Origin of the sequence: Salinimicrobium maris (assembly GCF_049680855.1) — a bacterium.
In the GTDB taxonomy this organism is placed as follows: Bacteria; Bacteroidota; Bacteroidia; order Flavobacteriales; family Flavobacteriaceae; genus Salinimicrobium.
Genome location: NZ_JBMPGS010000002.1, coordinates 918,615 through 1,033,957 on the forward strand (window position 1 = coordinate 918,615; position 115,343 = coordinate 1,033,957).

A 115,343-nucleotide genomic window follows, 5' to 3' on the forward strand; every position below is an offset into this window, starting at 1 on the left:
GAAACTCTCATTGGCTTTCCCGGACTCAACTATATTTCTTCGGAAAAGACCCGGAAAAGGATCAATAACGGTGAAATTACAGAACTGGGGCAGAACGAAGCTATCAATACCGAAGTACTTTTAAACCTGCAACCCGATGTGGTCATTGGCTTTTCCATTGACGGCAGCAGCAAATCTCTCAATACCATTCAAAAAAGCGGAATTCCGGTGGTATTTAATGCCGACTGGACCGAAAGTTCTCCTTTAGGAAAAGCCGAATGGATCAAATTTTTTGGTGCTCTTTACAACAAAACTTCCGAGGCAAATGCCTTTTTTGAGACTGTAGAACAGGATTATTTAGAAGCCAAAGCACTTGCAGAAAATTCAGGTGACCAGCCAACTGTGCTTAGCGGAGCCATGTATAAAGACCGATGGTACCTGCCTTATGGAGACAGCTGGCATGCGCAGTTTATCGAAGATGCCAACGCAAAGTATATCTATGCTGAAACCTCCGGAAATGGCAGTATGGCCCTGGCTTTTGAAACTGTGCTGGAAAAGGCGCAGGATGCAGATTTCTGGATGGGTCCGGCGCAGTTTCAGTCTTATGAAGAAATGCGCAATACCTCGTCCCACTACACCCGTTTTAAGGCCTTTGAAAAAAGAAATATTTACACCTATAGTAGTGAAAAAGGGGAAACCGGCGGAGTTATTTTTTATGAAAGGGCGCCGGTTCGGCCAGATCTGGTTTTGAAAGATCTTATCTCCATTTTCCACCCTGATCTTTTACCCGATTACGAAACCACTTTTTACAAACCGCTTCAATAATTGCAAGTCTCAGGAAAATACAGATTCAGTCTTCTTTTGTTACTGTTGCTGGTTTTAGTGACCGCGTTCCTGAACATTAGTTTTGGGTCTGTAAGTATTCCTTTTAAAGATGTTTTCTCTGTACTCCTTGACGGTGAAGCCGGCAAAGAAAGCTGGAATTATATTATTTTAGAATACCGCTTGCCCAAAGCAGTTACTGCGATCCTTACCGGCTCTGGCTTGGCAGTAAGCGGCATGCTCATGCAAACCATGTTCAGGAATCCGCTGGCGGGGCCTTACGTTTTAGGATTGAGTAGTGGCGCCAGCCTGGGCGTGGCTTTGGTGATCATGGGCGCTTCGATTTTCGGCGGAATTGCATCTGTCCTCATTCTTTCCAACTGGGGACTGGTAATTGCCTCCAGCCTTGGAAGCCTGCTCGTTATGTTGGCTGTGATGGTAGCTTCCATCAGGCTTAAAGATACCATGGCTATTCTTATTATCGGACTCATGTTTGCGAGTCTCACTTCGGCCGTGGTGAGCGTGCTCTCCTATTTTAGCCCGGCCGATAATTTACAGCAGTATATTTTTTGGTCGCTGGGAAGTGTGGGCGATCTTTCCTGGCAGGAAGTGGGAATTCTTTTCATATTCTGGGCACTGGGAATCATCCTCGCCGTCTCTCGTATAAAGAACCTGAACAGCCTTTTATTAGGCGAACAATATGCGAAAAGCATGGGCTTACGCATTAACCGCAACCGGGCAGCTATTATTATTGCCACCAGTTTACTGGCCGGCAGTATCACTGCTTTTGCAGGACCCATCGCTTTTGTAGGTCTTGCGGTACCACACCTCATAAGACAGGTAATACCTGTCAATAATCATAGAATTCTACTGCCCGCCGTCATATTTGGAGGTGCGATTTTAATGTTGCTTTGCGATATCGTGGCGCAACTTCCCGGGAGCGAATACACGCTGCCAATCAACGCCATTACTTCCCTTGTGGGAGCACCGGTGGTGATCTGGCTCCTGGTGAGAAAGAGAAAATTCATTTTTTAGAGGAGGATGATGAACAGCGAAGAAAAAAATACCATTCTGAAGACGGAAAACCTTAGCACCGGTTATCTCCATAAGCGGGAAAAAAAGGTAATTTCTTCGGAAGTAAATGTTGAGCTATTTGAAGGAGAACTCGTGGCGGTGATTGGTATAAACGGAGTCGGTAAATCCACTTTTTTAAGAACCCTTAGCGGCGTGCAACCGGCTTTAGGCGGAAAGATCTTTCTTCAGGAAAAAGACAGGGAGCAAATCGATCCTCCTCAACTGGCTTCATTAATTAGTCTCGTATTAACCGAACAACCTGTTTCCCGCAACCTGCGTGTGGAAGAACTCGTAGCATTAGGAAGACAGCCTTACACTAACTGGATAGGCACGGTAAAAGCTGAAGACAAAAAACACATTCAGCAGGCATTGGAACGGGTGAATATTTTTGAGCTTCGGAAGAAAAAATGCTATGAACTTAGTGACGGGCAGTTCCAAAAAGTGCTTATCGCAAGAGCTTTGGCGCAAAACACGCCGCTGGTAATTTTAGATGAACCCACTTCACATCTCGATATGTACCACAAAGCCCAGGTTTTACAACTCCTGAAAAAACTAAGCCGCGAAACCGGGAAAGCCATTCTTTTTGCAACTCACGAGATCAATCTTGCCATACAGCTCTGCGATAAAATAATCTTGATGCAGCAGGACAAAATTACCCATGACAGCCCCGAAGAACTAGTGTCAAAAAGGGCATTTGAAAATGTCTTCCCAAAAGACCTCATTATCTTCGACCGCGACAGTGAGTCATTTAAAATTAAAACCTGATCGTCAATAGTTCCTGATTTTAAGTTTTGACGGCTACAATCTAAGATCAAGAAAACCCAATGAATTTCATAAGCATTTTTCCCGAAGTTCTTTTTTAGGCGTAGTTATTTTGGCTTGATACTCTGCAAATATTCTTTTGCAGTCATGATTGGAAGCATAGACTTTTTAAAATCTTTTCCATTTCTGGTAATTATAATGTCGCAATTTGAATCTGTGGCACTAAAATATTGTAAAGCATCTTCAAAATCCTTCAAATCAGAGTTCAATCCTTTCTCTATAACGTGCTCATCAAGTTTGCAGATTTCACATATGATTTTAAATTTTCTCAATTTTTCTTGCGCAATTTGTGCAGTCTCAAATTTTGAAATAAAATAATTTATTGTTGCAAATGATATTGGAGAAACAACTATTGTCAATTCTCCTTTATCGGCTAATGACGCTACTTTAGCAATAGAGTCATAGAAAGGTTCTCGTTCCCCGAGTAAATCAAGAATAACATTGGTGTCCAGAAATAATCTCTTTTTCATCTACTTATATTTCTCCAGCAATGAATCTGAATATTCATTTTTTTGATCTAATTCCACCGGAATTTTTGTTCCAGTAGCTAAACTTCTAATGAATGGAGATATTTCTATATCTGATTCCTTATTTTCAGTTGTCAACGACTGTAAATATGCTTCTACGATTCGTGATAAACTCATTTTTTTATCTGAAGCATATCTTTTCGCTCGTTCAATTATTTCCTGGTCAAGTTTTAATGTTAGTTTCCTATCCATAACAAAATGATTGTACGTGTAAAAATAGATAAAATATACGTATAATAGAAATTGGCGAAGATTCTTTTAATTAATTGTGCACAACTCTAGATAAATTAAAAAGCTACTAATTCGCCGCTTCTCACCTCCCATTTCGAGCCGCGTACTTAAAAATAATTATCTTTGAAAAAACTACTTCTTTAATGAATGAAACTATTCTCATTGCGGGTTTTTTAATTGTTTTTGCTGTAGGAGTCTTCATCGGGATCTTTATAGCAAACCTAAAAGGAAAAAGCGCCCAAAGTGCCCTTTCTGAAAGGAATAGTCAGCTAAATATCCAGTTTGAGAATTACAAGGTGCAGGTGTCACAGCAGCTGGAGGAATTGAAACAACAATCCCGGGAAGCAAAACTATCAGTAGAAGAACAACTGAAGGAAGCTTGCGGCGAACGCGAAGAAATCCGAAGAGAAAAGGACTTTTTGAATACCGAACTTACGCGCCGGAATTCAGAATTTGAGAATCTGCTGGAAAGGAATCGGGAGCAAAAGGCCGAAGTAGAAAAACTTCAGGAGCGGTTCAGCAGGGAATTTGAAAATTTGGCCAACAAGATCCTGGATCAGAAATCAGAGAAATTCACACTTCAGAATAAAGAAAACCTTCAGAATATCCTTCATCCATTACAGGAAAAGATCCTGAGCTTCGAGAAAAGAGTGGAAGATACGCATAAAGACAATATTGGCAGGAATTCCCAGCTTCAGGAGCAAATCCGCGGGCTTAAAGAGCTGAATGAGCAAATGAGCAAAGAGGCGGTGAACCTTACAAAGGCTTTGAAAGGTGACAATAAAATGCAGGGCAACTGGGGCGAATTGGTTTTGGAACGCGTGCTGGAAAAATCCGGACTGGAAAAAGACCGGGAATATTTCGTGCAAACGGCTTTTACCACCGAAGAAGGCCGGCGCGTACTGCCGGATGTCGTGATTCACCTGCCCGACAATAAGAAAATGATCATTGATTCGAAAGTTTCCCTCAATGCCTATGAACGGCTGGTCAACGAGGAGGACGAAGCCGAGAAACCAAGGCATCTAAAAGATCATATTACCTCTCTAAAAAGGCATATTGAGCAGCTAAGTTCCAAGAATTATCACGACCTGTATTCTATTGAAAGTCCGTCGTTCGTACTCTTGTTCGTCCCCATTGAACCTGCTTTTGCAGTTGCCATCAATCACGAAAATTCGCTCTATAACTGGGCTTTCGAAAAGAATATCGTCATTGTAACTCCGGCGACCCTGCTGGCAACGCTGCGCACCATTGACAGTATGTGGACCAATGAAAAACAGCAGCGAAACGCCATTGAAATTGCAAAGCAGGCAGGTGCACTTTACGATAAATTTCACGGACTCATGAACGATCTCTCCGGAATAGGTAAGAAAATAGATGAGGCCAGGACGGGTTATAAGGCCGCTATGAACAAGTTGTATGACGGCAACGGAAACCTGATCAACCGCGTGGAAAAATTAAAGAAAATGGGTGCGACCGCAAAAAAAGCACTTCCGGAGACGGTGATCAAAAAAGCTTCGGAATACGAAGAAAACATAGAAAATAAAAATTGAATTGAAAATGTCATTTTTGATACTTCAGATAAATAAACACTTGATTCCATGAATAACTTGAACCCTAAACTAGTATTTACAGCAGTTGCCTTTCTGATTACGCTGAATTTCACTGCCCAGGAAATCTATTTTCCACCTGCAGGTGAATGGGAACAGAAAGCGGCATCAGAATTTGACCTCGATTTTACTGAAGCCATCCAATTTGCTGAAGAAAACGAGTATTCAGAATCACGAGACCTGCGACAGGCCATTCTAAAAGGCTTTCAACATGAACCTTACCACGAAATCCTGGGGCCTACGAAAAAGCGCGGCGGCCCGGCAGGAATAATCCTTAAAAACGGTTTTTTGATCGCCAGCTGGGGAGATATTGACCGGGTGGACATGACCTTTAGCGTTACCAAAAGCTTCCTTTCTACCACTGCCCTGCTCGCACTTCAAAAAGGCCTTTTTGAAGCAGAGGAACCTGTTGAAAAGTACGTTTGGGATGGCACTTTTGAAGGGGAACATAACAGCAAAATTACCTGGGAGCATTTGCTGCAACAAACATCTGACTGGAGCGGACAGTTGTGGGGCGGCTTTGACTGGGCAGATCGCCCACCGCGCGATGGCAGCATTGACGACTGGAGAGCCCGTGACCTGAATGAACCCGGCACCTATTTCAAGTACAATGATGTGCGGGTGAACGTGCTGGCCTATTCCCTGCTGAATGTTTTTAGAGAACCACTTCCGCGGGTATTAAAGGAAGAAATTATGGATCCCATTGGCGCCTCCACAACCTGGCGCTGGTATGGCTATGACAATTCGTGGGTGACCATCGACGGACTCAAAATGCAGTCGGTAAGCGGTGGCGGACATTCGGGTGGTGGAATGTTCATCAACACCAAAGACATGGCCCGCTTTGGCCTGCTCTTCATGAACAACGGAAACTGGAACGGGAAACAACTTATTTCCGAAGAACTGGTACGGGAGGCAATGGTTCCTTCCGAAGCAAACCCCAATTACGGCTATATGTGGTGGCTTAATGAACAAAACTGGGAAAATATTCCGGAAGACGTTTTCTATGCAGCCGGTTTTGGTGGAAATTTTATAATTATAGACCAGGAGAACGAACTCGTGATCGTAACCCGCTGGCTGGAACCTTCAAAAATAGAGGAATTCATGAACCTTGTTTATGCGGAAATAGAGTAGAGAAACAATGAACAGGAAACAGTAAGCAATAAGCAATAAGCAATAAGCAAAATTAAAGAGCCTGAAGCAATCAGCCAACAGCCAACAGCCAAAACAAAAAGACAATGACCTTCAAAACAGTACAAGATTCCCAGGTAACGATTTCAGAATTGATGCTTCCCTCCCACTCCAACTTTAACGGCAAGATCCACGGGGGCTATGTGCTTTCCCTTTTAGACCAGATCGCCTTCGCCTGTGCTTCCAAGCATTCCGGGGTTTATTGTGTGACCGCAAGTGTAGATACGGTTGATTTTTTAAGGCCTATAGAGATTGGGGAACTGGTGACGATGAAGGCTTCGGTGAATTATGTGGGGCGAAGTTCTATGGTGATCGGGATTCGTGTGGAGGCAGAGAATATCCAGACCGGCGAATGCAAACATTGTAATTCTTCCTATTTTACCATGGTGGCCAAAGATGCCGAAGGAAAATCTTTTGAAGTGCCGGGCCTCATCCTGAAATCTAATGAAGACATTCGGCGGTTTGCCAAAAGCATCAAACGCTACGAGAACAAGAAAAAAAGGAAAACCGAATTTCATGAAACCGATTTTGTTTCTGAAGAATACCTGCACATCCAGGAACTGGATAACGTGAAAATAGAGCTGTAATTTGCAGTTCAACGGATTCATAGCCGCCCTGCTGCTGTCCATTGCGGTGGCTTACCTCCTGCCGCAGGGACCGGAGATCCTGCCGTTAAAGACCATCACCGATATTGGAATTGGGTTCATCTTCTTTTTCTACGGACTCAAACTTTCCCCGGCAGAATTTAAACTGGGTTTCCTGAATTACCGCTCACACATCCTCATCCAGGTCACCACTTTTATTGTTTTCCCATTGCTCACTTTGCTGTTCATCCCGCTTTTTGAAGGCGGCACCGGCAGTGATTTCTGGATCGCCCTCTTCTTTTTGGGAGCGCTGCCCTCTACCGTTTCTTCCTCCATCGTAATGGTTTCCCTGGCAAAAGGAAATTTGCCCACCGCGATCTTTAACGCCAGCCTTTCAGGATTGCTGGGCATTTTTGCCACTCCGTTGTGGATGAGCTTTTTTATGGGAAATTCTGCCGAATTTGAATTCGGCAATGTCATCACAAAACTGTTTTTACAAATTGTGCTGCCATTAATTATCGGGCTGTTCATGCAGCGATTTCTTGGCGAGCTGGCGAGGAAATACAGCAGAGAACTCAGCTTTTTTGACAAGAGCATCATCATTCTCATAGTCTATTCCAGTTTTAGTGCTTCTTTTGCCTCCAATTTCTTTGATTCTGTGAGTGTTGCAAACCTTGTAAAATTATTTGCTGCGGTGATCCTGCTGTTTTTTGTAGTCTACTTTGGAACCGGATATGTGTGCAGGCTGCTGAATCTTTCTACGGAAGATACCATCACCGTCAAATTCTGCGGAACCAAGAAATCACTGGTGCACGCCTCGGTCATGGTGAAGATTATTTTTGGCAATGCCGCCAATACAGGCTTGCTTTTGCTGCCCATCATGCTGTACCACATTTCACAACTGCTCTTGATCGCCGTCTTTGCTGAACGCTACCGGAAGCGGAAGATCCCTGTATAGATCACTTCCCGAAGCATTTTATCATCCCGCTGAAATTTCTTACACATTTTGAAGGAAATCCTGCTGCCGTTCTCAATATTTTGTTAAGTTTACGGCATCCCTACATTTTTATTGAAACCAGGAATGGCTGTACTCTTATTTGCAACTAACTGTACAGTAAATTTATATATATGTTTACGCAATTAGAAAAACAAATATGACACTAACACCTAACATTGAAATTACAGGATTAATTAAGCCCTTAGTCGATGGATTTAAAGCCGTACACAACGAATGGGATAATTTTTTTGAAATAGGTTTAACCGACTATCTACACTCACAAACGGAAAAATATTACTTTACAAACACTTTTCTTCATAGAAGTGAAAAGGTGAGATTTAACGATATATATTTCCCAATTAAAGCAACATATAAAAAGTTAACAACTGATTTCAATGACCTTGATGAGCTATTTACAAATTACAACAATATAACAATTATTGGTTCGGCTGGAAGTGGTAAAACGACTTTAATAAAACATATTTTTCTACAAACAATTTTTAATCAAAACCGTATTCCAATTTTAATTGAATTAAGGAACCTAAATGAATTCAAAGGAGAATTTGAAAAACTTATCACAGAGAAAATACTTAAATCTAAAGTTAAACCTAGCGATGGTATATTTAAAAGAGCATTAGAAAGTGGTAAATTTTTGTTTTTATTAGATGGATATGACGAAATTTTTTCAGACAAAAAACAAGATATAAACAGGCAAATAGAATTATTTGTTGATTCTTATTCAAATAATAAATTTCTAATAACAACTCGTCCTGGTAGTGGAATTGAGGGTTTTCCAAGGTTTTATGACTTTAAAGTATGCCCATTAGATGATGACGATGTAATTGGGTTTATTTCAAAAATTGTCGAAGAAGGAGAAAGAAAAGACCGAATAAAAAATATAGTTCTCGACCCAAAAAATCAAAACTATTATGAATTTTTAAGAAACCCATTATTACTCTCAATGTTTATAATGGCTTTTGAAAACCACCCAGAAATTCCTAAGAGAAAAACAGCATTTTATAGAAATGTATTTGACACTCTATACTCTCGACACGATGGTATAACAAAAAATAGTTTTCCAAGAGAAAAATTAACAAATCTTCAAAGAGATGATTTCGAAGATATATTATCAATATTTTCTTACCTCACCTTAATTGAAGGTCAATATTCTTTTACAAATGAATATATGACTGATATTTTAGATAAGGTAAGAGATTCATCTGATTATGAATATATTACCGAAAGTTTGATTTATGATTTAAGAACTTCAATTTCTATTTTAATTCTAGACGGCTTTGAATATTTCTTTCCCCATCGTTCGATGCAGGAATATTTTACAGCGTTGTTTATCAATAGACTTCCAACTGACAAGAAACATAAAGCATATAAAAATTTATCAAGTGTATTACAGCAATCAAGTACTGATTATAGTTTCAATTTTTGGAGTCTGTGTTTTGAAATGGATGAAACAATTTTTATATCAAATTTCCTAATTCCTCAACTAAAAAAAATATATAAACCGCTTGAAAATAAAAAAGGGAAAGAACTTGTAGAATCTTACTTTAAAATAATTAATCCAACTTTGTGGAAAAGAGATTTCAATAAGAACGGAACGACAAAATTAAGGATTTTAAGACACGCAAATTTTCAAAATGCAATTTTGGACTTTTGCGAGATTTACGACTATAACGATATATGGATGTTTCCAGAAAAACGCAGTTGTGAGGATGATTTTATAAAAATTTATGATAAACAATTGGAGAAATCTGAAAATGGAAAAAGTGGAATACCTAGACTTTTGAAAAATGATGAATTACTTGAATTTTTAGTTTCTAGAGGTATAGATGAAGTAGTAGAAAATATCCAAAAGAAAATTGAGAATAAAATACATAAGTGGGATATGACAATAAAGAAAAAAAAATCGAATATTGATGATTTATTAAATATATAAAACTGCGTACAACCCTGTGTAATTATTGCTCCACGAAGCTTTTTGTTGTATTTGGCCAAAGACAATTATAAGGGAATTAGTTTTGGAAAATGGGTGATGGGAATAGTTGGAAGAGACGAAAATTATAAAATTCACTCCCCCTCTCATTTGAAACTATTTGCAAGGAATCTTCCACTCATAATTTGGCCAGTTGAGTTTATAGCAATTCTTTTCAGCAAGAACAAGCAGAGATTAGGAGATAAGCTGGGTAAAACTCTCGTTTTCCAAAATCCAGAAAGGCCAAAGAAATTATTACGAGTATTACCAGTAATCGGATTAGGAGTAATTTTCTTCATACTTTTTTTCACTTTCGTGTCCTCAGCACTGAAATCATCAGAAGCATATAAACTTGCAATCTCGGAAATTGAAAGAAATGAAGAAATTATAGAATATGTGGGCGGAATTAAAGATTTTGGATGGATGCCAACAGGAGAAGTCAGCGTTCAAAATGGTGAAGGTACAGCTACCTATGATATCAACGTAATAGGAGAAAGCAAGGAAATGAGCGTTAAGGTTGAATTGGTTAAACCAAAAAACGGAGAATGGGAAATTACAAGTTTCCATTATTAAAACGGGTACCAAAAGTGCATAAAAACAACACGGGACGTTTCCCACAAATTGAAAAAATTCTCCTTTAATGAAAAGCATTTTATTAGTTGGAATTCTTTTTTGCTCCACATTTTCTGCGTGCGGACAATCAAATCATGACCGATTTATTTTCTTTTTACATAATCGCTTTTTAGAAGAGCACGGCCTGGATGAAGCTCATCCAGAATTCGGGAGGACAGAATACAAAGAAATTTTGAGGGAATTTAAACAAAGCGGATTTCATGTCGTTAGCGAAAAAAGAAATGGAAATGTGAACGCGCGTGATTATGCGCTCGAAATTGTAAACCAGATCGACAGTTTAATCTCAAATGGAACCGACCCTGAAAAAATAACGATTGTTGGAACTTCAAAGGGTGGATATATAGCTCAGTACGTTTCAACTTTTGCAAATAATCCCGAATTAAATTTTGTGTTTGTGGCAAGTTTCAGTGATACCGATTTAGTAGACATTCCGGAAATAAATTATTGTGGTAATATTTTGACCATTTATGAAAACACCGACCCGTTTGGAGTTTCAGCAATTAAAAGAAAAGAAAATTCTAATTGTAAAATCAGGCACTTTAAAGAACTGGAATTAAATACAGGCCTGGGACACGGGTTTTTGTTTAAGCCGCTAAAAGAATGGATTGAACCCACAATAAAATGGGCAAACGGAAATTACGAACTGAAATAAAAAAGAGGCAACAATGAATCATTAAAATTTTGACACCATCCCTCAAAGTGTCCAAATAGAAAATCCCTGCAATTTATTGTTTTGGGCCTTGACAAAAATTTAATATGACCAGAAAAAAACCTCTTTACAGCACATTTTCAACTGTGCGCTATGTGAAAGATTCAATTTTCGTTCTATGCCTGATTTATTTTATGCAGGGTGTTTTATTTGGTTTAGATAATGAATGGAATATCAATCAACTTGCACTGGGAATTTTTTTACTGATATTCTTACTGATTATTGATTCAAAAGAACTGATCGTTTATGAAGATAAATTGCAGGTTAAGAGAAAACACCTGTTTGGATTGTTATCACGAAAAACCGATTTTGAATTATCCAGGATCAAAGACATCTCTTATTCCGGGCAATTTTCCCGTACAAATGATGTGATACAGGATTTTCTACGCCTTTTACTACCTGTGATGGACCTTAAAAATACCCTCACCATAGTAACGCAGGAGAATGAAACTTATGAATATGAAGTCCATATATATAAACATAAACTTGAAACATTGATAAAAGTCATTCATGAACGTATACCGGCTATGTAGCAGGATATTGCTTAAGCCATTATTGAATCGAACCACAATAGCTACTACGAAAACTTAAAATCATCAGCCAAAATTCACCTGAAAATATTCAATATGCTTAAACAAATAATTTTTGCTCTTTTTATGCACTAATTGTTAGTCAGGCTACAGGGCAGGAAAGTTCCAATCAACCTCAAGCTTTTTATGTGAACGATTTCATTAGTGCATATCAAAGTATTTTTGTGGAAACCGATAAGACTAAATTTGAAGATGTTGATACTAAAGTTGCCAGCATCATTAGAAACATCGCTTTCATGCCAAACCAAGAAGTAGTTTTCAGAATCTTCGCTGATGAGAATTTGAAGTTAGGCTACATCTGGGATGTACATGGTGAAATGCGCTCAGGCTGCAATGACAATGTCCAAACTTTGAAGTACCTATTGAAAACCCGGGAATTAAATATAGACGGTCAAGACTGGTTTAAATCCATAAATATGCAAAAATTAAAGAGAACAAATTGATTGAGCAGCAAAGATTACGTAGAAATGAATAGGATTTTCAATAAAAAAAGTGCAACAGGATTAAAAATAAAACATGCCTTCTTGATCTTGCTGGCCTGTTTCATAATAGGTTTGATATCCACGATCCTTACCGGAAAAATACTGGAAGACACTGATTTTAGAACGTTGATTAATTATATGCTATCATTAGGAATCCCGGTTTTTGTAGCCATCAAGATTTATGAGAAATATGCTGACAAATATAGTCTGAACATCTCTACAAAGTATTTGAAATTAATTCCAATCCTTATGCCTTTACCTATCCTGTTGCAGTTTGGGCTCACTTCTCACCTGGTTCACCTAATCCCAATGCCGGAGTACATAAAGCAAATGTTTTACGAAATGGGAAATGGCTATAGCTGGGAAAATTTTTTGTTGCCTTTAATATTGGCTCCGGTTTTAGAAGAAATTTTATGCAGAGGGATCATACTAAAAGGTTTATTAAACAATTGTAATCCGCGGAAAGCTATTTTCGTCTCCAGTATCATCTTTGGGCTGTTGCATTTTAATCCATGGCAATTTATTGGGGCTTTTGGAATAGGATTGATCAACGGATGGATCTTCTGGAAAACTAAAAATATTCTATTAGCAATAGCAATGCATTTCGCCAACAATTTTTTCTTTATGCTTTTCGGGATTTATTTTGGCACAGCATATTTAGTTGACAAGCCAATGCGGGCGGTCTTTGGCAGTCCTCTTAATCAAACTCTGGCGATAGTAGTCTCTTTACTTCTATTATTAGCTATCCTCTTTTATTTAAAGCAAAGATTTGAAACAAGTAAAACTAAACATAGCTTTGGTAATCGGGATGCTAAATCTATTCAAAAATGACATTTTTATGTATTTATTTAACCGACACTTTACAGTTAAGCTTTTGCATGTCCATGTTGGCAATAACGTAGGATGTGGTTTGGAATCAGGCTTAGCAGAAGAAATTGTAAAACTGCTAAAAATCACATATGAAAAAAGAGAATAAAATCTTATTAAAAACATTCTTTATTGCCGGGCTATCTTTTGCAATAGCAATGGCTTTCTACGGATACTGGATAGACGACGACCACTTAATCTGGAAATTCATCATTCATTTTGTGCTCTTTGGGTTGACTATAGGGTTTTTAGCACGTAGAAATTATTTAAAAAAGCAGCCCTCAGTTGAAAATAACGAAGAGAGAAAAGAAGATAAAAAAAACATAGATTAAAAAACAAACACTCATGACAAAACACATTTTACACGCAGCGCTATGCCTTATTTTCCTGACCACATCTTGCTCAAAGGATGATGATAATGATTCCACAAACGGGGTTACCGTAAAACAAGAAACCCTGGTCGGCAAATGGTATTTTGTGGATCAGGTTATCAATGGGGAACGAATCCCTTATGACGACCATGAAGATTGCGGCAGGGATTACATTGAATTTAAAGAAGATGGCACCATCTGGCAAATGGATGTATGGGATTGTGAAGAATATTATGAACTAACCGGCGTTTATTCAATTTCAGACGGACAGTTACACCTGAATGGGGAGACAGTGAAGGTAATCGAACTTAATTCAAGCAAGTTTTCTATTACAGGAGAAGAAGATTACGATGAGGATGGGGAAATGGATGAAGTGACGTTGAATTTCGAGAGATAGAATATCAGAAAAATATATGAAAAGTAACTACAGAACCAATTGAATAACAACAGGTAGAAACTGAGTTTTTCAAACTCCATAGAATGTCTGTTGACATACTAAAATGACACAACCCCTAAAATATGAAAAATCAAGATCTGAAGATCAGCATTAAAACAGTGTGGCTATTAATTATAGGAAACCTTTTATTAGCAACGACTGGTGCAATAGCCAAAATTCTACACTGGAATTTTTCTGATACTATACTAATCATGGCCTTTATGCTCTTCTTTTCAAGCTGGGTAATTGTTCTAAGCGATATGGTACAGAGTAGATTCTCAAACAAATTTTTTTGGGTAACAAGCATGTTTGTTTTGCCGGCAATAGCACCAATTTTTTATTTAATTCAGAGGAGGAAGTTGCTGAATTATTAATGTGAGGGACAGATGGAGCCAGTCGAAAGTTACTGCTTGAATAGGCCAATTCCATTTCCATCACTCTACCACTTCATCCCATCCCGCAGCCTCATACCACTGGAAATTACGATAGTAGTTGCCATAATATTCGTACTCCTCATGTAAAAATGAATTATCCTCAGAATAGTTTCGCCACCTGTTGGCCTGCTTAAAATTTTGTTCGAGAGGTATAAAAGTCGAAATTCCGTGGGCCTCTGCCATGTCTAGAAATCCTCCATAACTGTAATTTACAAATGATGAATAGGTAGTTCGTGTTGTAAGAAACAGTGGAACGGCCGTTTCATAAGCCGATTCCCAGGTGTTCCATGCCTCGCTGTCCTCTTCGGAATTAGTTTTCATAAGGCTTTGAAGATCAAAATAGTAGTTATAGTAATTACTGTCATAGTTAAAAACGTCTCGCGTGCTAAGGCCTGTACCGTTATCCGCCAAATCCTTTAAAATGGTATTTGTAGCCAGGGCAAGTTCCTCCAAATCCCTGCAACTAACCACCGAAACAGCTGCACCATACTGGTACACGCTGGTATCCAGCTCGTCCCTTACCGTAGCTTTCGAAAAATGGGATTTTATTCCTTTATTATTTTCGTAATCAAAATTCTGGGCGTACTGATTAAAAAAAGCATACGCGATATTTTCAGGCTTATGGGTCTCAGAAAAAAAGGCGGGTACCATTTCCTGATAAGGGGCTCCATAAGCCGAAACTTCTACCGGCGATGCAATGATATAATTGGTAAGATCTCTTAATTCATAGGCGACTTCAATTCCCTGCATATTACAGGCATCAAACACGAGATATTCCAGGTGCGGTGTTGTGGCCAGTACTCTTTTTAGATCCAGTATATCCATATAAGTAGATTTATAGGATTTTCCATCATTGTCATCTTCCCCGAATGACCTGGTGCTCACTTTCTTCTTTTGTTCTGTTCCCGGCAACCAGCCGTTGCCATGTGACCATAACGTAAGGCCATAAGAATCGGCTACATACATGTCCAGCGCCTGATTAATGATGCCCGACATCACCGCTACATCCAGGGAATTCTGCTCTGGAAACTCTTTAATCGTTTTTGAAACAACCTGGCCATTTTCCCTGCTGATCTTAAGAAGGCGGGGAGTTGAGAAATCATCTAAATAAACCAGCAACGTATTATTTTTTGAATGCTGAACATCCCGATAACCCGCGATCATTTCTTTAAGGTCTCCTTTCGGATAAGAATCGAGGTTATTATCTGCCACTATATACACAAGGCTCGTATGGCTGGCTTCCTGCTGTATTTCTTCGGACACAGAATCTTTTTCACAACTGCTGAAGGTAACGGCAAGAAGAAACAGGAAAGTAATTTTTAAGAAGTTTTTCATCATCATTTATCTTTATGAACCAGATATACGAAGTTAGCTAATAATGAATTAGCAGCAGCAGCCATGTAAAATTTTGCTTAAAACCGCTGATTAGGAACCCATTACCTGCCATCTTCAAAAAATTCATAAATTTAACTAACTTTGTGTTTCAAAGTACTTTTTAAAAGCTATTTTTGAAGCCAAATAAGTTTTGATAATCGAAGATGGACTATTTTGTAAGACCGGATTCAATTGTGCGGGAGATATGGGGCAAAAGCGATACCGTGCTCTTCATATTTGCCGGTGCTGCTGCAGAATTTGCCCTGAATAGAGCAGTAGATTGGCTTTACTTTACCGGGCACCTGCCCGCAGATCCTCTTGGCAGATTATTTTCCACCGTTGAATATGCCGGTAAGATCGTATTCTCAAGACATTTTGAAGCAGTGGCGGCAATTGACGCTATTAACAAGATACATTCAGGTGTGGAGGAACAACGCGGAGGTAAAATTCCGCAGTGGTCTTACCGGGATGTCCTTTTTATGTTGATAGCTTATTCCATCAATGCCTATGAATTGCTGGAGCGCAGACTCACAAATACTGAAAAAGAGGAAATCTTTGATGTCTTTAACCGGGTTGGGCAGAGAATGAAAATTGAGGGACTGCCAGAAAATTTCCAGGAATGGGTTTTACAAAGAGAAAAGCATCTACAACAAGACATGGAACAAAGCCGGTACACCAAAGATCTTTACCGCCAATACAGAAAACACCTGGGAGCAGTGAGATACTGGCTCTTGCTGCAGGTTCAGCAAATGGTTTGCCCACTAAAAGTAAGGGAACTGCTCCATTTAAAAGGAAATCCTATCATTCCGCCTGCGCTAGTGGCTTATAAGTGGAGCCGACTTTTAAAGTTAAACGGCATCTTAAAATCCCTGCTCCTGCCCTCTGCTTACAAACCGCAGATAAAAGAGCTTGACCGTAACCGATAATAAATTTCAGTCTAAACTAAAATAATTCTTTGAAAATAGCATTTCTTTATTAACTTTGAAACACAAAGTACTTTACATGAAAACAGAACAGGAGTATATCAACGACCTTTCGGAAATCCGCTCAATGATGGAACGGTCGACAAAGTTTCTCTCGCTCTCGGGGTTTTCCGGAGTGATGGCCGGGATCTATGCTTTGCTGGGAGCAATTGTAATTTACTGGCTCTTCAACCTCGACTTTATTATAACCACCAATTATGCTGTAACAATCCCTGCTGAAGACCTGTTGCCCATCATTCTGATTGCAGTATCGGTACTTCTTCTTGCTGTGGGAACAGCCGCATTTTTATCCTATAAAAAAGCAAGAAGAAATAATGAGAAAGTGTGGAACCCTGTTGCAAAGAAGCTGGCCCTTAATATGGCGATTCCATTATTTACCGGCGGAATTTTCATCCTCATCTTCATTTCAAAAGGTTTATTTGCATTCGTAGCACCGTTAACATTAATCTTCTACGGTTTGGCACTTATTAATGCCAGTAAGTTTACTTTTGGAGAATTAAGGTCGCTCGGCATCGCCCAAATTATCCTGGGGCTCATTAGCGCATATTTTCCCGCACTGGGACTGCTTTTTTGGGCGATAGGATTTGGTTTAATGCATATTGCCTACGGTATTTATATGCACCTGAAGTACGAAAAGTGAAAACAATTATTAACGGTTTACATAAGGCCTTTGAAAGCAGGGTGAGGCTGGGAATCATGTCTACACTCGCTGTCAACGAAACGCTCGATTTTAAGGCACTGAAAGAGTATCTGGATGTGACCGACGGGAATCTTGCCAGTCACCTGAAGGCGCTTGAAAAGGAAAATTTTATTGCTGTGGAAAAAAGTTTTGTAGGGAGAAAACCAAATACGCAATATCAAATGACCAAAGCGGGAAGAAAAGCATTCGAATTACATTTAAACACGCTTGAAAATTTGATAAAAATTCAGAAGTAAAATTTTTTACCATTTGACTTTGCATTTCAAAGTACTTTAAAATAAATTAAATCATTATCTATTAACATTAATAACCTGGAGTTATGAACGAAAAAATCCTTTCTAATATTCATCAGCCGGCACAATTGGAGCAACTGTACAGGGCGAACAAAGCTCTTTTTACAAAAGAGTTTAAAAAGGTGTATCCGCAGATTCAGGAGATTCCCATAGCCCACTTTTGGAACGAAAGACTCCAATACGAATCTGATACTATTTCCTGGGGTTCAAGGAAGGATTTCCTGTTTATTCTCATTACTTCCTTATTAGCAGGTCTCCTTGCCAAGTTTCCCGTGTTGTTCGGGATCAATGAAGAATTTTTCTTCCCAAGAAATATCAGCTTTCTGGTTCTTCCCTTCCTGACAACCTATTTCGCCTGGAAAAATAAATGGCAACGAAAAGGCATCATTTTCATGGCTGCAGCTACAGCAATTTGTGCCTTCTATGTGAACTCTCTCCCTTATGATGTAGATACCAGTGACAGCTTAATCCTCGTCTGTATACATTTGCCTTTGCTCCTTTGGGTAATTCTGGGAGTCTCATTTGCCGGAAACGATTATGCTAATCACAGAAAACGCCTGGCCTTTTTAAGGTTTAACGGAGACCTTTTGGTGATGTCTGCTTTACTGGTGCTGGCCGGGATCATTACTACAGGCATTACAATTGGTCTCTTTCAGCTAATTGGCTACAACATCGAAGAATTTTATTTCGAGTACATAGTTGTCTTCGTTTTGCCCGCTGTACCAATAACCGCCACATACCTCACACAAACGAATCCGCAGCTGGTCAATAAAGTTTCGCCGGTGATTGCAAAAATTTTTAGTCCGTTGGTTTTGTTAATGCTTTTAATTTATCTGGGTGCCATCGTCTTCTCCGGAAAAAACCCCTACATTGACCGTGAATTCCTGCTTTTGTTCAATATCCTGCTTATTGGCGTCATGGCTTTGATCTTCTTTTCTGTTGCTGAAAGTGCTTCAAATGAAAATTCTGCTTCCGGAAAATGGATACTCTTACTTTTATCGGTGGCGACGATCCTTGTCAATGGCATCGCACTTTCTGCTATTTTATTTCGAATTTTTGAGGGAGGTTTCACACCTAATAGAATTGCAGTCCTCGGCAGTAACATCCTGATGCTAATTCATTTGCTAATATTGACCTACCAGCAATTTGAAGCGATAAAGGACAAAGAGAAAATCGTGCAGATCGAAAAGAGTATTGCTGCATTTCTGCCAGTTTATCTCGTGTGGGTCCTGGCCGTGGTGTTCCTGTTGCCATTCATTTTCAACTTTCAGTAGATTTTATTCTGCTGTAATCTTATTAAATTCTGCTGGATTACGAACAAGAGCCTCAATTTTAAAAATAATTATAAACAAAAACTTAAACTCATGCAAAATCAACTTATTCTTCCGAAGTTTATAAGCTACACCTTTGGAATCCTCGCAATGGCAATAAGCATAGTAAACACCTTTTGGGGAAACGATTCGGGATACGGGATCTTCATCTTTTTACTCCCTTTTGCATACTTTCCTCCCCTTAGCCTGTTTCTCCATCATAAACTAGGTTATAAAATGGCATTAGCAGGTAAAATTCTCCTGGCTGTTTTCATCTTGTGGTCTGCTTTGGGAGTAGCTGAATTATTTAATAAGATTCATTTAATGCTGCAAAGCTTTTAAAGTCAGCCTTACAATCATTTTGCTCATATTATTTATAAAATTCAGAAGTAATTTAAGGAAGTCTGAAAATTAGAATACCTTCCAAAAATGCCATTTTTGAAAACTTTTCCTCAGAAAAAAAGGTTGACTAAAAGCAGTAGATGTCTACCACTTTTAATCAACCTTTCCCGGCCTCCAGCCTGTTTATAATATTTGTTGAATACTTATTTGCTCAGGTACATTTTTCTCCTGGAATACAGCTCATAGAAGGCATCATCTTTTAGACTGTCTATGAATAAAATACTTTCTCCGGTACTTTTCATTTCCGGCCCCAGCTGCTTGTTCACCTTGTGAAACTTATCAAATGAGAACACCGGTTGCTTAATAGCGTAGCCTTCCAGCTGTGGATCAAATTTGAAATCTGTCACCTTCTTCTCGCCCAGCATCACCTTTGTAGCGTAATTAACGTAAGGCTGCTTATATGCTTTTGCAATAAAAGGAACCGTTCTTGACGCCCGCGGATTCGCTTCTATAATGAACACCTTATCATCTTTTATAGCAAACTGTATATTGATAAGGCCTACTGTATTCAAGGAAAGTGCGATCTTTTTCGTGTGATCTTTAATTTGTTGCATCACAAGATCTCCCAGGTTGAAAGGCGGTAATGTAGCATTGGAATCTCCTGAATGTATTCCGCAGGGTTCAATGTGCTCCATAATACCCAGAATCTGTACGTTTTCACCGTCACAAATGGCATCGGCTTCGGCTTCTATTGCTCCATCCAAATAATGATCGAGCAGTAATTTGTTATTAGGAATCTTTCTGAGCAGATCGACCACATGCTCTTCCAGCTCTTTCTTGTTGATGACAATTTTCATTCCCTGCCCTCCAAGTACATAAGACGGTCTTACCAGGATTGGAAAATCAAGCTCTTCGGCAAGAGCCAGCGCTTCATCTGCGGTTTCTGCCACTCCAAAATCTGGATAAGGAATGTCATTTTGCTTCAGCAATGTTGAAAAACTCCCCCTATCTTCGGCAAGGTCAAGGGCTTCATAACTGGTTCCCATAATTTTAATTCCGTAGCGGTCCAGTTTTTCTGCAAGTTTTAAAGCCGTTTGTCCTCCAAGTTGAACGATCACGCCTTCAGGCTTTTCATGACGAATGATGTCATAAATATGTTCCCAGAAAACAGGTTCAAAGTATAATTTATCAGAAATATCAAAGTCGGTAGAGACCGTTTCAGGATTACAGTTGATCATGATGGTTTCATAACCACATTCCGAAGCAGCCAGTACCCCGTGTACACAGCAGTAATCAAATTCAATCCCCTGCCCTATTCTGTTTGGCCCGGAACCGAGGACAACAATTTTCTTTTTATCTGAGCTTTTACTGTCGTTCTCAACATACCTTTTCCCATCGGCGGTTTCTATTTCAGCTTCAAAAGTGGAATAATAAAAGGGTGTTTCGGCTTTGAATTCGGCCGCACAGGTATCTACCAGTTTATAAACGCGGTTGATATTAAGTTCCTCCCGCTTTTTATGCACCTCGCTTTCAAGACAGTCTAGCATATAAGCTATTTGACGATCGGCAAATCCCTTTTGCTTTGCCTCAAGTAAAAGGTCTTTAGGAAGGTCATCAAGGGAGTACTTCGAAATCTCGACCTCCAATGCATGCAGTTCTTCATACTGCTTTAGGAACCACATATCGATCTTTGTGATTTCGTGGATGCGGCTTAAAGGTATTCCCAGTTGAATAGCGTCATATATTACAAAAACGCGGTCCCAACTTGGGTGAGTAAGCTTATCAATGATTTGGTCGTAATTGGTGTAGCCTTTTCCATCGGCACCCAATCCGTTGCGTTTAATCTCAAGAGATTGTGTCGCTTTATGCAGCGCTTCCTGGAACGAACGGCCAATCCCCATCACTTCCCCTACAGATTTCATTTGAAGTCCCAGGGTTCGTTCGCTGCCTTCAAATTTATCGAAATTCCAACGTGGTATTTTTACGATCACATAATCTAAGGTAGGTTCAAAGAGTGCTGACGTAGATTTGGTGATTTGGTTATCAAGTTCATCAAGCGAATATCCAATGGCCAGTTTTGCAGCAATCTTTGCAATGGGATAACCCGTTGCCTTTGATGCCAGAGCAGAAGATCTTGACACCCGCGGATTGATTTCAATGGCAATGATATCTTCCTTCTCATCTGGACTTACGGCAAACTGTACATTACATCCACCTGCAAAATCCCCGATGCTGCGCATCATTTTTATGGCTAAATCCCTCATTTTCTGAAAACAGGTATCACTCAGCGTCATGGCTGGTGCAACTGTAATAGAGTCCCCGGTATGAATTCCCATAGGATCCATATTTTCAATGGAACAAATGATCACTACATTGTCGTTCTTGTCACGCAGCAATTCAAGTTCATATTCTTTCCAGCCAAGCAATGCCTTATCAATTAAAACTTCATGTATAGGCGAAGCTTCAAGCCCTCGGGTAAGAAGTTCATCAAACTGGTCTTCTGTGTGAACAAAAGAAGCTCCGGTACCTCCCAGTGTAAAGGAAGGCCTAATTACCAGCGGGAAACCGAATTCCTGTGCGATTTCTTTTCCTTTAAGATAGGAAGTTGCAGTTTCTGCCGGCGCTACAGGTATGCCGATGCGCCCCATCAACTGCTTAAATTTTTCACGGTCTTCGGTAATATTGATAGCATCAATGTCTACCCCAATGATCTTTACATCAAAATCATTCCAGATTCCCCTTTCATCGGCTTCAATACAAAGGTTAAGGGCAGTTTGTCCACCCATGGTTGGTAATACGGCATCTATTTGGGGATGTTCTTTAAGTATCTCAATAATGGATTTGGTATTCAGAGGCTTCAGGTACACATGATCTGCCATGGAAGGATCTGTCATGATGGTCGCAGGATTGGAATTGATGAGGATTGTTTCAATTCCGTCCTCCCTTAGCGACCGGAGCGCCTGGGTTCCTGAATAATCGAATTCACAGGCCTGGCCAATAATGATTGGACCAGAACCAATAATCAAAATACTTTTAAGATTCTTGTTCTTTGGCATCTGGAAAAATATATGGTAAGGTTATAAAACTATGAAGCTTTTGGGTATAAAAAAAGGCGTTACTAAAAAAAGTAACACCTTATTATTTTGAAGACTAATTATCATTAGTGTTTATGTCTGTTCTCTGAGGAAACAGATAATTTCTTTCTTCCCTTCGCCCTTCTTCGGGCCAGCACTTTTCTTCCGTTGACACTTGCCATTCGCTCTCTGAAACCGTGCTTGTTTTTTCTTTTCCTCTTAGATGGTTGAAACGTTCTTTTCATGATAATTATCTTTAATCTTCTTTGAAATCGCTTAAAAATTAGTTTTAAGACCTGTCCTTAAAACTGCGGGCAAATATACGAAGAGTTTTTACTCTCACAAACCCTAATTTAAAATAATTTCCATTTGTTTTTCTTACCTTTGCGGCCGTCAAAAATACGATTATGTTCAACAAAAATTTCAAACTGGTCATCGCCGGAATCATTTTCGCCCTTGCAATATGGCAATTTATTGAAGGAAATATTGGAAATGGTATCTTTTTAATATTATTAGCGTCTATTTTCATATTCCTGTATTTTAAAAATGAAATGATCCTGATGGCTTTTTTAAGGCTTCGGAAACAGGATTTTGACGGCGCAAAGAAATGGCTTGACAAGATACAGGACCCTGAAAAAGCACTGACTCAAAAGCAACAGGGATACTACTGGTACCTTCATGGATTGATGCTTTCCCAAACCAACATCACCAAAGCCGAAAAATACTTCAAAAAAGCCATAAGACTGGGGCTTTCCATGGATCAGGATCTTGCAATGGCCAAATTGAACCTCGCAGGAATTGCCATGACCAAAAGGCGAAAAAGGGAAGCTCAAATGTTGTTACAGGAAGCTAAAAAGCTGGACAAACACAATATGCTTGACGAACAAATCAAGATGATGAAACAACAAATGAAGAAAATCTAGACCACCTCCTGTGGCTATTTTCACGAATCATGGTTAAAACCTGTTAAGGCCTATGTAGGTTACCTAATATACAGGTTCTTCATCGAAAATTTTTCTATGCCCTTTACATCTTCTGTAATTTTGTATTACACACAAAGTTAAAGGGGATATATGGTAAGAGTTTTACTCTTTTTATTTATCGTAATTCTTACACTTCCCGGAGAGGCTCAGGATGATGACCTGTACTTCTCTGAAGCCCTTTCTATGTATCTTCCGAAGTATGTTTCGAAAGCACAGGAAGCTTACCTCGACGATAATGTACAGCGCGCTAATTTTCTATTTGATTCACTCGTCAATAATTGCCTTAAAGGAAGTTATCTGGACAATTTTAAAGTTAAGAACCTTAAGAATAAGGTAATTCCTCTTGAAAAGCTGGATAAACCCACCTATCTTATCACCAATGCATCGTGGATCGTTCCTACGAAAGGAGAAATCCCTGCACTTAATGCTCTTGCGGAAAAATATCAGGACAAAATTGATTTTGTGGTAATATTTTGGGACAAGCGCAAGACGGCAAGGGATTTAGCTAAACAATATCACAAATCTGTGAAGGTATATTTTGTAGACGAACTAAGCAACGAAAGCAATTACGTCATTCGCAACCTGAAGCATTCCCTGGGCGTTCCTACCTCCTTTCTTTTAACCGAAGAAAAAAAGATCGTGGATATTAAAAGAAGTATTACCCATCCATATGCTGTAGCAAAAAATGAATCTTTTGAATTAAATCACAAAGCTTTTTCCGAAGGTATTTCTCAATTACTCCTTCAGGACAGCAGTGAGTTAAGCGAACATTCCGCTGAAACACGGCTGCCATAACATCTCCAAAAATGCCATTTTTGGCACCTTATTTATAGATTCATCATACTGTAATATCCCTCTTCAGGAATTTCGATGAAATACTCCTTGCGCGAGCTGTTGTTGAGATGCGCTTCCCGCAACCAGGGATTATGTATTTTTAAAATTTTGTAGTTGATCCCGAAATTTCTTGCAAATGCAGGAAAATCTGAAACTGCTGTATCTACTTTTACCTTACGAGAAGGAACATCATGATAAAGGTCTTTTTCCCTGAAGTTAAACCCAAACCTGCGCGGATCTTCAAGTATTTCCTTTAGCGCCAATATTCGAAAAACATATCTACCTGTCTCTTCTCCCAATAGCAGGTCGTAATAATCACCCACTTCCTGCCGCTCAAGCTGCCGGCTTATCCCGTAATTACCCGCGTTATAAGCGGCGGCGGCCAAAGTCCATGAACCAAATCTTTCTTTTGACTTCTTTAAATACTCTGCTGCTGCACGAGTAGATTTTTCAAGGTTATATCTTTCATCTACATTGGAGTTGATTTCCAGTCCAAGTTCTTTTCCTGTAGATTCCATGAACTGCCAAAAACCCTTGGCTCCCGCGGGCGAAACGGCATTTGTAAGTCCGCTTTCTATGACCGCAATATATTTAAGATCATCGGGCACACCATATTCAGCGAGAATAGGCTCTATCACCGGGAAATATTTGTTTGCTCTTTTTATAAGTAAAAAAGCATTTGATTGCCAATAGGTGTTGACAAGTAATTCGCGATCCATCCTTTCATAAATATCAGGACTTTCTACCGGAACAGGTTCTCCTGCAAACTCCAGGTCTTCGGGCACAGGGATGGCATAAATATTATAATCATTAACGAGCCTTTCTTCCTGGTTCTCATCTGTACCCGCGTCCTGTACTGCATAAATACTTACTGCACCAGCGACCATTATGGTACTCATCATCAATATCTTCTTAGGCAATTTCATTCTTTTTCTGTTTAAATATTATTCAATTTCTTTCCCTCTAGTTTTCTGTTTCAATGATTTTTTCAAGGCGCTCATTAAACCATCTAAACCGGTTCACAATCATAATATGCGTTCCCCCGGGAACTCTTATGCATCCTTCAATATACTTGTAAGGAAATATTTCATCCCTGTCACCATGAATATGTACGATTTCCTGATGCGGTTCTCTTTGATCCCAACACACCATTTGCGCAATAGCCCAATCAAGGTAACGGGTATCTGTGATTGAAAGATACTTTTTATACAATTTTAACCTTTTTTGGGCATAATCCCCAATCGCAATTTTTTGAAGGAGATCTACATGTCCTGCCAGGCTTGTTGGAAGAATCCTGAACAGGCCTGTGGAGCGAGCATACCTCATCCTTCGCGGCAATTCGCGCTGGCATTTAACGCTTGAAATAATGATAAGTCTTTTTATCTCCAGGAATTCTGCCATTTCCTGTACCACAACTCCCCCAAATGAAACTCCAATTAACACCACATTATTGTGCTTTACCCTTTCGCACATCCTTTTTGCATAAGCTTTGAGGGTCTCCTGCGAACGCGGTAATAGCCAGTCCAGCCAATGAATCTTATACTTGTGCTTTGGCAATTCTATATTTTCGAAAATAGAGGGATTTGCTGCCAGGCCCGGCATGCAGTAAACGTGTACAAAAGAATCCTCTTTCATTTCATGGCCTTTGATTACCGAAAATGGTGTAAAACCTTTAATTTAGGATCAAATTTAAATGTTTTCTGCCTCTTTTCCGTTTCATTCTCTCAAAATGTTAGGCCATTTTGGCACTTAAAATCTCTAAGAATTTACAGGGATATGGCTCGAAACAGCAGGAAAAAACTCTTCCACTCCCACTCTGGCGGAATTTTTGATGAAACATTAACAAAAATCATTATATGCAAACCGAACTCCCATTATCCGATAATGAATTCTTACGCCAGTTTGAAAGTACTATAGAAGGAGAACTGGTCAAAATTGAATATTCTCAACAGGAAAGAAAGATCTTCCTTACAAAAATTGTTATGAGCGAAGAGCTCCGTGAAAAGGGCTACCTGGAAACCTTCATTAAGACGGTGCTCGATCATATTAAAGAACAGGATTCTCACCGCGTCGTTCCCACCAGCCCTTTGATAGCGAAATACATGAGAAAGAATAAGAGAAAGTACAAGGACTTACTACCGGTAGGAATCAACATTTAAACTATACCGCAACAGCAGGCTCTTCCAGCCAGTCAAATCTTACGAGCCCGTCTTCATCTATTTTTTGAAGCCTAATTTCATGCAAGGTATTAACCAATCCCGGGTTCCAGGGCGTTTTTACTTTAACGTAATTCTCGGTAAACCCGTGGATATAACCTTCCTTATTTTCACCTTCAAAAAGAACAGTGACGGAGTTTCCTATTTGGGATTCGTAAAAAGCACGCCTTTTCTTAGCTGAAAGTCCGCGCAGCATCTTACTACGCTTTTTCCGCACTTTTAAAGGTACAGGATTCTCCATTTGAGCGGCAGGAGTATTATCTCTTTCAGAATAAGTAAAAACATGTAAGTAGGAAATATCAAGATCATTGAGGAAATTATAGGTTTCCAGAAACTGCTCATCAGTTTCCCCGGGAAAACCAACAATGACGTCCACTCCAATACATGCATGAGGCATAATTGATTTAATCTGTTCCACCCTGTCTACATATAATTCTCTCATATACCTGCGGCGCATCGCCTTAAGAACAGCATTGCTACCGCTCTGCAATGGAATATGAAAATGAGGCACAAAAGTGTCACTTTTGGATACAAAGTCAATGGTTTCGTTCTTCAGGAGATTGGGTTCTATGGAAGAAATACGCAATCGCTCAATACCTTCCACCTTATCCAGCTCTTTTACCAGCTCGAGGAAGGTATGTTCGTGTTTTTTATTTCCAAATTCTCCTTTACCGTAGTCACCAATGTTAACGCCCGTTAATACGATTTCCTTGATGCCTTTGTCACTAATGGTTTTTGCATTCTTAAGCACATTTTCTAAGGTGTCACTTCTAGAAATGCCACGTGCTAATGGAATCGTACAATAAGTACATTTATAGTCACACCCATCCTGAACCTTTAAAAAGGCCCTGGTCCTGTCTCCAAAGGAATAAGAGCCCACGTAAAAATCTGCTTCCCCTATTTCGCAAGAATGCACCTCTCCCATGTCATTTTTGGATAGGTCATTGAGGTAATTCGTGATCTTAAACTTTTCGGTAGCACCCAAAACTAGATCTACACCATCTACTGCAGCAAGTTCTTCAGGCTTAAGTTGCGCATAACATCCTACTGCGATCACAAAAGCATTTTCATTTACTTTCTGAGCCTGCTTTACGATTGTTTTAAATCGTTTATCGGCATTATCGGTTACCGAGCAGGTGTTGATCACGTAAATATCGGCTTCTTCGGAAAAATCAACCCGTTGAAAACCTTCATCTTTAAAGGAACGGGCGATGGTAGAAGTTTCTGAAAAATTCAGTTTACATCCAAGGGTATAAAATGCGACTTTTTTGGTACTTTCCATATTCATCTCCTGAAGTACCTGCTACCAATCTGCAGGTTCTCATTAATTAAAAAATGCTGTTCAAAATCACCTTTTGAAGCCTGCAAAGATACCAACTATAAATAGATATATAAAATCTCTAGAAAATCTTGTCTTCCAGGAATTCAAAAATTGATTATTTTAAAAAAAATTTTTCAGAATGAGTTTTGGGAGTGCCATAGGAGCTATTGTTAGCCTCAAAAATAACAGAAGAACAAGAACAGCGAAAACCGATAAATACCTGGCTACTACAGGCGGGAAAATAAAAGGCGTAAAAAGCCACCGGAAACCTTCAAAAGAAGAGTTAAGGGAATTAAGCGCAAAAATAGCTGCGGAAAACAAAAAAAGGCAGCAAAAGATCCTTTTGATCACCACTGCCATTTTAGTAATATTTACCAGTGTTTTCTTTTACTTCTTCTGAGAGACGATGACACTAATTAGATCCTTCTCCACTTTTTCGTTTGCTCAAAAACGTGTTCGAGAATAGCCTTGTCTTCTTCGGTGAATTCAATGTTTCTACGCTGCATCACGATTTCTGCCACCTCAAAAGCCTTAGATGTTTTGTAAGTAGTGATTCCAGCGCTGCCACCCCAGCTAAAATCTGGGATAAAATTCCGTGGAAATCCTGCGCCAAAGATGTTGCTGCTTACACCAACCACTGTCCCTGTATTGAACATGGTATTGATTCCGCATTTGCTGTGATCTCCCATCATCAATCCGCAGAACTGCAGTCCGGTCTTTGCGAAACCTTCAGTTTCATAATCCCAAAGCCTCACTTCGGCATAATTGTTTTTGAGATTGGAAGTATTGGTATCTGCACCAATGTTACACCATTCCCCAAGCACCGAATTTCCCAGGAAGCCTTCATGCCCCTTGTTGGAATAACCGAAAATAACCACATTTTTGACTTCTCCCCCAACCCGGCTGTGAGGCCCTATAGTGGTAGCTCCGTAAATCTTGGAGCCTAATTTAAGTGCAGAAGATTCGCACATAGCTAATGGCCCACGCACGATACTTCCTTCCATAATTTCGGCATCTGCACCAACATAAATTGGCCCTTCCGAAGCATTTAAAATGGCGCATTCTACTTTAGCACCTTCTTCTAAAAAGACATTTTCGGGAGCAATTACCTGGTTTGTTGATGAAATTGGCTGGCTTTCACGTCCATTGGTTAGGAGATCAAAATCGGCCGAAATAGCTTCTGCATTTTTCTCGAACAAATGCCATGTTTGGCTAACCTGTAACGGACTCCCGGCAAGTTCAATGACTTCAAAAGAATTCAAATCTACTTCCTGATCTTCCTTCGCATAAAAAGCCACAATATCCTCCTCATGAAAGATAGCCTGGTTTTCCTGAAGTTCATTGATTTGAGCCACCAGTTCTCCTGTTGGTAAAAAGGAGGCATTGATCATGATGTTTTCCTCCATCTCTACCATTGGCCACTTCTCGGCTAAATAATCTTCTGTCACCGTAGAAGTGGTAGATTCAAGAATCTTCTCCCATTTCTCACGAATGGTCAAAATACCTATTCGCAAATCGGCCACTGGACGAGTAAAAGTGAAAGGTAGCAGCTGATTCCTTGCAGCACCATCAAAAAGGATATAATTCATATTATTTTTTTTTATAAAGGTACGGGAAACTGACATTTTTTGAGACCTCACCGGCTTTTGAACAAAAAAAGCCCCCATTCCTGGAGGCTTTCTATATTGAATAAATTCAGGAAATTACTTCTTGAATTTGGCATATTTGTTCTTAAACTTGTCGATACGACCGGCAGTATCCAATAATTTGGATTTACCAGTGTAGAATGGGTGAGAAGTTCTGGAAATCTCCAATTTTATCAAAGGATATTCCTGACCTTCAACCTCAATAGTTTCTTTTGTGTTCGCGGTAGATTTAGAAATAAAAACTTCGTCGTTAGACATGTCCTTAAACGCTACCAATCTATAATTTTCCGGATGGATTCCCTGCTTCATCTCTTTATTCTTTAAAATCTTGTAATTTTTTCGAGCTGCAAATTTAGTAATTTTTTATAAAACTACAACTATTGCAACTTATTTTTCACGCTCATTTTTTATCTTAATCTTCCTCTGTAACGTTTTGCTATATTTGCTTACATATTATGCATATACATAAACCTAACCAAAATTATTAAAAATGGAACAATCAACAGCAAAATCCCCCGGCAAATTCGCCGTCACCTATGGAGTCATCCTGGGAGTTATTTTGATATTCATCGCCATCATAATGTATGTTACCGGAATGGCTCTTGAAGGAAAACAGTGGCCAATGTACATCTATTACGTTATCTTTCCTGTAGTTATCATAATGGCTATTAAGGCATATAAAAAGGAAACAGGCGGCTTTTTGAGCCTGAGTGAAGCATTAAAAACGGGAGTTGCAACCGCAGTAATCAGCGGGCTCATTTTTCTTATCTATAATCTTCTCTTCAATTATGTGATAGAGCCAACATACGCGCAGCAGGCTCTTGATGCAACCAGAGATCAACTACTTCAAGCGGGAACAATGACAGATGAGCAAATAGAGGCGACTCTAAAATGGGTTGAATGGGGATCTAATCCTTTAATAGGAAGTGCTATTTGGCTAGCCTTTAGTGCATTCCTTGGATTAATCTATTCTCTTATTGCAGGTTTGATCATGAAACAAAAAAGGCCGTACGAAGCTTAAATTTTATTAAATGCAATTATCAATTGTTATTCCTCTTCTTAATGAAGAGGAATCTTTAAAGGAATTATATGATTGGATCGCAAGCGTTATGCGATCCAATTCCTTTTCTTATGAAATCATTTTTATTGATGATGGCAGTACAGATGATTCCTGGAAAATCATACAGGAAATTTCACAAAAAGATGGTTTTGTAAAAGGTGTCAAATTTAACCGCAACTACGGAAAATCACAGGCACTACACGTAGGTTTTGAAAAAGCACAGGGTGATGTGATCATTACCATGGATGCCGATTTGCAGGACAACCCTGAAGAAATCCCGGAACTTTATGATTTGATCACTAAAGAAAATTACGACCTCATTTCGGGCTGGAAGAAAAAAAGGTATGATTCGGTTCTTTCAAAAAATCTTCCTTCCAAACTGTTCAATGCAGCTGCACGAAAAACTTCGGGACTCAAATTACATGATTTTAACTGCGGTTTAAAAGCCTACAAAAAAAGAGTGGTCAAAAACATTGACGTTTATGGCGAAATGCACCGCTACATCCCGGTGTTAGCCAAGAATGCAGGGTATTCCCGCATTAACGAAAAAGTAGTAAAGCACCAGGCCCGCAAATACGGAAAAACAAAATTTGGGGTGGAGCGCTTTATCAATGGTTTTCTTGATCTAATCACTATTTGGTTTCTTTCCAAATTTGGAAAACGCCCTATGCACTTATTTGGAGCACTGGGTATTCTCATGTTCGTACTGGGTTTTCTCGCCGCCGCCTGGATTGGAGCTACCAAACTCTACAAACTGCACCATGGCCTGCCTAATATTCTTGTGACCAATAATCCGTGGTTTTACATTTCCCTGGTAACAATGATTATTGGGACGTTATTCTTCCTAACCGGCTTTCTTGGAGAACTTATACTTAGAAGCAGCCGGGAGAAGGAACGCTATCGTATAAGCCAAACTACAGAGTAATTTTAGTTTCCTTTCCCATTAAATCCTTATTTTTGTTTAAAAATAAGAGAAAGCAATGAGTTACTACGATATTAAGAGCAGGGCAGAATCCTGGACAAAGGCTCCTTTTGATGCCAATACACAACAAAAAGTTCAGGACCTTCTTCAAAATAATCCCGACGAACTTAAAGAAAGTTTCTACAAGGACCTGGAATTTGGTACGGGCGGAATGCGTGGTATCATGGGCCCGGGAACTAACAGGATCAATGAATATACCCTCGGAAAAAACACTCAGGGTCTCTCTAATTATCTAAAAAAGCAATTTGAAGAGGAAGATATTAAAGTAGTAATAGCTTTTGATTGCAGGAATAACAGCAAGGAACTCGCGCAAACCGTGGCCGATGTTTTTTCGGCAAATGGAATTCAGGTGTATCTTTTCAGCGACCTGCGCCCTACTCCCGAGCTTTCTTTTGCTGTGAAATATCTTGATTGCCACACAGGGATCGTGCTTACTGCAAGTCACAATCCGCCGGAATATAACGGCTACAAAGTTTACTGGCAGGATGGTGGTCAACTCGTTCCACCTCAGGACAAAGAAATTGTAGAGGAGATTAACGGACTTGATTATACGGAAATTAATTTCAACGCGGACTATACGCTCATTCATAAGATCGATACGGAAGTCGACGAGGCATTCGCAAAGGCTTCGGTTGAAAATGGAAGCTTTAATACGCCCGATTCAGCTAAAGAAAACCTGAAGATCGTATTTACCTCTCTCCATGGGACTTCCATTACAATGATTCCGAAGGTGCTGGAGAAAGCAGGCTATAAAAATGTTGAAATTGTAAAAGAACAGGAAGAACCTAACGGGAATTTCCCAACGGTAGAATCTCCTAACCCCGAAGAACCTGAAGCCTTAAAAATGGCATTAGAGCTTGCCGCTCAAAAAGATGCAGACATTGTTATAGGAACAGATCCAGACTGCGACAGGCTTGGTGTCGCTGTGAAAGATCTCGACGGCAAAATGGTGTTGCTTAACGGTAACCAGACCATGTTGGTGATGACATGGTTCTTACTGGAACAGTGGAAAAGACAGGATAGAATAAAAGGCAGGGAATTCGTAGGTTCCACCATTGTTTCTACCCCAATGATACGCATCATTGCTGAAGATTACGGTGTGGAATACAAAGAAGGGTTAACCGGCTTTAAGTGGATCGCAAAGATGATCAAAGATCACCCGGAACTTGATTTTATTGGTGGTGGCGAAGAAAGCTTTGGTTATATGGTGGGTGATTTTGTAAGAGATAAGGACGCTGTGACTGCGACCCTTCTTTCCTGCGAAATTGCTGCACAAATGAAGGCAGAAGGCATTTCTTTCTACGAAAAACTACTGGAACTTTACCAGAAATATGGTCTCTATCGAGAAGAACTGGTCTCTTTGGTAAAAAAAGGAATTGACGGGGAAGCGCAAATAAAAAACATGATGATTAGCCTTAGAGAAAATCCATTAGAGGAAATAGGTGGCGAAAAGGTGGTTTTGGTGGAGGATTATTTGAGCAGTGAAGCCATTAACAGCGCTTCAGATTCCAGTGAAATTCAAAAGCTGGACGTACCAAAATCAAATGTGCTCATTTATTACACCGAGAACGGAACAAAGGTTGCTGCCAGGCCAAGTGGTACAGAACCTAAGATTAAATTTTATTTTAGCGTCAACGGCAGCCTTGATAAACCCTCAAATTACGACCAGGTAAGCGCTGAATTATCTGAAAAAATTTCAGAAATAAAATCTGAATTAAAACTGGCGTAAGTCCTATTAAATGAATTATTTTAAGAAGATTCTTCAATTCGCAGTACCGTATAAAAGGTACGCGATATTGAATATAATTTGTAATATTTTCTACGCTCTTTTTGGGACTTTGTCTTTCCTCGCCCTTATCCCGGTGATCCAGATTCTGTTTGACAAAACCAAAAGAGTTGCTATAGCACCAAAATGGGAAGGCTGGAGGGAATTAAAGGATTACGTCGTAGACTGGTTTAATTATGAGGTTACACAACGCGTGAATGCAGATGAAGTTACCGCCCTGATCTTTATTTGCGGAGTCGTCGTGGTTCTTTTCTTTCTAAAAAACCTCTTCGGCTATCTAGCAGCATTTTTTATCACTTTCCTGCGGAATGGAGTTCTAAGAGATGTTAGAAATGCCATTTATGACAAAATTCTTTCCTTACCGGTTTCTTACTTTTCTGAAAAAAGAAAAGGAGATACCATTTCCAGGATCACTGCAGATGTCAATGAGGTACAAAGTTCATTCCTGTCTATCCTGGAATTAGTGGTAAGAGAGCCATTGCTTATTATTTTCACTATCACGGCCATGTTGATCATGAGCCCTACCCTTACCTTATTTGTTTTTATTTTTCTGCCTATTTCAGGATTTATCATTTCTGCTATAGGAAAAAAACTTAAAAGTAAATCAAATGAAGCCCAGGAAGAAAATGGTTATTTCCTATCGCTTGTAGAAGAAACCCTGTCAAGTTTAAAAATCATAAAAGGTTTTAATGCGGAAGACAAGATGAGGAACAAATTTCAGGATTCCACCAATAGGTTAAAGAACATCCTGAACAGTCTTCTCAACCGGCAGAACCTCGCTTCTCCAACCAGTGAGTTTCTGGGGATCTTTGTAATAGTGGTAATTCTTTGGTTTGGAGGACATATGGTGCTTGTGGAAGAAACTTTAGATGGTGCTACTTTTATCGCTTTTATGGGACTGGCATACAACATCCTTACTCCCGCAAAACAAATTAGCAAAGCCTCTTATAGTGTTCGAAAAGGAGACGCTGCTGCAGAAAGAATTTTCCAGGTGCTGGATACTCCTTCTACTATTACCGATGCTCCCAATGCAGTAGAAAAGCAAAGTTTTGAAGATTCAGTGGAGATTGAGAATATTTACTTTAGATATGAAGATGAGAATGTCCTGAAGAATTTTAGTCTTAAAGTCGAAAAAGGGCAAACTGTTGCGCTGGTAGGACAATCGGGAAGTGGAAAATCAACTATTGCCAACCTCGTCACACGGTTTTATGATGTAAATGAAGGGGCTATTAAAGTAGATGGTACAGACATTCGCCAAATTACCAAAAGATCGCTGAGGGAACTAATGGGACTTGTAACACAAGATTCCATTCTTTTTAATGACACTATTAGGAACAACATAAGTCTTGGGAAACAGGATGCTACCGAAGAAGAAATTATTGAAGCTCTAAAAATAGCAAATGCATGGGAGTTTGTAAAAACGCTTCCGAAGCAGCTGGATACGAACATTGGCGACAGCGGAAATAAGCTTAGTGGAGGGCAAAAGCAGCGCCTATCAATTGCCCGCGCAGTTTTAAAGAATCCGCCTATCATGATTCTGGATGAAGCCACCTCTGCGCTTGATACTGAAAGTGAAAGACTGGTGCAACAAGCACTGGAAAACATGATGCGCAATCGCACATCTATTGTTATTGCCCACAGATTATCTACTATTCAAAATGCAGACAAGATTGTAGTTATGAAAAAAGGTGAAATAGTGGAGGAAGGTAAACACGAAGAATTGCTTTCGTTAAACGGAACTTATCAAAAGCTGGTTGCGATGCAATCTTTCGAATAAGAACAATCCACAATATCTTAAAAATAAGAAATGGATGAAGTAGGCTTCATCCATTTTTTATAAAATTCATTTTCCATCTTGGGGCTAATGGAAATAAATCAATTTGGAGCAAAAAAGATGGTCTTTTTCACTGGGGTAAATATACTACTAAAACTTATTCCTACAAATCTTTTATGTATTTTATCCTTTTTTTTGTGTATTTCGTCGAAAAACAGCCGAAAGAAACAATAAATTATCTTACGCTTAATTCTATCAATAAGAGCTATCTTTACAGCTGTTTTATAAAAATCAAGAAACATAGTCACCTCACCTTCCTTTGAACACTTCCGAAAAAGATCTTATCGATAACCTTAAGGATAACGAAAAAAGCAATGCCGCTTTTCGAGAACTTGTGTCACTTTACAAAGAAAGGCTTTACTGGCAGATAAGGAACATTGTCAAAGATCATGATGATACAGACGATGTGCTGCAGAATACTTTCATCAAGATTTTTAAAAACATCCATCAGTTTAAGGGAGATAGCCAGTTATTTTCCTGGATGTATCGCATAGCAACCAATGAAGCTCTGAATTTTCTAAATCAGAAAGCACGAAAATTCAAGGTAACTTCAGAAGAATTACAGGATACTATTGTAAACAATTTGGAAAGTGACGTCTATTTTGAAGGCGATGAAATCCAGTTGAAATTACAGAAAGCCATCACGCGGTTACCGGAAAAACAGCAACAGGTTTTCAACATGAAATACTTCCAGGAGTTGAAGTATAAAGAAATTTCTAATATCTTAGGAACATCAGAAGGTGCGTTGAAAGCATCTTATCACATTGCAGCGAAAAAAATTGAGGAATTTCTAAGATCTAATTAAACCTTAAACAGAAAATTCGGTCAAATAATTAAATGGAAAAGAATAAGTTACCATATCATAAGCAAAAGAACTTCAAAGTGCCGGAAGGATATTTCGAGACTTTGGACAAGCGCATTATGCAACGGGTAACTTCAATGGAAGCGGAGGAGCACTTAAATTTACCGTCATCGACTGGCTTTAAAGTTCCGGAAAATTATTTTGATAATTTCGAGACTGAACTTTTCCAGAAGCTTGAAGAAGAAAAGAAAACGCCAAAGGTTATTACCCTGCTTAACAAGGAGATCTTTTATTATGTTGCAGGAGCCGCTGCCGTATTTATTGCCTTGTTCAGCACTATGCTGAACAATCCTGCGCAGCCCGTAGAATTTGGAGACCTGGAGATAAGTACCCTGGAAGTTTATCTTTATGAGACCCTGGAACCAGATGTCTCTCAATATTTTAACGAACAAGGGGCTTTTCTTTCCAAAGCAGAAAACACCGATGTAGATTTTGAAGCCGTTTACCAATATCTTAATGAGAATGTAGAAGAACCTGCAGTCTTGGTTAATGAAAAATAAAATGAAAAAATTATATGTTTTAGGTTTCCTCCTTTTGAGTTCGCTGCAAATGCTTGCACAAAACGATAATGACCGTGAGCAGATTCAAGCCTTGAAAACCGCTTATATTACAGAAGGATTGAATCTTTCTCCACAGGAAGCTCAAAAATTCTGGCCTGTTTACAACCGGTTTGAAGAGAAAAGAAGGAACCTTCGAAGAAGAGAGCATGCAGACATAGAAAACCTGGAATGCATTACAGAAAACGAAGCCAATGAAATGTTACAGGAATACGTTCAAATAGAACGCGAAGATTACCTGCTTCAAAAGCAATTTTTTGAGGAACTAAGAGCAAATTTTTCTGCCAAACGAATTATTCAGTTAAAAAAGGTGGAAGATGATTTTCACCGGAAGTTGTTAAAAGAATATCGTGCAAGAAATTCGAAAAATGTTCAATAATTAACCCTTAATTAATGAACATTATTATTCCGGATAGGCCCCCTGTCCGGAATATTTTCACTTAAAACTAAGCCTTGCGATTCTATTCTTTCCTGCTGCATAAGCCGTAGAATCATTTAAAAACCTGAGGGTGTAGAATCCCTCATCTGAAAGATCATTCCAGGATTTGCCCCTATTTGAAGAATAAGCAATACCCGTGAAACCTACAGCTACTATCTCCTCCCCTTTGCTGTTTGGCACAAAACGTACACTGCTTTTATAACCCGGCCCGGAACCCGGACTCACCAGTTGCCATGTTTTCCCACCATCCTTTGTAATTGCTTTATTTGCCTTATTGTCTTCAGGTTTGGTATAATCGCCACCAAAGATAATTCCGGTATTTTCATCATAAAAATCCAAAGAATAAGCTCCTGTCGTTGCTTCGCCCTGCACAATTGGTGTATCAAAAACATCCCAGGTTTTACCTTTATCCGGACTAAAAAATACGCGTGATGTTTTTCCGCCGGAAATGATCCAGGTCTTGTCTCCTTTTATTGCAATGTTTGAATTACTGGCCGCAAATGCCGCTTCGCCTTCCATGGTTTCAGGTAAATTGTCACAAGAAACTTTTTTCCAGGTCTTACCACCGTTTCTCGTGATGATTATTGAAAGGCAGTTATCCAGCGGATCGCCCATTGCTATTCCCTCGGTATCATTCCAAAACATCATGGAATCATAGAACACCTTTTCATCTTCTTCCTGGTATACCAGCCTCATCTTACCCGCGTCGCCGGTTTTGTACAGCAAAGCGGGATTTGCCACACTCAGCATGAAAAAATCCTGCGAGGTGCTGGCCACTGCCCTGAATTCCGGATAGATGGAATCATGCTGAATTTTATTCACCTTGGTTTTATGCTGCGCCGCATTATAAAGTCCGTACATACCGTTAGAACCGGCAAAAGCCACGTTATGGCCAATGACATCAATGGCTCTTATACTAATGGAATCTTCAAAAACCACTTCCACTTCAACTTCGGAAAAAGCCTTTTTGCGCTGCTCTTTTTCCTCGGAATTACAAGCTGCAAAAAGAATGGCAATAAGTATGAATATTTTCTTCATTTCATGTAATTTGAATAATCAAAGATAAAATTATTCCGAAGCAAAAAACCGTACCTTTGCAGCTTTAAACACATTTTATGCGCTTACACAGAAATTTAGTATTTGCAACCGTAGATGCTCTCTCCAATATATTTAACGACGGCGAATATGCCGACAAAGTCATTGAAAAGACCTTAAAGCGGGACAAACGATGGGGCAGCCGTGACCGTAGCTTCATTGCCGAAACCACTTACGACATTGTTCGCTGGAAACGGCTATATTCAGAGATTGCCGAAGTAAAAGCCCCTTATTCAAGAGAAAATCTCTTTAGATTATTCGCGGTTTGGGCCACTTTAAGAGGAATTGAACTGCCAGACTGGAAACAATTGGAACCCACTCCTACCCGCCGCATCAAAGGAAAATTTGATGAATTAAGCAAGATTAGAAAATTCAGGGAATCTGTGCCAGACTGGCTGGATGAAATGGGTGTAGAAGAACTGGGCGAAGAAGTTTGGGAAAAGGAAATTCACGCACTTAATGAACAGGCGCCTGTAATTCTTAGAACGAACACCTTAAAAACTACGAAAGAAAATCTTCAAAAGGAACTGCTAAAAGAGAATATAGAAAGCATCTTTTTGGATGGTTATCCAGATGCCCTTCAGCTTAAGGAACGCTCCAACGTCTTTAGGACCGAAGCTTTCAAAAATGGCTTTTTTGAAGTTCAGGATGCTTCTTCACAAATGGTGGCAGATTTTCTTCAGGTCGAACCCGGAATGCGGGTGGTAGATACCTGTGCCGGTGCCGGTGGAAAAAGTCTTCACCTGGCTTCAAAAATGGATAATAAGGGACAAATTATTTCCACAGATATTTACGCTAATAAACTGAAGGAACTTAAAAGGCGTGCAAGACGTGCGGGAGCTCATAATATTGAACCCCGATTAATCGATAATAATAAGGTGATCAAAAAACTTTATAGATCTGCAGACAGAGTTCTTATTGATGCACCTTGTAGCGGCCTCGGCGTTTTAAGTCGCAATCCAGATGCGAAATGGAAGCTACAACCGGAATTTATTAATACTATTAAAATGACCCAGGAGCAAATCCTTAGTCAGTATTCAAAAATGGTAAAACCGGGAGGAAAACTTGTTTATGCGACCTGCTCGGTCTTGCCATCAGAGAATCAACAACAGGTAGAAAAATTCCTCGAATCCGAAGATGGTGAAACTTTTAAACTGGTTGAAGACAAAAAAATTCTTTCCAGTGAAACGGGTTTTGACGGTTTCTACATGGCCATGATGGAGAAAGAATAATTCCGAAGCAATAATATCTTTAATAATCCTGTATTTCATTCAATAAAATACAGGATTATTTTCTTTAAACTCCCTTTAATATCCTGAATGGAAGGGAAATTTTACCATTCCTTAATGTAAGGAACAGGAAATAAACTTTAGTTTTGCCACCATTCATAAAACACAGTAACATTTTAAAAATCTAAGATGAAGAAATCCTTTTATTTACCTTTTTTAAGCATCTTGTTTCTCATTGGTTGTAGTTCTGATGATGATGTAAACACACCTGTAGAGCCCGACCCAGACCCAACAGAGGAAACCTACTACAAAATTCCTGCAGCCCTTACAGATTATTATGAAGGAATAGACTTTTCTGAAGAAAATGAAGACCTCTATGACGATCTTGCCGTTCTTACTATCGCCAAACATACCAACATGTTGGAATATACCGACAGGCATGATTATTTGTACCAGGCAGATGAAGATCCAAACAATGAAGACAACGTGATCCTTATCTATTCCGGGGAAAGCAGGTATTGGGAAGAATATTTGTCTGGCGGCAATTCTTATGAAACACAAACCTTTAATACAGAGCACGTTTACCCACAATCTTTGGTTAGCAATACTGCGAAAGGAGATTTGCACCACCTTCGTGCTGCCGATGTACAAGTGAATTCTACAAGGGAAAATTATCCTTTTGCAGATGAGGAAGGATCTTACAAATTAGTGAATGGAAATTCTTTTTTTCCAGGTGATGAGTGGCGCGGTGATGTTGCGCGTATGATCATGTACATGAACTTAAGATATGATGAGCCCTTTTCTGAAATAGGTGGTTTAGACCTATTCCTTGAATGGAATACCGAAGATCCTGTTTCAGTATTGGAAATGCAACGAAACGAGGTTATTTATGGCGCACAAGGCAACAGAAATCCTTTTATTGATAATCCGCACCTTGCTACCAGAATTTGGGGAGGTGACCAAGCAGCTAATTTATGGGACATTAATGCAGATGGAGACGAAGAAGCACCCTCTGCCCCTACAGAGGTAACAGCTTCTGAAGTTGGTTACGAATCTGTGACTCTTACCTGGGAAGCTTCAACAGACAACTCAAGCATTGCCAGGTACAACATATTCATAGATGGTGAAAATACAGCTTCTACAACCACTACCTCAACAACTATTTCGGGTCTAACTCCGGGAACCACGTATTCCATAAGTATTACTGCTGTAGATTTAGCGGGAAATATTTCGGAAGCAAGCGACGCAATAGAAGTTACCACAAATGAAGATACCGAAGCGCCAACAATTCCCGCAAACCTTACTGCTTCTACTATTACTTCCAACAGCGTAAGCCTAACCTGGGACACATCAACCGACAATACTGAAATATCGGAATATGACATTTACCTTGATGGCGAATACAGTGCAACTACTTCAAACACCGCATTTACTATTTCTGATTTAGAAGCTGAAACAACTTATTCTGTTGCCGTACTTGCAAGGGATATATATGACAATGAATCGGCATTAAGTGCTGCTGTAGAAGTAACTACCGCTACAGAATCTAATAATGGCGGAGGAACTTCCTCTGGTTTATTCTTTTCTGAATATGTTGAAGGAGGAGGCCTCAACAAAGCTATTGAAATTGTAAACCTAACCGGCGAGGAAGTCGATCTTTCACAGTATTCCATTCAGAAACAAGTGAACGGAAACGGGGAATGGAGCAATGAATATACTCTTGAAGGAACTTTGGCCAATGGCGCTGTGTTTGTAGTTGCCAATGGGGGAACAGAGTCTCAGGAAATCAAAGATGCTGCAAATGTCAGTTTGAACGGGGCTCCAGTAGATTTCAACGGAGATGATCCTGTTGGCCTTTTCCTAAACGGAACTTTGATAGATATAATTGGAATAGAAGGAGATGTTGACTTCGGAAAAGATAAAACTCTTAGAAGAAAATCCACTATCACTTCCCCAAATACCACGTACAATGAAGAAGAGTGGGAAGTATTAGACAAAGATACCGTAGACGGATTGGGAACTTATTAAGTTTCTAAAACCTTATTGAAAAAAGCCACAAATTCGAAATAGAATTTGTGGCTTTTTTCATTTTACACACAATCGATATCTTCTAAAAATATGTAAATTTGCTTCCTCACAAACAATACAAAACCATCCAGAATGATCCTATTCTTCGGAAATCATCCCAATAAGTTCTACGCCGTTCAAACCCATAAGGCACTTTCGGCTGAAAACATCTCCAAATTGAACTGGTTATTTGGAAACGCGAAATACTTAAACAAATCTGCCCTGGCAGATTTTTTTGTTGGTCCCCGTGCCGCCATGATCACTCCGTGGAGTACCAACGCCGTAGAAATTACTCAAAATATGGGAATTGACGGCATTGTTCGAATAGAGGAATTCCTGCAGGTTGATCGCCATTATTCCAATTTTGACCCTATGCTCTCTCAAAAATATGAAGGGCTTGATCAAGAAATTTTTACCATCAATATTGAGCCCGAACCGGTCGTTGAGGTAGAAGATATTTCAGACTATAACCAAAAAGAAGGACTGGCTTTAAATTCTGAAGAGGTGGAATATCTCGAAAAGCTTTCTGAAAGGCTGGGGCGCAAATTAACCGATTCCGAAGTATTTGGCTTTTCTCAGGTAAATTCTGAACACTGCCGTCACAAGATCTTTAATGGCACATTCGTGATTGACGGAGAAGAAAAGCCGGTTTCCCTTTTCAAACTCATTAGAAAAACTTCGGAAGAAAACCCGAATGAAATAGTTTCAGCTTATAAGGATAATGTGGCTTTTCTAAAAGGTCCGCGAGTGGAGCAATTTGCTCCAAAAAGTGCCGACAAACCTGATTTTTACAAGAAATCAGATTATGATTCAGTAATTTCTCTAAAAGCTGAAACTCACAATTTTCCAACCACAGTAGAGCCTTTTAACGGTGCTGCTACCGGAAGCGGTGGAGAGATCCGCGACAGGCTTGCCGGCGGAAAAGGTTCTTTGCCACTGGCAGGAACTGCGGTTTACATGACTTCTTATTCCAGGCTTGAGGAAAACCGGGAATGGGAAAAAGCAATGCCTGCAAGACCCTGGCTTTACCAAACTCCCATGGACATTTTGATCAAGGCTTCCAACGGAGCTTCAGATTTCGGTAATAAATTCGGGCAGCCTTTAATTGCAGGATCTGTACTCACTTTTGAACATTCCGAAAATGACCGGCCGTTGGCATATGATAAAGTAATTATGCAAGCCGGCGGAATTGGCTACGGTAAAGCCAGCCAGGCGATCAAAGATGTTCCAAAAAAGGGAAATAAGATCGTTGTTTTAGGAGGAGAAAATTACCGAATTGGGATGGGTGGCGCCGCTGTTTCTTCCGCAGATACAGGAGAATTCAGCAGCGGAATTGAACTTAATGCCGTACAACGCTCAAATCCTGAAATGCAGAAAAGAGCAGCCAATACCATTCGGGCGATGGTGGAAGCGGACGAGAATCCAATTGTTTCCATTCACGATCACGGTGCCGGCGGCCATTTGAACTGCCTGAGCGAACTGGTGGAAGATACCGGAGGAAATATAGATCTTGATGCACTTCCTGTAGGTGATCCAACTTTATCAGCAAAAGAAATTATTGGAAACGAATCACAGGAAAGAATGGGATTGGTGATTGGTGAGAATGACCTTATCACCATGAAAAAGATCGCTGAACGCGAACGGACTCCATTGTATTCTGTCGGAAATGTTACTGAAGACCGGCAATTTACTTTTGAAAGTAAAACTTCGGGCGAGAAACCAATGGATCTTGCACTTGGCGATATGTTCGGAAGTTCTCCAAAAACCATCATGGAGGACAAAACCGTCAAAAGAAACTATTCAGAAATAAGCTATTCTCCAGAAAAACTTCACGATTATCTAGATCAGGTGCTACAGTTGGAAGCTGTGGGTTCTAAAGACTGGCTAACGAATAAAGTCGATCGTTGTGTAACGGGGAAAGTGGCAAAACAGCAAACGGCCGGGCCTTTACAGTTGCCACTTAACAACTGCGGCGTAATGGCACTGGATTACAACGGAAAAGAAGGCGTTGCGACTTCGATTGGCCACTCCCCTGTTTCGGCTTTGGTCGATCCTGTCGCCGGTTCCAAAAATTCGATTGCAGAAGCACTTTCCAACATTGTTTGGGCTCCATTGGAAAAAGGTTTAAAATCAATTTCTCTTTCGGCAAACTGGATGTGGCCGTGTAACAATGAAGGTGAAGATGCGAGATTATATGAGGCAGTTCAGGGAGTTTCAGATTTTGCAATTTCCCTCGGAATAAATATTCCTACCGGAAAGGATTCGCTCTCCATGAAACAAAAATATAAAAATCAGGATGTGCTGTCTCCTGGAACGGTAATTATTTCGGCTGCAGGGCATTGTGATGATATCACTAAAGTGGTAGAACCGGTGCTGCAAAAGGACGGTGGTGAAATCTACTACATCAATTTATCGCAGGATGCTTATAAATTGGGGGGGTCCTCTTTTGCACAGATCCTGAACAAAATTGGGAATGAAGTTCCTACCATTAAAGAGAATGAAAAATTCGTACAGACTTTTAATACCATTCAGGAGCTGATCAAAAAAGGTAAGATTCTTGCCGGGCACGATATTTCTTCAGGTGGATTAATTACCACCCTTCTGGAAATGTGCTTTGCAGATGTAGATCTTGCTGCTAATCTTGATCTTTCAGGCTTAAATGAGAAAGACTCGGTAAAACTTCTTTTTTCAGAAAACTGCGGAATTGTTTTTCAGGCAAAAGATGCTTCTGTAGAAACTGTTCTTGCCGAAAATAACATTGAATTCCATAAAATTGGAACTCCTTCTCTAGGAAAAATTCTAAGTATCAAAAATGGTACTGAGGAGCTGGAATTTGAAATTCCGAAGTTGCGAAATACCTGGTCTAAAACCTCTTTTTTACTCGATCAAAAACAAAGCGGACTAGATAAAGCCACAGAGCGATATAATAATTACGCAAAACAACCGCTGCATTTTAGATTTCCTGAGCATTTTACAGGAAAACGACCTCGCAGCTCAGCTGAAGGTGAGAAAAAGATCAAAGCCGCGATCATTCGAGAGAAAGGATCTAATTCTGAACGGGAAATGGCTTATGCCATGGACATGGCAGGTTTTGATGTAAAAGACGTTCACATGACCGATCTTATTACAGGTAGGGAAACCCTGGAAGACATCCAATTCATTGCTGCGGTGGGAGGTTTCTCAAATTCAGATGTACTTGGAAGTGCAAAAGGCTGGGCCGGAGCTTTTCTTTACAACGAGAAAGCAAAAGCCGCGCTCAATAATTTCTTTGCCAGGGAAGACACGCTTTCCATAGGAGTTTGTAATGGTTGCCAGCTATTCGTGGAACTGGGATTATTAAACCCAGATCATGAAGAAAAACCAAAAATGCTGCACAATGATTCGGGAAAATTTGAGTGTAACTTTACTTCGGTTGAAATTTCACAAAATGATTCGGTAATGCTACATACTCTATCAGGCAGTAGGCTTGGAATCTGGGCAGCGCATGGGGAAGGGAAATTCAGTTTCCCTTATGAAAAGGAACGTTACAACATCATTGGAGAATACGGCTATGATGCCTATCCTTCAAATCCCAATGGCTCGCATAATAATACCGCTATCTTGGCCAGTGATAATGGCAGGCATGTGGCTATTATGCCTCACCTGGAACGTTCTACGTTCCCATGGAACTGGGCGTATTATCCTAAAGACAGGCAGGACGAGGTTTCTCCCTGGGTAGAAGCTTTCGAAAATGCCAGGATATGGCTTGAACATAAAAAATAAAAAATGAGAAAGGCGGCCTGCGGGCCGCCTTTTTATTTTGCCTGAAATTAAATTTCTAATTTTCAGTGAGAGGATATTCTTCAAAAATAGTATTTACCAGGTCTTTCATAGCCTGTGGGTTAGGCTGGTCATATAGAGGGTCTGAGGTCACTCCTTTCCATACGGTTTCCTTGGTTTCCCTGTCTACCAGGTTGATAATCACAGTACCCTGTTCATAGGCATAAGTATCGGTATCGTATCCTACAATTCCGCCGCCAAAGGTATTATAACCTCGATAATAATAAGAATTATAATAAGGACTTACACTCCCCATACCTGCGGTATAAGGATAAGTAGCATACATGGGATCTGTAGTTGTTTCTCTTTCTATTTCAGTCCTGGTGCTAACAAGTACAAGTAAATCTGGATTTTCACGTTCCAGCGTATATCCTGCCTCACGCATATTCTGGTTCACCGATTCTACAACGAGCTGGTTAATACTTTCATCATTGTATGATTTCCCGGGGACTTCAGCATTGCTATTGGGCAAAAAAGCGAAAGTGTTGTATTTGCTCAAATCTACATTTGAGGGGCGAGCCGTTTCAACTCCAGGTCCACAACTTGCTACTGTCAAAAGTATAAATGCAAAAAGTAAAAGATAAATTCGTTTCATAGTCTTTTTTTTTAGGATTCAGCTAAAAATAAAAACATATCCATTTGAAATACAATTAATTAAAACACTTTAACCCGAATCGTTAAATTTTCAAGAAATTTAAAACTTAAGCCGTTCTCGCGATATTTAACGTGCTTTGACAGTTCTACATGATTCCATCAAACTAATTCCGCTTCCAAAATTGAATTATAATAAAATATAAATGAGAAAGAACAAACGGAAAAGGGATGATAGAATTTTTTGAAGTGAAGGAGCTTTTCCTTTCCATTTCTTGAACTTCTTCAGAAAAAAACTACTTTAGCACGATTTTAACAAATACTAATTCCCAAATGAAATACTTTTTTACGCTCTTAACAACCTGTATTTTAACAATTTCAGCCTCTTCACAAATAACATTTGACAAAGGCTATTACAAGAACAATGCTGGTGAGAAACAGGAGGTTCTTATCAAAAATGTTGGCTGGAAAAATAATCCTTCCGAAATAACTTTTAAAACTTCAGAAGCTGCTGTGGCTCAAACGCTTCAGCTGAAAGATGTTTCAGAATTTGGCATTGATAATGAAACAATCTATTTACGTGCACAGGTTCCCATTGATAAGTCCAATCACAATTTAAAAGATTTAAGCAACCACGGCCGATTTGAATATGAGGAAGAACAGGTATTTTTAAAAATGCTGGTAGATGGAAAAGCAGATCTTTTACATTATAAAAATGGATCTAATGAGCAGTTTTTCTTCCGAAATGACAACAGTAAAATTGAAGCCCTCGTCTACAAACGTTATGTTCCGGAGTTCTCTGTAAGAATTTCGGAAAACAACCAGTACCAACAGGATTTATTTAATACTCTCCAATGTGAGCAATTAGATCAAAACGATTTTACTGGAACAGATTATAAAAAGAAGGATCTCGTTAAATTCTTTACCAGGTACAACAATTGCCAGAACACAGAATTTAAAAATTTTTCAGACCAATCTAAAAGAGATGCCTTTAATCTAAGCATAAGGCCGGGAATAAATTTTTCTTCCCTGAATATGAAAACGTATGTAGTTCAAAGATCCATTGATTTTGAAGAAAAAATTACATTTAGACTAGGACTCGAAGGTGAGTATATTTTGCCATTTTTGAGAAATAAATGGGCCTTGATTGCAGAACCTACTTACCAGTATTTCCAGAGTGAAGCTGTCTTTCCTGAAGGCCGGTTTGGCGATGCTATCGTAGAAGTAAATTACCAGAGCCTGGAAATCCCATTTGGAGTTAGACATTATTTTTTCCTTAATGAAAGCAACAGGATCTTTTTGAACCTCACTTATACGGTAGATTTGGTAATGGGTGATTCTTCTTTTGATTTTCAAACTGCTGCTATTGACTCTTATGATCAAACAGATATTGACACCAACACAGGAACTAATTTTTCCCTGGGAGGAGGTTTTTCTCACAAACGTTATAGCGTGGAAGCCAGATACCATCTAGATAGATCTCTTACCGGTAAAAAGATGAGTTTGGGAACCGAGTACAGTACATTCTCTTTCATTTTTGGTTATAATTTTTTATAGCATAAATTTCATAGATTTCAAGCTCCTGTTGAAAAACAGGAGCTTTTATATTTTCACTTTTTCCTAACAAGGTCAACACATATATTTTCTTACCTTCTAAGTAAACACTATAAAAGAAAGCTATGACTGTAAAAGAAAAAGATGAAAAGTTTTTTGGTCGGGGCGGGCCAGTTCTGGACCTCGAAGTAGAAAAAGCTAAAGGGAGTTATGTATATGATCCCCATGGAAAAAAATATGTCGACTTTTTAGGCGGTGCCGGTGTAGGCAACCTGGGATGGGGTCTTGAAGATGTGGAGCTGGCCATAAGAAATTCCAGGAGACCTTCTTATGTATATCCTCACTTTTACTATAAACCATGGGCAGAGCTGGCAGAACTACTTGCTGCAATAACTCCAAAGCACCTTACTACCAGTTTCAGAATGACAGGAGGATCGGAGGCAGTAGACGCCGCACTTGAAATGGCAATGATGTACACAGGTCGGAAAAAGGTATTATCCATAGAAGGAAGTTACCATGGCAATACCTTTGGGGCTCTAAGCGCGGGTACTTCTTCAAACGGCGATAAATTTCACAATTTATTACACGGTTTTGAAAAGATAGACCCTCCTTTAAACCAGGATTCACTCAATAAAATAGAAGAAAAACTTAAACGTAATGAATACGCAGCTGTCATCATGGAACCGGTGATCATTAACCTGGGAGTCGTTATTCCGGAAGAAAGTTTTATGGAAAAACTTGACCAGCTGTGCAAAGAACATGGTACCTTGTTGATCATGGATGAAGCGATAACAGGATTTTTTAGAACCGGTAAATTCTTCGCTTCAGAACATTATAACATTAAACCAGATATTATGTGCCTTGCCAAAGCTTTATCCTCTGGCTATGCAGGTATGGGCGCAGTAATGACTACTCCCGAAATTGCAAAAGCCATAAAAGGAAAGATTGGGCTGTATTCCTCCTATGGCTGGCACCCTATTGGTACAGATGCTGCCATTGCCACGATCCATTATTTACTCAACCATACCGAGGAGCTTTTAAGCAATATTGAAGAAGTAAGCAGCATATTCAAAAATGAGCTTTTAAAGATCAATTTTAAAAAAACTCCTGAAATCAGGATTAAAGGAATGGCTGTTGCTGTAGATTTGAAAGATGAAGAATATGCTTCAGAAGTCAAAAAGAAAGCCCTCACCAACGGACTTTTAATGAATACGGAAGGAAGCAGCCTTTCTTTTCTTCCAGCACTCAATATCAGCAGAGAAACCGTATATGAAGGCTTGAAAATCCTCAAGCAAACTGTAGAATCCACAAAATAGCATCCTTTTCATATCCTGATCCTTACCAAACTAGGGATCAGGATCTTTTTTTCCATATTAAAGCGACTGAATTATCCCTTAGGATCCAAAAAAGTTGATCATAAGATCTTTTTTGAAGAATTGTCAAATTCATAAAAGATGCGGTCATTAATTTTAAATTAAATTTGAAATACTTCTCCTTTTTGCTATTTTGCAAGGTATATATTAATCAATCCTCCACATGACCGAGATTAAACGATTATTTGATTTCCCCTATTACCAGCTGGAAAATGCACCTCTTGAAAAATCCTTAGTAACAAAAACAAACGGTAGCTGGGAAGCTATTTCAACCAAGGAATATATTGATAGAGCCAATGCCGTGAGCCGTGGTTTGCTGCGCATGGGAATAAAGCCCAATGATAAGATCGCGGTGATCTCCACCAACAACCGAACCGAATGGAACGTGTTGGACATTGGCATCCTTCAAACAGGAGCCCAAAATGTACCTATATATCCCACTATTTCCGAAGAAGATTATGAGTATGTGATCAATCACAGTGAGTCTATTTATTGTTTTGTGTCAGATAAGGAGGTACTTGATAAATTGAGAACAGTGCAAAACAACACCGGGCTTAAAGGAGTGTTTTCTTTTGATGAAATTCCGGGTTGTGATAACTGGCAGAAGGTGCTGGATATGGGGCAGGATGAATCAAACCAGGAGGAGGTGGAAGCCCGAAAAAAGGCCGTAAAGGAAGACGATCTTGCAACACTTATCTACACTTCAGGAACTACCGGGAGACCAAAAGGGGTCATGCTGACCCACAAGAACATTGTAAGTGATGTTCTGTTAAGTTCAGACCGGGTTCCGTTTGAATTTGGAACATTTGTAGGACTTAGTTTCCTGCCGGTTTGCCATATTTTTGAAAGAATGATTTTGTACCTGTATCAGTATTACAGTGTTTCCATCTACTTTGCTGAATCTATTGAAAAAATAAGCGATAACCTCAAAGAGGTACAACCGCATGTGATTTCGGCCGTACCCCGATTGCTGGAAAAGGTATATGATAAAATTATTGCCAAGGGTTCAACAGTGGGCGGAATAAAACAGAAATTGTTTTTCTGGGCAGTGGAACTCGGTCTGGAATATGAACCATACGGTGCCAACGGGTGGTGGTATGAAACCCGCCTGAACATTGCCCGTAAATTAGTATTTTCCAAATGGAAAGAAGGTCTCGGCGGAAGAATTGAACTTATAGTTTCCGGCAGTGCCGCCTTACAACCAAGACTGGCAAGAGTTTTTGCAGCCGCGGGTATTCCTGTCATGGAAGGCTACGGTTTAACCGAAACTTCCCCAGTTATTGCTGTAAATGATCAAAGAAACAAAGGTTTTAAAATTGGTACCGTAGGGAGGGTTCTTAGAGATGTGAAAGTAAAAATAGCCGAAGATGGCGAAATCCTCACGAAAGGCCCCAACGTCATGAAGGGTTATTATAAAGATGAGGAAAAAACCCGGGAAGCCATAAATGAAGAAGGTTACTTTCACACAGGTGATATTGGCGAGCTTGATGCTGAAGGCTTCCTTAAAATAACCGATCGCAAGAAGGAAATGTTTAAAACTTCAGGTGGGAAATATGTGGCACCGCAAATCATAGAAAATCAAATGAAGCAATCTCGCTTTATTGATGAGATCATGGTCATTGGGGAAGGAGAAAAAATGCCTGCTGCTTTTATTCAGCCTAATTTTGAGTTTTTAAGAGAATGGGCAAGCCGCAAAAATGTTGAGGTTGGTCCTTCTAATAAAGACCTTATCGAAAATCAGGAAGTAAAAGAAAGAATTCAGGAGGAAATAGATTTTTACAATCAAAAGTTCGGAAACTGGGAGAAAATCAAACGTTTTGAACTTACTCCCGATGTTTGGAGCATTGAAGGAGATCACCTCACTCCTACCATGAAATTGAAGAGAAGAAATATTCTAAAACTCTACCAGAACCTTTACAATAATATATACGAAAAATAGGCTTTTTGACTCCTATTCTTTGCAATGTCCGGCGAAACTTTTTTCCCGGACATTTTTTTTTAAAATAGTATCATAATTTGAAGGAATCGGTCAAATTCAGATCGGTCGAAAACCTTAATTTAGCAGGTAAACCTAATGTAAATGCACAAACTACTTTATATTTTCGCAGCTGTTTTACTCGTCGGCTGCAACGAAACTGAAAAAGCGGATTTGAATTTTTTTCCTGCTAAAAATGATAATTTCAAATATTCAGGAAGAACTGAAGCCAAAGAAACCGGAATGGCACTTATAAATTCCGCCGCTTCAGTAAGCACCCGTGTTTTTGGTGATAGTTGCGTGATCTACCTGGAAAGTGGAAATGACCAGCATTATTATGTTTCCCTTCAGCTCAACAATGGATATTTAGGGCGCTATCGCATAGAAAAGGATTCCATCAAAATACCTTTGCCCAAACAAGAGGAAGGCGCCCTCCTTCAAATATCCAAGGATACCGAGGCATCAAACGGCGCCGTGATCTTTAAAGGACTTGCCGCAGCCAAAATCAAAAGCCTGCCAAAAGATAACCGACCAGAAATTGAATTTATAGGAAATTCCATCACTTGTGGAATGGGTGCCGATCTGCGTGAAATTGACTGCGGGGAAGGAGAATGGTATGATCAACACAATGCCTACCTTGCTTATGGCCCTCGTGTTGCACGCGCACTTGACGTCAATTTTGAATTGAGCTGTGTCTCGGGTATGGGGATGTATCGCAACTGGAATGATGAGGACCAGCCGGTCATGCCCAATGTTTACCCTAACCTTTACCTTAATTCCGATACTTCCAAAAAAGCCGATCTGGCATCAGATTCTCCCGAAATCGTGAGTATTGCTTTAGGAACCAACGATCTTTCACTGGGTGACGGAGAAAAAGAACGCACCGAATTTGATCCCGAAATATTTACCCAAAACTACATTGCATTTGTAGAAACTATTTTTAACTACTATCCCAAAACCAAAGTTGCTCTTATTTCCAGCCCCATGATTGGTGAAAAAGAAGACGATATTTTGGTAACTTGCCTAATGAACGTCAAAGCGCACTTTGAAGAAGCTCCGGTTTTTGTTTTCAATTTTGAATCAATGGATGCCGGCGGGTGTACTTCCCACCCAGACATTGAAGATCATCGTGCGATGGCACAGGCGCTTATTCCGTTCTATAAAGAAATTCTCAACTTATAATCAAAATTATGACACCTTATTCAGCTTCAGAAGACAGATATGATAAAATGAAATACCGCCGTTGCGGAAAAAGCGGCATTCTCCTGCCAATGATCTCCCTGGGCCTCTGGCATAACTTCGGAGATGTAGATGACTTTGACAACAGCCGAAAAATTTTAAGAACTGCTTTCGACAACGGAATTACCCATTTTGACCTTGCCAATAATTACGGGCCACCATACGGTTCAGCAGAAAAGAACTTCGGAAAGATCTTTAAAGAGGATTTCAAGCAGTACCGCGACGAACTCATTATTTCCACCAAAGCGGGTTGGGACATGTGGCCAGGCCCTTATGGAAATTTTGGTTCCAGGAAATACCTTATCGCCAGCCTCGATCAATCGCTTCAAAGAATGGGACTGGATTATGTCGATATTTTTTACCATCACCGTCCCGATCCCGAAACCCCTTTAGAAGAAACCATGCTCGCACTAGATCAAATTGTGCGGCAGGGAAAAGCGCTTTATGTGGGAATCTCCCAATATTCCGCAGATGAAACAGATAGAGCGGCAGAAATTCTGAAGGAATTAAAGACGCCTTTCCTTATTCACCAGCCGCGCTACAACATGCTGGACAGGTGGGTTGAAAATGGCCTTTTAGATACACTGGGAAGAGAAGGTGTAGGAAGTATTGTTTTCTCTCCACTCGAACAGGGAATTCTTACTTCAAAATACCTTGGTGGCATTCCCGAAGATTCAAGAGCCGCTATTGAAGGAGGTTACCTCGACAGAGAAAAGATCACCCCGGAATTAATAATTAAGGTCAAAAAACTGAATGAGCTAGCCGAATCGAGAGGCCAAAGTCTTGCGCAAATGGCGATTTCATGGCTGCTTAAAGACGAACGCGTAACTTCTGTCCTGGTAGGGGTAAGCAAAGTATCCCAACTTAAGGACAACATTTCAAGTCTCCAAAACCTCGAGTTCACCTCTAAGGAGCTCGAGCAGATAGAGCATATTCTAAAAAATGGAAAAAATCAAAGCAATATTTAATGTCCTGCTTGGTCTAATGATAAGCACTACTTCCTTTGCCAACGTGAGTCTGCCCGAGATATTTTCAGATAACATGGTTTTGCAGCGCAATGCCGAAGTGAAAATTTGGGGATGGGCCAAACCTGGCGAAGAAGTAAGTATTCGCACTACCTGGAGCGAGGAAGTTTACAAGACAACACCTAACAACAAAGCCTATTGGGAATTGATTTTATCCACTCCCGATGTGCGTGGTGCCCAGGAGGTAACTATTGAAGGCTATAATCAAATAGTACTCAAAAATGTGCTTTTAGGAGAGGTTTGGCTGGTCTCGGGCCAATCTAATATGGAATGGAGCGCAGATGCTGGAATCACAAATGCGGAAGAAGCCATCGCAGGTGCAGAGAATCCAGAAATAAGGTTCTTTAGTGTCGTTCATCGTACCGCTAAAGATCCTCAGCAGGATTTGGAAGGCAGCTGGATACAGAGTACGCCGCAAAGTATGCGTTATTTTAGCGCAGTGGCTTATTTCTTCGGAAAAAAGCTGCATGAGGAACTGGATGTACCTGTAGGACTCATCAACTCCAGCTGGGGAGGAACGCCAGCCGAAGTCTGGATATCTTCAGAAACAATTAGTCTGAATGAACGTCTTTCTGAAGCTGCTTCCCTCCTGCCCGAGGTGGAATATGGCCCCAATAGCCCGGGAAGTATTTACAATGCGATGATTGCGCCGCTCATACCATTTCAAGTTGCGGGAATTCTTTGGTACCAGGGAGAATCAAACACCGGCAACGCCGATTATTATGAGGAAATGTTTTCCAGTCTCATTCAAAGCTGGCGTGCAAAATGGCAGGCAGAAATGCCATTTTACTATGCCCAGATCGCGCCTTACGACTATGGTGACAACTATGCCGGTGTAAAAGTACGCGATGCACAGCGGCGGGTTCTGGCCCTTCCAAAAACGGGCATGATCATGACCAGCGATATTGGAAATGTAAAAGATATTCACCCTCGCAATAAATTGGATGTCGGAATCAGGTTTGCTAATCTCGCTCTTAGTGAAGTTTACAACAAAGAAACCGGTGACGCCTATGCACCACTTTTTGATCATGCTGAAGCCGATGGTTCTATCGTAAAAATTCATTTTTCAAATGCGGAAGGTCTTTACTTTGATAAGAAGGACGTTGCCTCACAATTTGAAGTTGCAGGAGAAAACGGTAATTTTCACAGGGCCGATGTGAAGATCGAAAGCGACGCCGTGCTCCTGAGCTCACCTGAAGTGGAAGCGCCCGAATACGTACGTTTCTCCTGGGGAAATATGAGCACTTCAAACCTATTTAATTCCTCTGGATTGCCGGCTTCAAGTTTTTTGGAAGAAGTGGAATAAGCGCAATAGAAAAAGGCTGTTTGAGAAGTCGATGCACGTAAACCTGAACTTGTTTCAGGTTCTTAGAAATCTGGAGAACCAGATTATAAGATTCTGAAATAAGTTCAAAATAACGAGTTTAGAAAATCTTCTTAGACAGCCTCTTTTTTTTCAATAATAACTGAGAATCTACTGGATAAAAACTTCAAGTAATTCGGCATTTTTGGATGAAATGCTTACTTCTTTAATTTTAGCCGGAACCAAAACTGTTTGACCCTGCGCTATTACTTCAGAATTTCCGTTAACCGCGATTTCTGCCTGTCCGCTCACGCACATATAGATCACGAACGAGTCCAATTCAGTATAATCTTTCTCTATTCGCCCCTCCACCGGAAGGAAATTGGTGGTAAAATATTCGCAGCTCGCAATATTAGAGGATTCGTTTTTAACTGAGGTGTAATCTAATTTAAAATCATCTTTTTTCTCAAAATCTATGGCGTCAATTGCCAGCGCAGTATGTAATTCGCGCGAATTTCCTTCTGCATCTATCCTGTCCCAGTCGTAGATTCGATAAGTGATATCTGAGGTCTGCTGAATTTCAGCAAGAAGAACTCCGGCGCCAATGGCGTGTACTTTCCCGGTATTGATAAAGAAAGCATCTCCTTTTTCCACTTTTTCGAAGTTAAGCACTTCGGTGATCTTTCCTTCTTCCAGCTGTTTTATATAATCCTGCTTGCTAAGCGACTCCTTAAAACCTACATTGATTTCAGCACCTTTATCGGCCTGCATGATGTACCACATTTCAGTTTTTCCAAAGGAATTGTGGCGCTGTTTTGCCAGCTCATCGTTTGGGTGAAGCTGAACAGAAAGTTCGGTCTTCGCATCTATGAACTTAATCAACAAGGGAAACTCTGCACCAAACTGCTGGTAAATCTTATTTCCGAGGAGATCTTCTTTATATTCAACTAGAAGGTGGTTTAAAGATTTTCCTTTCAAAACCCCATTTTCAACAGTCGAAACTGCTTCATTTACTCCTGAAATTTCCCAGCTTTCTCCTACATTATTTTGATCGGTTTCTTTATGAAGAACTTCTTTGAGTTTATTCCCCCCCCAGATCTTTTCCTTAAGAATAGGGGTAAATTTTAATGGATAATCGAGCATTTTAAATGAATTTGGTTGGATACCAAAAGTAAACAATATTTTCCTGTTTATTTCTCCTCTTTCAGTTCAGAAGATATCATTGATTTCTTCATATTTACAATTATTAATGATTCGTACTATTAATTCGGAAGGGTATAAAAATCCTGCATATCTTCCAGCAACAGCGGCTCCTCCATTTCTATGAACTTCAGGAAATCGTCTTCGCCATCTGCACCAGGCGCCGGAACAGTGTATTCATCTGCTGAATTTTGCCAGAACATCATAAAGCCAATTTCCACCTCATCTCCCGTTAAAACTTCATAAAGTTTTTCTGAAAAGAAATTCGATGGAAGTGGATTTTGTGCACCTGCAAAAAATCCAGTTTCAGTAAGCGCCGCAATCTTTACCTTTTCTTCAGCAAGGTTTGATACTATTTTCAGCTTTTCGTTTGCAATAGGAATACGCGCACCATCTTGTGCCCTAAGGTCGCCGTAATTATCCATTCCCAGGATATCTACATATTCATCGCCGGGATAGCGTTGCAAGTAGAGGCTTTCCGAAGAATAAGAATTATCGGGCGCATAGGCGTAAAGAATATTATGTACATTCATTTCATCTCGTAGATACTCCACTGTAAACCTCCAGACGGTTTTGAAGTCCTGTGGCGTGGTATACGCAGCGCCCCACCAGAACCAGTCGCCGTCAAACTCGTGAAAAGGTCTGAAAATTACGGGCGCAAGACTACCGTCACCTCCTTTGATGCTCTTCACCACTTCAGCTACTTTTTGCAGCTTTTCCTTATAAAATTCGTGATTTGCGCCACTTGGAAGTATACTTTTAAAGGCATTGGCTTTCTGAAATTCGGTCATTTCAGAAGCGTAAAATGAGTCTCCTTCGTAGGGTTCCCGCAGGTGCCAGGTAAAATGGTTGATCATTCCCTTGCTATAGGCTTCAATTGCGTCTGCAATGATGTTCTGCTCCTGCTGATAGAACCAGTTGTTCGCCTGCCCGTTGTTTTGATCATCTGTAATAAACATAAAGTCAAGCCCAATCAAACCAGGATCACTTCCCGTGGTTTTCTTAATATCACTTTCGCCACCATTGCCATTATAAAAAGCGCGGAAAGCGTCCTGCTGCCCTACTACAAAATGAGATTCAGAAATGGTTTTTAGATGATAAAATAAAGCCACGGTTTCATCTGTAGCTGCAGGATCAACCATAAAAGTTCTGGTGTTTTCGGGCTTCAGTACGAATCCTTCTTCCTCCTCACCTCCGTCGTCATCTCCATCATCGTCACCGTCATCATCGGGATTTTCTATAAGATCTGTCGGTTCTTCAGGCTCTGTAGGTTCATCTTTGCTACAGGCAATAAGTAATGTGCCGACAAAGAAAAATAAGAGTGGTAACTTTTTCATGAGTTTGATTGTATTAGTTGAATGCAGCCTCTTGAATTATGATAAGGGCATTTCCACAATCCCAGTTTATCCTCTTCCTTATATGGCTGGTTATTTTCATCTACACGGAAAAACCATTCCCCGTTTTCTGAATCAATTATATGTTGTTTTGTATACTCCCAGATGTCAAAAATGGCATTTTGAAAACTCTTTTCTCCGGAAATCCTGAAAGCGTATTCCAGCCCCACCATGGCTTCTATTTGCGGCCACCAGTGCCTGTCTGTATCTATTTCGCCGGAATCTAAATCTTTCTCATTTAAAACCCCTTTTCCTTCAACATAAGCCTCTTTTAGAAAGGTTTCTGCCACTTTTACGGCAACTTCTTCAGCTTTTTGCAGCAAATCATCATTTTCTGAAGCCCGGGCAGCTTCAATCATAAGCCAAACAGCTTCAATGTCGTGCCCGTAGGAAACCACATTTCCTTCCCGACTCCATTCTTTATCAAAAAAGAGCTGAAAATGATCATTTTTAGGATCGTAAAATTTCTTCAGAAATAAATCTGTTAGGTTATCTAAAGCTTCCTTCACTTTCGCGTTTTTGGATATCCTGTAGAGCGTGGTGTAGGCTTCCAGCACATGCAAATGCGTATTCATGGTCTTTGCAGAATTGCGGTCTTTCTCACTTAGCCGCATATCTTCAATAGGCGACCAATCTTCCTGAAATGCTTCAAAATACCCGTTAAATTCGCGGTCACGTGCATGTTCTTCAATCAACTTGAACAACGAAAGTGCCCATTCCCGGGACTTTTCTTCTCCTGAAAAAAAATAATATTCAGAAAGAGCATAAATGGCGAAAGCCTGTGCATAGATTTGCTTTCTCTTATTAACCGGATTTCCTTCTGCATCAAGTTCCCAATAAACGCCACCAAAATTTTTATCCTGAAAACGGCTTTTTAGGTTCTCGTATCCGCGATCTGCATAAGCCCTTAAATTTTCGTCATTTTTGAAATTCCCCGCTGCAGAAAAACTCCACAAAATGCGGGTATTCAGGATGATTCCTTTATTCGCGTCTGGAATTAATTTGTTATAATGATCCCGCTGACCTACAAATCCGCCTTTTTCTTCATCCAGGCTGTTTTCCTTCCAGTATCTTAGGATGTTATCCAGTTCAGAAGCAAGTTCAGATTTTAATTTTTCAGCGGAATTCAGCATTAATCCAGGTTTTTATTATGATCTACAAGTTTGATGATATTTTGTACAGAATCTGCGGAAGTCATTTTGTCTTCAGAAGTGTTCTTTACGTAATCCAAAAGCCTTTCTACGGTGGAAACTGCTACATGGCTCCTGGTATCTGAAGAGGCATAGTAGATATACACTTTCCCGTCATCATCTGTGATCCAGCCGTTTCCGAAAAGCACGTTTGGCACATCTCCCACTGTCTCTTTGTAATTTGGTGCCATGAAATATCCCGCCGGCTGATGAATTACTTTTGAAATATCATTAAGATCGGTCATGAAGAGATAGAGCGTATAACGCAGTCCGCCGGCAGTGTTTCTCACGCCGTGCGCGAGGTGCAACCAGCCTTCATTTGTTTTAATTGGAGCTGGCCCCAAACCGTTTTTCATTTCATAGATGGTATGATAGGCTTTATGGTTGATGATCTTTTCATCTTCCAAAACAGGATTTGTAATATCCTTTACATACCCGAGACCGATACCACCACCTTTACCGACTTCAATGAAACCATCCTGCGGACGCGTATACAACGCATATTTCCCATTCACAAATTCAGGATGCATCACCACGTTTCGTTGCTGCCCCGAAGTTGAAATAAGATCTGGCAGGCGTTCCCATTTTACAAGGTCTTTGGTACGGGCGATTCCTGCATTGGCAATCGCAGCAGTCGTGTCGGGGTTTGATTTATCTTTCCTTTCGGTACAAAAAACGCCGTAGATCCAGCCATCTTCATGTTTGGTGAGGCGCATATCATACACATTCGTATCAGGCTCCTCCAGCTGTGGCATCACCACGGGCTTGTCCCAGAACCTGAAGTTATCAATCCCGTTTGGGCTTTCGGCCATTGCAAAAAAGGATTTACGATCGTTCCCTTCAACACGCACCGCGAGCACATATTTGCCATTGAATTTAATTGCGCCGGGGTTAAAAGTGGCATTTACGCCTATCCTTTCCAGTCCCAGCGGATTCGTCTCTGCATTAAAATCATATCTCCAGTGCAAGGGAGCATGAGCGGCTGTTACCACAGGGTTCTGGTAGCGCTCATAAATGCCGTTCGAAGGCAGTACGGGACCGTTTTTAAGCTGAAGAAAATCTTTATGTTCTTTCATCAGACTTTCATATTGAGGGATCATCTTCATTTCACCTCCTTTTTTAGTTATACTCATAGGGCGTATACTTTATTTAACAGTAATATCTTGTTCTTTTTTAATGTGGTCCCACCAGTTTTTCTTCAGAATAACTACGCAAATCAGAAGTACGACCAGGGAAATTATAAATGGAATGTTCTTGTGTAAAATGAGGTAAAGCGGAATGAGCACCAGCAAGGTCTGGGCCACAATCCCAATAAAAACATTGAACATATCTCTTGAAAAATTCTTATTCTTTATGAATTCGGGGTCGCTTTCTTGTACCTTATTGTGAATTGGTTTCCAGAATCCCCAAGGGCGTGTTTTTCTATAAAAATCTACCAGTACTTTTTCATTTGTTGGAGGGGCTGTGTAAGTTCCAATAATACTTCCGGCTATGGAAATCAACAAAATTGCCGGAAAGTAATAAAGGTCAAGCGTATCTGTTAATAAAGGAAAGATCATTGCGGGAATAATTCCTGAAACCATCCCCCAGAAATAACCTTCCCCGTTAAAACGCCACCAGTACCATTTAAGGGTGTTGGATACCACATAACTTCCGTAGAGTGCTGAAACGATCCACTGCAGGATAGAGTTCACATCCAGCACAAAAAATCCAAGAATTATACTTATTAGAACCACGACAATCCCACTCCCATAATTCATTTTTCGCACTTCCCGCGAACTTGCTTCGGGTTTGTATTTAAGGTAAATATCATTCACGAGGTACGCCTGCGCAGCGTTCAGAGTTCCTGCAAAAGTGGACATAAAAGCCGCTAAAAGTCCGGCCAAAAGCAAACCTAAGAGTCCAACAGGAACAAATTGTTCAATTGCTGCAGGAAGGATCTTCTCAAGATCAAGGATTCCCGCGGTTTCCAAATTTAGATCGTCATAAAACAAGATCGCTAACGTAGAGAAACCTCCAACCATAAGGTATCTCGTGGGAATAAGGGCCGCAATGGAGAAAGCACTCATTTTCGCCGCTTCCAAAGGAGATTTTGTGGAAAGGATCTTCTGCATATCATAATTTGGAGCAGGACCGGCCACACTTGATAGGAAACCCTTGAAGACCATGAGCATAAAAAATAATCCGAAAAGCGAATATTGGTCGGAAGCAATTTTGGCATTCACTTCACCAATAATACCTGTCCAATCCAGATTTAATTCCCATCCAAACAGTGGATTAAACCAACCTTCAGGCACGTTCATGGTATTTTCTCCCAATGCCATCCAGGCAATCACTGCAATGGCAATAGAAGAAACGGTCATGATACTGTACTGCAAAAGATCTGTCCATACAATACCGGACATCCCGCCGAGAATAGAGTAAAAAATGGCAAAAAAAGTAAAGATTATTCCGTAGAAATGCGGAATAAATTCTGCAGGAACATTAAAAGGTACATAAGCCGATACTATTTTCCACGGAATGAAAATTTCTACAAATTTTCCCAAACCAATAAAGCCATAGGCGAGAAACCCAAGACAGCTTAATATAGCAAAAATCACGATAATGCTGTGCGACCTGTTACCGCCCTGGCCTTTCCCAAACCTGAAGTGAATCCATTCTGCACCAGTAGTAACCTGCGATCGCCGCAACCAGGCCGCAAGGAATATCATAAGGAACACCTGGTTGAATACTGGCCACAACCACGGTATCCAGATACTTTTGAGTCCGTAGACAAAAGTGAGCGTCACCAGCCACATTGTTCCCGAAATATCAAACATTCCGGAAGCGTTTGAAAGCCCCAGCATATACCACGGTAAATCCTTACCACCTAAAAGATAATCATCCTTACTCTTCTGCGCCTTTTTTCGCAAGGCCAGCCCAATGAGGATGGTACCAATGAGGTAACCTAGTATAATCGCAATGTCCAGTCCTTGTAACATAGAGGGGATATTTTATTTAGTTGGCAATTTCTTTTACTTCATCAAGAAAGAGCATTTCTTCAAGGGTCGCAAATTCCTTAAAATCTTCTTCGGAAATTTCTCCTTTATAGGTGGAAAAATAATGTGAAGGCCGATCGTTTCTCCACAAAAGCACCCAGGAAATACCTGAATCCTTTATTCCCGGATAAAGCGTTTGCGTCCACCAGTGCTCGTCCTCTCCAAAATTGTTATTTCCGCTTTCGGTAAGCGCATAAGGTTTGCCGTTGATCGCAGCCTTTTTCTGAAGAATTTGCAGGTTTTCTTTAACGCTCCTGGTAAAAGCTTCATTCCCGCTATGGTTATAAATGTCAACCCCCAGAATATCCACGTAATCATCTCCTGGATAAAAGGTGTCAAAATCCTGCTCATCGCGCAAAGTATTGGGAGAATATGCATATAACAAACTATGTACATTATTTCTTTCAAGAAGCTCTTTGGTTTCACGCCACAACTGCTTGTAATTTTCTGTAGAAACGTTCTCTCCTCCCCACCAGAACCAGGAACCGTTCATTTCATGAAAAGGCCGAAATACTATTGGGGTAATATTCCCCTTTTTATCTTTTAAAGAGTTTAAAAATTCACTCAATCCTTGAATCCACAATTCATATTTCTCACGCTCTGCACCACCTTTTAAAATTGCAGGAACAGCCTTGGTAGTATCCCAGGAACCACCATTGGAAACAGGATTGTTCATATGCCAGCTTATGGTAATAATTGCGCCTCGATTGTACATTTTCTGCATATGGTCTTTCATAAGTGCAAATGAGACGGTATCCAGGTTGGCCGCGTTCCCTAATTCTATATGACCTATATCAAAACCATGAACCGCAGGAAATTTCCCCGCAACATCTTTTATATCGCTTCTCAAATTTGCAGGATCATCAGCATGCTCCCAGTTTACCCCGTATGCTGTCGCATCCTGGTGCCCGAAAGCAATTCCTTTTTTTGCTATTTCCTGAAGTCGGTGATACAATAATTTGGCTTGATCTGTTGCATTGTCATCGGCCAGTTCAATCTTTTCTAAATCGATTTCGCTTCTTGTTCTACAAGAGGTTGCACTACAAAAAATGGCAAACAGAAGAACAATTTTGACAATATATTTCATCTGAAATGCAGAATTAAAGTTATTTGTTGACAAAAAGTTTTAGTCGTTGCTAAAACTTACATTATATTTAAACCTGAAAAATTTGTTAAATAAATTATTGGCAGGCGATAAATTAATTATTCCAAAAATAAGCCGCATCCATTTATTGAAATAATATGATTTTGTCATTTAATGATAAGATTTTTTCCGGCTGAACAGATCAAAAGATGAATGAACATATCCATAGAGAAATCACCCCTTTAGCCCCCGAAGACAGCTTCCTGGTTTTTGACCGGATCAAAGACGATTTCGATTTTCCCATCCACTTCCATCCTGAATATGAATTAAATTTCATCATTAACGGCAAGGGAGTGAGAAGAATTATGGGCGACAGCCTGGAGGAAATAGGCGAGATCGAACTGGTTCTCGTGGGACCTAACCTGCAACATGGCTGGGAGCTGCATAACTGCAAAAGCAAAAACATTCATGAAATTACCATTCAGTTTCACAATGACCTTTTTGACACTAAACTTCTTTCCCGGCGCATCATGAAGCCTATTAAAGACATGTTTGAGCGATCTGCTCACGGCATTCTTTTTTCAGAAAAGATAGCTGAAGAAATAAAACCAAAACTTCTCAAACTTTCCAGGATTGACAGCATAGATTATTTTCTGGAACTTATCTGCATTTTACAGGATCTCGCCACTTCCAGGAACCAGCGCATGCTTTCCTCCTACACTTCTAATAATAAGAATTTTGAGAACAGTGAAAAGATCAAGGTGATCTATGAATATATCCAGGCCAACTATCAAAACAAGATCTCGCTGGCAGATATTTCAAAGCTGGTAAATATGAGTCCGGTGTCGTTTAACCGATTTATAAAAAAACGTACCGGCAAAACTTTTATTGAGTATGTCAATGACACGAGAATTGGATATGCCGCTCAATGGCTGATAGAAAAAGATCTAAGTATTGCCGAAGTGGCTTTTAAAAGCGGCTTTAATAATATCGCCAATTTTAATCGTGTCTTTAAAAAGAGTAAAAATTGCACCCCAAGCCAATACCGCGAAGAATTCAGCGGAATTAAACGTATCCTTTAACAACCTTAATTTAACTCATAATGCTATCTTTAAAAAAACCTTTCATAATCCTATTTTTGACTATCCTGCTGCAGGCTTGTGCGACTAATAATCCCGGTGTTGATGCCGGGGATGATCATATCTCGGAAATACCAGATGAACCAAAAGATGACACCGGCGACGAGTCTGGAGAGGAAACAACTCCTGTTGCCCGTTACGGCCAGTTGCAAATAGAAGGAGGCACTCTTGTAGACCAGCAGGGTGATCCGGTTCAGTTAAAAGGTATGTCATTATTCTGGAGCCAGTGGCAGCCTCAATTCTACAACGAAACGACTGTGAAGAACCTTGTAGATTTCTGGAAGATTGATATAATTAGAGCCGCAATGGCCGTAGAACACGAAGGATATCTTCAAAATCCCGAAGAAGAAATGAGAAAAGTTCAGCGGGTGATCGACGCAGCTATTGAAGAGGAAATTTATGTGATCGTGGACTGGCATGATCATCATGCAGAAGATCATCTGGAAGAATCGAAAAAATTCTTTTCTGAAATTGCCGAAAAATATGGTAATCATCCAAACCTTATCTATGAGCCATACAATGAGCCCTTAAACGTATCCTGGACCGATGTTTTAAAACCGTACCATGAAGCAATACTTTCAGAAATAAGGAAATTCGATCCCGATAATGTAGTGGTACTGGGAACGCCGGAATGGTCACAAAGGGTAGATTTAGCCGCACAGGATCCTGTCAATGATTCAAACGTCGCTTATACCCTGCACTTTTATGCCGGTACACATAAGGAAGATCTCCGCAATAAAGCCCTTACCGCCATGCAAAAAGGTTTAGCAATTTTTGTTACCGAGTACGGCACCGTTAATGCAGACGGCGATGGCGCGGTAGCAGTGGAATCTATGAAAGATTGGTACAAATTCATGGATAAACATAATCTTTCCTGGTGCAACTGGTCTATTGCTGATAAAGATGAATCATCGGCAGCGGTTTTACCCGGTACTACCCCAAAAGGGCTAAGGGAAGAAAATAATATTTCTTCTTCCGGGTCTTTGGTACGTTCAGAGTTATTGCAAAGAGAATAAAAGACATCATCTAAATGAGATTTTAAGCAGAAAGGATTGCTTGTTTGTAAGTCGTAAAGATCTTCACCTCTTTGTGTAACAAGCCCGTTATTAACATATCAGGAAAAAATATTATTAATAAATGATAAAATAATATTAACAACAGCATTACAGCTACTATAAATTTGAAGCATGTAAAATTTTGGGGTCTCATGACACAGGTCATATATTGATTTCGCTATTTTACATTTTTTACAGTTCATTTTTTTAAAACCAATTAACCATACATTCCTTATGTACAAAATGATTAAAAGCGAAAACGTTTTCTATCGCTATGGCAAGATTTTTCTGATCCTGCTCATGTGTACGGCCGCACAGGTCATACATGCCCAGGAAGAAGTTACCGGCACGGTGACTGATTCAAACGGAGTACCTCTTCTAGGGGTAAATGTGATAGAAAGAAACACGACCAATGGTACCACGACCGACTTTGATGGAAACTTTAGTATAACGGTAGGCGAAGAAGGCATTCTTGTCTTTAGCTATGTGGGATTTGTAACCCAGGAAGTTCCCGTACAGGGCAAACAGGAGCTAAGCATCGTTCTCAATGAAGACGCTGCAGCTTTGGAAGAAGTTGTTGTAATAGGTTACGGCGCACAGTTGGAAGAAAACATTACAGGTTCTGTCTCCAGGATCAATTCTGAAGAACTGGAGAATGTTCCACAGGTAAGTGTTGACCAGTTAATGCAGGGACGTGCTGCCGGGGTTGCCGTTACTAAGAACTCAGGACAGCCGGGAGCTGCGGTTTCTGTTAGAATCCGCGGGGTAAATTCTATTACTGGTAGCAGCGAACCATTGTACATTATTGATGGTATTCCAACCTCGGGAGAAGCTGGTGCCGAAGGATTAAGTCCTTTAGCTGCGCTTAACCCAAACGATATTGAATCCATCAATATCTTAAAAGATGCTTCTGCAACGGCTATTTATGGTTCCAGAGGTTCTAACGGGGTTGTGTTGATCACCACCAAGAAAGGAAAAATTGGTCAAAGCAAACTCACTTACAACTCGTATGTCGCGATTCAAAGACCTACAAACAAGATGGACGTGATGAACCTGCAGGAGTATGCGCTTCACCAAAATAACATTGCAGAGATATATGCTCTTGATCCTCAAATGGAGTTCCTTAACCCAAGCCTCTTAGGAGAAGGGACTGACTGGCAGGCAGAGGTTTTTGACGATGCACTTCAGCAAAACCATCAGCTGTCTTTTTCAGGAGCAAAAGAAGGTCTTAACTACTACCTTTCTACTTCATACACAGATCAGGAAGGAACAGTAATAGGTTCAGGATTTGACCGTATGACGGTTAGGGCGAATATTAATGCTGATGTTAAAGACTGGATCAAAACAGGGATCAACATCTCTGCGAGTAGAACCAATGATCAAATCACACTGAATAATGCCAGTAACGGGATCATTTCTCTGTCGCTACTCAATAACCCTGCAACAGCCGTCTACAATCCAGATGGTTCTTTTGCCGGTCCTGTAACGCCAGATGAAATTGCTTACGGAACAAGAAACCCTATTGCTGAGGCTTTGAGCATTCAGAATACCGTTGAAAGAAACAGGGTGTTTGGTAATATGTTTGTGGAATTGGATCTTCCGGCGAACTTCAGCTTTAGAACTGAAGTGGGTGGTGATTTAGGGAACAATCTTAGAGACAGATTCCAACCTACCTATTCTTATGGAGAAATAGAAAGTGGGCAAAACAGCTTAAATGTAACCAGGGAAAACAGTACCTTCTGGATCCTTAAAAACCTCCTTACCTACAACAATTCTTTTGCTGACAGACATGATCTTACGGTTCTTCTGGGACAGGAAGTACAGGAATCTGAATGGGAAGGAGTGACCGCAGTAGACGGGCAGTTTGTAACCAACAGATTGCCGGTATTGGGACAGGGAAATGCAAATGACCTTGCAGACCAGTATATTGGAAGCTCTGCTTTAGAATCTTACTTTGGAAGGGCTATTTACTCTTTAGACAATAAATACAACCTTACCTTATCCCTTAGGGCAGATGGTTCTTCAAAATTTGCAGCAGGTAAGAAATGGGGATATTTCCCATCGGTTTCTGCTTCATGGAGAATTTCCAACGAAACATTCATGGAAGACTTTGATGCCCTTCAGAATATTAAGATCTACGGTGGATACGGAGAAGTGGGTAACCAGAACATCCCTAACTTCGCCTATGGAGTTCGTCTTAACCCGATCAATACTGGGCTTGGAACCGGTTTTGAATATACAAATTACGAGCGACCTCAACTTACCTGGGAGTCTTCAACCCAAACAAACCTGGGAGTTGATTTCTCTATGTTCAACAACCGTTTGAACACTACCGTTGAATTTTATAATAAAGTATCAAAAGATTTCCTTTTCCAATATGCAGTAACCGATTTCATTACGGGTGGTGCATCTCCTGGAGCTATTGCAGCACCATGGATCAATCTTGGGGAAATGGTAAACCGCGGGATAGATGTGGCTTTGTCATACAATACAATTGGACAGTCTGATTTTGGCTACTCCTCTACCCTTACTTTTTCTCACTATCAGAATGAAGTTACTGAATTACAGGGTGACCTTTCTATCAACCAGGCACTTTATATAAGTGATTCTAACATGAACGTAACTCTTACACAAGTAGGAGAACCTGTGGGAATGTTCTACGGATACAAAGTAGAAGGGCTTTTTAGAACTTTGGAAGATCTTGAAAATGCACCAATCCAATTTGGAAGACCTGTTGGAGATGAGCTTTTTGGAACCACATGGTTAGGAGATATTAAATATGCCGATGTAAATGGTGACGGAGTGGTAAACAGTGATGACAGAACCGTAATTGGAAATCCGCATCCCGATTTTACGTTTGGTTTCCAGAACAACTTCACCTATAAGAATTTCGATCTTGGAGTTTTCCTTCAGGGATCCTACGGAAATGACATCTTTAACGGTGTAAAACGTACACTTACTGCAGGAAGCAGCTACTATGTAAATCAGGATCCTATTGTTCTTGACTACTGGTCTGTAACCAATCCTGACGGACAACAGCCAAGACTGGTGCGAGGTAGTGAATCGAATCCAAATATCATAATGTCAGACAGATACATAGAAGATGGATCTTATCTTAGGATCCAGAACGTGACCCTTGGGTACACCCTTGGATCAGACCTGGCGGAATCTATTGGGATTGGACGATTGAAGGTCTACGGAAGTATTCAAAACCTGTACACTTTCACGAATTATTATGGATATGATCCCGAGGTGGGAACATACAACCAAAATACACTTTTAATGGGTGTTGACAATGGGCGCTATCCTTCGCCAAGAACCTACACCTTAGGACTTAATGTAGAATTATAAATTTGATATGATGAAGAAATTAATGAAACTGAACAAAGTACCGTTACTATCTGTACTTCTCAGCGTGCTGCTTTTCCCTGCCTGTAGCGAAGATTTTCTGGACAGGCCGCCGGAAGATACTTACAACGTAGAAGATTTTTACCAGACAGATGCCGAAGTAGCAGCTGCTGCCAACCATCTTTATTCAAGACCCTGGTTTGCTTTTGTAAGCAATGTATCATGGGGTATTGGGGAACTGGCCTCAGGAAACGCTCGTACCTGGGATGCACGTAACTCCGAGTTCCAGACCTATGCCATTACGGGAGAGCATGGAACCTTAACCCAGGCATGGGAAAGTCTTTATGCTGTAATTGCCCAGTCAAACTCTGTGATCAATACACTACCTGAAAAGGTAGGTCCAGGTGTTTCTGAAGACGTTATAAATAACTCTTTGGGAGAAGCGAGAATGATTAGAGCGACCGCTTACTTCTACCTGGTACGCATCTTTGGATCTGTGCCTCTTATTGCAGATAATACAGAATATGTACTCGAACCAGTTGTACCACGTAACCGCGTAGAGGATATTTACACGTTCATTCAGCGTGACCTGGAATATGCGGTAGAAAACGTGTATGACAGAACTGCCACTTCAAATTACCAGGCAGGAAGAGTTTCCAGCAACTCAGCAAAAGCAATGCTTGCGAAGATTCATCTTTACCAGGAAAACTGGTCAGAGGCTTATACGCTGTCAAATGAAGTGATCAATTCAGGAGCTTTCGGTCTTGTTGATGAATACAACGACCTGTTCCTTGTTGAAAATGAAAACAATATGGAATCTGTATTTGCCCTTCAATGGACAGATTCAGGAGTCTATTCCGAAGGAAATGCGCTTCAGTCTTTCTTTGGTTCTTCAGGGATTTCAGGATTTGCTGACGGATGGTCGGCACTAGGACCCTCAATTTCTCTTCAGGAAGCATACGAAGAAGATGATGAAAGATATTACGGAACTATCATGGCACCGGGAGCAGTTTATCCTAGCATTAATGGTGGATATACCGTTCCTGAAAATATCAACTTTCAGGGAACCAATGTCGGGATCAAAAAATACGTAGTTGGAAATGTAGGAGGTGGAATGCAAAGCTATCCTAACAACACCTACATCATGCGTTTTGCAGAAGTGCTTTTAATTAAAGCTGAAGCTGCCATTAGAGGTGGTGGATCCGTAGAAGAAGGCCTGCAGGCACTTAATAAAGTTCGTGAAAGAGCAGGACTTGAGCCGCTTGACACTTACACCTGGGACGATGTTTTCCAGGAAAGAAGAATTGAACTTGCTTTGGAAGGAGAATTCTGGTATGACGTAGTAAGACAGGGACCCGATTTTGCGATCCCTTTCCTCGCAGCTCAGGAAAAAGGTACTTACGATAATAGCACTACTCCTGCAACCGTAGCTTCGGAAATGTTCACTCCAACCGTTGATGATTTGCTGTTCCCTTACCCGAGTAATGAAACGCAAAACAATCCCGCACTGCTGGAAGATCCGGTTCCTTACGATTTTGGAGAATAAAACTGACTAACTAAGATTAAATTCAAAAACATGAAATTTAGTAACACAAGAAAATTTCCGTTCATAATACTTCTTTTGGCGGCATTCACTTTCACTTCCTGTGAAAGCGATTTTGATGTCGATGAGATCGAGGGCGGAAATGAACCACCTGTCATTACCAGCGTTAGTGAAGTACAGGAAGATACACCTGTGACCCAGGGAGTACTCGAAAACACTTATATTATTAGAGGTGAAAATTTTTCAACCCTTACAGAAATTTATATCAACGGGACAAGAGCGGGTTTTAATCCTGCTCTAACTACAGATAATCTTACATTTTTCACCATTCCAAGCGATGCACCTTACGTTGGACAGGAAAATAAATTAAGGCTGATCAACCTTTCAGGAGAAACTTCATACGATTTCTCACTTTTGACTATTGAGGAATTCACAGAAGCAACTTCTGACGAAGGCATCAAAACAGTGACTCTTATTGGAGGTGATTTTACCGAAACATCTACAGTCACCTTTGTTTCCGGCACAGAAGAAGCAGGAAACCTGGTAGAAAGAGATGCAGAAATTCTTTCTGTAACCGAAACTGAAGTGACCGTCGCAGTACCCGATGGTGTGGAACAGGCTTACATCTACCTCGAAACTGCACGGGGAGCCGTTGCACAGTCAGATTCTTATGGATTTAGTTACTCCATCTACATTGACGCTCTAAACTCTGAGTGGGAAATGAGCCAGTGGGGAGGAACTTACGATCTTTTCAATGAAGACCCTGCTTTAGGCCAGTATTCTATAGAAAGTGTGCGCGAAGGATGGTCTGGATTGACATTTTTACCAAATGAAACCATTGGTTATAACACCTATGGTGATCTTACTGTATCATTATATGGAACTGTGGAAGGACAGCTAGTGAATATCGCGTTTAATGATTTCAACAGCTCTGTTCAGGTAGAATTAATTCCGGGGCAATGGACCAAATATGTGATCCCGTTGTCTGACTGGTATCCAACCGGTGGTGCTCCCGCAACCATCAGCAGGATCGACTTCCAGGAAGCGACCAATACAGGCGCTGCGCAGTACATCTTTTATGTAGATGACTTCGGATTCCTTTAGGCCAAACTGAAATAAATCAAAAGCAATTAAAGTGACAACACCTGAAAAATCCAGCAAAATACCTTTCAAAAATGGCATTTTTGAAGGGTTTTTCAGATGTCACTTTCCAATTGACCAAAAATACAACCAGATGAAAAAAAATAACATCTTTTACTTGTTAATGCTCCTGGTATTAACGGGTTTATCCTCCTGTGATAAGGACGATGAAATTTACCCGCAGCTTGGGGATGATCCACGTAACCTTACAGAGGTTATAGAATCAACACCCGAACTTAGTACACTTTCCGGGGCAATGATGCAGGTAGATCTGGACTCTGTCCTGAGAAATACTACAACTTACACTGTTTTTGCACCAAATAATGCAGCATTTGAAGGAGTCGACATGTCTGCATATTCAGAAACCGAACTTGAAAACCTTTTGCTTAACCACGTGATAAGCACCACTACTGCAGATTTTACATCCAGTCTCGCAACCGGTTATGTACCCACTATGGCTACAGGACCTGACGGGGAGTTTCTTGATGCCTTCATCAATAATTCAGGAACTGTAATGGTGAATGGTACGGCTTCTTTCGTACAGGGTTCTTTTGACATTGGTACAACTAATGGGGTTCTGCATGTTGTAGACAACGTTTTGATGCCACCAACCGTTGCAGATCAGGCTCAGGCCAACCCAAATTATTCTATGCTTGCTGAAGCCATTGAGCTTGCCGGACTTGAAGATGCTCTTTCAGTTACAGATGCTGAAAATGAAAGTTACCCGCTTACTTTGTTCGCACCTAACAATGCCGCTTTTGAAGCTTTAATGATGCAACTTAATGGTGCTTTTGGCTGGGAATCCCTGGCTGATGTTCCGGTGGAAACCCTTCAGCAAATTTTAATGTACCACGTGTTAACTGGAGAAAACGCACTTGCTGCAACAGTTCCGGGATCAGAATTTACTTCTATGGAGGGAACTACCTTTTCTGTAGATGACAATTCTGTAATTTCTGATGCTAGTTATGACACGGCCAACATAGTACTTACAGATGTACAGGCTGTAAACGGAATCGTTCACGGGATTGACAAAGTATTACTTCCTGAAACCGTATTCCAGCAGGTATTAAGTGCTACTCTTGATATTGCCTCACGTGCAGAAGACAAAGGTTACACTTCCTTCCTTGCAGCTGCTGAAAAAACAGGTTTAACAAGCATGCTTCAGGAAGACGAGCTAACAGCCTTCATCCCTAACAATGAAGCATTTACTGCTCTTTTCGCGGTAATTGAAAACTTCGGAAGCCTTGATGATTTTGATACACCTGAAGAAATAGAGCTTCTAAAAGGGCTTTTACAGTACCACTTACATGCTGGTGTGATAATGTCAAGTCAGCTTACGGATGGTCAAAGTGTATCAACTTTACACGAAGATGGCTTTACTGTAGATCTTTCCGGAGATAATCCACGTTTAAGACCCACTTATGAAGATGCCATTCCTTCGGGAATTGTAATGACAAATATTGGTGCAACCAACGGAGTTATTCATGAAATCAACCGCGTACTGGTACCGGCTGATATGGCAAATACACTGGGCTTTCCTTCCAATGAAGGAGGAGTTTGTCCTGTGAGCGATGAAAGCCTGGTTTTCTTTAACTGGGATGACAAAGGTGTTTACTGGGGCAATGTGCAGCCTGAAAATGACGCCGCACTAAGCCAGGATGGTAGCAGTTATGGTAGAGCCAACTTCCAGACAGGAGGTACAGGATGGGTAGACCTCTTCTGGAGAAATGGTGGTACTCTAAACGGAGGCGAAATTGTTGGAAGCAACCTAGAAGGTTACTCTTTAAAATTTGATATCAACACTGTAGAACCAATCAGCGAAGGAATGTTCAGAATAAGATTCCGCGATGCAGATGGCGTAGATGCTTTCTACAACTGGCAACCATGGAATGAAACCGGTGAACCATTTGAAACAGATGGATGGGAAACTGTTGAAATTCCACTTTCTGTACTTGGAGTTCCAGATTTCAGCCTGGTAGATGCCGAGTTCGGAATGGCTTTCGAAGGAGCAGATGTATTCTTAAACTTTGCAGTAGATAATGTTCGTTTTGACACGCCCGGTTGTGGCGGTCCAGATCCTGTTGCAGATACCGATGCTGTTTTCTTCGATTGGGATAATAAAGGTAAATACTGGGGAGCTGTTGAGCCAGAAAATGATGCCGCTATTTCTCTTGACGGAAGCAGTTATGGAAGGATCAATCAACAAACAGGAACAGACGCGTGGTTTGACCTGTTCTGGAGAAATGATGACACTTTCCACGGAGCAGATATGGTTGGTTCCAATCTTGATGATTATGTCCTGAAATTTGACATAGCTACTTTTGAGCCAATCAACGACGGAATGTTCAGAATACGGTTTAATGCAACTACCGGTGTAGATGCTTTTTATAACTGGGCACCATGGGCAGATACTGGTGAAGAATTTTCAACAGACGGAGATTGGGTAACTGTAACCATTCCTTTGTCTGTAATTGGTCAGCCAGATTACAGCCTGGTAGATGCAGAATTCGGGATGGCCTTTGAAGGTGGCGATGTCCTGCTCAACTTTGCAATAGACAATGTACGCTTCGAACAGAAGTAAAAAAGTTTAATGAACCTCTTTTTTAAATATTCCCTGTCCGGCTTGATCTGGACAGGGATTATTTTTTAACACTCATCTTTCTTCGGAAAGAGAAAAAGCAAAACAACATGAAAAACACCATTTTACTCCTCCTCTGCTTTGTAATGAGCCTTGGTGGGTATGCACAAAAATTTGATGGTTTGGCAGACACGCCACCAATGGGCTGGAATACCTGGAATACTTTTGCCTGTGACATTAACGGAGAACTTATTCGAGAAACAGCCGATGCCATGGTGGCAAGCGGCATGAAAGAAGCAGGTTATGAATACGTGATCATCGATGACTGCTGGCATGGAGAACGCGATAAAAAGGGTTTTATTCAGGTAGATCGTGAGCGCTTTCCTTCGGGGATGAAAGCCCTTGCAGATTATGTACATTCAAAAGGACTTAAGCTTGGAATATATTCTGACGCGGGAACAAAAACCTGCGCAGGCGAGCCGGGAAGCCGCGGTCATGAATACCAGGATGCGATCACCTATGCCGAATGGGGAATCGATTACCTTAAATATGACTGGTGCAGCACAGGAACGCAAAATGCTCCTGCCTCCTACAGCACCATGAGAGATGCACTCTATGAGGCCGGAAGGCCGGTTCTTTTCGCCATTTGCGAATGGGGAGACAACCAGCCCTGGGAGTGGGCGCAAGACGTGGGGCACATGTGGAGAACTACGGGCGACATTTACAACTGCTGGGATTGTGAAGAAGATCATGGTGACTGGTCTTCCTGGGGCGTGCTCAGGATTCTCGATATGCAGGACGGACTTAGAAAATATGCCGGTCCCGGCCACTGGAACGATCCAGATATGATGGAAGTAGGCAATGGAATGAGCCAAAGCGAAGACCGCGCTCATTTCACCATGTGGAGCATGCTGGCAGCTCCTCTTATCGCCGGAAATGACATTCGCAACATGACTCCTGAAACCATAGAGATCCTAACCCATGAAAAAATGATTGCAATTAATCAGGATCCGCTTGGTGTGCAGGCATGGAAATATGAGGAAAACGACGGACTCGAAACCTGGTTTAAACCTCTGGAAAATGGAGACTGGGCAGTGACTTTTTTAAATCGTGCCGATGAAGCCCGAAAGGTGAACTTCAACTGGAAAGAGAAAGTTGTTGAAGATCCGGATTTTGATTATTCGGTTGATTTTTCTGAAACTACTTATACGGTTGAAGATATCTGGAATGATAAAAAGCTAAAGAACACCAATAAAGCCTTGAAAGCCGAAGTTGCGCCGCACGACGTGCTTACGCTGCGACTCAGCAGGATATAATTCCAAACTTATTAATTACTAAGGTTCCAAAAATGACATTTTTGGAACCTTTTCTATTTCAGAACGAATCATACCTCTGAAAAAAAAGTTTCTAAAGAATGCCATTTTTGGATATCCGGAAATAAATTGTTTTCAGAAGAATACTCCTAAACCTCATTTTTCCGTCGTTCCAGTTCCTTCAGGATATTTTCAAGCGCCCTGAAATTGTGATAAGCAGCTTTCCAGATATGCCCCTTTAAGTTATTTTTTGCTTCAGGAGTTTCATCCAGCGCCCATTCGTACCAGCCGCCGTTCTCACTGTCTATAAGGTATGTTTGCGTGTAATCCCAAAGTCGGTCAAAATAATAGCGATAATTCATTTCATCTTCAGGAAAGTACCGGTCCATAATTAGGAGTGTGTTAAGCCCTTCGGCCTGCGCCCACCAGTTCTTCTTGCTGTTCAGAATATCAATTTCCTTGTTCCCGGGAAAATAATATCCGCCGTCATAAAAGCCACCGGTTTCTTCATCCCATCCGTTTTGAAGCGAGTGGTCCACCATTTTCTTTCCAATTTCAAGTGTGGTACTGTCATTTTCCAGCTCCAGCGCATGAGAAGCTTCCAGCACGAGATATGCCGTCTCCACATCATGACCAAAGGAAACATGGTCCAGGTAATAATGCTTTTCCACCTCTTCGCGTGACTTGTTTTTAAAGCTCACAGGCGTCCAGTCGGGTTTAAAAAAGAGGTTCATATAGCCTTTTTCGGTAGTGATAGTATCTCGCACCAGCATCAGCATTTCCTCCAGTCGCTCGCGTAACAAATCATTTGGCCATACTTGATACAGCGTGGTAAAAGCCTCCAGAAGATGGATAGAGCTGTTTTGGTCTTTATAACCAACATCAGATGTTGACGGCCACTCTTTCGTTCTTTCTAAAACATTTCCTTGTACATCCATAATGTTGAAATAGCCTCTGTATTCAGGGTCGTGAGCATGCTCTTCTAGCCAGCGAAAAGTTTTTTGCGCAAGTTCCAGTGCCTCCTCATCTCCCGAAGCCCCGTAATATTCGGCCAAACCATAAATAGCAAAGGCATTGCCATAAGCCGTTTTTTCACCGCCTTTCTGCAGGATTGGTTCTCCCTGTTTGGTAACAAGATTATAAAATCCGCCGTTGGTTTCATCCCACATGTGCTGCTGAAGAAATTGAAAGCCATGTTCTGCATTTTCAAGGTACATTTCCTTTTCAGGATAAAGTTGGGAAGCCAGTGCATTGGTCCACAGGTGACGTGCCTGGGTCACGATCATTTTTTCGTGATTTTCCCCTAACTGGAAATCATGCGTCACCTCACTGTAATAACCTCCATCTTCATTGTCTATCACCAATGGATACCATTTATCCAGAAGCTGCTCTTTGGCCGCGGTTTGGATTTCTATGATCAATTTTTCATCTTCAGAAATATCAGGATCTTTTCCGCTGCCACAGGAAGACAAAATAAGGATCGAAAAAAGGCAAAAAATGGATGCTTTCATAGAGGTGGTTTTTCTTTAGGAGAATAAAGATAAAAACTTAACCGAATCCCCGACACCATTGAAAAAATACTACTTGAAATCGACAAAAAAGTACTATTTCAAAAAGCAGGTTTAAGGTAGTTTTAAAGCTCCAAAAAGAGCATTTTTATGAGCAAATATTTTCTACTCTTCATTGTCTTTTGCAGTACTGCCACTTTCGCGCAGGATTCTTTAGAAGTTTTCAAAATAAACAATCAGGAATATCTTGAACGACGTGGCGCAAATGTGATGCTGGCGCACGATTTTTATCCAGAAAGTCACCAGGGCGGCGTGGGAATTATCCAGAATGGCATTCGGGTCGCTACCAATGGTGATCTACGGCTGGAACCTGCTCCCGGGCAGTGGCAACCCGTTCCAAAAGTCGGAAAAAGACAGGTTAACCGTGAGACGCAGGAAATAAGCGTACAAATGAGCTACCCAGATCCTGCGAAGAACAGGACTGGCTTTAATCCCATCCTCTACCCCGATCTTGAAATGTCTTATACTCTGAAAGTCGTTCCGCAGGGAAAATCTTTCAGAATTATTGTAGACCTTGAGGAACCACTTCCTGAAGAATGGGTAGGAAAAGTGGGAATGAACATTGAATTTTTTCCCGGAATTCTCTTCGGAAAATCATATTACATGGACGATTCCTTCGGAATTTTCAACCTGCAGGCCAACGGCCCCGGCTTTTTTAACGAAGATGAAGAGTACCGTCTGGAACCAATGGCCACGGGTAGTGAACTGGTCATTGCCCCTGAAGACAAAAAACAAACCCTGAAAATAGAAAACCTTGGAAACAATGAATTGCAACTTCTGGACGGTCGCGCCATTCACAGCAACGGCTGGTTCATCGTTCGCTCCCTGGTGCCGGCCGGCACCACGAAAAATGCCATAGAATGGCTGGTTACGCCAAATGTCATAGAAGATTACATGTATGATCCTGTTGTACAGGTTTCGCAAGTGGGATATCATCCTGCCCAGCAAAAGATCGCGGTTATAGAAACCGATAAAAACGACAATGATTTACAACCGGCAAAGCTTTTCAGGATAAATAAAGACGGCGGAAAACAGGAAATCCTGAACCAGTCTCCGGAGGAATGGGGACAGTTTTTAAGATACAAATATTATCAACTTGATTTCACGCAGGTGCAGGAGCCGGGAATGTACCAGGTACAGTATGAAGATTTTACCACTCGACCTTTCCACATAGCCGAAGATGTCTTCAAAAGGGACGTTTGGCAGCCTACTTTGGAATATTTTCTCCCGGTGCAAATGTGTCATATGCTGGTGAATGACCGTTACAAGATCTGGCACGGCCGCTGTCATTTGGATGATGCCCGAATGGCACCAACGGACCTAAACCACTTCGACGGATATTTGCAGGGACCGGAAACTTTAACCACATATGCGCCCGGGGAACACGTACCGGGATTGAACCAGGGAGCATGGCATGACGCCGGGGATTATGATATCAGGATCGAATCACAGGCCGCAACTATTCAGGGATTATCCCACATTTATGAACTTTTTGAGGTAGAATACGACAACACCAGCATAGACCAGAAAACAAAAACGGTGGACATCCTCCAGCCCGACGGGAAAGCCGACGTTTTACAGCAAATTGAGCACGGGGCTTTATCTATTGTGGGCGGATATAAATCCCTAGGAAGGTTTTACAGGGGAATCATTGTTCCGACCTTAGATCAGTATATACTTCTGGGCGATCCTGTAAATCATTCTGACGGAGTTCCTTTTTCTGAAACTGCAAATGAAAATATACTTATGGGACAGCCCGGTGCCCCTGATGATCGATGGGTTTTCACCGAAGAAAATGTTTCCAGAGAGCTAAATGCCGCTGCCGGACTTGCTGCCACTGCACGTGCTCTAAAAGATTTTAATCCGGGGCTGGCTGCGGACAGCCGGAAAATTGCTGAAGAAATCTGGAATATTTCAGAAGCTGAAAATCCTTTGCAAAAAGTAAATCTTGCAGTAGAATTACTGCAAACCACAAAGGAGAAGAAATATGCAGACTTTCTAACTCAAAACAGAAAGTTAATTGCAGAAAATATAAATCAGACTGGCTGGCTTGTGGGAAGAGTTTTTCCACTTATAAAAGACAACAGGTTCAAAAAAGAGATTCGCGCTGCGGTCAAAGATTATTATCAGGAGATCCGGCAACAGGGCACAAAGACTCCTTACGGGGTTCCGTATGAACCCGATATTTGGGGTGCAGGCTGGGGTATTCAGAATTTTGGTGTGAAACAGTATTTCCTGCACACCGCTTATCCCGATATTTTTCCGAAGGAATACATGCTGCACGCAATGAATTTCATATTGGGAGTACACCCGGGAGTGAACACCTCCTCATTTGCTTCGGGAGTTGGCTCGAGATCCCTTACCCAGGCTTATGGAATGAACCGCGGCGACTTTTCTTTCACTCCGGGAGGAATTGGTTCTGGAACTGCACTGATACGTCCAGATTTTCCGGAGTTACTGGAATGGCCGTTCCTTTGGCAGCAAACAGAATATGTACTTGGAGGCGGCACTACCGATTATCTTTTCCTTATTTTAGCGGCAGACCAATTGCTGAACCAAAAATAGAATAACCTTCCAAAACAATAATAACAATGAAGTTAAAGACTAAAGACAATCCATTAAAAACCCTCATAGTAATCTCCTCTTTGCTCTTATTTTTACTGGGGTCTCAAAAAGGGCATTCCCAGGCCGAATTTACAACCTGGGGAAATATGACCGGAATTCGTGTGGATAACCAACTCATGGAATTTAATACCAGTCTCGCCATTGAAAACCAGTTTGGCGACATTTGGCGCACCAGAAAAGAAGGCCAGGAAATGGATTTTACCCGAAATGCAAAAACTAAGGTTTTCACCTATTCCATGAGAGATATTGAGTGGTCTCAGTCCATTGAAACCCTTGGAAAAGGAAAAGCAGAGGTGGAAGTTACTTTTAGATCACCAAAAGACACTCTTATAAATGGCGCCTACTTTAGTATGGAACTTCCGGAGGAATTTGGCCCGGAAACGAAGTTCAGGTTTATTAGTCAGCCAAGTCTTGGGTTGAATGATATTAAAACCTCTTCTTCAAAAGCCAATTTTAAAGCCCCGGCACAAGGCGTGACAATCCAGGCACCTAAACGACAGTTGAATATTACATTTCAGAAGCCTACAGAGGTGATGATCATTAAGAATGATTCAGGAAATGCAATTCGCTTGAACTTTGTACTGGCTTCAGGTGAAGTTGAGGAAGACCAGCTTTACCGAAACACCTTTGTAATTTCAGCTTCAGGAGAAATTGATAAGTCCCCGATAAGCCTGGAGGTATTTCCTGATCAGGAAGGAAAAATTTTTGACGGAATTGGTGGAAACTTCAGACTTCAGAATCCGAAGACCGATCCGCAGGTCATTGACTATAGCCTTGAAAATTTAAATGTTACCTGGTCAAGGGTTGAAATGCCTTGGCTGCAATGGCATGAAGAAGAGAATGAGGATCCTGCTGCAGAAGCGAAACGAGGTAAACTTCATCCAAAGGTAAAAGCTGCCATGGAAATGGCTCAGCGCCTGGACCAGCAGGGAATTCCGGTAATGCTTGCGGCATGGTTCCCGCCGGACTGGGCCATTATTGGAGAAAAATTCCGCGGAAAACGTCCTGACGGAACCATGGGAAATCTACTGGACCTCAGCAAAAAAGATAAAATATACAGATCTATCACTTCTTACATAAAATACATGGAAGAAGAATATGGGGTGGAAACAGTGCTGTTCTCCTTCAACGAATCTGACCTGGGGATCGATGTGCGTCAAACTGCCGAAGAACATAATCAGCTTATAAAGGAACTAGGGGCTATGTTTAGAGCGGAAGGTTTACAGACAGAGTTTCTCCTTGGTGACACTGCAGATCTCAATGGCTGGGAATTCACTACCCCTGCCTCTATCGACCCTGAAGCACAGCCTTATATTGGCGGGGTTTCTTTTCATTCCTGGAGAGGCTGGACAGATGAAAACCTCATCAAATGGCTTGATATTGCAAACCGCGTAGGCGAGCCGCTCTTCGTGGGCGAAGGAAGCATAGATGCAGGAGCCTGGAGGTATCCTCAGATCTTTGAGGAGCCTACCTATGCCCTTGATGAAATCGACGTCTACCTAAAAATCATGAACATTGCGCAACCAAGGTCTATTTTGCAATGGCAATTAACAGCAGATTACTCTCCACTTTCAGGAGGTGGAATTTTTGGTAATGACCAAGACGAACTTTATCCAACACAGCGCTTTTACAACCTTCAGCAGCTGGGATCCACCCCAAAAGGGTTGAAAGCCCTGCCGGTGAAGACAGCTCAGGAGGATCTAACCGTGGCTGCTTTGGGAGATAAGGAAACAGGAGAATATGCCATTCATTTAGTAAATAAAGGGGCAACAAGAAAAGTCATGTTGAAAGGTCTTCCAAAAACGGTTCAGGAAATGGAAATTTTCATTACCAATAAGAACAGATCATTTGAAAAAACGGAAACAATTAGTGTTCAAAATGGTAAAGCAGAATTCACACTTGAAGGAGCCGGCTTTACCTCTTTAATGACAGCCAAAAAGTAGTTCCTTTCCCAATTTTATGAAGAGCGGCCATTTTATGGCCGCTTTTTTTTTGTAATTCATAAAAATTTAATTCCAAAATTGTTGATTTTTGCTATGCGTGCATAATAAAATTTCCTAACTTTGGATTCCTATGAAAGATAAGACCATTGATTATGTGTTGCGTGCTACCTGGATTGCTGTAGCAAAAATGTATAATGAAGAAGCCAGCAAGGAAGGCAGCACTATGGCCACAGGCTTTGCGCTGTTAAGCATAGATCCCGAAAGAGGTACTCCATCAACTTCCCTGGGCCCTAAGATGGGCATGGAAGCAACAAGTCTGTCCAGAACCTTAAAAACCATGGAAGAAAAGGGTCTTATCATTAGAAAAAAAAACCCTGAGGATGCCCGAAGTGTTCTTATTCATCTTACAGATTTTGGAAAAGAAATGCGAGATTACTCAAAAAAGGTGGTGCTTCAATTTGATGAGGCCGTAAAAAGAAAAGTTTCAGAAGAAGATCTTAATACCTTTATGAGGGTTGCAGAGAAAATCATGGATCTCATTTCTTCCCGAAAAATATATCAGGAAGAGGAGACTGTATTAAAACCTACAAAATAAAATATTCAGAAGTAAAAACCTGATCATCAAAAATCAACTAGACAATGAAACGAAGAATTAAAAAAGTTGCAGTCATTGGCTCCGGAATTATGGGAAGCGGTATTGCCTGTCATTTTGCCAATATTGGCGTGGAGGTACTACTGCTCGACATCGTTCCCAGAGATCTCAACGATAAAGAAGAGAAAAAAGGACTTAGCCTGGAGGATAAACAGGTACGTAACAGGATTGTGAATGACTCCTTACAGGCTGCTCTTAAGTCAAAACCTTCGCCCATTTATCACCAGGATTTTGCCAAAAGGATCAAAACAGGAAACCTGGAAGACGATATTAGCAAGGTATCTGAAGTTGACTGGATCATTGAAGTTGTTGTAGAACGATTAGACATCAAAAAACAGGTTTTTGAAAACCTTGAAAAACATAGAAAACCGGGTACTTTAATTACTACCAATACTTCAGGTATTCCAATAAAATTTATGAATGAAGGCCGAAGTGATGACTTTAAAAAGCATTTCTGCGGCACTCACTTCTTTAATCCGGCGCGGTATTTAAGACTTTTTGAAATAATCCCCGGGCCTGATACTTCCAAAGAAGTCCTGGATTTCCTTAATATGTACGGTGAGAAATTCCTCGGAAAAACCTCGGTAGTGGCAAAGGACACTCCGGCATTCATTGGAAACCGAATTGGAATTTTCAGCATTATGAGCCTTTTCCATACCGTAAAAGATATGGATATGACCATTGAAGAAGTAGATAAGCTCACAGGGCCTGTTATAGGGCGTCCAAAATCTGCCACTTTTCGAACTGTAGATGTCGTAGGACTTGATACGCTGATACATGTTGCCAACGGACTTTATGAAGGAGTACCAAACGATGAACAACACGATCTTTTTAAACTTCCCGATTTTATCCAGACCATGATGGATAACAAGTGGCTGGGAAGCAAAACCGGTCAGGGCTTTTATAAGAAATTAAAGAACAAAGATGGTTCCAGCGAAATCAAATCGCTTGATCTCAACACACTCGAATACCGCGACCAGAAGAAAGCTTCTTTCGCTACTTTAGAATTGACCAAAACAATTGACAAAGTAGAAGACCGTTTTGAAATACTTATTAAAGGAAAAGACAAAGCAGGAGAATTCTACCGTAAGAATTTTGCCTCTCTTTTCGCTTATGTTTCTAACCGAATTCCTGAAATTACCGATGAGCTCTACAAGATAGATGATGCCATGAAAGCCGGTTTTGGATGGGAACAAGGACCTTTCCAAATTTGGGATGCTATAGGTGTTGAAAAGGGCATTGAGATGATGAAATCTGAAGGTTATGAACCTGCAGCCTGGGTAAGCGAAATGCTGGAAAGCGGAAGCAAAAGCTTCTATACCGTAAAAGAAGGAAACACTTATTATTACGATATTCCACAGAAAAAACAAGTTAAAGTTCCCGGTCAAGATGCATTTATCATCCTGGATAATATTCGTGAGAGTAAACAGGTATTCAAAAACAGCGGAGTTGTTGTAGAAGATCTTGGCGATGGCATTTTAAATGTGGAATTCCGAAGTAAAATGAATTCTATTGGTGGCGATGTTCTTGACGGGCTCAACAAAGCCATAGACATTGCTGAAAAAGAGTACCAGGGGCTGGTTGTTGCCAACAATGGAAAGAACTTCTCTGTAGGAGCCAACATTGGGATGATCTTTATGATGGCTGTGGAACAGGAATATGATGAGCTGAACATGGCCATCAAATATTTCCAGGACACGATGATGCGCATGCGCTATTCCTCCATTCCAACAGTTGCAGCTCCACACGCCATGACCTTGGGTGGTGGTTGTGAGCTTTCACTTCATGCAGACAAGGTAGTGGCCGCGGCAGAAACTTATATCGGACTCGTGGAATTTGGTGTTGGGGTGATACCAGGCGGCGGTGGTTCTAAAGAAATGACCCTGCGTGCTTCACAAACCTTTGAAAAGAATGATGTGGAGTTGAACAGACTCAGGGAATATTTCCTTGCGATTGGAATGGCGAAAGTTTCTACCTCGGCTTATGAAGCTTACGATACCGGAATCCTTCAAAGAGGAAAGGACATCGTAGTGGTAAATCCAGACCGTCAATTAGCCATGGCAAAACAGCACGCATTATTGATGGCAGAAAATGGGTATACACAACCTGTCAAGACAAATAATGTAAAAGTCTTAGGAAAACAGGCACTGGGAATGTTCCTGGTAGGAACCGATTCTATGTTCGCCGGGAAGTACATTAGTGAACACGACAAGAAGATCGCCAACAAACTGGCATATGTGATGGCCGGAGGAGATTTATCTGAAGCCACTTACGTAACAGAGCAATACCTGCTGGACCTCGAGAGAGAAGCTTTCCTTTCCCTAACCGGAGAAAGAAAAACACTCGAGAGATTACAGCATATGTTGCAAAAGGGGAAACCGCTTAGAAATTAAGAAATCGTATAGTGTAAAATGTAGATTGTAAAATGTTCTTCAATAGAAAATAATGAACTATTTCAAGGAATTAAAAGTTTGGCAAAAAGGCATTGAATTAGTGACAGAAACTTATTTGTTGAGTCGTGATTTTCCAAAAGAAGAAATTTATGGTCTTACTTCTCAATTACGACGAGCTGCTGTTTCAATTCCTTCCAATATTGCTGAAGGCTGCGGAAGAAAAACTAATAAAGATTTTTCAAACTTTTTAGGAGTAGCACTCGGATCTGCTTTTGAATTCGAAACTCAAATCATAATCTGTAAAAATTTAAATTTTCTAAATGAGAAAGATTTTGAACAATTTGAGAAAGAAGTTCATCATATTCAGAATATGATTATTAAACTACAATCTACTTTATCATAGCACTACTAACTACATTATACAATATACAAAATACAACATACTATGAGCAGAACAGCATACATCGTAAAAGCATATAGAACCGCGGTTGGGAAAGCTCCACGCGGTGTGTTCAGGTTTAAAAGACCTGATGAACTGGCAGCCGATACCATCAAATATATGATGAAAGAGCTTCCGGAACTGGATAAGAAACGAATTGATGACGTAATGGTAGGAAATGCCATGCCCGAAGCAGAACAGGGGCTTAACATGGGACGCCTGATTTCCCTAATGGGCTTAAGCATTGAAGATGTTCCCGGGGTTACCGTAAATCGGTATTGTGCCTCAGGCATTGAAACCATTGCCATGGCTACGGCAAAAATTCAAAGTGGAATGTCTGACTGTATTATTGCAGGAGGGGCCGAAAGCATGAGTTACATTCCTATGGGAGGTTACAAACCTACACCTAATTATGAAGTCGCAAAGAATGGAAATGAAGATTTCTATTGGGGAATGGGGCTTACTGCGGAAGAAGTTGCGAACAGGTATAACATTTCACGAGAGGACCAGGATCAATTCGCATACAATTCTCACCAAAAGGCGCTAAAAGCTTTGAAAGAAGATAAATTCAAAGAGCAAATAGTTCCTATAGAAGTGGAGGAAAATTTCGTCAATGCCAAAGGAAAAAAGGAAACCCGAGAATACACAGTCACTCAGGATGAAGGTCCCCGTGCAGATACTTCCAAAGAAGTGCTCGGAAAATTGCGTCCGGTTTTCGCCGAAGGAGGAAGCGTAACTGCTGGAAATGCCTCACAAATGAGCGACGGTGCGGCTTTTGTTATGGTAATGAGCGAAGAAATGGTGAAAGAGCTAAACCTGGAGCCAATCGCCAGGATGGTGAGCTACGGTGTAGCGGGAGTAGACCCAAGAGTAATGGGAATAAGTCCTGTTATTGCGATACCAAAAGCATTAAAACGTGCCGGACTCAAAAAAGAAGACATGGAACTTGTTGAGCTGAATGAAGCCTTTGCTTCGCAGTCGCTTGCGGTGATTAGAGAAACGGGTTTAAACCCAGACCTGGTGAATGTTAACGGGGGAGCTATTGCAATGGGACACCCGCTTGGATGTTCCGGAGCGAAACTTTCGGTTCAGATCTTTGACGAAATGAGGAAACGCAATCTTAAAAACAAGCATTGTCTGGTAACCATGTGCGTGGGTACAGGACAGGGAGCCGCGGGAGTGTATGAGGTTTACTAGATCTCAAATAAAGAATATAGAGAAGAGATCCAAGAGAAGAGACTTTTGATGCGTGGTAAAAAGAGACATAATTACATAAATTTGAAAATCTGGAAACTTGGATTAGAAATCGCAAAAAATGTGTCTGATATTCTGGTGAACTTTCCAAAACATGAAGTTTATGATCTAAGTTCCCGATTAAGTAGATGCTCTCTGCCAATGCCAAGCAACTTTGCAGAAGGTTCTTCCAGAACGGAAAAATCCTTCAGTCATTTTCTTGATGTCTCCTTGGGGTCATCCTATGAATTGGATACCCCATTATTAGGGGCCAAGCATAGAAATTATACAACTAGAACTAGAGAAGCTCGAAAAGAAGAATGAAGAATTTCAAAAGATGACAATGAGTTTCCAAAATGGACTCATTTAAATCTTTTTTCTTTTCTCTCTTTTCTTTTTTCTACAAAAAATACAACAACACTAACATTAAAACAACATGAGCACAGAAACAGAAAATAAAAAGAAAGATCTTCTCCGCGGAGGACAGTTCCTGGTAAAGGAAACTAATTGTGAAAATATATTCACACCCGAAGATTTTTCAGAAGAGCAAAAAATGATGCGTGATTCCGTAAGGGAGTTTATAGACCGTGAAGTAATTCCGCATAGAGAAGAATTTGAAAAGAAAAATTACGAACTCACCAGGGAACTAATGCAAAAAGCCGGAGAAATGGGCTTTTTGGGAGTTTCAGTGCCCGAAGAATATGACGGGCTCGGGATGGGTTTTGTTACCACCATGCTCGTGGTTGATTATATTTCCGGTGCTACGGGATCTTTTTCCACGGCTTTTGGAGCACATTCGGGAATTGGAACTTTGCCCATTACCCTATACGGAAATGAAGAACAGAAGAAGAAATACCTTCCGAAGCTGGCTACGGGAGAATGGTTTGGCGCTTATGCCTTAACCGAGCCGGGAGCAGGAAGTGATGCCAATTCCGGAAAAACAAAAGCTGTTCTTTCTGAAGATGGAAAACATTACAGCATTACCGGACAGAAAATGTGGATCTCCAACGCCGGATTCTGCAACATGATGATAGTTTTCGCCCGAATTGAAGATGACAAGAACATTACAGGGTTTATCGTAGAATATGATCCTGACAATCCAAACGGAATTTCTCTTGGAGAAGAAGAGAAGAAACTGGGCATCCACTCCTCTTCTACCCGCCAGGTATTTTTCAACGACACAAAAGTGCCGGTTGAAAACATGCTTTCAGAAAGAGGAAACGGCTTCAAGATTGCCATGAATGCTTTAAATGTTGGGCGAATTAAACTGGCAGGAGCTTGTCTTGATGCTCAACGACGGGTGATTAACAATGCTGTTAAATATGCAAATGACCGCGAACAGTTCAAAACTCCCATTGCAAAATTTGGGGCCATAAAATCTAAACTGGCAGAAATGGCAACTTCAGCATACGTAGGCGAATCTGCTTCCTATCGCGCCGCAAAAGACATTGAAGATCGTATAGAAATCCGGCAAAGCGAAGGTGCATCACACCAGGAAGCGGAATTGAAAGGCGTTGAGGAATATGCCATTGAATGTTCTATTTTGAAGGTAGCAGCTTCAGAAGATCTTCAGAATTGTAGTGATGAAGGTATCCAAATCTACGGTGGAATGGGCTTTTCGGCTGATGCTCCTATGGAATCTGCATGGAGAGATGCGAGAATCACGCGCATCTATGAAGGAACTAACGAGATCAACCGAATGCTTTGCGTGGGAATGCTTGTGAAAAAGGCGATGAAAGGTCACGTGGACCTATTGGGACCGGCAACAAAAGTAGGAGAAGAACTCACCGGAATTCCTTCTTTTGACAAACCTGATTACTCGGAATTATTTGCTGAAGAACTGGAAATGATCAAAAAACTGAAAAAAGTATTTTTGATGGTTGCAGGAAGTGCCGTACAAAAATTTGGCCCTCAGCTTGAAGAACACCAGCAGTTGTTATTGGCTTCCGCAGATATTCTTATCGAAATATATATGGCTGAATCTGCCATTTTACGCACCCAGAAGAATGCGAAAAGATTTGGAGAAGATTCTCAAAAAGAGCAAATCGCCATGTCTAAATTATATCTATACCACGCTGTTGAAAAGATCAACGAAAAAGCTAAAGAAGGCATCATCTCCTTTGCCGAGGGTGATGAACAACGTATGATGCTCATGGGACTTAAAAGGTTCACTAAATATGAGAATTATCCAAATGTGGTTGCTCTTAGAAATACCATAGCCGATAAAATTACATCAGAAAACAAATACTGCTTTTAATCAAATGACTTAACTATGTTTGATGAGCCACCTTTCGAGGTGGCTTTTTTTGATATTTATTTAACATCAATTGAAGTGTACATTTTATAGATTACAAATAAACCTGTAAACAGAAGAAATGGACACCCTTACTAAGTATGTAATAATAAGTGTTGTAAGCCTATTTACAGTTTATGCGCTCATACACTTCATCCTGAGAAAACTGGGAAAAGATCCTAAAAATGTTCTGCCTCACAACATCGCTACCAGGATCAAATTTCCAATGATCACTTTACTACTCGCTGTGGCCCTGCAAGTGGGATTATTGAGAGAAAATGTTTTTACCAATGAACAGTATAATAATTTTTTTCAGCATACCAGAACTTTATTGCTAATTTTTAGTTTTACCTGGTTTATAATTGTGGGGATAAGGATATTTAAAAAGCAAATTTTACATAGGTTTGACGTAAACACTGCAGACAATTTAAGAGCGCGAAAATATTATACTCAATTTAATATTTTGGAAAGAATTGCTGTCTTTGTCGTGGTTCTTTTCTCTATAGGTATTGCTTTATTAACTTTTGACGGAATCAAAGAAGTCGGCGTAAGTGTACTTACCTCTGCGGGAATTGCGGGTATTATTTTAGGTTTATCGGCTCAAAAGGCAATTGGAACACTACTGGCTGGAATCCAGATCGCTATCACCCAACCTATAAGGATTGATGATGTTGTGATCGTGGAAGGCGAATGGGGGCGAATAGAGGAAATCACCCTCACCTATGTAGTGGTGAACATCTGGGATAAAAGAAGACTGGTCGTACCTACCACCTATTTTATTGACACTCCTTTTCAAAGCTGGACCCGAAATTCTTCAGACATTTTAGGCACAGTATTTCTTTATACAGATTATCATATTCCCCTAGATAAACTGCGGGAAGAATTTACGCGTCTCCTCCACTCTACCGAGTTGTGGGACGGAAAAGTAAATGTCATTCAGGTGACAGATAGCACTGAAAAGACCATGGAAATCAGAGCTCTTATGAGTGCGGCAGATTCCCCTACGGCATGGGACCTTCGGGTGTTCATCAGGGAAAAATTAATTGAATTCATCCGTGAAAATTACCCCGAAAGTCTTCCCGTTTCAAGAGTATCTATTGATAAAAATCATCATCCTGAATAAGATGGTTCAATCTTTCTTCAGAAGTTAACCCATCAGAAAAATTAGCTGCGGTTTCTATCAACGCCAGGTGAGAATAAGCCTGGGGGAAGTTTCCTAATAATCTCTTTGTTTCAAAATCTATATCCTCACTAAACAGCCCCAAATGGTTGCTATAGGAAAGCAATTCATTGAACATTTTTATAGCTTTATCTTTCTCCCCTATTTTGAAAAGGCTATTAATAAACCAAAATGTACAAATAGTAAAAGATGAAGATGGACGCCCAAAGTCATCCTTATTTTTGTACCTGTAAAGTAGACCATTGTAACATAATTCTTTTTCAGTGGCCTTTACTGTGGAAATATAACGGGGATCTTTGGCACGTATAAAGCCATAATTTTCCATAAGCAAAGTGGAAGCATCAAGATCTTTAGATCCATAGGATTGAGTATACGCCTGTACCTCTTCGTTCCATCCATTTTCGTAAATATCATCATAGATCTCTTTTCTAAGGTTTTTCCAATGGGTGTCATTAATACCTTTTCTAAGGATCTCACCAATTTTTACAGCGCGGTCTACAGCCACCCAGCAAAGCAATTTGGAGAATACAAAATGTCGCTCTTCGGTACGAAGTTCCCAGATACCTTTATCGGGTTCTTTCCAGTGTTCTTCAACAATACGCACAATTCCCCTTACAATTGTCCATAATTCTTCACTATTTTCCAGGGAAGTATCAAATTGCATAAACTGCTGGTAAATAACTTCCATTAAAATTCCGTAGATGTCATTCTGCCTTTGCACATAAGCAGCATTCCCAATCCGCACAGGTTTTGAGCCTTTATATCCATCCAGATGGTCCAAAATATGCTCTGTGAGTTCCTTTTCACCATTAATCCCATACATGATCTGGATTTTCTCATCCTTATTCGGAATAATATCTATGATAAACTGAAGAAATTCCTGCGCCGATTTCTTATGCCCAAGACCAGCCATTACTTTTATTACCATAGAAGCATCTCGTATCCAGCAGAAACGATAATCCCAGTTCCTTACTTCTCCAACCGTCTCTGGTAAAGAAGTAGTTGCCGCGGCAAGCACCGCACCCGACTTTTCAAAACTGAGTGCTTTAAGAACCAGGGCACTTCGGGCTATTTCGTTGTTGTAATATTTATATTGAGTGGTAGATTCACTCCAGTTCATCCAATAAGTCTTTGTTCTTTGAAATTTAAGATAAGTTCTCTCAAGAGTCTGCTCCTTAAGTTTCTCGTGGTAACCTAAAAGAAAAAAGGCATTGTGGGAAAGAGTAATTTCTTCTTTATTCAAAATCTTGTCAAGATCAAGGTTAGAGTACAGGTAAAGTGAATCGTACTTTCCTTCCCGGGTAAAACTTTTAATGTAGTAGGTATGATTTTCGTTGTAGGTTTTTTCCCTTGCATAATTGAGCATTGGGTTATAATCTACTTTAAGGGTAGGTGTCCCTTTCAAAATATGAATATATCGAATTACATCTGGCTGAGAATAATAGGAACCATTACTTGAAGGATACCTCGGCATAAAATCAATTACCTGGAACCCATGTTCATCATTGGAAAAGGTAGTACATAAAATATTCGTTTTCCAAAGATATTTCTGAGTGATCTTATAAGTATCGTCCACTTCAAAACTAAAGCTTCCTCCTTTTTCTTCATCAATGATTTTGGCAAAGACCGAAGCCGAATTAAAATTGGGTAAGCAACACCAGTCTAGTGAACCTGTTTTTGAGATCAAAGCAGCGCTTTTACAGTTCCCAATAATTCCGTAGTCTAAATTATCCATATAGTCTTAAAGTTCTTTTAAAAATGTCATGCGCTTCTTCAAATTTTCCGTAATTTAAAGAATCACAAAGATAAAAATAGCACACACATAATTATGGGCAAAACAATAATCATTTCTAATCGCCTGCCACTACAAATAAACATTACAGATAAAGATATAGAAGTAACTCCCAGCGTAGGAGGACTCGCCACCGGCTTAAAAAGTTTTCACAAAGAAGGAGATAGTATTTGGATTGGCTGGACGGGTCTACCCCAGGAAGAAATACCTGAGAACTTAGGAGCAGAGGTGCAAAAAAAAGCCAAAAAAGAGAATTGTCTTGCGGTACCGCTTACTGAAGAAGAAATTGAAGGCTTTTATTACGGATTTAGCAACAGGACCATCTGGCCATTGTTCCATTATTTCATGGAATATTCAGAATTCGAGCCCGATGATTGGGAAATGTATAAAAAAGTAAACAGAAAGTACGCAGATGCAGTTATAGAACATCTGGAAGATGATGACGAAGTGTGGGTACATGATTACCAGTTACTTCTTCTTCCAAAACTCATAAGAGAGAAAAAACCCAATGTTACAATCGGTTTTTTCAATCATATTCCTTTCCCTTCTTCCGAAGTCTTTAGAACGCTGCCCTGGCGGGAAGAAATTCTTGAAGGAATGCTGGGTGCCGATCTTATAGGTTTCCATACTTATGATTATGAACGGCATTTTTTACGTTCTGTGAAGAACATCCTGAGAAAAGACAGCACCTTCAATGAAATCAATCTCGGCAACCGCATCGTAAGAGTTGAATCTTTTCCCATGGGAATTGATTATAAAAAATTCAAGAAAGCGGCCATACAGCAACAGAATCAACCTTCCAGCGAAAATTCTGAATTTCAGAAGAAATTAAACTACCATAAGAATTCTACCAGCAATGCAAAATTGATTATTTCTATTGATCGGCTGGATTACACTAAAGGTATTGCAAACAGGATACGTGCTTATGGTTATTTCCTGGAAAAATATCCCGAATACCAGGAAAAAGTCCGGCTGGTTATGCTTGCTGTACCTTCCAGAACCAATGTCCCACAATATCAAATCCTGAAAAGGGAAATTGATGAACTCGTGGGCAGGATCAACGGGAGATTTGCAACAGTCAACTGGACCCCAATCTGGTATTTCTACCGCTCTATGCCTTTTGAGAATCTTGTAGATCTATACAGCAGCAGCGATGTAGCACTTATAACTCCAACCAGAGACGGAATGAATCTAGTAGCAAAAGAATACATCGCTTCCCGTATAGATCAAACTGGTGTACTTATATTAAGTGAAATGGCAGGAGCCGCGCATGAGCTCAATGAGGCTCTCATTATAAATCCAAATAATTTTGAACAGATAGTCAACACTATTAAAACGGCTCTTGAAATGCCAGAGGAGGAGCAGATACGACGTAATAAGATACTCCAAAAAAGATTACAGCGGTATACGGTAGAGCGATGGGCAAAAGAATTCATGAAAACTTTAAGAAAGGCAAAAAGCTCCCGCTCATCAATTAAAGCAGAACAATTATCCACAGATAAAGAAGGAGATATCATCGAAAAATTCAGGAGGGCCAAAAATCGTATTTTCTTCCTCGATTATGACGGAACTCTTGTAAATTTCACAGACAAGCCCGAAAATGCCAAGCCAGATCCTTCCCTTCTAGACCTGGTAAAGAAATTGACCTCCCTTCCAAATACAGAAGTAGTACTCATTAGCGGCAGGGATAAAGAAACTCTTGGAACCTGGTGGAGTGATGTACCTGTAGATTTAATTTCTGAACATGGCGTCTGGATGCGTCCTGCCAACGGCCAATGGAATTTAACTGAGAATATTAGATGCGACTGGATGGAAAATGTTCGACCTGTACTGGAAACTTTCGTAGACAGGACGCCAGGAACTTTTATCGAGGAAAAAAATTACTCCCTTGCCTGGCATTATCGAAAAGCAGATCCTGAACTTGGAGAAATTAGAGCCAATGATTTATCCACTGTACTTAAAGATCTCACTTCTAATCACGGATTGAGTGTGCTTGAAGGGAATAAAGTGCTGGAGATCAAAACAAGCGGTGTAAATAAAGGAAAAGCAGCAAATAAACTACTTATTGAAAGGAAACATGATTTCATTTTTGGAATTGGGGATGACTGGACCGATGAATACCTGTTTAATGAATTGCCAGAACAGGCGATCACAGTCAAAGTTGGACTTAAAGAGACAAGTGCCAGATATTATGTTCAGGATGTGGAACGGGTAAGAGATCTTCTGGAAAGATTTTCAAAAGTTTGATAAACAGTCCACCTCAGGCATGAACCGGTTTACCCATTCAAAAATGTTAAAATATAAATAACTTTGCTGAAAATTTTATATGAAACTTAACTAGAATTCCAAAGCCAAAACAATCCTTTAAAGTATCTTAGTAGTAGATTATAATTTATTGAAAACAACGTAAAAAACACAGAAATGAAAGCAGGAAAAATATTATTAGGAATACTTTCAGGAGCTGCTGCGGGTGCTGCAGTAGGAATGTTATTCGCACCTAAAAAAGGATCTGAAACACGCCGAAGAATAGCAGACAAAAGCAATGAATATGTAAGCGGCAGTAAAAATAGGTTCAATGGTTTTGTTGATGACGTTTCTGAAAAATTTGACTCTGTAAAATCCAAAGCCATGCAAAAATCTAAAAAGGTACAGGCTGAAATGGATAGTGATGAAAAAATTATTTATTAAGCATAGCCTTACAAAATAAAATATTCTGTAAAACTGCTTTAAAAAATTATTTTTAAAGCAGTTTTTTTATGTCTGGATGGTAAGAATTTCCTATTTTGAAGGCTTTAAAAACAAAAATCAAACATCAGAAAATGTTGAAAAAATTTCTTCCATTAACACTTTTATTATCGGTCCTTACCATTCAAGCACAAAAGACGGCACCACCACAGGCAGATCTACGTATTTATGATATTATTGAAGAGGTATCTGCAGATCGAATTGAAGCAGACATCCGGAAACTAGCTGGTTTCGGCACTAGAAATACCTTTAGCGATACCATTTCAGAGACCCGGGGTATAGGTGCAGCTAGAAGATGGATCAAAGCTGAATTTGAGCAGATCTCAGAAGAATGTGAGGGATGTCTTGATGTATTTTATCAAAAAGACTTTGTCACTAAAGAAGGAAACAACCGTGTCCCTCATGACGCATGGGTAGTGAACGTAGTTGCCGTACAGCGCGGTACGAAATACCCCAACCGGTATGTCATCATGAGCGGGGATATTGATTCTCGTGCAAGCAACACTATGGACTTCACAACAGATGCTCCCGGAGCAAATGATAATGCCAGCGGTATGGCCGGTGCAATAGAAGCTGCCCGGGTACTTTCAAAATATGATTTTGAGAGCAGTATTGTCTATGTAGGCCTTTCGGGAGAAGAACAAGGTCTTTTTGGGGGACGCGGGTTAGCGGAGTATGCAAAAGAAAATAACTGGGAAGTCATTGGGATTCTCAATAATGATATGATTGGCAATATTGAAGGAGTTGACGGGATAATAGATAACCGCAGTTTTCGAATCTTTTCGGAACCCGTACCACCTACGGAAACTGAAGATCAAAGAAGAATGCGCCGGTTCTATGGAGGAGAAGTCGATGGTATTTCCCGGCAATTAGCCCGCTTTGTGCATAAAATGACTGAAAAATATATGCCCGAAATGAACCCCATGATGATCTACAGGCTTGATCGGTTCGGCCGCGGGGGGCATCATCGCCCGTTCAATGATCTAGGTTTCCCAGGCATCAGGATCATGGAAGCGCATGAAAATTATACCCAGCAACACCAGGATATCAGAACAGAAAATGGAATAGCTTATGGCGATGTAGTGGAACATGTCAATTTCAATTATGCCAAAAAATTGACAGCGGTTAATGCCATTAGTATGGCCGGTCTTGCCTGGGCTCCCCCGGCACCACAAAATGTTGAGATTGGCGGAATTGTAGAAGCATCTACAAAGTTGAGATGGGATGCCGTTGAAACTGATGAAATTGCCGGCTACAAAATCTACTGGAGAGATACCACTTCCCCTCAATGGGAATATTCAAGGTATGTTGGGGATATCAACCAGTTCACCCTGGAAGGAATTGTAATTGACAACTTCCTGTTTGGAGTTGCCGCCGTTGGTAAAAACGGCCACGAAAGCGTCGTTGTTTTTCCATCCGGAACCTTTAGATAAGCTCCGCAGAAAATTATATATTCGGAATTGTTTTACATATACCCTTCAAAAAAGGGATTTTGTTAAACAATTCCGATTTTTTTTGAATGAGCAATTGCCTTACCACTATCTGAAAAATAGCAGGTCGAGACATGGAGATCTTCAATGTTGGCAAGCGTTTCCTGCACTTTTTTCTTCTGCTTTTTAGAAGTTTGCCGAATGTAAATAGCTTTTATATTCCGCGGAAACATTTTACAAATTCGTTCATACAAATATGGGTCCTGCTGAGAGTCATCCCCCAGCAGAACGTATTCCAGGTGAGGATAAAATGAGACAATATCCTTGATTTTATGAAATTTATGATCGTGTCCTCCCCTTCCGGTAAAAAGGAAATCTGCAATTCCTGTTTTTATACTTTTCAGCTTTATAATTGCTTTGGGAAGTTCATGCATTCTGGAAAACTGAAGAATGAATTCATAGAGGTTCCATTCACTGCTTGAAACATAGAAAAAGGAGTTAAAGGCACCTTCTTCCTCCTGCCCTGCCCTGCTTAGTGCCTGGTAATGGGGAACAACATCATCAAAAACAGTTCGATTATTGATGTTTTTGGTGAGTATTACATACAACTTTTTAAAAAGGCTATTAGTGTGAGACATTAAAAATGTATCATCAATGTCTGAAATGATTCCGAGTTTACTTTTAAAAGGTTTGAGTAATTCTCCCTGTTCAATAATGCCAATTTCATCAACTTTACATGAAACCGCATATTTATGCCACCCACTATCAAGGTATTCATTGAAAGGCAGCGCAAACCTGAAATATCCGTCATCCAGGGTTTTTGTAGTGACTTCAATATCCTTAAAATGCAGTTTTACTTCAATGTTCGAGATAGGACTTATGGTAAACATTTTAATGACAGATTTGGCATGCCTGTAGCCCCGCCGGTCTATGTCATACTTATCTGGCGCCCATGATTTAAAAACATGTCCAAACACAATGAGTTCCTGATCATTTACATAACCTCTATACAACTTAATATCCAATTTCATATTCACTTTTCTTTAACCTGCATTCAGCACAAAATACCTAAATTTAGGAAGACCTAATAAACAATGGAAACAAAATATAGAGTACTTTTTATAGTCAATCCTATTTCAGGCGGAATTGATAAAACAGATATTGTAGACCATGTAAAGGAGAGAGTAAAAAAGCAACATGCAGAACTTCACATCTATTACACTTCCGGAGAAAACGACAAGGAAGAAGTCACCCAACTTGTTCAAAACTTTCAACCGGACAGAATTTTAATTGCTGGAGGAGACGGTTCTATAAAATTGGTCGCTGAAGTTCTTGATAAAAAGCAAATACCAATTGGTCTTTTTCCAGCGGGCTCTGCGAATGGACTGGCAGAAAACCTTGAACTACCTTCTGCTTTGGAAAAAATTGCAGACATTGCCTTTGGTGACAATTTCGTAAATGTTGACTGTATTGTTGTAAATGATGAACTATGTCTCCATATTAGTGACGTAGGACTTAATGCTGCCCTTATAAAAAATTATGAAGAAGGAAATATTAGAGGTAAATTAGGTTATCTAATTCAATCCATTCCCACGCTTATAAAAAGTGATTTCCCTTTTCAATTTAAAATTAAAGTGAATGGAGAAACACACCACCATCAAGCAGTGTTACTAGCTATTGCCAATGCCAAGAAATATGGCACAGGAGCTAAAATAAATCCTAAAGGAAAGTTCAACGACGGAAAGTTTGAGATTTTAATATTCAAAAGATTTGATGTGCCTCAAATTTTAAGAACTTTTCAAGAAGATTTCACTGCTGAAAATGATTTCCTGGAAATACTTCCTGCCTCGGAAGCCACTATAGAATGCGAACAAAAAGTACCTTTCCAAATAGACGGGGAATACAGAGGCGAAGTGAAGCAGGTCTCTGCAAAGATTTCATCGGTACAACTAACCATGGCCGCACCTCCTTTAATTCAATGAAAAAAATCTACTTTCTCCTGCCGGCAAAACATTCGTTTTAATGCATAATTAACAAAGGTTTACACAAATATTAAACAAAAGGGGCAATAGATTGACTAATTTCAATATTGAAATCATAAATCAATAATTAACCAAAAACAAAATTATGGCAGACATTGATATCGAAAAGAAAAGTGGAGGCAGCAAATGGATCTGGATTATTCTTGGTCTTATCATTCTGGCCCTATTAATATGGTGGTTCACGGCTGACGACGATGAACCTTTAGAGGAATCCGAAATTGAAGAAGTGGATACTACCACAACTGAAACTTACGAGGATACTGCAGAATGGGATGATACTCTCAGCTCGGGCGGAGTAGAAGGTTTCATTGCGCACGTGGGAGATAAATCCAGAATGGGAATTGACCACGAATATACTAATGATGCTTTGATCCAGTTAATGAATGCTGTAGAAGCAAAAGCAAACGAAGAAAACGTGAACATTGATGTAGAACTTCAGGAAGTACGGCAGCAGGCTCAGGAGATCACACAGGATCCCATGGCGCTAGATCATGCCGATATAATAAAAAATGCCGGCGAAACTCTTGTGAGCGCTATGGAAAAAATTCAACAGGAAAAATATCCTGATCTTTCTGCAGATATTGAGGAGATGAGAACTGCAGTTCAGGGAATTCAGCCATCTGTCCAGACGCTTGAACAAAAAGAACAGGTAAATTCATTTTTTGATGAGGCGGCAGATGCATTGCGTAAAATGAGCTAAAAACTTTAAATTGAAAAATTATGACTGATAACAAAAATAAAGAAAGACATTTATTCTATCTCAACGAACTTTCCGATTACAAAGTGGCGAGTGACGATCCCGACGTAAGAGGTTGGGATGTAAGAGATGCCGATGATCGCGTAGTTGGAAAAGTCGAAAACTTGCTTGTAAATAAAGTTACGGAAAAAGTAGTATATCTTGATGTTGAGGTCGATAAATCCATTATTGAAAAAAATCATAAACCATATGGCAATCCAGTTAGTTCTGATGTTCATGAATTCATTAATAAAGAAGGTGAAAATCACCTCATTATACCTATAGGACATGCGAGGTTAAACGAGGACAAAAAATTCGTTTATACTGATAAAATTAATCATCAAACCTTTGCAGAGACTAAAAGGAAACAAAGGGGTGCAGATGTCGACAGAGAATATGAGGTAGTTGTATTGGAATCGTATAACCGCAATACTCAAAATGCCCGTACAGATGTGCCGGGTGACACAACAGCCCGTGATCTTGATACGGGAAGAGAGGAACGTGAAAGAAATTCTGAATTAAATGACAGAAGCACTGCAAGGACAACAACGGATGGTCGCTCTTCGGAAGATGATAATTTTTATGAACGCGAAGATTTTGACCGAACTAATTTTCGACACAGAAGATAAAAGTTACTATAGTATATTGCGATTTTGGAATGGACTGCTAAGCAGTCCATTTTTTGTTTAAAAAGGTAACTTGAATGAACTTATTCCGACATCCTCTACACCATCACCAAAGTTGAAAGAGACCATTATTTGTAATCCAAATCGTACTAAAATATTAAACTTATCTTAAATTCCTCGCTGTTTAAAACTTTTTAGAAGACAAATTCCTCCACACTTACGCACTCTACCTTTAGAATTCATGTAAAAATTACATTTTTCTTTAAAAATGACGTTTCACCTGTAAACATAAGCCTTAACAGCAATTGAGAGAATTTAATTTCTCTGATTCCTACACTGTGGGAAAGCAATGAAATTAACTATAAAAAAACAAGAACAATATTACTACAAGGTTTGCGATCATCAATACCTCGCTTTTCATTAGATTTTTTTCATAAATTCGTTTTTAGGGTACACTCTTTTTTTAATTAAGAAAAAATTAATTTATGAAACAACGATTACTAGAATTCAGCCTTTTTTTTCTGGCTTTATTTAGCCTGGGTTTCTCTCAGGCCCAAACAGTTTCAGGAACGGTAACGGATGGCCAAATGCCGCTCCCTGGCGTGAATATTTTGGTTCAGGGCACATCAAATGGTACTACCACAGATTTTGATGGTAACTACACTATAGATAATGTAGGCAGCGACGCTGTCCTGGTTTTTAGTTATTTGGGATTTTCCGAACAGCAGATATCCGTAAATGGAAGGTCCACCATTAATGTTACTATGGAAGAAGATGCTGCTGCTTTAAGTGAAGTGGTGGTCATAGGATATGGTACGGTGGCTAGCCGGGATGCTACAGGAGCAGTTACAACCGTTACCACAGAAGACTTTAACCGGGGAGTGGTAGGTTCTGCCGAAGAACTCATACAGGGTAGAACTGCCGGCCTTCAGGTTACTTCTGCCAGCGGAGAACCAGGTAGCGGTGTGAATATTAGAATTAGAGGTACCACCTCTGTACGTGGAGGGAATAATCCTCTTTTTGTAGTTGACGGTGTGCCTTTAGCAGGTGATGATGTAACTGCGGCAGGAACCAATGTTGGGTTTGGAGACAGTTCTGCTAAAAACCCATTAAACTTCCTAAATCCACAGGATATAGAGAGTATCAGTGTTTTAAAAGATGCTTCTGCAACAGCGATTTACGGTTCACGTGGTGCCAATGGAGTTGTGATTATAACAACGAAGTCTGGACGTGGCGATCAGGGAAGATTAAACTACAGCACAAACCTTGGCATAGCAACTCCGGCAAACACCTACGATCTTTTAAATAGGGAACAATGGCTGGAAGCATATGCAGGAACAGGTCAGGATCCAGATCCTGTAGATTACGGTGCAGATACTGATTGGCAAGATGAAATCCTGAGAACAGCGTTCACACAGGAACATAACCTTTCTTATTCAGACTCCTATGGACCGGGCAACTACCGTGTGTCTTTGGGGTACTCAGATCTTGCAGGTGTTGTCGAAAACTCTGCCATGGAAAGGATTTCCGGTAGACTTAATATGAATCACCGGCTTTTCAATGACCGATTAAATCTTGGTTTACAAACAACTTTATCAAGAGTAAATGATCAAAGAGCTCCTATTTCTAATAACGCCGGTTTTGCCGGTGATCTTCTTGGAGCTGCTTATAGAGCAAATCCTACACTTCCTTCAGATCCCGATGCTTATGAAGGGCAGATCAACCCAAATGCTTTATTAAAGTATACTTTAGATGAAACTGAAACAGATCGTGCTTTGATTAATTTCAGTGCAGGATTTGACATTGTGGAAGGCTTATCAGCTAAGCTTAATCTGGGTTATGATAAGGCAGAATCTTTCAGGGGATTTGCCATTTCAGGAGACATCCAGGGGATTCAAAGTGCAGTTCCTGGAAATGGTAGATCACAATTAAATGAAATAGAAAGCACCAACAAGTTATTAGAAGCGACCATCAATTATGAGCTGGATTTTGGGAACTCAAAATTAGATGCCTTGGTTGGATATTCTTATCAGGAATTCGATCGCCAGGGTATAAACGTCCATGGTTGGGGATTTGAAGACATGAGTATGAATGCTATGATTGATGATCTTGACCGGTCCAGAATGACCATTGAAGATGCCATTCAGGGTTCTTACCAGCAATATGGATACGACACGAACGGCTTGTTTGTAAACAGATTATTTCCTGAGGTTGCAACAGACAGACCTTCGGCTCCCGGGGGCTTAAATGTAAATGCGGTTGCAGGAGATTCCTTTCATACTACCGACGAATTACAATCCTTTTTTGGAAGGGTAAATTATAGTATTGCTGATAAATATCTTTTTACAGGAACCCTTAGAGCAGATGGTTCCACCCGATTTGGAGGGAACAACAAATACGGTTATTTCCCATCCGGAGCCTTTGCGTGGCAAATGGGAGATGAAGATTTTATCCCTGAAACTTTTTCGACCTTAAAGTTGAGATTGGGGTATGGAGTTACAGGAAACCAGGAAATTCCATACAACTTATACACTCCCAGGGATCGTTTTGGCGGCATAGGAATTAGTGATGCAGGTATTGTTAATGTTCCTGGAACAGGACAAGTAACATTCAGAAATGAAGACCTTAAATGGGAGACCACTTCTCAAGCAAATTTTGGATTGGATTTCGGATTCATGGACGATCGCCTAAAAGGTAGTCTAGATCTTTACCATAAAAAAACAACAGATTTGCTATTCCAAACCTTCTCTGCCCAACCAGCAGCACAAGATTTCGTATGGGAAAATCTTGATGCAAACGTGATTAATAAAGGGATTGAACTTTACCTCGATTATGACCTTTTCCGTGGGCAGGAATTTTACTGGAATGTGGGCTTCAACTACTCATATAATGACAACATGGTCGAAGATTTTACGGGAAGTGTGCAGACAGGAGGTATTAACGGGCAAGGATTGACCAATGCCTACGCACAATTATTAGCCGAAGGACAACCCTTGTTCTCATATTACTTGAGAGAATTCGGTGGTTTTGACGAAAATGGCCAAACCATTTATCCAAATGGAGATGTACAAACATTCGTTGGAAAAAGTGCATTACCTACCACAAACTTGGGAATTTCAACACGTGTTGAATATGGCAGCTGGGATCTTTCCGCATTCCTAACAGGTCAAATGGGCTTCTATGTTTATAATAACACTGAAAATGCTTTCTTTACCGCAGGTGCATTAAATTCAGGATCTAATGTGATTCAAAGTGTGATAGGAAACGGCGAAGCTGTAAACAACGCACCCGATGTTTCTACCCGTTTTCTTGAAAAAGGGGATTTCTTAAGACTCCAAAATGCCACTATAGGCTATAATTTTGAAATTGATGAAGACAGTTTCCTCAATACCTTTAGAGTCAGTGTCACCGGACAAAATTTATTCCTTATCACAAATTACTCCGGATTGGATCCTGAGGTAAATACAGACAAATCATTAAATGGCATACCTACTGCCGGTATTGAATATACTGCTTATCCAAGGGCCACGACAGTCACCTTAGGATTAAACGTATCATTTTAAACAAAAAATACTATGAAAATAAATTATATCAAATCATCGATTCTACTTGTGGCTATCCTGAGCTTAACAGGCTGTACCGATCTGGAGCTTGAAGAAACAGACTCTATCTTTCGTGAAGATACAGGTGGAGAATTTTCTGGTGTCAGTGATGTTCCCACAGCACTTGTCAACAGCTATAATGCAGTTCGAGATAATCTAAATACCCAGGAAAATTTATATGCATTACAGGAAGTTACCACAGATGAAATGTTGGTACCTACAAGAGGAACGGACTGGGGTGACAATGGATTATGGCGTAGCCTTCATCAACACACCTGGGATGCCAATCACCAGTTTCTCCTAAACACCTGGAATAATCACAACAGAAATGTTTTTAATATTTCAGAAATAATTGCCCCGGAAAGCAATGCAAATGAAGCACAACTTGCCGAGGCTAAGTTTCTGAGAGCATATAATATGTACTGGATTATGGATCTTTTTGGACAGGTACCGTTTAGGGAGGTTGATGAAGGTGCAGATGTGGATCCAAGAGTAATGAGCAGAGCTGAAGCCTTTGACTTTGTCATGCAGGATCTTAACGATGCTCTTCCTAATCTTCCTAATGCAACGCCAGGCCCCGATGCAAATTTTGCCAGTAAGGCTGCTGCGCATTATTTAATGGCTAAAATGTTATTAAACAAACATGTGTATTTAGGAAATGCAGAAGCTTCCACCGAAGATATGAATGCGGTGATTGATCATGTAGATGCAATCTCTGCAGCAGGATTTGGGCTTCAGAGTGGCTTTTTTGAGATTTTTGAACCCTCTGTAGACTCCGAAACGATTTGGTATACGACTACAGGCGTTGGTTCAAGAATATGGAATGGCCTACATTACAACCAGGGCGCTGTTGGACAGGAAGCAGGTGGCTGGAATGGTTTCACCACCCTTGCAGAATTTTACGAACTCTTTGAAGGACCGCAGGATAGTAACCATCCCAATGTAGGGCAGGAAGAACGCCGTGGTTTTGTACCTCTTGAAGGAACTACCGTAAGTGGAGCCGAAGGTTTCTTCGAGGGTAACAATGATGCAGACGAGGATGGCTTAATTGATGGGTCAGATATTGGAATTGGATTTCTTTATGGACAACAATATGAACTGGATGGAACGATGACACAGGATAGGGCAGGTCAACCTCTTTTTTACACCAAAGAATTGCCAGGTCTTGTCGGAAACCCTGAGGATTCCGGAATTAGAGTTCTAAAATATCACCCATCTAACGGTGCTTATGCAGAACATATGATCCTGTTTAGATATGCAGACGCACATTTAATGAAAGCGGAAGCTGTAATGCGCGGTGGAAGTGCCGAGCAGTCTGCTCTTGACCTTGTAAATGAACTCAGAGTTTTAAGACAGGCAACTCCGCTGTCCTCCCTTACAGAACAAGATATGATCAATGAAAGAGGAAGAGAGCTATATAATGAAATGTGGAGAAGACAGGATCTTGTAAGATTCGGTCAGTTTACAGATGAGTATTCATTTAAACCGGAATCTGAAGCATACCGTGTACTTTTCCCAATCCCAACAACAGCGCTTACTTCTAATCCTAATTTGGTTCAGAACGAAGGATATTAATAGATCAGATATTAATCTAAAGAGGCTTAAGAGAATCGTTTTCTTAAGTCTCTTTTTTTATACCACACCTGGTATTTTTCTTTTAAATTGTGAAAGAAATATTAAAGGTTAAAGTTACCGCATGTCATTAAGTACCTCTATAGAACCATGGTTCCGAAAAACCTTCTTAATTATAGCTTTTTCGGCTCTACTCCTCTCCTGCTCTAATTCTGAAGAAAATCCAAAAGATCCTCAAAATGAAAAAGAGTATTTCTTTACGAAAATGGATTCTTCTGAAACAGGCTTGAATTTCACCAACCGCGTACAAAATGAAAAAGATTTCAACATCTTCAAATACAGGAACTTTTACAATGGTGCCGGTGTTGGAATAGGAGATATCAACAACGACGGACTTCCTGATGTTTACCTTACTTCAAACATGGGTGAAAATAAGTTGTATCTTAATAAAGGAAACTTCAAATTTGAAGATATTACAGATGATTCCGGTACTGGTGGAAACCGTTCCTGGTCCACCGGCGTAACTATGATAGATCTCAATCACGACGGATTCTTAGACATTTACGTGAGCAACGCCGGAAACATTGAAGGGGATGACCGCCACAATGAACTTTTTATTAATAATGGAGATTTAACCTTTACCGAAAGGGCTGCGGAATATAATTTAGACGAAGATGGATTTACCACCCATGCAGCATTTTTTGATTATGATAATGATGGTGATCTTGATGCTTACATTTTAAACAACAGCTTTATTCCTGTTTCCAGTTTAGGTTACACTAATAAAAGAGATCTTAGAAGCGAAAATTGGGATCTTCCTGAATTATTTAAAGGAGGTGGCGACAAACTGCTTCAAAACAACAATGGGAAATTTCAGGATGTAAGTGAAAAAGCAGGAATTTACGGCAGCCTTATAGGTTTTGGCTTGGGGGTGACCGTGGGAGATGTCAATAATGATCTTCTTCCTGATATTTATGTCTCTAATGATTTTTACGAAAGGGATTATTTGTACATCAACCAGGGTAATGGAACTTTTTCAGAGGAAATAAAAAACTACATCTCACACCTTAGTCTGTCTTCTATGGGCGCCGATATGGCTGACATTAACAATGATGGATATCCTGAAATTTTCGTTACCGACATGCTTCCCGAAAGTGATGAACGGCTTAAAAACACCAGCGAATTTGAAAGATACGATCTGTACAAACGCAAAGTAGATAATGATTTTTATCACCAGTACATGCAAAACACGCTGCAGTTGAACAATGCCAACAATAGCTTCTCTGAAATAGCATTTTACAGTGGTGTTGCTCAAACCGACTGGAGCTGGGGTGCCCTCATTTTTGATATGGACAATGACGGCTATAAAGACATTTATGTGAGCAACGGAATCTACCATGACCTCACAAACCAGGATTTTATGGACTTTTTTGCTAATGAATTTCTTCAGGAAATGGTTTTAACGGGAAAAAAGAAAGAATTTGATTCTATTCTCAATAAAATGCCCAGCACTCCTGTTTCCAACTATGCTTTCCGTAATAATCAGGATCTTAGCTTCTCAAATGAAACCGAAAAATGGGGTTTTTCAGAACCTAGTTTTTCCAACGGTTCAGCATATGGCGATCTTGACAATGACGGCGACCTGGATCTCATTGTAAATAATGTCAACCAGGAGCTTTTTGTCTACAGGAATAATGCTGAGAAAGAAACAGCCAATAATTACCTGAAATTAAAACTTAAAGGCAGCGGTAATAACACTTTTGGGATTGGCAGCAAAGTCAGGCTCCATGTAGAAGAAAAGGTAATTACACAAGATCTTATTCCCACCCGTGGCTTCCAATCTTCCATTGCTTATGAGCTCGTTTTTGGCCTTGGTGACAAGAAAATAGTAGATTCCCTTCAGGTGATATGGCCTAATCAAATGACTCAAGTAAAAAAGAACATTGCTGCCAATCAGCTGCTGGTACTGGATCAAAACGAAGCTACACAAGAGTACACCGCTCCTCATATTCCGAAGAAAAAACTATTAACAACAATAGATCATAACCTGCCGGCGCATGAAGAAGATAATTATGTAGATTTTGATTATGAAGGCCTTATACATAAAATGTTGTCCCGCGAAGGTCCGGCCATAGCTGTCGCCGATATTAACAACGACGGAAAAGAAGACCTCTTTATGGGTGGTGCGCGTAATAACCCTGCACGCCTTTACTTAAATAAGGGTAATGGATCTTATAAAGAAATTAGAAATGATGCTTTGGAAAAAGATGCAGCCCTTGAAGATACCGATGCTGCTTTTGCCGATGTTAATGGTGACGGACTTTTGGATTTAATTGTGGCTTCTGGCGGAAACAACCGCTATGCTGATAAAGACTATTACCAGACCAGAATCTACCTCAATGAAAAGAACGGCAGCTTTTCAGCTTCTGAAGCAACTATTCCTTCCACCGGGCACAATTCGGCTGTCATAGCGCCTTATGATTACGATGAGGATGGTGATATAGATCTTTTTGTTGGCGCCAGAAGCGTGCCGGGGATTTTTGGGATTGATCCGCAACACCAGCTGCTCGAAAATGATGGTTCTGGAAGATTTTCTGACGTGACAGAAGCAAAAGCTTATGAACTTACACAGGCGGGAATGATTACCAAAGCCACATGGAAAGATATGGATGGTGACCAGCGGGATGACCTGATTATCGTTGGAGACTGGATTGCTCCAAAAATTTTCCTGAATAAAAAAGCAGGTCTATTACCATACAAAACATCTTTAGAAGATCTTACAGGTTCCTGGACAGGACTTGCAGCCGAAGATCTTAACAATGATGGAAGAATAGACCTCATCCTGGGGAACAGGGGCACCAATTCTTTTTACAATCCTAAGCAAAAGGAACCAGTAAAAATGTATGTCAACGATTTTGACAACAATGGTACGATAGAACAAATCTCTACGCAACCAATAAATGGAAAAGATGTACCTATTCATTTACGAAGAGAGCTTTCGGGGCAAATAGCATCTCTGAAAAAACAAAATCTTAAGTTTTCTGAATACGCCACAAAATCTATAGAAGACCTTTTTCCGAAAGAAATTCTGGATAATTCCATTGTTCGGGAAGTATCCACTTTTAAAAGTGTGATTGCCTACAATAATGGTGATGGGACATTTACAATCGAAGAATTGCCTGCTGAAGTTCAATTTTCCTGTATTTACGCAATCGCAACGCTTAACAATAAAAATGGTCAGAAAGATATTTTAATGGCAGGAAATAATTTCGACCTGAAACCCCAGTTTTCAAGAATGGATGCCAATCATGGAATCCTGCTCAGGAAAAATACAGAAGGAAAATACAAGGTGAAAAATCAAGAAGAAAGTGGTTTTAAGGTAAGAGGACAGGTGAGAGACCTACAGGTTTTTCAAAATAACAATGGCCAAAAATATGTTTTGGCGGCTATTAACAGTGAAACACCCCAAATTTTTAAGCTCGATGAGGAGAATTTTTAATCTTGTCATACTGGTAATTGTATTTTTGGGCTGTTCAGAAGAAAAGGAGAAGCTCCTGTTTACAAATGTTCCGCCATCAGTTTCCAATATAGATTTTTCGAACAATCTCACCCAAACCAATGCGCTTAATATTCTGGACTATCTCTACTATTATAACGGCGGAGGCGTAGCCATTGGGGATATCAATAATGATGGGCTGGAAGATATTTATTTCACCGGAAACCAGGTTTCAAATAAACTTTACCTGAACAAGGGTAACATGCAGTTTGAAGATATTACTGAATCAGCAGGCGTAGCAGGAAAATCTGACTGGAACACTGGAGTTACCATGGCTGATGTGAATGGAGATAAATATCTCGATATATATGTCACTGCTGTAGTTGGAATAAATGGTTTGAGAGGCCGCAATGAGCTCTTCATCAACAACGGCAACAATACTTTTACCGAGAGTGCCGAAGCCTTTAAGCTTGACCTTCAAAATTATTCGTCAAATTCGGCATTTTTCGATTATGACAACGACGGCGATTTAGATATGTACCTGCTCAATCATGCCGTGCACACGGTAAATACGTATGGCCCTGCCGAAATTAGAAATACCCGAAAAGAAGAGAGCGGCGATAAATTGTTGAGAAACGACAATGGTTACTTTACTGATGTTAGCGAAGAAGCGGGTATTTACGGCGGAGCAAACAGTTATGGCCTGGGCCTGGCCACTGCCGATTTTAACAACGACGGGTTCACAGATATTTATGTGAGTAACGATTTTCACGAAGATGATTACTACTACATCAACAACGGCGACGGAACTTTTTCTGAAAAATTAAAAGAAAAATTCGGGCACGTAAGCCGCTTTTCAATGGGCAGTGACGTTGCCGATATCAATGCCGATGGTTATATGGATATCTTAACCCTGGACATGCTTCCGCAGGATGAAAAAGTTCTAAAATCATCTATGGGCGACGATCCGTTAGATTTACATAACATGAAGATCGACCGTCTCAATTACCATCACCAGTACTCCCGTAATATGCTGCAGGTTAACAGGGATGGGGCATATTTTCAGGAAACAGGACTTTCAAGCGGCCTTGCAGCTACCGACTGGAGCTGGTCTGCACTTTTTGCAGATTACGATCAGGATGGAACCCAGGATGTTTTCATTGCCACCGGAATTCCAAAACGCCCAAATGATCTTGACTACATAAAATACGTCTCCAGTGAGCAAATCAGGAAAAAAATAACTACTACAAAACTGGTCGACCAGAAAGCGTTAGATAAAATGCCTTCGGGAGCGATTCACAACTACCTGCTGCGTGGGGAAAAAGAGCTAAAGTTTTCAGATAAATCTGGTGAATGGATCTCACGCGATCCCATCATTTCTACCGGCGCTGCCTATGCAGATCTTGACAATGACGGCGATCTTGACCTGGTAACCAATAATATAGATCATCCTGCCACTCTTTATCGCAACAACCTCAACAATTTTTCCTCCTTTTTAAAGGTACGTTTTGATCATCCTGCCCCTAATACCTTTGGTATTGGAACGAAAGTGTATGCCTACAGCAATGGTAAACAACAGGCACAGCAGTTATACACCTCCCGCGGATTTCAATCTTCCTCCTCTCCTCTTCTCCATTTTGGATTTGAGGAAGGTCAAAAAGTAGATTCCCTTCTTATCATTTGGCCAGACAACACTTACCAGTTAGAAAGAAATATCCCGCTGAACGAGACCCTGGTAATATCTCCAATTTCAGGAGCCAAAAAGGTGGATTATCAAAGCATTTTTCCGAAGCATGAACAGTGGTTCCAAAAAGTAGATTCTATTAACGGAATGGATTTCGTCCACGAGGAAAACTCCTACATAGATTTTAATCGGCAGAAACTTATTCCCTATCGCATTTCTGACCGCGGGCCGGCTGTGGCGGTAAAAGACCTGAATGGCGACGGAAAACAGGATATTTTCTTCGGAAATTCCAAGTGGAAACCCGCCAGAATCTATTTACAAACCAACAATGGTTTTAGAGAAGAGATATTTTCTGCACTAAAGAACGATTCAATTGCCGAAGATGTTTCCGCAGTCATTGAAGATTTTAATTCAGATTCCAAAAATGACATTTTTGTCGTCTCTTCAGGAGGTGAGTTTTCGGGAGAAAGTGAAGCGCTACTCGACAGGTTTTATATTTCTGACAACAAAGACTTCAAAAAAGGTTCTCTCCCCTCCTATTTTGAAAATGGTGCTGTAGTTCGTGCGGCAGACTATAACAAAGACGGAAAAAAAGACATTTTTGTGGGAGGCGGCGCCGTTTCCAGCGATTTTGGAAGCATTCCTAACTCATACCTATTGCAGAATAACGGCAAAAACTTTTCAATTGTTGAAAACAGCGAGCTAAAAAAGACAGGAATGGTGACCGATGCCGTTTGGATAGATTTTGACAATGATGGCTGGGAAGATCTCATCGTTGTTGGTGAATGGATGTCTCCGCAATTCTTCAGAAATGATAAAGGAAGTCTCAAAAAGATCACTTCTGAAGTAATTTCTGGGAAGTTGAAAGGCTTATGGCAAAGCATCATACCTTTTGACATCAACCAGGATGGAAAAATAGATTATTTGCTTGGCAACTGGGGAGACAATACAAAATTTACGGCTTCTGAAGAGTTTCCGCTAAAAATGTACTATTCAGACTTTGATAAAAATGGTAGTACAGAAACCATTCTCGCATATGCCAAAAATGGCAAATATTATCCTCTTTCAGGATTAGATGAACTTAGCAGTCAGTTGTCATATTTACGTAAAAAATTCCCATCTTATAATGAATTTGCAGGAAAAACAATTCATGAAATATTTGATGAACAACAAATAAAAAACTCCAAAGTTTTAGAAATTAACACTTTATCATCTGGATATTTGCTGAATCAAAACGGAAAGTTTACATTTAAAGCCTTTAAAATGCCTTTACAGGTTGCTCCTATCACAAGCTTTCTTAAAGCAGATTTTAATGGAGATTCTCAGGAGGAAGTAATGGCAGCAGGGAATTATTTTGGGGTAACACCTTATCATGGAAGATTTGACGGCCTTGCCGGAAATATTATAACTGCAGGCGGACAGATCCTGGAAGGCGGTGAACTGGGAATCAATCTTACTCAAAAAGCCGTGAGACACCTGGATATAATTAACATAAAGGATAGCAGGTATCTTATGGTTACCTTCAATAACCGGAAACCTGAATTTTACAAAATAATGAACGAATGAAACGCATTTTGCTATTTGTGCTTGTAGTTTTCCTTTTTTCCGGCTGCGAAAAAGAGGAAAAACCTCTCGAGGTCACAGCACAGGATTATCATAAGGCCGTAGATAAAATTACAGATATCATGGTTCACGACATCTTTTCTCCGCCGGTGGCCAGCAGGATCTACGCCTATTCAAACATTGCCTCTTATGAGATCATTGCAGCTAATAATCCCTCTTATGAATCTTTTGCATCCACCTATAAGGATTTTACTTCCATTCCTCCCGCAGATGCTTCAAAGAAGGTCAATATAAAATTGGCTGCACTTATGGCACAGCTGGAAATTGGAAAGCAATTGATCTTTTCAGAAGAGCGTATTACTAAATATCAAGACAGTCTGTACGGCATCTGGAAAGAGCAAAATGAACAGACTTTTATTGATTCTCAGGATTATGCCATGCAGGTAACCGCTAAGCTTAAAGAATGGATCAACGAAGATAATTACAAGGAAACGCGTACAATGCCCAAATTTTCGGTCTATTCTGATGATCCTTCCAGATGGCAACCTACGCCGCCCACTTATATGGATGGGATTGAACCGCATTGGGAAAAGATAAGGACCTTTTCCATTGATTCCGCTTCGCAATTTCGGCCACTACCGCCGCCTGAATTCTCCATGGAAGAAAATACCGCTTTCTATGATGAACTCCTCGAAGTTTATAACGTACGTAATGAAATGGATAAAATGGGAGATACCTCTGAAGAAATTGAAATAGCTCGTTTCTGGGATTGCAATCCATATGTTTCCACCCAAAGAGGACATCTCATGTTCGCCACCAAGAAAATTACCCCCGGCGGCCACTGGATTGGCGTTTGCAAAATTGCAGCCCAAAAGAGTAACTTAAACTTTGAAGAAACTTCCTATGCCTATGCTGCTACTTCTATTGCCATTGCAGACGGGTTCATCTCCTGCTGGAAAGAAAAGTACCGAAGTGAACTCGTGAGGCCCGAAACTCTTATTAATAAATATGTAGATGAAAATTGGAGCCCTGTACTGCAAACCCCGCCCTTCCCTGAATATCCCAGCGGACACTCCGTAGTTTCAGGAGCGGCAGCCACCGTACTCACCCAGCTGTTTGGCGAAAACTTTTACTACGAAGACGACACCGAAGTTCCTTATGGCCTACCCGTAAGAAGCTTCTCCTCCTTCAATAAAGCGGCTGAAGAAGCAGCCATTAGCCGACTATACGGTGGAATTCATTACCGTGCTGCCATAGAACAGGGACTCATTCAGGGTCGGGAATTAGGCTCTTTTGTCGTACACGACCTGAAAGTCCAGAACTTGCGCCAATCTACAGCAGGACTATAAATGACCAAAAGAATCTCCGTTACCGTACTTTTCTTATTGATTATCATTTCTTGTTGCTGGTTTTTTCTAAAGGGAAAAGATTTTTATGAAACAAGTTTTGAAACTTCCGTAGCACCGGGCGTGGTCTACGAGAAAATCTCAAGCTGGAAGTTCAAAAAATTTCGAGAGGTAGAAATGGTGCAAAAAATGCCATTTTACTCTATCAGGCAGAAAATAGATTTTAGAAAAGAAACTACTTTCCTGTACTGGAGTTTTATTCCTTTAAATGATTCAATAACCCAGGTGAAATTGAAAGCAGTATCGGCCAATTCTTCTTTTAAAGATCGATTAAAAAGATTATTCAAAAATGACAGATTGGAGCAAAGTTTGGAAACAGAAGTTGCGCAACTGCAGGAAACCCTGATTTCTGATAAATCCCTTTATTCTGTTGACATAAACGGAAAAAGCATTTCTCCCGAAAGTACCTGCGCCTGTATTTCATTGAACGGCAAAACTGACGAAAAAGCTTTCAAAATGATGATAAGCATTGATCATCTTTCCAATTTTGTTTTGAAGCACGAGCTGGAAACTACTGGTCGCCCAAGGGTGGTTGTTCAAAAATGGGATTTAGAAAAAGATTTTATGGCCTTTGATTTTTGTTTTCCTGTGATGCCAGAGAAACAGCCTCAGCACCCATTGATTTTTTTCAGGAAAATTCCTGCTCTTCCTTCATTTAAAGCCACTTTTAAGGGAAATTACATGTTTTCCCATTTCGGCTGGTATGAATTGATGAATTATGCCCAACAAAACGATTTTGAAATCCAGCCTATTCCGCAGGAAATTTTTTATGACAACCCGGAAATGGGAGGAGATTCCCGAAACTGGAAAGCAGAAATTTTTCTTCCAATAAAGCAATAAAAAAGGTGCTCTAAAAGCACCTTTTTCGAATATAATTCAAAAACAATTTTATAAAGACATTGCTTTTCCATTATTGCCAAGTTCTTCGGTGGTGGCACATGCAATGTACGTTCCCGGAATTGGATCGTACCACATAACATTTTCACCTATTTCCTCACTGGTCTTCCATGCCCATATCCCAAGGTCGCGAACTTCCTGTAAATAGGCCCTCGAACCTTCCTTGAATGACATTACCTCTTCAGGGTCCTTGTTAAGCGGGTCCTGAGTCTCTGTTTCTCTTTCTACTCTGCGTTTTTCTTCGGCGGGAGTGGTTTTTAAATATTCCTTTATCATTTCATCAAACTCCTCTGTGGTTCCCTCGCCTATTTCTTTGTCATACGTATCTTTAAATGCTGCGGCAAAATGATCGGCATTTTGTGTGAAATTCTTTTGGCGTTCTTCGGGAGCAACTTCGTTCATATAAGAATCAATAAACCTGGCCAGGTTAAGATCGTTTGCACCAGGAGTATCTGTTGAAGGTAAGATTACTTCGAGGATCTCTTTAAGCGCAAAACCGTTTGCAGCACTCAAAAAGGTTGGTTGCCAATCATATTCCGGATCGTTTTTACAGCTCTGTAGTAATCCGAAGGTTGTTGGCCCCACCACTAAAAATCCTGCTCCTAATCCTAGATTTTTTAATGCTTGTCTTCTATTCATAATATAAGTTTAAGCGTTGGATTTTTTAAAGTTTTTAGAGGCATGATCTGCAGCACGTGCGGTCATTGCCATATAAGTTAAGGAAGGGTTCTGGTTACCTGAAGAGGTCATAAAGGAACCATCTGTCACATACACATTAGGAACATCATGCACCTGGTTATTCCCATTTAAAACGGACGTCTTTCTGTCTCGTCCCATTCTGGCAGTTCCCATTTCATGAATTCCAAGTCCGGGAGCTCCCAATCTATCTACAGGATTGATATCTTTAAATCCGGCTTTGTCTAGCATCGCAACTGCCTGCTCAATCATATCTTTCCGCATTTTTAGCTCGTTTTCCTTGAATTCGGCATCGAAAGTTACTGTAGGTAATCCCCATTCATCAAGTTTATCATAGTCGAGGATCATACGGTTTTCATGGTAGGGTAAGGTTTCCCCAAAACCTGTAAGACCCATGGTCCAGCCACCTGGTTGCACTATGGCCTCCTTGAGTTCTTTTCCATAGCCAAGTTCTGCCACTGATTGTGTCCAGTCTCCTCGGCTTGCACCACCCTGGTACCCGTAACCACGAAGGAAAGGCATTTTTTCGGAATCATTTAGATTTCGGAATCGCGGAATAAAGATTCCATTAGGTTTTCGTCCTTTATAATATTTATCTTCAAAACCATCGTATTTCCCGGAGGCACCGGCCATAAAATGATGATCCATCACATTATGTCCAAGTTCCCCGCTGTCATTTCCCATTCCATCAGGAAATCTGTCAGATTTGGATTGCATTAAAATACTTGTAGATGCAATTGCTGAAGCACAAAGAAATATAACGTTGGCTTTATATTCCTGTACTTCTCCTGTTTCAGCATCTGTAAGCTTTATACCTGTTGCTTTCTTTGTCTCGGCATCATAAAGAACTTCATGAACAATAGAATTGGGACGCAAAGTCATGTTCCCGGTGCGTTCGGCAGCCGGTAAAGTAGAAGCATTACTGCTAAAATATGCCCCATAAGGACACCCGCGAATACATCTGTTTCGATATTGACAGGGAGAACGTCCTTCAAAAGATTTTTCTCCTGTAGTAATATGTGCTACCCGCCCCGGAGTTAAAACTCTTCCGAAGTTATCGGCCATACTTTTCTTAAGATGATCTTCAACACAGTTTAGCTCCATGGGAGGAAGAACCTTACCATTAGGAAAATGAGGAAGACCAAGATTTTCACCACTTACTCCTATATATGATTCAACATAGTCATACCATGGCGCAATATCTTTGTAGCGAATAGGCCAGTCTACCGCAATACCATCTTTTTTATTACCTTCAAAATCGAGATCGGTCAACCTGTAACTGTGACGCCCCCACATAATTGACCTTCCACCTACGTGGTAACCACGCATCCAGTCGAAGCGCTTGATTTCGTTATAAGGATGTTTAAGGTCATTTACAAACCAATGCCGACTGGCTTCATTGGTGGTATAGCCAGTTCTTGATTGTTTGTGCTGCTTCTTCTCTTCTTCTCGTGTAAGTTGTCCCTTGTATTTGAAATCCCATGGATCTTTGTGCATCGTTGGATAATCTTCAACATGTTTCACCATTGGACCTCTTTCGAGCACCAGGGTTTTAAAACCTTTCTCGCATAATTCTTTAGCAGCCCAACCACCGCTTATACCTGTACCTACAACTATAGCATCATAGGAATCGTTTTCGTAAAATTTACTCACAATTCTTTAATTAGTTAATGTTTTTAGTTCTTTGCCTTGCAACCAAATATATAAATTTATAGGTATTATTTTACCCCTTTGAAAAAAATCTTACATTTAAGATCAGAAAAAATCAACTATATTGCTTAATTAATAAACCTTAACAAAGAATTTATGACAAAGAATTTACTCTTACGGTCGCGTTTGCTCATTCTTTCAATGGCATTAGCAGCAGGTGTTATTTCCTGTAAAAATGAAAAGCAGGAAGAACAGCAAGCAGAATCGGAATTAGCAAATGCACAGGAGAACAGTGAAGAATTATTTTTTGATATTTCCCTTGCACAATGGTCCTTAAGCAAACCTATTCTTGAAGGAGAACTGGATCCTATGGATTTTGCTGAAAAAGCCAGTGAAATGGGCTTCGACGGAATTGAATATGTTAGTCAGCTTTACACCCCTCTTTATAAAGATTCTGCAAATCCAAAAGAAGCCTTACAAACAGTTTTAGACACCTTAAAAGCAAGAAGTGAACAATACGGTGTTGAGAATGTATTGATCATGGTAGATAACGAAGGTGATTTGGCTTCCAATAGTGAAGAGGAAAGAAATGAAGCAGTCGAAAATCATAAAAAATGGGTGGATGCTGCCGAATACCTTGGAGCTCATTCTATTAGAGTAAATCTCTTTGGAAGTGAAGTTCCCGAAGAATGGCAGACCAACGCTGTAGACGGACTTTCAAAACTAGGGGAATACGCTGCCGGAAAGGACATTAATGTGTTAGTAGAAAATCACGGCTATTTATCTTCCAATGCCCAGCTTCTTGTAGAAGTTATGGAGCAGGCAAACATGGAAAATGTAGGAACTTTGCCA

93 protein-coding genes (2 of these 93 cut by a window edge) are annotated in these 115,343 nt (G+C 40.4%); 70 read left to right on the forward strand and 23 right to left on the reverse strand.

Features of this window, described 5'->3' with window-relative positions:
- The 3 genes in view from ACOV1Q_RS09710 to ACOV1Q_RS09720 are tightly spaced (at most 9 nt apart) and all read left to right on the forward strand, a layout consistent with a single transcriptional unit that may run on beyond the window.
- A protein-coding gene (locus tag ACOV1Q_RS09710) for an ABC transporter substrate-binding protein (protein WP_424494181.1) crosses the window boundary here: on the forward strand, positions 1-804 show its 3' portion. 393 nt of this gene lie to the left of the window's left edge; only the last 804 of its 1,197 coding nucleotides appear in the window; its start codon lies off the left edge, out of view; its stop codon occupies positions 802-804.
- Positions 805-1,836 carry a FecCD family ABC transporter permease gene (locus tag ACOV1Q_RS09715; RefSeq protein ID WP_424494182.1) on the forward strand — a complete coding sequence of 344 codons (1,032 nt, stop codon included), beginning with the start codon at positions 805-807 and terminating at the stop codon, positions 1,834-1,836.
- Between the two features lie 9 nt (positions 1,837-1,845).
- Positions 1,846-2,640: an ABC transporter ATP-binding protein gene (locus ACOV1Q_RS09720; protein ID WP_424494183.1), complete on the forward strand. Its 795-nt coding sequence runs from the start codon at positions 1,846-1,848 to the stop codon at positions 2,638-2,640.
- Between the two features lie 104 nt (positions 2,641-2,744).
- Here ACOV1Q_RS09720 and ACOV1Q_RS09725 read toward each other — a convergent pair whose 3' ends face one another.
- Entirely contained in the window at positions 2,745-3,167 is a 423-nt protein-coding gene (locus tag ACOV1Q_RS09725; RefSeq protein WP_424494184.1) for a type II toxin-antitoxin system VapC family toxin, read from the reverse strand.
- A complete protein-coding gene (locus ACOV1Q_RS09730; RefSeq protein ID WP_424494185.1) occupies positions 3,168-3,416 on the reverse strand; it encodes a DUF6364 family protein in 249 nt (82 codons plus the stop codon). It lies immediately after the preceding gene.
- 182 nt (positions 3,417-3,598) lie between these two features.
- Between ACOV1Q_RS09730 and ACOV1Q_RS09735 the strand changes: the two genes are divergently transcribed.
- The 13 genes from ACOV1Q_RS09735 to ACOV1Q_RS15900 all read left to right on the forward strand — a co-directional run bounded on the left by ACOV1Q_RS09735 (position 3,599) and on the right by ACOV1Q_RS15900 (position 14,280).
- A complete protein-coding gene (locus tag ACOV1Q_RS09735) occupies positions 3,599-5,005 on the forward strand; it encodes a DNA recombination protein RmuC (protein WP_424494186.1) in 1,407 nt (468 codons plus the stop codon).
- Between the two features lie 48 nt (positions 5,006-5,053).
- Positions 5,054-6,193, forward strand: coding sequence for a serine hydrolase domain-containing protein (locus ACOV1Q_RS09740; RefSeq protein ID WP_424494187.1), 1,140 nt, complete (start codon positions 5,054-5,056; stop codon positions 6,191-6,193).
- Between the two features lie 104 nt (positions 6,194-6,297).
- A complete protein-coding gene (locus tag ACOV1Q_RS09745; RefSeq protein ID WP_424494188.1) occupies positions 6,298-6,837 on the forward strand; it encodes an acyl-CoA thioesterase in 540 nt (179 codons plus the stop codon).
- Position 6,838: 1 nt separating this feature from the next.
- Positions 6,839-7,792 (forward strand): bile acid:sodium symporter family protein, encoded by a 954-nt coding sequence (locus tag ACOV1Q_RS09750; protein WP_424494189.1) that lies wholly within the window; start codon positions 6,839-6,841, stop codon positions 7,790-7,792.
- Between the two features lie 196 nt (positions 7,793-7,988).
- Positions 7,989-9,782 carry an NACHT domain-containing protein gene (locus ACOV1Q_RS09755; RefSeq protein ID WP_424494190.1) on the forward strand — a complete coding sequence of 598 codons (1,794 nt, stop codon included), beginning with the start codon at positions 7,989-7,991 and terminating at the stop codon, positions 9,780-9,782.
- A 51-nt stretch (positions 9,783-9,833) separates the two neighbouring features.
- On the forward strand, positions 9,834-10,391 hold the full coding sequence (locus ACOV1Q_RS09760; RefSeq protein ID WP_424494191.1) for an RDD family protein: 558 nt from the start codon (positions 9,834-9,836) through the stop codon (positions 10,389-10,391).
- A gap of 67 nt (positions 10,392-10,458) precedes the next feature.
- Positions 10,459-11,103, forward strand: coding sequence for an alpha/beta hydrolase (locus ACOV1Q_RS09765; protein ID WP_424494192.1), 645 nt, complete (start codon positions 10,459-10,461; stop codon positions 11,101-11,103).
- A 104-nt stretch (positions 11,104-11,207) separates the two neighbouring features.
- Complete coding sequence (locus ACOV1Q_RS09770; protein ID WP_424494193.1) at positions 11,208-11,693, forward strand: hypothetical protein; 486 nt, start codon at positions 11,208-11,210, stop codon at positions 11,691-11,693.
- Positions 11,694-11,878: 185 nt separating this feature from the next.
- On the forward strand, positions 11,879-12,193 hold the full coding sequence (locus ACOV1Q_RS09775) for a hypothetical protein (protein WP_424494194.1): 315 nt from the start codon (positions 11,879-11,881) through the stop codon (positions 12,191-12,193).
- A 24-nt stretch (positions 12,194-12,217) separates the two neighbouring features.
- Complete coding sequence (locus tag ACOV1Q_RS09780; protein ID WP_424494195.1) at positions 12,218-13,063, forward strand: CPBP family intramembrane glutamic endopeptidase; 846 nt, start codon at positions 12,218-12,220, stop codon at positions 13,061-13,063.
- A gap of 128 nt (positions 13,064-13,191) precedes the next feature.
- Positions 13,192-13,431 carry a hypothetical protein gene (locus ACOV1Q_RS09785; protein ID WP_424494196.1) on the forward strand — a complete coding sequence of 80 codons (240 nt, stop codon included), beginning with the start codon at positions 13,192-13,194 and terminating at the stop codon, positions 13,429-13,431.
- 13 nt (positions 13,432-13,444) lie between these two features.
- Positions 13,445-13,867 (forward strand): lipocalin-like domain-containing protein, encoded by a 423-nt coding sequence (locus tag ACOV1Q_RS09790; RefSeq protein ID WP_424494197.1) that lies wholly within the window; start codon positions 13,445-13,447, stop codon positions 13,865-13,867.
- A gap of 260 nt (positions 13,868-14,127) precedes the next feature.
- The gene (locus ACOV1Q_RS15900) at positions 14,128-14,280 is read left to right on the forward strand and encodes a PLDc N-terminal domain-containing protein (protein WP_489686614.1); all 153 of its coding nucleotides are present in this window, start codon (positions 14,128-14,130) and stop codon (positions 14,278-14,280) included.
- Positions 14,281-14,340: 60 nt separating this feature from the next.
- On the opposite strand, the gene ACOV1Q_RS09795 is transcribed toward ACOV1Q_RS15900, so the two are convergent.
- A complete protein-coding gene (locus tag ACOV1Q_RS09795; RefSeq protein WP_424494198.1) occupies positions 14,341-15,675 on the reverse strand; it encodes a clostripain-related cysteine peptidase in 1,335 nt (444 codons plus the stop codon).
- A 203-nt stretch (positions 15,676-15,878) separates the two neighbouring features.
- Here ACOV1Q_RS09795 and ACOV1Q_RS09800 point away from each other — a divergent pair, with 203 nt between their 5' ends.
- The 5 genes from ACOV1Q_RS09800 (at position 15,879) to ACOV1Q_RS09820 (ending at position 19,342) form a co-directional block, all read left to right on the forward strand.
- Positions 15,879-16,640 (forward strand): oxygenase MpaB family protein, encoded by a 762-nt coding sequence (locus tag ACOV1Q_RS09800; RefSeq protein WP_424494199.1) that lies wholly within the window; start codon positions 15,879-15,881, stop codon positions 16,638-16,640.
- 76 nt (positions 16,641-16,716) lie between these two features.
- A complete protein-coding gene (locus tag ACOV1Q_RS09805; RefSeq protein WP_424494200.1) occupies positions 16,717-17,337 on the forward strand; it encodes a hypothetical protein in 621 nt (206 codons plus the stop codon).
- Positions 17,334-17,633, forward strand: coding sequence for a winged helix-turn-helix domain-containing protein (locus ACOV1Q_RS09810; RefSeq protein ID WP_424494201.1), 300 nt, complete (start codon positions 17,334-17,336; stop codon positions 17,631-17,633). Before ACOV1Q_RS09805 ends, ACOV1Q_RS09810 begins: the two co-directional genes overlap by 4 nt.
- A gap of 83 nt (positions 17,634-17,716) precedes the next feature.
- The gene (locus ACOV1Q_RS09815) at positions 17,717-18,964 is read left to right on the forward strand and encodes a hypothetical protein (RefSeq protein WP_424494202.1); all 1,248 of its coding nucleotides are present in this window, start codon (positions 17,717-17,719) and stop codon (positions 18,962-18,964) included.
- Positions 18,965-19,054: 90 nt separating this feature from the next.
- Positions 19,055-19,342: a hypothetical protein gene (locus ACOV1Q_RS09820; RefSeq protein WP_424494203.1), complete on the forward strand. Its 288-nt coding sequence runs from the start codon at positions 19,055-19,057 to the stop codon at positions 19,340-19,342.
- Positions 19,343-19,545: 203 nt separating this feature from the next.
- Here ACOV1Q_RS09820 and carB read toward each other — a convergent pair whose 3' ends face one another.
- Both carB and rpmH read right to left on the reverse strand, forming a co-directional pair.
- Positions 19,546-22,398: a carbamoyl-phosphate synthase large subunit gene (gene carB, locus ACOV1Q_RS09825; RefSeq protein ID WP_424494204.1), complete on the reverse strand. Its 2,853-nt coding sequence runs from the start codon at positions 22,396-22,398 to the stop codon at positions 19,546-19,548.
- Between the two features lie 104 nt (positions 22,399-22,502).
- A complete protein-coding gene (rpmH, locus tag ACOV1Q_RS09830) occupies positions 22,503-22,661 on the reverse strand; it encodes a 50S ribosomal protein L34 (RefSeq protein ID WP_013071475.1) in 159 nt (52 codons plus the stop codon).
- Positions 22,662-22,823: 162 nt separating this feature from the next.
- Between rpmH and ACOV1Q_RS09835 the strand changes: the two genes are divergently transcribed.
- Positions 22,824-23,339 carry a DUF2892 domain-containing protein gene (locus ACOV1Q_RS09835; protein ID WP_424494205.1) on the forward strand — a complete coding sequence of 172 codons (516 nt, stop codon included), beginning with the start codon at positions 22,824-22,826 and terminating at the stop codon, positions 23,337-23,339.
- Between the two features lie 150 nt (positions 23,340-23,489).
- Entirely contained in the window at positions 23,490-24,194 is a 705-nt protein-coding gene (locus tag ACOV1Q_RS09840) for a TlpA family protein disulfide reductase (protein WP_424494206.1), read from the forward strand.
- 32 nt (positions 24,195-24,226) lie between these two features.
- Here ACOV1Q_RS09840 and ACOV1Q_RS09845 read toward each other — a convergent pair whose 3' ends face one another.
- Positions 24,227-25,159: a lytic transglycosylase domain-containing protein gene (locus tag ACOV1Q_RS09845; protein ID WP_424494207.1), complete on the reverse strand. Its 933-nt coding sequence runs from the start codon at positions 25,157-25,159 to the stop codon at positions 24,227-24,229.
- A 37-nt stretch (positions 25,160-25,196) separates the two neighbouring features.
- The gene (locus tag ACOV1Q_RS09850; protein WP_424494208.1) at positions 25,197-25,868 is read right to left on the reverse strand and encodes an alpha/beta fold hydrolase; all 672 of its coding nucleotides are present in this window, start codon (positions 25,866-25,868) and stop codon (positions 25,197-25,199) included.
- Positions 25,869-26,089: 221 nt separating this feature from the next.
- On the opposite strand from ACOV1Q_RS09850, the gene ACOV1Q_RS09855 reads away from it, so the two are divergent.
- The gene (locus ACOV1Q_RS09855; protein WP_424494209.1) at positions 26,090-26,392 is read left to right on the forward strand and encodes an N-acetyltransferase; all 303 of its coding nucleotides are present in this window, start codon (positions 26,090-26,092) and stop codon (positions 26,390-26,392) included.
- Between the two features lies 1 nt (position 26,393).
- Here the strand turns inward: ACOV1Q_RS09855 and mtaB are convergent, their stop codons facing one another.
- A complete protein-coding gene (mtaB, locus tag ACOV1Q_RS09860) occupies positions 26,394-27,731 on the reverse strand; it encodes a tRNA (N(6)-L-threonylcarbamoyladenosine(37)-C(2))-methylthiotransferase MtaB (RefSeq protein ID WP_424494210.1) in 1,338 nt (445 codons plus the stop codon).
- 178 nt (positions 27,732-27,909) lie between these two features.
- Here mtaB and ACOV1Q_RS09865 point away from each other — a divergent pair, with 178 nt between their 5' ends.
- A complete protein-coding gene (locus tag ACOV1Q_RS09865; protein WP_424494211.1) occupies positions 27,910-28,170 on the forward strand; it encodes a hypothetical protein in 261 nt (86 codons plus the stop codon).
- A 16-nt stretch (positions 28,171-28,186) separates the two neighbouring features.
- Here the strand turns inward: ACOV1Q_RS09865 and ACOV1Q_RS09870 are convergent, their stop codons facing one another.
- Together ACOV1Q_RS09870 and ACOV1Q_RS09875 are read right to left on the reverse strand one after the other, a co-directional pair.
- Entirely contained in the window at positions 28,187-29,359 is a 1,173-nt protein-coding gene (locus tag ACOV1Q_RS09870) for a GlmU family protein (protein WP_424494212.1), read from the reverse strand.
- 114 nt (positions 29,360-29,473) lie between these two features.
- A complete protein-coding gene (locus ACOV1Q_RS09875) occupies positions 29,474-29,725 on the reverse strand; it encodes a type B 50S ribosomal protein L31 (protein WP_189604979.1) in 252 nt (83 codons plus the stop codon).
- A gap of 181 nt (positions 29,726-29,906) precedes the next feature.
- Between ACOV1Q_RS09875 and ACOV1Q_RS09880 the strand changes: the two genes are divergently transcribed.
- From ACOV1Q_RS09880 to ACOV1Q_RS09910, 7 genes are all read left to right on the forward strand, one after another.
- The gene (locus ACOV1Q_RS09880; RefSeq protein ID WP_424494213.1) at positions 29,907-30,437 is read left to right on the forward strand and encodes a DUF4199 domain-containing protein; all 531 of its coding nucleotides are present in this window, start codon (positions 29,907-29,909) and stop codon (positions 30,435-30,437) included.
- 10 nt (positions 30,438-30,447) lie between these two features.
- Positions 30,448-31,401, forward strand: a complete 954-nt coding sequence (locus ACOV1Q_RS09885; protein ID WP_424494214.1) for a glycosyltransferase family 2 protein — start codon at positions 30,448-30,450, stop codon at positions 31,399-31,401.
- A 55-nt stretch (positions 31,402-31,456) separates the two neighbouring features.
- Entirely contained in the window at positions 31,457-33,187 is a 1,731-nt protein-coding gene (locus ACOV1Q_RS09890) for a phospho-sugar mutase (protein WP_424494215.1), read from the forward strand.
- A 10-nt stretch (positions 33,188-33,197) separates the two neighbouring features.
- The gene (locus ACOV1Q_RS09895) at positions 33,198-35,021 is read left to right on the forward strand and encodes an ABC transporter ATP-binding protein (RefSeq protein WP_424494216.1); all 1,824 of its coding nucleotides are present in this window, start codon (positions 33,198-33,200) and stop codon (positions 35,019-35,021) included.
- Between the two features lie 316 nt (positions 35,022-35,337).
- Positions 35,338-35,883 carry an RNA polymerase sigma factor gene (locus tag ACOV1Q_RS09900; RefSeq protein WP_424494217.1) on the forward strand — a complete coding sequence of 182 codons (546 nt, stop codon included), beginning with the start codon at positions 35,338-35,340 and terminating at the stop codon, positions 35,881-35,883.
- Positions 35,884-35,915: 32 nt separating this feature from the next.
- The gene (locus tag ACOV1Q_RS09905) at positions 35,916-36,440 is read left to right on the forward strand and encodes a hypothetical protein (RefSeq protein ID WP_424494218.1); all 525 of its coding nucleotides are present in this window, start codon (positions 35,916-35,918) and stop codon (positions 36,438-36,440) included.
- Between the two features lies 1 nt (position 36,441).
- Positions 36,442-36,876 (forward strand): hypothetical protein, encoded by a 435-nt coding sequence (locus tag ACOV1Q_RS09910; RefSeq protein WP_424494219.1) that lies wholly within the window; start codon positions 36,442-36,444, stop codon positions 36,874-36,876.
- Between the two features lie 57 nt (positions 36,877-36,933).
- Here the strand turns inward: ACOV1Q_RS09910 and ACOV1Q_RS09915 are convergent, their stop codons facing one another.
- Positions 36,934-37,974, reverse strand: a complete 1,041-nt coding sequence (locus ACOV1Q_RS09915; RefSeq protein WP_424494220.1) for a WD40/YVTN/BNR-like repeat-containing protein — start codon at positions 37,972-37,974, stop codon at positions 36,934-36,936.
- Positions 37,975-38,051: 77 nt separating this feature from the next.
- On the opposite strand from ACOV1Q_RS09915, the gene ACOV1Q_RS09920 reads away from it, so the two are divergent.
- From ACOV1Q_RS09920 to purL, 3 genes are all read left to right on the forward strand, one after another.
- Entirely contained in the window at positions 38,052-39,263 is a 1,212-nt protein-coding gene (locus tag ACOV1Q_RS09920) for an RsmB/NOP family class I SAM-dependent RNA methyltransferase (RefSeq protein WP_424494221.1), read from the forward strand.
- Between the two features lie 186 nt (positions 39,264-39,449).
- Positions 39,450-41,288 carry an endonuclease gene (locus ACOV1Q_RS09925; RefSeq protein ID WP_424494222.1) on the forward strand — a complete coding sequence of 613 codons (1,839 nt, stop codon included), beginning with the start codon at positions 39,450-39,452 and terminating at the stop codon, positions 41,286-41,288.
- A 132-nt stretch (positions 41,289-41,420) separates the two neighbouring features.
- The gene (purL, locus tag ACOV1Q_RS09930) at positions 41,421-45,089 is read left to right on the forward strand and encodes a phosphoribosylformylglycinamidine synthase (RefSeq protein ID WP_424494223.1); all 3,669 of its coding nucleotides are present in this window, start codon (positions 41,421-41,423) and stop codon (positions 45,087-45,089) included.
- Between the two features lie 55 nt (positions 45,090-45,144).
- Here the strand turns inward: purL and ACOV1Q_RS09935 are convergent, their stop codons facing one another.
- On the reverse strand, positions 45,145-45,741 hold the full coding sequence (locus ACOV1Q_RS09935) for a DUF4136 domain-containing protein (protein WP_424494224.1): 597 nt from the start codon (positions 45,739-45,741) through the stop codon (positions 45,145-45,147).
- Between the two features lie 329 nt (positions 45,742-46,070).
- Between ACOV1Q_RS09935 and ACOV1Q_RS09940 the strand changes: the two genes are divergently transcribed.
- The 6 genes from ACOV1Q_RS09940 to ACOV1Q_RS09965 all read left to right on the forward strand — a co-directional run bounded on the left by ACOV1Q_RS09940 (position 46,071) and on the right by ACOV1Q_RS09965 (position 54,209).
- Positions 46,071-47,294: a hypothetical protein gene (locus ACOV1Q_RS09940; protein WP_424494225.1), complete on the forward strand. Its 1,224-nt coding sequence runs from the start codon at positions 46,071-46,073 to the stop codon at positions 47,292-47,294.
- Positions 47,295-47,416: 122 nt separating this feature from the next.
- A complete protein-coding gene (locus ACOV1Q_RS09945; protein ID WP_424494226.1) occupies positions 47,417-48,607 on the forward strand; it encodes a class-III pyridoxal-phosphate-dependent aminotransferase in 1,191 nt (396 codons plus the stop codon).
- Positions 48,608-48,827: 220 nt separating this feature from the next.
- Entirely contained in the window at positions 48,828-50,603 is a 1,776-nt protein-coding gene (locus ACOV1Q_RS09950; protein WP_424494227.1) for an AMP-dependent synthetase/ligase, read from the forward strand.
- 141 nt (positions 50,604-50,744) lie between these two features.
- Complete coding sequence (locus tag ACOV1Q_RS09955) at positions 50,745-51,821, forward strand: SGNH/GDSL hydrolase family protein (RefSeq protein WP_424494228.1); 1,077 nt, start codon at positions 50,745-50,747, stop codon at positions 51,819-51,821.
- A gap of 8 nt (positions 51,822-51,829) precedes the next feature.
- Entirely contained in the window at positions 51,830-52,846 is a 1,017-nt protein-coding gene (mgrA, locus tag ACOV1Q_RS09960; RefSeq protein WP_424494229.1) for an L-glyceraldehyde 3-phosphate reductase, read from the forward strand.
- Positions 52,821-54,209 carry a sialate O-acetylesterase gene (locus ACOV1Q_RS09965; RefSeq protein WP_424494230.1) on the forward strand — a complete coding sequence of 463 codons (1,389 nt, stop codon included), beginning with the start codon at positions 52,821-52,823 and terminating at the stop codon, positions 54,207-54,209. The genes mgrA and ACOV1Q_RS09965 overlap by 26 nt, the downstream gene beginning before the upstream one ends.
- A 168-nt stretch (positions 54,210-54,377) precedes the next feature.
- On the opposite strand, the gene ACOV1Q_RS09970 is transcribed toward ACOV1Q_RS09965, so the two are convergent.
- The 6 genes from ACOV1Q_RS09970 to ACOV1Q_RS09995 form a co-directional block, all read right to left on the reverse strand.
- Positions 54,378-55,349, reverse strand: a complete 972-nt coding sequence (locus tag ACOV1Q_RS09970; protein ID WP_424494231.1) for a type I phosphomannose isomerase catalytic subunit — start codon at positions 55,347-55,349, stop codon at positions 54,378-54,380.
- 119 nt (positions 55,350-55,468) lie between these two features.
- A complete protein-coding gene (locus ACOV1Q_RS09975) occupies positions 55,469-56,743 on the reverse strand; it encodes a glycoside hydrolase family 26 protein (RefSeq protein ID WP_424494232.1) in 1,275 nt (424 codons plus the stop codon).
- Complete coding sequence (locus ACOV1Q_RS09980) at positions 56,740-57,933, reverse strand: AGE family epimerase/isomerase (protein ID WP_424494233.1); 1,194 nt, start codon at positions 57,931-57,933, stop codon at positions 56,740-56,742. Before ACOV1Q_RS09980 ends, ACOV1Q_RS09975 begins: the two co-directional genes overlap by 4 nt.
- Positions 57,933-59,123 carry a glycoside hydrolase family 130 protein gene (locus ACOV1Q_RS09985; protein WP_424494234.1) on the reverse strand — a complete coding sequence of 397 codons (1,191 nt, stop codon included), beginning with the start codon at positions 59,121-59,123 and terminating at the stop codon, positions 57,933-57,935. Before ACOV1Q_RS09985 ends, ACOV1Q_RS09980 begins: the two co-directional genes overlap by 1 nt.
- 12 nt (positions 59,124-59,135) lie before the next feature.
- Positions 59,136-60,971, reverse strand: coding sequence for a sodium:solute symporter family protein (locus tag ACOV1Q_RS09990; RefSeq protein WP_424494235.1), 1,836 nt, complete (start codon positions 60,969-60,971; stop codon positions 59,136-59,138).
- A gap of 16 nt (positions 60,972-60,987) precedes the next feature.
- The gene (locus ACOV1Q_RS09995) at positions 60,988-62,115 is read right to left on the reverse strand and encodes a glycoside hydrolase family 26 protein (protein WP_424494236.1); all 1,128 of its coding nucleotides are present in this window, start codon (positions 62,113-62,115) and stop codon (positions 60,988-60,990) included.
- Positions 62,116-62,321: 206 nt separating this feature from the next.
- Here ACOV1Q_RS09995 and ACOV1Q_RS10000 point away from each other — a divergent pair, with 206 nt between their 5' ends.
- The 7 genes from ACOV1Q_RS10000 to ACOV1Q_RS10030 all read left to right on the forward strand — a co-directional run bounded on the left by ACOV1Q_RS10000 (position 62,322) and on the right by ACOV1Q_RS10030 (position 74,231).
- Positions 62,322-63,194: an AraC family transcriptional regulator gene (locus ACOV1Q_RS10000; RefSeq protein ID WP_424494237.1), complete on the forward strand. Its 873-nt coding sequence runs from the start codon at positions 62,322-62,324 to the stop codon at positions 63,192-63,194.
- A 20-nt stretch (positions 63,195-63,214) separates the two neighbouring features.
- The gene (locus ACOV1Q_RS10005) at positions 63,215-64,267 is read left to right on the forward strand and encodes a glycoside hydrolase family 5 protein (RefSeq protein WP_424494238.1); all 1,053 of its coding nucleotides are present in this window, start codon (positions 63,215-63,217) and stop codon (positions 64,265-64,267) included.
- A 282-nt stretch (positions 64,268-64,549) separates the two neighbouring features.
- Positions 64,550-67,657, forward strand: a complete 3,108-nt coding sequence (locus ACOV1Q_RS10010) for a SusC/RagA family TonB-linked outer membrane protein (protein WP_424494239.1) — start codon at positions 64,550-64,552, stop codon at positions 67,655-67,657.
- A gap of 10 nt (positions 67,658-67,667) precedes the next feature.
- Positions 67,668-69,200: a RagB/SusD family nutrient uptake outer membrane protein gene (locus ACOV1Q_RS10015; RefSeq protein WP_424494240.1), complete on the forward strand. Its 1,533-nt coding sequence runs from the start codon at positions 67,668-67,670 to the stop codon at positions 69,198-69,200.
- Positions 69,201-69,230: 30 nt separating this feature from the next.
- A complete protein-coding gene (locus ACOV1Q_RS10020; protein ID WP_424494241.1) occupies positions 69,231-70,301 on the forward strand; it encodes a hypothetical protein in 1,071 nt (356 codons plus the stop codon).
- A gap of 130 nt (positions 70,302-70,431) precedes the next feature.
- Complete coding sequence (locus ACOV1Q_RS10025; RefSeq protein WP_424494242.1) at positions 70,432-72,918, forward strand: glycan-binding surface protein; 2,487 nt, start codon at positions 70,432-70,434, stop codon at positions 72,916-72,918.
- A gap of 107 nt (positions 72,919-73,025) precedes the next feature.
- A complete protein-coding gene (locus tag ACOV1Q_RS10030) occupies positions 73,026-74,231 on the forward strand; it encodes a glycoside hydrolase family 27 protein (protein ID WP_424494243.1) in 1,206 nt (401 codons plus the stop codon).
- Positions 74,232-74,377: 146 nt separating this feature from the next.
- Here ACOV1Q_RS10030 and ACOV1Q_RS10035 read toward each other — a convergent pair whose 3' ends face one another.
- Positions 74,378-75,739, reverse strand: a complete 1,362-nt coding sequence (locus ACOV1Q_RS10035) for an AGE family epimerase/isomerase (protein WP_424494244.1) — start codon at positions 75,737-75,739, stop codon at positions 74,378-74,380.
- Between the two features lie 147 nt (positions 75,740-75,886).
- Here ACOV1Q_RS10035 and ACOV1Q_RS10040 point away from each other — a divergent pair, with 147 nt between their 5' ends.
- The 9 genes from ACOV1Q_RS10040 (at position 75,887) to ACOV1Q_RS10080 (ending at position 88,497) form a co-directional block, all read left to right on the forward strand.
- Positions 75,887-78,361: a glycoside hydrolase family 9 protein gene (locus ACOV1Q_RS10040; protein WP_424494245.1), complete on the forward strand. Its 2,475-nt coding sequence runs from the start codon at positions 75,887-75,889 to the stop codon at positions 78,359-78,361.
- Between the two features lie 26 nt (positions 78,362-78,387).
- Positions 78,388-80,364 carry a glycoside hydrolase gene (locus tag ACOV1Q_RS10045; RefSeq protein ID WP_424494246.1) on the forward strand — a complete coding sequence of 659 codons (1,977 nt, stop codon included), beginning with the start codon at positions 78,388-78,390 and terminating at the stop codon, positions 80,362-80,364.
- A 130-nt stretch (positions 80,365-80,494) separates the two neighbouring features.
- The gene (locus ACOV1Q_RS10050; RefSeq protein WP_424494247.1) at positions 80,495-80,959 is read left to right on the forward strand and encodes a MarR family winged helix-turn-helix transcriptional regulator; all 465 of its coding nucleotides are present in this window, start codon (positions 80,495-80,497) and stop codon (positions 80,957-80,959) included.
- Between the two features lie 44 nt (positions 80,960-81,003).
- Positions 81,004-83,409 carry a 3-hydroxyacyl-CoA dehydrogenase/enoyl-CoA hydratase family protein gene (locus tag ACOV1Q_RS10055; protein ID WP_424494248.1) on the forward strand — a complete coding sequence of 802 codons (2,406 nt, stop codon included), beginning with the start codon at positions 81,004-81,006 and terminating at the stop codon, positions 83,407-83,409.
- A 52-nt stretch (positions 83,410-83,461) separates the two neighbouring features.
- Complete coding sequence (locus ACOV1Q_RS10060; protein ID WP_424494249.1) at positions 83,462-83,812, forward strand: four helix bundle protein; 351 nt, start codon at positions 83,462-83,464, stop codon at positions 83,810-83,812.
- A 42-nt stretch (positions 83,813-83,854) separates the two neighbouring features.
- A complete protein-coding gene (locus ACOV1Q_RS10065; protein ID WP_424494250.1) occupies positions 83,855-85,045 on the forward strand; it encodes an acetyl-CoA C-acyltransferase in 1,191 nt (396 codons plus the stop codon).
- 48 nt (positions 85,046-85,093) lie between these two features.
- Positions 85,094-85,405 (forward strand): four helix bundle protein, encoded by a 312-nt coding sequence (locus ACOV1Q_RS10070; RefSeq protein WP_424494251.1) that lies wholly within the window; start codon positions 85,094-85,096, stop codon positions 85,403-85,405.
- Between the two features lie 112 nt (positions 85,406-85,517).
- Complete coding sequence (locus ACOV1Q_RS10075) at positions 85,518-87,338, forward strand: acyl-CoA dehydrogenase FadE (protein WP_424494252.1); 1,821 nt, start codon at positions 85,518-85,520, stop codon at positions 87,336-87,338.
- Positions 87,339-87,456: 118 nt separating this feature from the next.
- Positions 87,457-88,497 carry a mechanosensitive ion channel family protein gene (locus tag ACOV1Q_RS10080; RefSeq protein WP_424494253.1) on the forward strand — a complete coding sequence of 347 codons (1,041 nt, stop codon included), beginning with the start codon at positions 87,457-87,459 and terminating at the stop codon, positions 88,495-88,497.
- Here ACOV1Q_RS10080 and ACOV1Q_RS10085 read toward each other — a convergent pair.
- Positions 88,469-90,289 (reverse strand): glycoside hydrolase family 15 protein, encoded by a 1,821-nt coding sequence (locus tag ACOV1Q_RS10085; RefSeq protein ID WP_424494254.1) that lies wholly within the window; start codon positions 90,287-90,289, stop codon positions 88,469-88,471. The two genes, ACOV1Q_RS10080 and ACOV1Q_RS10085, sit on opposite strands and share 29 nt — an antisense overlap.
- Before the next feature lie 93 nt (positions 90,290-90,382).
- Between ACOV1Q_RS10085 and ACOV1Q_RS10090 the strand changes: the two genes are divergently transcribed.
- The 3 genes from ACOV1Q_RS10090 to ACOV1Q_RS10100 all read left to right on the forward strand — a co-directional run bounded on the left by ACOV1Q_RS10090 (position 90,383) and on the right by ACOV1Q_RS10100 (position 94,524).
- The gene (locus ACOV1Q_RS10090) at positions 90,383-92,593 is read left to right on the forward strand and encodes a bifunctional alpha,alpha-trehalose-phosphate synthase (UDP-forming)/trehalose-phosphatase (protein WP_424494255.1); all 2,211 of its coding nucleotides are present in this window, start codon (positions 90,383-90,385) and stop codon (positions 92,591-92,593) included.
- Positions 92,594-92,767: 174 nt separating this feature from the next.
- Positions 92,768-93,034 (forward strand): YtxH domain-containing protein, encoded by a 267-nt coding sequence (locus tag ACOV1Q_RS10095; RefSeq protein WP_424494256.1) that lies wholly within the window; start codon positions 92,768-92,770, stop codon positions 93,032-93,034.
- A 131-nt stretch (positions 93,035-93,165) separates the two neighbouring features.
- Entirely contained in the window at positions 93,166-94,524 is a 1,359-nt protein-coding gene (locus ACOV1Q_RS10100; protein ID WP_424494257.1) for a M28 family metallopeptidase, read from the forward strand.
- A 62-nt stretch (positions 94,525-94,586) separates the two neighbouring features.
- Here the strand turns inward: ACOV1Q_RS10100 and ACOV1Q_RS10105 are convergent, their stop codons facing one another.
- Complete coding sequence (locus ACOV1Q_RS10105) at positions 94,587-95,552, reverse strand: App1 family protein phosphatidate phosphatase (protein WP_424494258.1); 966 nt, start codon at positions 95,550-95,552, stop codon at positions 94,587-94,589.
- A gap of 63 nt (positions 95,553-95,615) precedes the next feature.
- Here ACOV1Q_RS10105 and ACOV1Q_RS10110 point away from each other — a divergent pair, with 63 nt between their 5' ends.
- From ACOV1Q_RS10110 to ACOV1Q_RS10150, 9 genes are all read left to right on the forward strand, one after another.
- On the forward strand, positions 95,616-96,503 hold the full coding sequence (locus ACOV1Q_RS10110; RefSeq protein WP_424494259.1) for a diacylglycerol/lipid kinase family protein: 888 nt from the start codon (positions 95,616-95,618) through the stop codon (positions 96,501-96,503).
- Positions 96,504-96,648: 145 nt separating this feature from the next.
- Positions 96,649-97,263 carry a hypothetical protein gene (locus ACOV1Q_RS10115; protein WP_424494260.1) on the forward strand — a complete coding sequence of 205 codons (615 nt, stop codon included), beginning with the start codon at positions 96,649-96,651 and terminating at the stop codon, positions 97,261-97,263.
- 20 nt (positions 97,264-97,283) lie between these two features.
- The gene (locus ACOV1Q_RS10120; protein ID WP_424494261.1) at positions 97,284-97,928 is read left to right on the forward strand and encodes a PRC-barrel domain-containing protein; all 645 of its coding nucleotides are present in this window, start codon (positions 97,284-97,286) and stop codon (positions 97,926-97,928) included.
- A gap of 482 nt (positions 97,929-98,410) precedes the next feature.
- Positions 98,411-101,488 carry a SusC/RagA family TonB-linked outer membrane protein gene (locus tag ACOV1Q_RS10125; RefSeq protein WP_424494262.1) on the forward strand — a complete coding sequence of 1,026 codons (3,078 nt, stop codon included), beginning with the start codon at positions 98,411-98,413 and terminating at the stop codon, positions 101,486-101,488.
- Positions 101,489-101,500: 12 nt separating this feature from the next.
- Entirely contained in the window at positions 101,501-103,102 is a 1,602-nt protein-coding gene (locus tag ACOV1Q_RS10130) for a RagB/SusD family nutrient uptake outer membrane protein (RefSeq protein ID WP_424494263.1), read from the forward strand.
- A 121-nt stretch (positions 103,103-103,223) separates the two neighbouring features.
- Positions 103,224-106,598 carry a VCBS repeat-containing protein gene (locus ACOV1Q_RS10135; protein ID WP_424494264.1) on the forward strand — a complete coding sequence of 1,125 codons (3,375 nt, stop codon included), beginning with the start codon at positions 103,224-103,226 and terminating at the stop codon, positions 106,596-106,598.
- On the forward strand, positions 106,582-109,845 hold the full coding sequence (locus ACOV1Q_RS10140) for a VCBS repeat-containing protein (RefSeq protein WP_424494265.1): 3,264 nt from the start codon (positions 106,582-106,584) through the stop codon (positions 109,843-109,845). Before ACOV1Q_RS10135 ends, ACOV1Q_RS10140 begins: the two co-directional genes overlap by 17 nt.
- Positions 109,842-111,191, forward strand: coding sequence for a vanadium-dependent haloperoxidase (locus ACOV1Q_RS10145; protein WP_424494266.1), 1,350 nt, complete (start codon positions 109,842-109,844; stop codon positions 111,189-111,191). Before ACOV1Q_RS10140 ends, ACOV1Q_RS10145 begins: the two co-directional genes overlap by 4 nt.
- Complete coding sequence (locus ACOV1Q_RS10150) at positions 111,192-112,088, forward strand: GyrI-like domain-containing protein (RefSeq protein WP_424494267.1); 897 nt, start codon at positions 111,192-111,194, stop codon at positions 112,086-112,088.
- A gap of 48 nt (positions 112,089-112,136) precedes the next feature.
- On the opposite strand, the gene ACOV1Q_RS10155 is transcribed toward ACOV1Q_RS10150, so the two are convergent.
- Positions 112,137-112,784 (reverse strand): gluconate 2-dehydrogenase subunit 3 family protein, encoded by a 648-nt coding sequence (locus tag ACOV1Q_RS10155; protein ID WP_424494268.1) that lies wholly within the window; start codon positions 112,782-112,784, stop codon positions 112,137-112,139.
- Positions 112,785-112,793: 9 nt separating this feature from the next.
- Positions 112,794-114,494, reverse strand: coding sequence for a GMC oxidoreductase (locus ACOV1Q_RS10160; RefSeq protein WP_424494269.1), 1,701 nt, complete (start codon positions 114,492-114,494; stop codon positions 112,794-112,796).
- 153 nt (positions 114,495-114,647) lie between these two features.
- On the opposite strand from ACOV1Q_RS10160, the gene ACOV1Q_RS10165 reads away from it, so the two are divergent.
- Positions 114,648-115,343, forward strand: the 5' portion of a protein-coding gene (locus ACOV1Q_RS10165) for a sugar phosphate isomerase/epimerase family protein (protein ID WP_424494270.1). It continues 318 nt past the right edge of the window; 696 of the gene's 1,014 nt are visible here — the first part of the coding sequence; the start codon lies at positions 114,648-114,650; its stop codon lies off the right edge, out of view.

Coding starts and splice junctions, on each gene's coding strand:
- ACOV1Q_RS09950 (WP_424494227.1), top strand. CDS start 48,828: ATGACCGAGATTAAACGATTATTTGATTTCCCCTATTACCAGCTGGAA.
- ACOV1Q_RS09910 (WP_424494219.1), top strand. CDS start 36,442: ATGAAAAAATTATATGTTTTAGGTTTCCTCCTTTTGAGTTCGCTGCAA.
- ACOV1Q_RS09880 (WP_424494213.1), top strand. CDS start 29,907: ATGGAACAATCAACAGCAAAATCCCCCGGCAAATTCGCCGTCACCTAT.
- ACOV1Q_RS09780 (WP_424494195.1), top strand. CDS start 12,218: ATGAATAGGATTTTCAATAAAAAAAGTGCAACAGGATTAAAAATAAAA.
- ACOV1Q_RS09980 (WP_424494233.1), bottom strand. CDS start 57,933: ATGCTGAATTCCGCTGAAAAATTAAAATCTGAACTTGCTTCTGAACTG.
- mtaB (WP_424494210.1), bottom strand. CDS start 27,731: ATGGAAAGTACCAAAAAAGTCGCATTTTATACCCTTGGATGTAAACTG.
- ACOV1Q_RS09815 (WP_424494202.1), top strand. CDS start 17,717: ATGAACGAAAAAATCCTTTCTAATATTCATCAGCCGGCACAATTGGAG.
- ACOV1Q_RS09895 (WP_424494216.1), top strand. CDS start 33,198: ATGAATTATTTTAAGAAGATTCTTCAATTCGCAGTACCGTATAAAAGG.
- ACOV1Q_RS10140 (WP_424494265.1), top strand. CDS start 106,582: ATGAGGAGAATTTTTAATCTTGTCATACTGGTAATTGTATTTTTGGGC.
- ACOV1Q_RS10135 (WP_424494264.1), top strand. CDS start 103,224: ATGTCATTAAGTACCTCTATAGAACCATGGTTCCGAAAAACCTTCTTA.
- ACOV1Q_RS10090 (WP_424494255.1), top strand. CDS start 90,383: ATGGGCAAAACAATAATCATTTCTAATCGCCTGCCACTACAAATAAAC.
- ACOV1Q_RS09865 (WP_424494211.1), top strand. CDS start 27,910: ATGAGTTTTGGGAGTGCCATAGGAGCTATTGTTAGCCTCAAAAATAAC.
- ACOV1Q_RS09770 (WP_424494193.1), top strand. CDS start 11,208: ATGACCAGAAAAAAACCTCTTTACAGCACATTTTCAACTGTGCGCTAT.
- ACOV1Q_RS10080 (WP_424494253.1), top strand. CDS start 87,457: ATGGACACCCTTACTAAGTATGTAATAATAAGTGTTGTAAGCCTATTT.
- rpmH (WP_013071475.1), bottom strand. CDS start 22,661: ATGAAAAGAACGTTTCAACCATCTAAGAGGAAAAGAAAAAACAAGCAC.
- ACOV1Q_RS10000 (WP_424494237.1), top strand. CDS start 62,322: ATGAATGAACATATCCATAGAGAAATCACCCCTTTAGCCCCCGAAGAC.
- ACOV1Q_RS15900 (WP_489686614.1), top strand. CDS start 14,128: ATGCTCTTCTTTTCAAGCTGGGTAATTGTTCTAAGCGATATGGTACAG.
- ACOV1Q_RS10130 (WP_424494263.1), top strand. CDS start 101,501: ATGAAAATAAATTATATCAAATCATCGATTCTACTTGTGGCTATCCTG.
- ACOV1Q_RS10025 (WP_424494242.1), top strand. CDS start 70,432: ATGAAAAAAAATAACATCTTTTACTTGTTAATGCTCCTGGTATTAACG.
- ACOV1Q_RS10030 (WP_424494243.1), top strand. CDS start 73,026: ATGAAAAACACCATTTTACTCCTCCTCTGCTTTGTAATGAGCCTTGGT.
- ACOV1Q_RS10010 (WP_424494239.1), top strand. CDS start 64,550: ATGATTAAAAGCGAAAACGTTTTCTATCGCTATGGCAAGATTTTTCTG.
- ACOV1Q_RS10050 (WP_424494247.1), top strand. CDS start 80,495: ATGAAAGATAAGACCATTGATTATGTGTTGCGTGCTACCTGGATTGCT.
- ACOV1Q_RS09730 (WP_424494185.1), bottom strand. CDS start 3,416: ATGGATAGGAAACTAACATTAAAACTTGACCAGGAAATAATTGAACGA.
- ACOV1Q_RS10075 (WP_424494252.1), top strand. CDS start 85,518: ATGAGCACAGAAACAGAAAATAAAAAGAAAGATCTTCTCCGCGGAGGA.
- ACOV1Q_RS10035 (WP_424494244.1), bottom strand. CDS start 75,739: ATGAAAGCATCCATTTTTTGCCTTTTTTCGATCCTTATTTTGTCTTCC.
- ACOV1Q_RS09720 (WP_424494183.1), top strand. CDS start 1,846: ATGAACAGCGAAGAAAAAAATACCATTCTGAAGACGGAAAACCTTAGC.
- ACOV1Q_RS09975 (WP_424494232.1), bottom strand. CDS start 56,743: ATGAAAAAGTTACCACTCTTATTTTTCTTTGTCGGCACATTACTTATT.
- ACOV1Q_RS10060 (WP_424494249.1), top strand. CDS start 83,462: ATGAACTATTTCAAGGAATTAAAAGTTTGGCAAAAAGGCATTGAATTA.
- ACOV1Q_RS09800 (WP_424494199.1), top strand. CDS start 15,879: ATGGACTATTTTGTAAGACCGGATTCAATTGTGCGGGAGATATGGGGC.
- ACOV1Q_RS09725 (WP_424494184.1), bottom strand. CDS start 3,167: ATGAAAAAGAGATTATTTCTGGACACCAATGTTATTCTTGATTTACTC.
- mgrA (WP_424494229.1), top strand. CDS start 51,830: ATGACACCTTATTCAGCTTCAGAAGACAGATATGATAAAATGAAATAC.
- ACOV1Q_RS10110 (WP_424494259.1), top strand. CDS start 95,616: ATGGAAACAAAATATAGAGTACTTTTTATAGTCAATCCTATTTCAGGC.
- ACOV1Q_RS09845 (WP_424494207.1), bottom strand. CDS start 25,159: ATGAAATTGCCTAAGAAGATATTGATGATGAGTACCATAATGGTCGCT.
- ACOV1Q_RS10095 (WP_424494256.1), top strand. CDS start 92,768: ATGAAAGCAGGAAAAATATTATTAGGAATACTTTCAGGAGCTGCTGCG.
- ACOV1Q_RS09970 (WP_424494231.1), bottom strand. CDS start 55,349: ATGCTCGATTATCCATTAAAATTTACCCCTATTCTTAAGGAAAAGATC.
- ACOV1Q_RS10115 (WP_424494260.1), top strand. CDS start 96,649: ATGGCAGACATTGATATCGAAAAGAAAAGTGGAGGCAGCAAATGGATC.
- ACOV1Q_RS09945 (WP_424494226.1), top strand. CDS start 47,417: ATGACTGTAAAAGAAAAAGATGAAAAGTTTTTTGGTCGGGGCGGGCCA.
- ACOV1Q_RS09745 (WP_424494188.1), top strand. CDS start 6,298: ATGACCTTCAAAACAGTACAAGATTCCCAGGTAACGATTTCAGAATTG.
- ACOV1Q_RS09875 (WP_189604979.1), bottom strand. CDS start 29,725: ATGAAGCAGGGAATCCATCCGGAAAATTATAGATTGGTAGCGTTTAAG.
- ACOV1Q_RS10005 (WP_424494238.1), top strand. CDS start 63,215: ATGCTATCTTTAAAAAAACCTTTCATAATCCTATTTTTGACTATCCTG.
- ACOV1Q_RS09965 (WP_424494230.1), top strand. CDS start 52,821: ATGGAAAAAATCAAAGCAATATTTAATGTCCTGCTTGGTCTAATGATA.
- ACOV1Q_RS09840 (WP_424494206.1), top strand. CDS start 23,490: ATGGTAAGAGTTTTACTCTTTTTATTTATCGTAATTCTTACACTTCCC.
- ACOV1Q_RS10145 (WP_424494266.1), top strand. CDS start 109,842: ATGAAACGCATTTTGCTATTTGTGCTTGTAGTTTTCCTTTTTTCCGGC.
- ACOV1Q_RS10040 (WP_424494245.1), top strand. CDS start 75,887: ATGAGCAAATATTTTCTACTCTTCATTGTCTTTTGCAGTACTGCCACT.
- ACOV1Q_RS09850 (WP_424494208.1), bottom strand. CDS start 25,868: ATGAAAGAGGATTCTTTTGTACACGTTTACTGCATGCCGGGCCTGGCA.
- ACOV1Q_RS09835 (WP_424494205.1), top strand. CDS start 22,824: ATGTTCAACAAAAATTTCAAACTGGTCATCGCCGGAATCATTTTCGCC.
- ACOV1Q_RS10085 (WP_424494254.1), bottom strand. CDS start 90,289: ATGGATAATTTAGACTACGGAATTATTGGGAACTGTAAAAGCGCTGCT.
- ACOV1Q_RS09905 (WP_424494218.1), top strand. CDS start 35,916: ATGGAAAAGAATAAGTTACCATATCATAAGCAAAAGAACTTCAAAGTG.
- ACOV1Q_RS10120 (WP_424494261.1), top strand. CDS start 97,284: ATGACTGATAACAAAAATAAAGAAAGACATTTATTCTATCTCAACGAA.
- ACOV1Q_RS10055 (WP_424494248.1), top strand. CDS start 81,004: ATGAAACGAAGAATTAAAAAAGTTGCAGTCATTGGCTCCGGAATTATG.
- ACOV1Q_RS10015 (WP_424494240.1), top strand. CDS start 67,668: ATGAAGAAATTAATGAAACTGAACAAAGTACCGTTACTATCTGTACTT.
- ACOV1Q_RS09790 (WP_424494197.1), top strand. CDS start 13,445: ATGACAAAACACATTTTACACGCAGCGCTATGCCTTATTTTCCTGACC.
- ACOV1Q_RS09920 (WP_424494221.1), top strand. CDS start 38,052: ATGCGCTTACACAGAAATTTAGTATTTGCAACCGTAGATGCTCTCTCC.
- ACOV1Q_RS09765 (WP_424494192.1), top strand. CDS start 10,459: ATGAAAAGCATTTTATTAGTTGGAATTCTTTTTTGCTCCACATTTTCT.
- ACOV1Q_RS10070 (WP_424494251.1), top strand. CDS start 85,094: ATGCGTGGTAAAAAGAGACATAATTACATAAATTTGAAAATCTGGAAA.
- ACOV1Q_RS09735 (WP_424494186.1), top strand. CDS start 3,599: ATGAATGAAACTATTCTCATTGCGGGTTTTTTAATTGTTTTTGCTGTA.
- ACOV1Q_RS09890 (WP_424494215.1), top strand. CDS start 31,457: ATGAGTTACTACGATATTAAGAGCAGGGCAGAATCCTGGACAAAGGCT.
- ACOV1Q_RS09755 (WP_424494190.1), top strand. CDS start 7,989: ATGACACTAACACCTAACATTGAAATTACAGGATTAATTAAGCCCTTA.
- ACOV1Q_RS09795 (WP_424494198.1), bottom strand. CDS start 15,675: ATGAAAAACTTCTTAAAAATTACTTTCCTGTTTCTTCTTGCCGTTACC.
- ACOV1Q_RS09820 (WP_424494203.1), top strand. CDS start 19,055: ATGCAAAATCAACTTATTCTTCCGAAGTTTATAAGCTACACCTTTGGA.
- ACOV1Q_RS09785 (WP_424494196.1), top strand. CDS start 13,192: ATGAAAAAAGAGAATAAAATCTTATTAAAAACATTCTTTATTGCCGGG.
- ACOV1Q_RS09925 (WP_424494222.1), top strand. CDS start 39,450: ATGAAGAAATCCTTTTATTTACCTTTTTTAAGCATCTTGTTTCTCATT.
- ACOV1Q_RS09955 (WP_424494228.1), top strand. CDS start 50,745: ATGCACAAACTACTTTATATTTTCGCAGCTGTTTTACTCGTCGGCTGC.
- ACOV1Q_RS09990 (WP_424494235.1), bottom strand. CDS start 60,971: ATGTTACAAGGACTGGACATTGCGATTATACTAGGTTACCTCATTGGT.
- ACOV1Q_RS10155 (WP_424494268.1), bottom strand. CDS start 112,784: ATGAATAGAAGACAAGCATTAAAAAATCTAGGATTAGGAGCAGGATTT.
- carB (WP_424494204.1), bottom strand. CDS start 22,398: ATGCCAAAGAACAAGAATCTTAAAAGTATTTTGATTATTGGTTCTGGT.
- ACOV1Q_RS10045 (WP_424494246.1), top strand. CDS start 78,388: ATGAAGTTAAAGACTAAAGACAATCCATTAAAAACCCTCATAGTAATC.
- ACOV1Q_RS09935 (WP_424494224.1), bottom strand. CDS start 45,741: ATGAAACGAATTTATCTTTTACTTTTTGCATTTATACTTTTGACAGTA.
- ACOV1Q_RS10065 (WP_424494250.1), top strand. CDS start 83,855: ATGAGCAGAACAGCATACATCGTAAAAGCATATAGAACCGCGGTTGGG.
- ACOV1Q_RS09940 (WP_424494225.1), top strand. CDS start 46,071: ATGAAATACTTTTTTACGCTCTTAACAACCTGTATTTTAACAATTTCA.
- ACOV1Q_RS10150 (WP_424494267.1), top strand. CDS start 111,192: ATGACCAAAAGAATCTCCGTTACCGTACTTTTCTTATTGATTATCATT.
- ACOV1Q_RS09885 (WP_424494214.1), top strand. CDS start 30,448: ATGCAATTATCAATTGTTATTCCTCTTCTTAATGAAGAGGAATCTTTA.
- ACOV1Q_RS09870 (WP_424494212.1), bottom strand. CDS start 29,359: ATGAATTATATCCTTTTTGATGGTGCTGCAAGGAATCAGCTGCTACCT.
- ACOV1Q_RS09740 (WP_424494187.1), top strand. CDS start 5,054: ATGAATAACTTGAACCCTAAACTAGTATTTACAGCAGTTGCCTTTCTG.
- ACOV1Q_RS09855 (WP_424494209.1), top strand. CDS start 26,090: ATGCAAACCGAACTCCCATTATCCGATAATGAATTCTTACGCCAGTTT.
- ACOV1Q_RS10125 (WP_424494262.1), top strand. CDS start 98,411: ATGAAACAACGATTACTAGAATTCAGCCTTTTTTTTCTGGCTTTATTT.
- ACOV1Q_RS10100 (WP_424494257.1), top strand. CDS start 93,166: ATGTTGAAAAAATTTCTTCCATTAACACTTTTATTATCGGTCCTTACC.
- ACOV1Q_RS09985 (WP_424494234.1), bottom strand. CDS start 59,123: ATGAGTATAACTAAAAAAGGAGGTGAAATGAAGATGATCCCTCAATAT.
- ACOV1Q_RS10020 (WP_424494241.1), top strand. CDS start 69,231: ATGAAATTTAGTAACACAAGAAAATTTCCGTTCATAATACTTCTTTTG.
- ACOV1Q_RS09995 (WP_424494236.1), bottom strand. CDS start 62,115: ATGAAATATATTGTCAAAATTGTTCTTCTGTTTGCCATTTTTTGTAGT.
- ACOV1Q_RS09805 (WP_424494200.1), top strand. CDS start 16,717: ATGAAAACAGAACAGGAGTATATCAACGACCTTTCGGAAATCCGCTCA.
- ACOV1Q_RS10105 (WP_424494258.1), bottom strand. CDS start 95,552: ATGAAATTGGATATTAAGTTGTATAGAGGTTATGTAAATGATCAGGAA.
- ACOV1Q_RS09915 (WP_424494220.1), bottom strand. CDS start 37,974: ATGAAGAAAATATTCATACTTATTGCCATTCTTTTTGCAGCTTGTAAT.
- purL (WP_424494223.1), top strand. CDS start 41,421: ATGATCCTATTCTTCGGAAATCATCCCAATAAGTTCTACGCCGTTCAA.